The 112,717-nt window shown below is 67.2% G+C and carries 102 protein-coding genes (1 of these 102 only partly in view); 55 read left to right on the top strand and 47 right to left on the bottom strand.

Annotated elements, in window-relative coordinates; genetic code table 11:
- The 3 genes in view from BCY78_RS04680 to BCY78_RS04670 are tightly spaced (at most 17 nt apart) and all read left to right on the top strand, a layout consistent with a single transcriptional unit that may run on beyond the window.
- Positions 1 to 1,179: the 3' portion of a TRAP transporter large permease subunit gene (locus BCY78_RS04680; RefSeq protein WP_068298521.1), read on the top strand. 144 nt of this gene lie to the left of the window's left edge; 1,179 of the gene's 1,323 nt are visible here — the last part of the coding sequence; its start codon lies beyond the left edge, outside the window; it ends in the stop codon at positions 1,177 to 1,179.
- 17 nt (positions 1,180 to 1,196) lie between these two features.
- Positions 1,197 to 3,338, top strand: coding sequence for an indolepyruvate ferredoxin oxidoreductase subunit alpha (locus BCY78_RS04675; protein WP_068298519.1), 2,142 nt, complete (start codon positions 1,197 to 1,199; stop codon positions 3,336 to 3,338).
- Between the two features lie 10 nt (positions 3,339 to 3,348).
- The gene (locus tag BCY78_RS04670; protein WP_068298516.1) at positions 3,349 to 4,887 is read left to right on the top strand and encodes an indolepyruvate oxidoreductase subunit beta family protein; all 1,539 of its coding nucleotides are present in this window, start codon (positions 3,349 to 3,351) and stop codon (positions 4,885 to 4,887) included.
- Positions 4,888 to 4,890: 3 nt separating this feature from the next.
- Here the strand turns inward: BCY78_RS04670 and BCY78_RS04665 are convergent, their stop codons facing one another.
- Both BCY78_RS04665 and BCY78_RS04660 read right to left on the bottom strand, forming a co-directional pair.
- Positions 4,891 to 6,030 (bottom strand): amidohydrolase, encoded by a 1,140-nt coding sequence (locus BCY78_RS04665; RefSeq protein WP_068298513.1) that lies wholly within the window; start codon positions 6,028 to 6,030, stop codon positions 4,891 to 4,893.
- The gene (locus BCY78_RS04660; RefSeq protein ID WP_068298509.1) at positions 6,027 to 7,220 is read right to left on the bottom strand and encodes a diaminopropionate ammonia-lyase; all 1,194 of its coding nucleotides are present in this window, start codon (positions 7,218 to 7,220) and stop codon (positions 6,027 to 6,029) included. The genes BCY78_RS04665 and BCY78_RS04660 overlap by 4 nt, the downstream gene beginning before the upstream one ends.
- Before the next feature lie 87 nt (positions 7,221 to 7,307).
- Here BCY78_RS04660 and BCY78_RS04655 point away from each other — a divergent pair, with 87 nt between their 5' ends.
- Entirely contained in the window at positions 7,308 to 7,769 is a 462-nt protein-coding gene (locus BCY78_RS04655; protein ID WP_068298506.1) for an Lrp/AsnC family transcriptional regulator, read from the top strand.
- Between the two features lie 2 nt (positions 7,770 to 7,771).
- Here the strand turns inward: BCY78_RS04655 and BCY78_RS04650 are convergent, their stop codons facing one another.
- The 6 genes from BCY78_RS04650 to BCY78_RS04625 all read right to left on the bottom strand — a co-directional run bounded on the left by BCY78_RS04650 (position 7,772) and on the right by BCY78_RS04625 (position 14,518).
- Positions 7,772 to 8,725 carry an ABC transporter substrate-binding protein gene (locus BCY78_RS04650; RefSeq protein ID WP_068298505.1) on the bottom strand — a complete coding sequence of 318 codons (954 nt, stop codon included), beginning with the start codon at positions 8,723 to 8,725 and terminating at the stop codon, positions 7,772 to 7,774.
- Positions 8,718 to 9,497, bottom strand: a complete 780-nt coding sequence (locus tag BCY78_RS04645; RefSeq protein WP_068298504.1) for an ABC transporter ATP-binding protein — start codon at positions 9,495 to 9,497, stop codon at positions 8,718 to 8,720. The genes BCY78_RS04650 and BCY78_RS04645 overlap by 8 nt, the downstream gene beginning before the upstream one ends.
- Entirely contained in the window at positions 9,494 to 10,462 is a 969-nt protein-coding gene (locus BCY78_RS04640; protein ID WP_068298502.1) for an iron chelate uptake ABC transporter family permease subunit, read from the bottom strand. Before BCY78_RS04640 ends, BCY78_RS04645 begins: the two co-directional genes overlap by 4 nt.
- Positions 10,459 to 11,451, bottom strand: coding sequence for an iron ABC transporter permease (locus BCY78_RS04635; RefSeq protein ID WP_068298499.1), 993 nt, complete (start codon positions 11,449 to 11,451; stop codon positions 10,459 to 10,461). The genes BCY78_RS04640 and BCY78_RS04635 overlap by 4 nt, the downstream gene beginning before the upstream one ends.
- Entirely contained in the window at positions 11,448 to 12,263 is an 816-nt protein-coding gene (locus tag BCY78_RS04630; RefSeq protein WP_068298492.1) for a siderophore-interacting protein, read from the bottom strand. Before BCY78_RS04630 ends, BCY78_RS04635 begins: the two co-directional genes overlap by 4 nt.
- Before the next feature lie 107 nt (positions 12,264 to 12,370).
- Complete coding sequence (locus tag BCY78_RS04625) at positions 12,371 to 14,518, bottom strand: TonB-dependent siderophore receptor (RefSeq protein WP_083194818.1); 2,148 nt, start codon at positions 14,516 to 14,518, stop codon at positions 12,371 to 12,373.
- A gap of 213 nt (positions 14,519 to 14,731) precedes the next feature.
- On the opposite strand from BCY78_RS04625, the gene BCY78_RS04620 reads away from it, so the two are divergent.
- The gene (locus tag BCY78_RS04620; protein WP_068298490.1) at positions 14,732 to 15,604 is read left to right on the top strand and encodes an AraC family transcriptional regulator; all 873 of its coding nucleotides are present in this window, start codon (positions 14,732 to 14,734) and stop codon (positions 15,602 to 15,604) included.
- A 9-nt stretch (positions 15,605 to 15,613) separates the two neighbouring features.
- Here BCY78_RS04620 and BCY78_RS04615 read toward each other — a convergent pair whose 3' ends face one another.
- The gene (locus BCY78_RS04615; RefSeq protein WP_068298489.1) at positions 15,614 to 17,314 is read right to left on the bottom strand and encodes an ABC transporter ATP-binding protein; all 1,701 of its coding nucleotides are present in this window, start codon (positions 17,312 to 17,314) and stop codon (positions 15,614 to 15,616) included.
- Between the two features lie 151 nt (positions 17,315 to 17,465).
- Between BCY78_RS04615 and BCY78_RS04610 the strand changes: the two genes are divergently transcribed.
- On the top strand, positions 17,466 to 17,894 hold the full coding sequence (locus tag BCY78_RS04610) for an NUDIX hydrolase (RefSeq protein ID WP_068298486.1): 429 nt from the start codon (positions 17,466 to 17,468) through the stop codon (positions 17,892 to 17,894).
- Positions 17,895 to 18,261: 367 nt separating this feature from the next.
- On the opposite strand, the gene BCY78_RS04605 is transcribed toward BCY78_RS04610, so the two are convergent.
- The 4 genes from BCY78_RS04605 to BCY78_RS04590 all read right to left on the bottom strand — a co-directional run bounded on the left by BCY78_RS04605 (position 18,262) and on the right by BCY78_RS04590 (position 23,950).
- Positions 18,262 to 19,311, bottom strand: coding sequence for a glycine betaine/L-proline ABC transporter ATP-binding protein (locus BCY78_RS04605; RefSeq protein ID WP_068298483.1), 1,050 nt, complete (start codon positions 19,309 to 19,311; stop codon positions 18,262 to 18,264).
- Positions 19,312 to 19,321: 10 nt separating this feature from the next.
- Positions 19,322 to 20,371 (bottom strand): proline/glycine betaine ABC transporter permease, encoded by a 1,050-nt coding sequence (locus BCY78_RS04600; protein WP_068298481.1) that lies wholly within the window; start codon positions 20,369 to 20,371, stop codon positions 19,322 to 19,324.
- A gap of 112 nt (positions 20,372 to 20,483) precedes the next feature.
- Positions 20,484 to 21,425, bottom strand: a complete 942-nt coding sequence (locus tag BCY78_RS04595; protein WP_233499347.1) for a glycine betaine ABC transporter substrate-binding protein — start codon at positions 21,423 to 21,425, stop codon at positions 20,484 to 20,486.
- 314 nt (positions 21,426 to 21,739) lie between these two features.
- A complete protein-coding gene (locus BCY78_RS04590; RefSeq protein ID WP_068298476.1) occupies positions 21,740 to 23,950 on the bottom strand; it encodes an ATP-binding protein in 2,211 nt (736 codons plus the stop codon).
- A gap of 577 nt (positions 23,951 to 24,527) precedes the next feature.
- Between BCY78_RS04590 and BCY78_RS04585 the strand changes: the two genes are divergently transcribed.
- The 6 genes from BCY78_RS04585 to BCY78_RS25915 all read left to right on the top strand — a co-directional run bounded on the left by BCY78_RS04585 (position 24,528) and on the right by BCY78_RS25915 (position 31,184).
- Entirely contained in the window at positions 24,528 to 26,105 is a 1,578-nt protein-coding gene (locus BCY78_RS04585) for an ABC transporter substrate-binding protein (RefSeq protein ID WP_083194817.1), read from the top strand.
- A 205-nt stretch (positions 26,106 to 26,310) separates the two neighbouring features.
- Positions 26,311 to 27,297, top strand: a complete 987-nt coding sequence (locus BCY78_RS04580; RefSeq protein WP_068298473.1) for an ABC transporter permease — start codon at positions 26,311 to 26,313, stop codon at positions 27,295 to 27,297.
- A 13-nt stretch (positions 27,298 to 27,310) separates the two neighbouring features.
- Positions 27,311 to 28,258 carry an ABC transporter permease gene (locus BCY78_RS04575; RefSeq protein WP_068298471.1) on the top strand — a complete coding sequence of 316 codons (948 nt, stop codon included), beginning with the start codon at positions 27,311 to 27,313 and terminating at the stop codon, positions 28,256 to 28,258.
- A gap of 13 nt (positions 28,259 to 28,271) precedes the next feature.
- A complete protein-coding gene (locus BCY78_RS04570; RefSeq protein ID WP_068298468.1) occupies positions 28,272 to 29,267 on the top strand; it encodes an ABC transporter ATP-binding protein in 996 nt (331 codons plus the stop codon).
- Positions 29,260 to 30,246, top strand: coding sequence for an ABC transporter ATP-binding protein (locus tag BCY78_RS04565; RefSeq protein WP_068298466.1), 987 nt, complete (start codon positions 29,260 to 29,262; stop codon positions 30,244 to 30,246). Before BCY78_RS04570 ends, BCY78_RS04565 begins: the two co-directional genes overlap by 8 nt.
- A gap of 32 nt (positions 30,247 to 30,278) precedes the next feature.
- On the top strand, positions 30,279 to 31,184 hold the full coding sequence (locus tag BCY78_RS25915; RefSeq protein WP_068298463.1) for a LysR family transcriptional regulator: 906 nt from the start codon (positions 30,279 to 30,281) through the stop codon (positions 31,182 to 31,184).
- On the opposite strand, the gene BCY78_RS04555 is transcribed toward BCY78_RS25915, so the two are convergent.
- From BCY78_RS04555 to BCY78_RS04515, 9 genes are all read right to left on the bottom strand, one after another.
- Complete coding sequence (locus BCY78_RS04555; RefSeq protein ID WP_068298460.1) at positions 31,169 to 32,170, bottom strand: GlxA family transcriptional regulator; 1,002 nt, start codon at positions 32,168 to 32,170, stop codon at positions 31,169 to 31,171. The genes BCY78_RS25915 and BCY78_RS04555 overlap by 16 nt on opposite strands.
- Before the next feature lie 4 nt (positions 32,171 to 32,174).
- Positions 32,175 to 33,731: a trimethylamine methyltransferase family protein gene (locus tag BCY78_RS04550; RefSeq protein ID WP_068298456.1), complete on the bottom strand. Its 1,557-nt coding sequence runs from the start codon at positions 33,729 to 33,731 to the stop codon at positions 32,175 to 32,177.
- A 222-nt stretch (positions 33,732 to 33,953) separates the two neighbouring features.
- Positions 33,954 to 35,651: an FAD-binding protein gene (locus tag BCY78_RS04545; RefSeq protein WP_068298454.1), complete on the bottom strand. Its 1,698-nt coding sequence runs from the start codon at positions 35,649 to 35,651 to the stop codon at positions 33,954 to 33,956.
- A 3-nt stretch (positions 35,652 to 35,654) separates the two neighbouring features.
- Complete coding sequence (locus tag BCY78_RS04540; protein ID WP_068298452.1) at positions 35,655 to 36,431, bottom strand: SDR family NAD(P)-dependent oxidoreductase; 777 nt, start codon at positions 36,429 to 36,431, stop codon at positions 35,655 to 35,657.
- 1 nt (position 36,432) lies between these two features.
- Positions 36,433 to 37,176: an SDR family NAD(P)-dependent oxidoreductase gene (locus BCY78_RS04535; protein ID WP_068298448.1), complete on the bottom strand. Its 744-nt coding sequence runs from the start codon at positions 37,174 to 37,176 to the stop codon at positions 36,433 to 36,435.
- 69 nt (positions 37,177 to 37,245) lie between these two features.
- The gene (locus tag BCY78_RS04530) at positions 37,246 to 38,376 is read right to left on the bottom strand and encodes a C4-dicarboxylate TRAP transporter substrate-binding protein (RefSeq protein WP_068298446.1); all 1,131 of its coding nucleotides are present in this window, start codon (positions 38,374 to 38,376) and stop codon (positions 37,246 to 37,248) included.
- Between the two features lie 46 nt (positions 38,377 to 38,422).
- Positions 38,423 to 39,733 carry a TRAP transporter large permease gene (locus tag BCY78_RS04525; RefSeq protein WP_068298443.1) on the bottom strand — a complete coding sequence of 437 codons (1,311 nt, stop codon included), beginning with the start codon at positions 39,731 to 39,733 and terminating at the stop codon, positions 38,423 to 38,425.
- The gene (locus BCY78_RS04520; RefSeq protein ID WP_068298442.1) at positions 39,733 to 40,263 is read right to left on the bottom strand and encodes a TRAP transporter small permease; all 531 of its coding nucleotides are present in this window, start codon (positions 40,261 to 40,263) and stop codon (positions 39,733 to 39,735) included. Before BCY78_RS04520 ends, BCY78_RS04525 begins: the two co-directional genes overlap by 1 nt.
- 10 nt (positions 40,264 to 40,273) lie before the next feature.
- Positions 40,274 to 41,062: an SDR family NAD(P)-dependent oxidoreductase gene (locus BCY78_RS04515; RefSeq protein WP_068298440.1), complete on the bottom strand. Its 789-nt coding sequence runs from the start codon at positions 41,060 to 41,062 to the stop codon at positions 40,274 to 40,276.
- 105 nt (positions 41,063 to 41,167) lie between these two features.
- Here BCY78_RS04515 and BCY78_RS04510 point away from each other — a divergent pair, with 105 nt between their 5' ends.
- The 11 genes from BCY78_RS04510 (at position 41,168) to BCY78_RS04460 (ending at position 54,508) form a co-directional block, all read left to right on the top strand.
- Entirely contained in the window at positions 41,168 to 41,881 is a 714-nt protein-coding gene (locus BCY78_RS04510; RefSeq protein WP_068298439.1) for a GntR family transcriptional regulator, read from the top strand.
- Positions 41,878 to 42,483, top strand: a complete 606-nt coding sequence (locus tag BCY78_RS04505) for a glutathione S-transferase (protein WP_068298437.1) — start codon at positions 41,878 to 41,880, stop codon at positions 42,481 to 42,483. Before BCY78_RS04510 ends, BCY78_RS04505 begins: the two co-directional genes overlap by 4 nt.
- A 201-nt stretch (positions 42,484 to 42,684) precedes the next feature.
- Positions 42,685 to 43,680: a LacI family DNA-binding transcriptional regulator gene (locus tag BCY78_RS04500; RefSeq protein ID WP_068298435.1), complete on the top strand. Its 996-nt coding sequence runs from the start codon at positions 42,685 to 42,687 to the stop codon at positions 43,678 to 43,680.
- A gap of 68 nt (positions 43,681 to 43,748) precedes the next feature.
- A complete protein-coding gene (locus tag BCY78_RS04495) occupies positions 43,749 to 44,441 on the top strand; it encodes an isochorismatase family cysteine hydrolase (protein ID WP_139103080.1) in 693 nt (230 codons plus the stop codon).
- A gap of 25 nt (positions 44,442 to 44,466) precedes the next feature.
- Positions 44,467 to 46,011 carry an ABC transporter substrate-binding protein gene (locus BCY78_RS04490; protein ID WP_068298433.1) on the top strand — a complete coding sequence of 515 codons (1,545 nt, stop codon included), beginning with the start codon at positions 44,467 to 44,469 and terminating at the stop codon, positions 46,009 to 46,011.
- A gap of 1 nt (position 46,012) precedes the next feature.
- Positions 46,013 to 46,945 carry an ABC transporter permease gene (locus tag BCY78_RS04485; RefSeq protein WP_068298430.1) on the top strand — a complete coding sequence of 311 codons (933 nt, stop codon included), beginning with the start codon at positions 46,013 to 46,015 and terminating at the stop codon, positions 46,943 to 46,945.
- A gap of 9 nt (positions 46,946 to 46,954) precedes the next feature.
- Positions 46,955 to 47,827: an ABC transporter permease gene (locus BCY78_RS04480; protein WP_083194815.1), complete on the top strand. Its 873-nt coding sequence runs from the start codon at positions 46,955 to 46,957 to the stop codon at positions 47,825 to 47,827.
- Positions 47,827 to 49,437, top strand: coding sequence for an ABC transporter ATP-binding protein (locus BCY78_RS04475; RefSeq protein WP_068298427.1), 1,611 nt, complete (start codon positions 47,827 to 47,829; stop codon positions 49,435 to 49,437). The genes BCY78_RS04480 and BCY78_RS04475 overlap by 1 nt, the downstream gene beginning before the upstream one ends.
- 16 nt (positions 49,438 to 49,453) lie before the next feature.
- On the top strand, positions 49,454 to 51,544 hold the full coding sequence (locus BCY78_RS04470; RefSeq protein WP_068298422.1) for a hydantoinase/oxoprolinase family protein: 2,091 nt from the start codon (positions 49,454 to 49,456) through the stop codon (positions 51,542 to 51,544).
- 1 nt (position 51,545) lies between these two features.
- Positions 51,546 to 53,390, top strand: coding sequence for a hydantoinase B/oxoprolinase family protein (locus BCY78_RS04465; RefSeq protein WP_068298419.1), 1,845 nt, complete (start codon positions 51,546 to 51,548; stop codon positions 53,388 to 53,390).
- Positions 53,387 to 54,508, top strand: coding sequence for an alanine racemase (locus BCY78_RS04460; RefSeq protein WP_068298415.1), 1,122 nt, complete (start codon positions 53,387 to 53,389; stop codon positions 54,506 to 54,508). Before BCY78_RS04465 ends, BCY78_RS04460 begins: the two co-directional genes overlap by 4 nt.
- Here the strand turns inward: BCY78_RS04460 and BCY78_RS04455 are convergent.
- Complete coding sequence (locus BCY78_RS04455; protein ID WP_068298412.1) at positions 54,494 to 55,351, bottom strand: sugar phosphate isomerase/epimerase; 858 nt, start codon at positions 55,349 to 55,351, stop codon at positions 54,494 to 54,496. The genes BCY78_RS04460 and BCY78_RS04455 overlap by 15 nt on opposite strands.
- A 120-nt stretch (positions 55,352 to 55,471) precedes the next feature.
- On the opposite strand from BCY78_RS04455, the gene BCY78_RS04450 reads away from it, so the two are divergent.
- Positions 55,472 to 56,143 (top strand): TetR/AcrR family transcriptional regulator, encoded by a 672-nt coding sequence (locus tag BCY78_RS04450; RefSeq protein ID WP_158515898.1) that lies wholly within the window; start codon positions 55,472 to 55,474, stop codon positions 56,141 to 56,143.
- A gap of 2 nt (positions 56,144 to 56,145) precedes the next feature.
- Here the strand turns inward: BCY78_RS04450 and BCY78_RS04445 are convergent, their stop codons facing one another.
- From BCY78_RS04445 to BCY78_RS04425, 5 genes are all read right to left on the bottom strand, one after another.
- The gene (locus BCY78_RS04445; protein WP_068298406.1) at positions 56,146 to 56,940 is read right to left on the bottom strand and encodes a shikimate dehydrogenase; all 795 of its coding nucleotides are present in this window, start codon (positions 56,938 to 56,940) and stop codon (positions 56,146 to 56,148) included.
- A complete protein-coding gene (locus BCY78_RS04440) occupies positions 56,937 to 58,244 on the bottom strand; it encodes a TRAP transporter large permease (protein WP_068298403.1) in 1,308 nt (435 codons plus the stop codon). The genes BCY78_RS04445 and BCY78_RS04440 overlap by 4 nt, the downstream gene beginning before the upstream one ends.
- Positions 58,241 to 58,747 carry a TRAP transporter small permease subunit gene (locus BCY78_RS04435; RefSeq protein ID WP_068298400.1) on the bottom strand — a complete coding sequence of 169 codons (507 nt, stop codon included), beginning with the start codon at positions 58,745 to 58,747 and terminating at the stop codon, positions 58,241 to 58,243. Before BCY78_RS04435 ends, BCY78_RS04440 begins: the two co-directional genes overlap by 4 nt.
- A 66-nt stretch (positions 58,748 to 58,813) precedes the next feature.
- Complete coding sequence (locus BCY78_RS04430; RefSeq protein ID WP_068298396.1) at positions 58,814 to 59,833, bottom strand: TRAP transporter substrate-binding protein; 1,020 nt, start codon at positions 59,831 to 59,833, stop codon at positions 58,814 to 58,816.
- Positions 59,834 to 60,290: 457 nt separating this feature from the next.
- The gene (locus BCY78_RS04425; protein ID WP_068298679.1) at positions 60,291 to 61,253 is read right to left on the bottom strand and encodes a GlxA family transcriptional regulator; all 963 of its coding nucleotides are present in this window, start codon (positions 61,251 to 61,253) and stop codon (positions 60,291 to 60,293) included.
- Between the two features lie 120 nt (positions 61,254 to 61,373).
- Here BCY78_RS04425 and BCY78_RS04420 point away from each other — a divergent pair, with 120 nt between their 5' ends.
- The 3 genes from BCY78_RS04420 (at position 61,374) to BCY78_RS04410 (ending at position 63,565) form a co-directional block, all read left to right on the top strand.
- Positions 61,374 to 62,045: a DJ-1/PfpI family protein gene (locus BCY78_RS04420; protein WP_068298393.1), complete on the top strand. Its 672-nt coding sequence runs from the start codon at positions 61,374 to 61,376 to the stop codon at positions 62,043 to 62,045.
- 163 nt (positions 62,046 to 62,208) lie between these two features.
- Positions 62,209 to 63,003 carry an SDR family NAD(P)-dependent oxidoreductase gene (locus BCY78_RS04415; RefSeq protein ID WP_068298390.1) on the top strand — a complete coding sequence of 265 codons (795 nt, stop codon included), beginning with the start codon at positions 62,209 to 62,211 and terminating at the stop codon, positions 63,001 to 63,003.
- Between the two features lie 43 nt (positions 63,004 to 63,046).
- Positions 63,047 to 63,565, top strand: coding sequence for a carboxymuconolactone decarboxylase family protein (locus tag BCY78_RS04410; protein ID WP_068298387.1), 519 nt, complete (start codon positions 63,047 to 63,049; stop codon positions 63,563 to 63,565).
- A 41-nt stretch (positions 63,566 to 63,606) separates the two neighbouring features.
- Here BCY78_RS04410 and BCY78_RS04405 read toward each other — a convergent pair whose 3' ends face one another.
- Positions 63,607 to 66,048 (bottom strand): FAD-dependent oxidoreductase, encoded by a 2,442-nt coding sequence (locus tag BCY78_RS04405; protein WP_068298385.1) that lies wholly within the window; start codon positions 66,046 to 66,048, stop codon positions 63,607 to 63,609.
- 173 nt (positions 66,049 to 66,221) lie between these two features.
- On the opposite strand from BCY78_RS04405, the gene BCY78_RS04400 reads away from it, so the two are divergent.
- The 3 genes from BCY78_RS04400 (at position 66,222) to BCY78_RS04390 (ending at position 68,452) form a co-directional block, all read left to right on the top strand.
- Positions 66,222 to 66,782: a helix-turn-helix domain-containing protein gene (locus tag BCY78_RS04400; RefSeq protein ID WP_068298381.1), complete on the top strand. Its 561-nt coding sequence runs from the start codon at positions 66,222 to 66,224 to the stop codon at positions 66,780 to 66,782.
- 114 nt (positions 66,783 to 66,896) lie between these two features.
- Positions 66,897 to 67,304: an Rrf2 family transcriptional regulator gene (locus BCY78_RS04395; RefSeq protein ID WP_068298378.1), complete on the top strand. Its 408-nt coding sequence runs from the start codon at positions 66,897 to 66,899 to the stop codon at positions 67,302 to 67,304.
- Between the two features lie 245 nt (positions 67,305 to 67,549).
- Positions 67,550 to 68,452 carry a LysR family transcriptional regulator gene (locus tag BCY78_RS04390; RefSeq protein WP_068298375.1) on the top strand — a complete coding sequence of 301 codons (903 nt, stop codon included), beginning with the start codon at positions 67,550 to 67,552 and terminating at the stop codon, positions 68,450 to 68,452.
- Between the two features lie 182 nt (positions 68,453 to 68,634).
- Here the strand turns inward: BCY78_RS04390 and BCY78_RS04385 are convergent, their stop codons facing one another.
- On the bottom strand, positions 68,635 to 69,123 hold the full coding sequence (locus BCY78_RS04385) for a GFA family protein (RefSeq protein WP_068298372.1): 489 nt from the start codon (positions 69,121 to 69,123) through the stop codon (positions 68,635 to 68,637).
- Positions 69,124 to 69,286: 163 nt separating this feature from the next.
- Between BCY78_RS04385 and BCY78_RS04380 the strand changes: the two genes are divergently transcribed.
- Genes BCY78_RS04380 through BCY78_RS04355 form a run of 6 tightly spaced genes read left to right on the top strand, consistent with a single transcriptional unit; the run spans position 69,287 to position 76,243 of the window.
- Entirely contained in the window at positions 69,287 to 70,372 is a 1,086-nt protein-coding gene (locus BCY78_RS04380) for a hypothetical protein (protein ID WP_068298370.1), read from the top strand.
- 57 nt (positions 70,373 to 70,429) lie between these two features.
- Positions 70,430 to 72,394 carry a tripartite tricarboxylate transporter permease gene (locus BCY78_RS04375; protein WP_068298368.1) on the top strand — a complete coding sequence of 655 codons (1,965 nt, stop codon included), beginning with the start codon at positions 70,430 to 70,432 and terminating at the stop codon, positions 72,392 to 72,394.
- Positions 72,395 to 72,407: 13 nt separating this feature from the next.
- Complete coding sequence (locus BCY78_RS04370) at positions 72,408 to 73,490, top strand: amidohydrolase family protein (RefSeq protein WP_068298365.1); 1,083 nt, start codon at positions 72,408 to 72,410, stop codon at positions 73,488 to 73,490.
- On the top strand, positions 73,483 to 74,592 hold the full coding sequence (locus BCY78_RS04365) for an amidohydrolase family protein (RefSeq protein ID WP_199523105.1): 1,110 nt from the start codon (positions 73,483 to 73,485) through the stop codon (positions 74,590 to 74,592). Before BCY78_RS04370 ends, BCY78_RS04365 begins: the two co-directional genes overlap by 8 nt.
- 17 nt (positions 74,593 to 74,609) lie before the next feature.
- Entirely contained in the window at positions 74,610 to 75,023 is a 414-nt protein-coding gene (locus BCY78_RS04360; protein WP_068298362.1) for a Rieske (2Fe-2S) protein, read from the top strand.
- A 5-nt stretch (positions 75,024 to 75,028) separates the two neighbouring features.
- Positions 75,029 to 76,243, top strand: a complete 1,215-nt coding sequence (locus tag BCY78_RS04355; RefSeq protein ID WP_068298674.1) for an NAD(P)/FAD-dependent oxidoreductase — start codon at positions 75,029 to 75,031, stop codon at positions 76,241 to 76,243.
- A gap of 68 nt (positions 76,244 to 76,311) precedes the next feature.
- Here BCY78_RS04355 and BCY78_RS04350 read toward each other — a convergent pair whose 3' ends face one another.
- Entirely contained in the window at positions 76,312 to 77,790 is a 1,479-nt protein-coding gene (locus tag BCY78_RS04350) for an amidase (RefSeq protein ID WP_068298360.1), read from the bottom strand.
- Between the two features lie 160 nt (positions 77,791 to 77,950).
- Positions 77,951 to 78,910, bottom strand: a complete 960-nt coding sequence (locus BCY78_RS04345; RefSeq protein ID WP_158515897.1) for a helix-turn-helix domain-containing protein — start codon at positions 78,908 to 78,910, stop codon at positions 77,951 to 77,953.
- Positions 78,911 to 79,181: 271 nt separating this feature from the next.
- Between BCY78_RS04345 and BCY78_RS04340 the strand changes: the two genes are divergently transcribed.
- The 6 genes from BCY78_RS04340 (at position 79,182) to BCY78_RS04315 (ending at position 84,518) form a co-directional block, all read left to right on the top strand.
- The gene (locus BCY78_RS04340) at positions 79,182 to 79,820 is read left to right on the top strand and encodes a cysteine hydrolase family protein (RefSeq protein WP_068298356.1); all 639 of its coding nucleotides are present in this window, start codon (positions 79,182 to 79,184) and stop codon (positions 79,818 to 79,820) included.
- Between the two features lie 71 nt (positions 79,821 to 79,891).
- Complete coding sequence (locus BCY78_RS04335; protein ID WP_068298353.1) at positions 79,892 to 81,160, top strand: ABC transporter substrate-binding protein; 1,269 nt, start codon at positions 79,892 to 79,894, stop codon at positions 81,158 to 81,160.
- A gap of 69 nt (positions 81,161 to 81,229) precedes the next feature.
- Positions 81,230 to 82,096, top strand: coding sequence for a branched-chain amino acid ABC transporter permease (locus BCY78_RS04330; protein WP_068298350.1), 867 nt, complete (start codon positions 81,230 to 81,232; stop codon positions 82,094 to 82,096).
- Positions 82,096 to 83,121 (top strand): branched-chain amino acid ABC transporter permease, encoded by a 1,026-nt coding sequence (locus BCY78_RS04325; RefSeq protein WP_068298349.1) that lies wholly within the window; start codon positions 82,096 to 82,098, stop codon positions 83,119 to 83,121. Before BCY78_RS04330 ends, BCY78_RS04325 begins: the two co-directional genes overlap by 1 nt.
- Before the next feature lies 1 nt (position 83,122).
- Complete coding sequence (locus BCY78_RS04320) at positions 83,123 to 83,836, top strand: ABC transporter ATP-binding protein (protein WP_068298346.1); 714 nt, start codon at positions 83,123 to 83,125, stop codon at positions 83,834 to 83,836.
- A complete protein-coding gene (locus BCY78_RS04315; protein ID WP_068298343.1) occupies positions 83,829 to 84,518 on the top strand; it encodes an ABC transporter ATP-binding protein in 690 nt (229 codons plus the stop codon). Before BCY78_RS04320 ends, BCY78_RS04315 begins: the two co-directional genes overlap by 8 nt.
- Positions 84,519 to 84,584: 66 nt before the next feature.
- Here BCY78_RS04315 and BCY78_RS04310 read toward each other — a convergent pair whose 3' ends face one another.
- Complete coding sequence (locus BCY78_RS04310) at positions 84,585 to 85,343, bottom strand: IclR family transcriptional regulator (protein WP_068298340.1); 759 nt, start codon at positions 85,341 to 85,343, stop codon at positions 84,585 to 84,587.
- 84 nt (positions 85,344 to 85,427) lie between these two features.
- Between BCY78_RS04310 and BCY78_RS04305 the strand changes: the two genes are divergently transcribed.
- From BCY78_RS04305 to BCY78_RS04270, 8 genes are all read left to right on the top strand, one after another.
- Positions 85,428 to 85,820 carry a Rieske 2Fe-2S domain-containing protein gene (locus tag BCY78_RS04305; protein ID WP_233499346.1) on the top strand — a complete coding sequence of 131 codons (393 nt, stop codon included), beginning with the start codon at positions 85,428 to 85,430 and terminating at the stop codon, positions 85,818 to 85,820.
- Positions 85,817 to 87,037, top strand: a complete 1,221-nt coding sequence (locus BCY78_RS04300) for an aromatic ring-hydroxylating dioxygenase subunit alpha (protein ID WP_068298335.1) — start codon at positions 85,817 to 85,819, stop codon at positions 87,035 to 87,037. Before BCY78_RS04305 ends, BCY78_RS04300 begins: the two co-directional genes overlap by 4 nt.
- 10 nt (positions 87,038 to 87,047) lie before the next feature.
- Entirely contained in the window at positions 87,048 to 88,487 is a 1,440-nt protein-coding gene (locus BCY78_RS04295; RefSeq protein WP_233499345.1) for a glutamine synthetase family protein, read from the top strand.
- Between the two features lie 7 nt (positions 88,488 to 88,494).
- The gene (locus tag BCY78_RS04290; protein ID WP_068298329.1) at positions 88,495 to 89,139 is read left to right on the top strand and encodes a hypothetical protein; all 645 of its coding nucleotides are present in this window, start codon (positions 88,495 to 88,497) and stop codon (positions 89,137 to 89,139) included.
- Positions 89,140 to 89,488: 349 nt separating this feature from the next.
- A complete protein-coding gene (gene zigA / locus BCY78_RS04285) occupies positions 89,489 to 90,709 on the top strand; it encodes a zinc metallochaperone GTPase ZigA (RefSeq protein ID WP_068298326.1) in 1,221 nt (406 codons plus the stop codon).
- A 10-nt stretch (positions 90,710 to 90,719) separates the two neighbouring features.
- Entirely contained in the window at positions 90,720 to 90,977 is a 258-nt protein-coding gene (locus BCY78_RS04280) for a DUF6525 family protein (RefSeq protein WP_255402827.1), read from the top strand.
- Positions 90,978 to 91,044: 67 nt separating this feature from the next.
- Positions 91,045 to 91,713, top strand: coding sequence for a DUF1007 family protein (locus tag BCY78_RS04275; protein ID WP_083194809.1), 669 nt, complete (start codon positions 91,045 to 91,047; stop codon positions 91,711 to 91,713).
- The gene (locus BCY78_RS04270) at positions 91,701 to 92,615 is read left to right on the top strand and encodes a nickel/cobalt transporter (RefSeq protein WP_068298324.1); all 915 of its coding nucleotides are present in this window, start codon (positions 91,701 to 91,703) and stop codon (positions 92,613 to 92,615) included. Before BCY78_RS04275 ends, BCY78_RS04270 begins: the two co-directional genes overlap by 13 nt.
- A gap of 22 nt (positions 92,616 to 92,637) precedes the next feature.
- Here the strand turns inward: BCY78_RS04270 and BCY78_RS04265 are convergent, their stop codons facing one another.
- The 8 genes from BCY78_RS04265 to BCY78_RS04230 form a co-directional block, all read right to left on the bottom strand.
- Positions 92,638 to 93,117 carry an Lrp/AsnC family transcriptional regulator gene (locus tag BCY78_RS04265; protein ID WP_068298321.1) on the bottom strand — a complete coding sequence of 160 codons (480 nt, stop codon included), beginning with the start codon at positions 93,115 to 93,117 and terminating at the stop codon, positions 92,638 to 92,640.
- Positions 93,118 to 93,203: 86 nt separating this feature from the next.
- Positions 93,204 to 93,923, bottom strand: a complete 720-nt coding sequence (locus BCY78_RS04260; RefSeq protein WP_068298319.1) for a sulfate/molybdate ABC transporter ATP-binding protein — start codon at positions 93,921 to 93,923, stop codon at positions 93,204 to 93,206.
- An 18-nt stretch (positions 93,924 to 93,941) separates the two neighbouring features.
- Complete coding sequence (gene cysW, locus BCY78_RS04255) at positions 93,942 to 94,823, bottom strand: sulfate ABC transporter permease subunit CysW (RefSeq protein ID WP_068298316.1); 882 nt, start codon at positions 94,821 to 94,823, stop codon at positions 93,942 to 93,944.
- Positions 94,804 to 95,055, bottom strand: coding sequence for a hypothetical protein (locus tag BCY78_RS04250; RefSeq protein ID WP_068298314.1), 252 nt, complete (start codon positions 95,053 to 95,055; stop codon positions 94,804 to 94,806). Before BCY78_RS04250 ends, cysW begins: the two co-directional genes overlap by 20 nt.
- Positions 95,048 to 95,887, bottom strand: a complete 840-nt coding sequence (gene cysT / locus BCY78_RS04245; RefSeq protein ID WP_068298311.1) for a sulfate ABC transporter permease subunit CysT — start codon at positions 95,885 to 95,887, stop codon at positions 95,048 to 95,050. Before cysT ends, BCY78_RS04250 begins: the two co-directional genes overlap by 8 nt.
- A gap of 4 nt (positions 95,888 to 95,891) precedes the next feature.
- Entirely contained in the window at positions 95,892 to 96,860 is a 969-nt protein-coding gene (locus BCY78_RS04240) for a sulfate ABC transporter substrate-binding protein (RefSeq protein WP_068298667.1), read from the bottom strand.
- Between the two features lie 209 nt (positions 96,861 to 97,069).
- Positions 97,070 to 97,537, bottom strand: a complete 468-nt coding sequence (locus BCY78_RS04235) for an Rrf2 family transcriptional regulator (RefSeq protein WP_068298308.1) — start codon at positions 97,535 to 97,537, stop codon at positions 97,070 to 97,072.
- Positions 97,538 to 97,629: 92 nt separating this feature from the next.
- Positions 97,630 to 99,876, bottom strand: coding sequence for an acyl-CoA dehydrogenase (locus BCY78_RS04230; RefSeq protein WP_068298305.1), 2,247 nt, complete (start codon positions 99,874 to 99,876; stop codon positions 97,630 to 97,632).
- Between the two features lie 176 nt (positions 99,877 to 100,052).
- Here BCY78_RS04230 and BCY78_RS04225 point away from each other — a divergent pair, with 176 nt between their 5' ends.
- Both BCY78_RS04225 and BCY78_RS04220 read left to right on the top strand, forming a co-directional pair.
- Positions 100,053 to 100,643, top strand: coding sequence for an exopolysaccharide biosynthesis protein (locus BCY78_RS04225; protein WP_068298303.1), 591 nt, complete (start codon positions 100,053 to 100,055; stop codon positions 100,641 to 100,643).
- A gap of 104 nt (positions 100,644 to 100,747) precedes the next feature.
- Positions 100,748 to 101,800 (top strand): DNA topoisomerase IB, encoded by a 1,053-nt coding sequence (locus BCY78_RS04220; RefSeq protein WP_068298300.1) that lies wholly within the window; start codon positions 100,748 to 100,750, stop codon positions 101,798 to 101,800.
- Positions 101,801 to 101,826: 26 nt separating this feature from the next.
- On the opposite strand, the gene BCY78_RS04215 is transcribed toward BCY78_RS04220, so the two are convergent.
- From BCY78_RS04215 to bhcA, 5 genes are all read right to left on the bottom strand, one after another.
- The gene (locus BCY78_RS04215; RefSeq protein ID WP_068298297.1) at positions 101,827 to 103,071 is read right to left on the bottom strand and encodes a sodium:proton antiporter; all 1,245 of its coding nucleotides are present in this window, start codon (positions 103,069 to 103,071) and stop codon (positions 101,827 to 101,829) included.
- Between the two features lie 821 nt (positions 103,072 to 103,892).
- A complete protein-coding gene (gene bhcD, locus BCY78_RS04210) occupies positions 103,893 to 104,852 on the bottom strand; it encodes an iminosuccinate reductase BhcD (RefSeq protein ID WP_068298293.1) in 960 nt (319 codons plus the stop codon).
- A 48-nt stretch (positions 104,853 to 104,900) separates the two neighbouring features.
- Positions 104,901 to 106,064, bottom strand: coding sequence for a 3-hydroxy-D-aspartate aldolase BhcC (gene bhcC / locus BCY78_RS04205; RefSeq protein ID WP_068298290.1), 1,164 nt, complete (start codon positions 106,062 to 106,064; stop codon positions 104,901 to 104,903).
- Positions 106,065 to 106,073: 9 nt separating this feature from the next.
- On the bottom strand, positions 106,074 to 107,039 hold the full coding sequence (bhcB, locus tag BCY78_RS04200) for a beta-hydroxyaspartate dehydratase BhcB (RefSeq protein ID WP_068298286.1): 966 nt from the start codon (positions 107,037 to 107,039) through the stop codon (positions 106,074 to 106,076).
- Positions 107,029 to 108,252 (bottom strand): L-aspartate--glyoxylate aminotransferase BhcA, encoded by a 1,224-nt coding sequence (bhcA, locus tag BCY78_RS04195; protein WP_233499344.1) that lies wholly within the window; start codon positions 108,250 to 108,252, stop codon positions 107,029 to 107,031. Before bhcA ends, bhcB begins: the two co-directional genes overlap by 11 nt.
- A gap of 168 nt (positions 108,253 to 108,420) precedes the next feature.
- On the opposite strand from bhcA, the gene bhcR reads away from it, so the two are divergent.
- Positions 108,421 to 109,242 (top strand): HTH-type transcriptional regulator BhcR, encoded by an 822-nt coding sequence (bhcR, locus tag BCY78_RS04190; RefSeq protein WP_068298279.1) that lies wholly within the window; start codon positions 108,421 to 108,423, stop codon positions 109,240 to 109,242.
- Here the strand turns inward: bhcR and BCY78_RS04185 are convergent.
- On the bottom strand, positions 109,239 to 110,018 hold the full coding sequence (locus BCY78_RS04185) for an IclR family transcriptional regulator (protein ID WP_068298277.1): 780 nt from the start codon (positions 110,016 to 110,018) through the stop codon (positions 109,239 to 109,241). The genes bhcR and BCY78_RS04185 overlap by 4 nt on opposite strands.
- 92 nt (positions 110,019 to 110,110) lie before the next feature.
- Here BCY78_RS04185 and BCY78_RS04180 point away from each other — a divergent pair, with 92 nt between their 5' ends.
- Both BCY78_RS04180 and BCY78_RS04175 read left to right on the top strand, forming a co-directional pair.
- The gene (locus tag BCY78_RS04180; protein ID WP_068298275.1) at positions 110,111 to 112,258 is read left to right on the top strand and encodes a malate synthase G; all 2,148 of its coding nucleotides are present in this window, start codon (positions 110,111 to 110,113) and stop codon (positions 112,256 to 112,258) included.
- A 10-nt stretch (positions 112,259 to 112,268) separates the two neighbouring features.
- Positions 112,269 to 112,688 carry a heme-binding protein gene (locus tag BCY78_RS04175; RefSeq protein WP_068298272.1) on the top strand — a complete coding sequence of 140 codons (420 nt, stop codon included), beginning with the start codon at positions 112,269 to 112,271 and terminating at the stop codon, positions 112,686 to 112,688.
- The last annotated feature ends 29 nt before the right edge of the window (positions 112,689 to 112,717 follow it).

Here is a 112,717-nt window from a genome sequence, read left to right as displayed (position 1 = left end):
ATGGTCCGCAACGGGGTGCAATCCTTGCAGAACTACTCGCTGGCGCCGATCCCGATGTTCATTCTGATGGGCGAGGTGATGCTGCACACCGGCATGGCCGGCGCCGCCATCGCCGCGGTCGAGCGGCTGATCCGGCGCGTGCCGGGGCGGATGCCGATCGTCTCGGTGGTCTCGGGGACGATGTTCGCCGCGCTTTCGGGTTCGTCGATGGCGAATACCGCGATGCTGGGCAGCACGCTTCTGCCGCAGATGCTGCGGCAGGGCTATGCGCCGCAGCTGGCGATCGGCCCGATCGTCGCGGTCGGCGGCATCGCCATCCTGATCCCGCCCTCAGCGCTGGCGGTGCTGCTGGGCAGTCTGGCCCGCATGTCGATCTCCGAACTGCTGATCGCCGGCATCGTGCCCGCGCTGATCATGGCTTTGCTGTTCGTGGCCTATATCATCGTCCGCTCGATGATGGGCGGCGATGCGAAGGCCCCGGACACCATGGCAACCGGCGAGAGCCTCGGCCGACGCCTCTGGCCCTTCCTGCGTGATGTGGTACCGCTTTTCGGCATCTTCCTTGCGGTGGTCGGCAGCCTGCTCGGCGGGATCGCCACGCCGACGGAATCGGCGGCGGTGGGGGTGGCGGCCTCGGTCCTCGCGGCACTGCTGTACCGCCGGCTGAGCTGGGCAAACCTCGCCCATTCGGTGATGCAGGCGGCCAAGATCTCGGGGATGCTGCTGTTCATCATCGTCGGCTCGACCACTTTCTCGCAGATCCTCGCGTTTTCCGGCGCGGCCTCGGGTCTTCTGCGCATCCTCACCGCGCTGGAGCTGACGCCGCTGCAGGTGATCCTGATCGTCGTCGCGGTGCTGCTCGTGCTCGGCTGCTTCATCGATCAGGTGTCGATGATGATGATCAGCCTGCCCTTCTTCATCCCGATGGCGCAGGCGGTGGGGGTCGATCTGATCTGGCTGGGCCTCGTGTACCTGCTGTGTCTGGAGATCGCGCTGATCACCCCGCCCTTCGGCCTGCTGTTGTTCGTGATGAAGGGCGTGGCCCCGCCCGAGATCACGCTCGGCCGCATCACCCTCTCCGTCCTGCCGTTTCTCGGCATCCAGCTGGCCGTTCTCGCGCTGATCGTGGTCTGGCCCGGGTCCGCGCTGTGGCTGCCGGACCTCATGTTCTCGCGCTGATCTGAAAGGAGCCCGCCATGGCCGAACGATCATTTGCCAAGGAAGTCGAACAGCTCAGGATCGGCGCCGGACAGGAGTTCCGCGGCGAGGGGATCCTCGGCATCACCAAGGCGCTGCTGGAATGCGGCGTGGGTTACGTCGGGGGCTATCAGGGCGCGCCGATCAGCCATCTGATGGATGTGCTGGCCGATGCGCAGGACATCCTCGGCGAATTGGGCGTCCGGTTCGAGGCCAATGCCTCCGAGGCCGCGGCGACGGCGATGCTGGCGGCTTCGGTGCATTACCCGATCCGCGGAGCGGTGGCCTTCAAAGGGCCGGTCGGCGTCAACGTCGCCTCGGACGCGCTGGCCAACCTCGCTTCGGGCGGGGTGACCGGGGGCGCGATGATGATCGTCGGCGAGGATTACGGCGAAGGCTCGGCCATCATGCAGGAGCGCAGCCACGCCTTCGCGATGAAGTCGCAGGTCTGGCTTCTGGACCCGCGGCCGAACTTGCCGTCGATGACCAAGGCCGTGCGCGACGGCTTCGCGCTGTCCGAGGCGACCGAGACCCCGGTGATCCTGCAGCTGCGCATCCGCGCCTGCCATGTTCACGGCGCCTTCGAAGCCCGCGACAACCAGCGTCCGCCGTTGTCGGTGGCCGAGGCGCTGAAGGCCCCGCGCCGCTCGACCGAGCGGCTGGCGATGCCGCCCTTCGCCTTCCGGCACGAGCAGGAGAAGGTCTCGAAACGCTGGCCCCGCGCCGTCGAGTTCATCGAGGCGAATGGTCTGAACGAAATCATGGGCCCCGCCGAGGGCAAGGTCGGCCTTGTCCTGCAAGGCGGCATGTACAACACCGTGCTGCGCGCGCTGCGCCGGCTGGGGTTGGCCGATCTGCAGGGCAACAGCCGCATCCCGCTCTATGTGCTGAACGTGACCTATCCGCTGGCCGAGGCCGAGTTCCTGTCCTTCTGCGCCGGCAAGGATGCCGTGCTGGTGATCGAGGAGGGCCAACCCAATTACATCGAGCAATCGCTCGCCCATATGGTCCATCGCGCCGGGCTGCCGACGCGGGTGCAGGGCAAGGGGCATCTGCCGATGGCGGGCGAATACCAGCCCTCGGTGATGCTGGAGGGGCTGACCGGCTTCCTGTCCGAACACGGCATCGCTGCCGCCGATCCGCGCCACCGCGCGCCCAACGACACGGCCCGCCCGCCGCTGCCCGACCTCACGCCGCATGTGCCGCTGCGCACGCCGAGCTTCTGCACCGGCTGTCCCGAACGGCCGATCTTCGCAGCGATGAAGATCGTCGATCAGCAGATCGGCCCGCATCAGATCGCCTGCGATATCGGTTGCCACCTGTTCTCGATCCTGCCGCCCTTCGATCTGGGGGGCACGACGATGGGCTTCGGCCTTGGGCCTGCGTCGAACGGGGCCTTTGATGGCGGCGGCGAGCGGCGGCCGATCTCGGTCATCGGCGACGGCGGCTTCTGGCACAACGGCCTCGCCAGCTCGATCGGCAACGCCGTCTACAACAATTCGGACGGCGTGATCGTCATCGTCGACAATTACTACACCGCGGCCACCGGCGGGCAGGACATCCTGTCCTCGCGGGCCGAGAACCGCTCGAAGATCACCGACAATTCCATCGCCGGCGCGGTGCGCGGCGTCGGCGTCAAATGGGTGCGCGAGATCGACCGGACCTATGACGTGACCAAGGTGCGCGACACGCTGACCGAGGCCCTGACCACGCCCGAGACCGGGCCCAAGGTGATCATCGCCTCGTCCGAATGCATGCTGAACCGCCAGCGGCGGGAACGCCCGCAGCGCAATGCCGCGATCAAGGAGGGCAAACGCACCGTGGTGCCGAAATTCGGCGTTGATGAGGATGTCTGCACCGGCGATCACGCCTGCATGCGGCTTTCGGGCTGTCCGTCGCTGACGATGAAGGCGCTCGATGATCCCCTGCGCGATGATCCGGTCGCCTCGATCGACGAAAGCTGCGTCGGTTGCGGCAATTGCGGCGAGGTCGCGGATGCGGCGGTGCTGTGCCCGTCCTTCTATCAGGTCGACCTCGTGCACAATCCGGGCCGGGCCGAGGCCTGGATCGCCCGCCACTCCGCCCGCCTGATCGCCGCGCTGCAACGCCGCCGCGCCGCCCGCCGCCTGATCCTGAGCTGAAAGCCGTCCGATGACCGAACATCCCCTGTCCCTGACCAATTTCCAGCCCGATGCCGACGGGCTCATCACCCTCGCCATCCTCGCGGTGGGAGGGCAGGGGGGTGGTCAGCTCACCGACTGGATCGTCGAACTGGCCGAGGCCAACGGCTACCGCGCGCAGAGCACTTCGGTGCCCGGCGTGGCGCAGCGCACCGGGGCCACGGTCTACTACATCGAGATGGCGCCCGATCGCGGCGGCGCGCCGGTCTTCGCGCTGATGCCGGCGCCGGGCGATCTGGACATCGTCATCGCCGCCGAGCTGATGGAGGCCGGCCGCGCCGTGACCCGCGGCTTCGTCACGCCCCTGCGCACGACGCTGATCGCCTCGACCCACCGCGTGCTGGCGATTTCGGAAAAGCTGGTGCCGGGTGATGGCCGCTTGGAAGGCGCGCCGGTGATGGACGCTCTGGAGGCCGCGGCCAACCGCTGCGTCGCCCTCGATCTGCAGCGCATGGCGCAGGAGACGGGCAGCCATATCACCGCATGCCTTCTGGGCGCGCTGGCCGGATCGGGTGTGCTACCCTTCCCGCGCGAGGCGTTCGAGGCGGTGGTCCGTGGCTCCGGTCGCGGCGTGCAGGCCAGCCTCATGGCCTTCGCCCGCGCCTATGACGGCGCGCAGAAAGGCGAGCCGCCGCATGCCGCGACCGCAGAACCGCCGCGCCCGGCGATCCGCGGCCCCGAGGCCCTGCAGCGCCGCTATCAGGCCCTCACCGCGCGGCTGGCGGCCTTGCCCGAGCCGGTGCGCGCTCTCGCCGGGCCGGGGCTAGAGAAGGTCGTCGATTATCAGGATCTGGCCTATGGTGCCGCCTATCTCGACCGGGTCGAGGCGGCGGTCGCCAAGGACAGCGCGGCCCGCGACTGGGCCTATGCCACCGCGCTGGCCAAGCATCTCGCCAATGCTTTGTGCTATGACGACATCATCCGCGTCGCCGATCTGAAAACCCGCGCGGCCCGCTTTGGTCGCGTCGGCGCGCAGGCGCAGGCCAGTCCCGGCGATGTGCTGGCGGTCACCGAATACATGCATCCGCGCGGGGCCGAGATCTGCGGGTTGATGCCGCGCGGCCTTGGCCGACGGGTCGAGACCTCGCCGCGTCTGTCGCACTGGCTCGACCGGGCGGTGAACAAGGGTCGACGCTATCGCAGCGACCGACTGCCCGCGTTTCTCATGCTGCACGCGCTGGCCGGGATGCGGCCTTGGCGGCGGCGCCTGTGGCGCGACGAGACCGAGACTCAGCACCGCGAGGCGTGGCTCGCCTTGGCGGACGGGCGGCTCGCGCAGGATTACGACCTCGCGGTGCAGACGCTGATCGCGCGCCGGCTGATCAAAGGCTATTCCGACACCCACAGTCGGGGGCTTGGCAAGTTCGACCTCGTGCTCAAAGGCATGGCGCTGGTCGAGGGCCGGGCGGATGCCGCCGACTGGGCGCGCCGTCTGATCACGGCGGCCCTTGGCGATGCTGAAGGCGAGGCGCTGCGCGGCACCCTGGCGACGATCCGCAGCTTTGCCTGACGCCTAGGCCAAAGGCAGCCGAGCCCGGGCGATGGCGACATGGACCTGCGTGCCATGCATCAGCGCCGCGTCGTTGAAATCGTAGGCGGGGTTGTGAAGCGGAGCGGAGCCCTCGCCGTTGCCGATGAAGGCGAAGCAGCCGGGCACATGGGCGAGGAGCTGCGCGAAATCCTCGGACGCGGTCATCGGCGCGGGCATGGTGTGGACACCCTGCGAGACGGGCGCGGCGGCCTCGAGCACCGCCTCGCTCAGGGCTGCGTCATTCACCAGCGGCACGAATTCGCGGGCATAGCGGACCTCGGCCTGTAGGTCGTGCTGTTGGGCCAGACCGGCCGCGATCCGGCGCATCTCGGCTTCGATCCGGGCCGAAACCTCGGGGCGGAAGCTGCGCGCATCGCCGAGGACTCGGGCCGTTCCGGGCAGGGCGTTGCGGGTGCCGTCGGTCAGCAGTTCCGTCACCGAAACCACCGCCACATCCGCGGGATCGAGTTTCCGCGCGACGATGCTCTGCAGGTCCAGCACCAGCGCGCAGGCGGGAGTCATCACCTCGCGCGTGGCATGGGGCCGGGCGGCATGACCGCCAAGGCCGGTGAGCGTGATCTCGAAGATGTCCTCGGCCGACATGAGGGCGCCGGCGCGGGTTTCCAGATGGCCGACGGGCAGGCCGGGCGCGTTGTGAAGGCCGTAGATCTCGTCCATCGGGAAGCGGTCGAAGAGCCCGTCGCGGATCATCGCCAACGCGCCTTGGCCCCATTCCTCGGCCGGCTGGAAGATCAGGTGGATCGTCCCGTCGAACCCTCCGTCCTCGGCCAGTGTCTTCGCCGCACCAAGCAGCATCGCGACATGCCCGTCATGCCCGCAGGCATGCATCGCGCCGGGATTGGTCGAGGCCCAGTCGCGCCCCGGCACCTCGGGGATGCGCAGGGCGTCCATGTCGGCGCGCAAGCCGATCGCCCGGTTCGAGCCGCCGCGCCGGAGCGTGCCGACCACGCCGGTGCCGCCGATCCCCTCGGTGACCTCAAGCCCGAACCGGCGCAGCGTCTCCGCGACGAAGCGGGCGGTACGCTGTTCTTCGAAGCCGAATTCGGGATGGCGATGCAGGTCGCGGCGCCAATGGGTCATCAGGGTTTGCAGGTCGCTCATGCCGCGCCCTCCCGCACGGCCTTCGGCGCGAGGCCGGTCAGGCGTTCATAGACGGCGGGGTCGGTTGCGCCCTCGGTATTGATGACCAGCACCCGCGCCTTTGCCCCGAGGCCAATGCGCGCGGCAAGCGCGGGGTCCTGCAGCACCGCGATGACCCCGGCCAGCCCGACTCCACCGCTTTCGCCCGCCACCACGGCGGGGTCGCCGGGCAGGGGCCGCGCGAGGCGACGCATGACGGCGGGGGCCGCGTCCTCGGGCAGGTCCATGAAGCCATCGGCCACGCGTTCGAGAATCCGAAACGCGCTGAGCGAGGGCTCGTAGCATTCAAGCATCGCCATCACCGTCGCCGCACCTTCGGCCACCTTGACCGCGCGACCGGCCTGCGCGCTGGCCAACAGGCAGGCGGCGCGTTCGGGTTCGACCACGGTGACATGCGGCCGGGCCTCGCCCAGACGGACGGCCAGATGCCCCGCCACCGCCGCCGCGAAACCGCCGACGCCGGCTTGCAGGAAGACATGCGTGGGCGGCTCGGGCAGTTGCGCCAGTGCCTCAGTCACGAGGGCGGTGTAGCCCTGCATCACTAGCCCCGGAATGCGCTCATAGCCGGGCCAGGAGGTATCTGACAACACGGTCCATCCCTCGGCCTCGGCGACGCGGGCGGCTTCGGCAACGGACTCGTCGTAGTTGCCCTCGACCCGGATGATCCGGGCGCCGAAACTCGCGATGGCGTCGATCCGGCCTTGGCTGACGCCGGAATGCACGAAAATCACCGACGAAGCGCCGACCAGTTGTGCGCCCTGTGCAACAGACCGGCCGTGGTTGCCGTCCGTGGCGCAGGCGAAGGTCAGCCCCTGTGCAATGGCGCTTATCTCGGGCGAGAGCAGTTCGTCGGGCGCGACCGGGCGGCCGAGTTCGGCCTCGGCGGCCTCCTGCACCAGCCGCATCACCGCATAGGCCCCGCCGAGCGCCTTGAAACTACCCAGCCCCAGACGCTGGCCTTCGTCCTTCAGATGCAGCATCCCGAGGCCCAGTTCACGGGCCAAGGCGGGCAGGGCGTGCAGCGGCGTCGCGCCTCCATCGCGCAGGGCGAGGAAACGGCTGACCTCGGCCGCGGCCTCTGTCCCGAGGAGGGTGGCATCCTCCGGTGTCAGCGGCTCGCGGTGGAGGGGGAGGGGGTTCGGCAAATACATCGGCATCTCCTGTCTTGCCGCAAGAATAGGCCAACAGCCGCGAAAAAGGCGCTGCATTTACCCTCGGTTCGTGCAAGTTTCTTGCACATGACCCCGCTCGATTCCTTCGATCTCGCCATCCTACGCATCCTGCAGCAGGACAACAGCACCCCGCATAGGTTGATCGGCGAGGCGGTGAACCTTTCCGCGCCCTCGGTCCAGCGGCGCAGCCGGCGGATGGAGGCCGAGGGTGTGATTGCCGCCAATGTCGCGCGGCTGGATCCGGCCAAGGTCGGGCTGCCGCTGACGATCTTCGTGCAGGTGGAGCTGGTCAGCGAGACGCCCGAAGACATCGACCGCATGAAAAGCCTGTTCCGCGAGGCGCCCGAGGTGCAGCAATGCTTCTACGTCATTGGCGAGGCGGATTTCACGCTGGTCGTCGTCACCGACAGCATGGCGAGCTACGAGGATTTCACCCGCCGTTGCTTCTTCGCCGGCGGCAATGTGCGCAAGTTCCGCACCTACGTCGCCATGGACGCGGTCAAGACCGGGATGGCGCTGAACCTTTGATCTCAGCGGCAGGCCGGATGGGCGGCCAGCAGATTGGTCAGCGCGGGGACAAGCCGGTCCAGCGCCCAAGGGATCGACAGGGGCGAGGGGGCCGAGGTGGCCATGACGGACCCCCGGTCCAGCAACGGCAAGACGCAGCCACGCGCGACCGGGCCGAAGGCGGCAAAGACCGGATGGGCGGAGAGGTCGGCCAGTTCCTCGGGCCCCGATTGCCACAGGATCAGCAGGTCGGCGTCCAGTCGTGATAGGGCCTCGAACCCCAGCGTGACCTGAAACCCCGCGCCGGGTGCCTCGGCCAGATCCGGGGCCAACGTCAGGCCCAACGCCTCCAGCAGTTGCACCCTTGGGTCGTCGCCCCGGTGCAGGCTGATCGTCCCGGCCGAGGGATTGCCCGAGCCGATGAGGAAAGTCAGCCCGGCGAAGTCTGGCCGGGCGGCGGCGGCGAGGCGTTCCTCGGTTCGGGCGATCAGCGCCTCGGCCTGCGCGGGCCGGCCCAGCACGTCGCCCAGCTGCCGCGTCACGCCTTGCCAGCTGCCGGTCCAGGGCGCGCCGGTCCAGCCCAGCGTCGGGGCGATCTGGCTTAACCGGGCATAGTCTCGCGGGGTGATCCCGCTCATCGGCGCGAGGATCGCATCGGGGTGATGGGTGAGCAGCGCCTCGAAGGACAGGTAGCCATCGTCGACCAAGGGCGGCACGGGCCAGCCTCGGGCGTCCAGCGCCTCGGTCATCCAAGGCATCAACCCGTTGGCATCGCCGCCCCAGCTCTGACGGGGCAGGGCGACGGGCTGCATTCCCAGCGCGACCAGCACGTCGGGGGTGATCCAGCCCAGCGGCAACACCCTCTCGGGCGGGGCCTCCAGCGCCAAGGTCCCCAAGCCGTGGGGAAGGCGCAGCGGGAAGTCCGCCAGCGCGGGCGAGGCGAGAAAGGTCATCAGGGCGAGCAACAGGCTACGCATGCGGGACCACCATCGGTGCGCCGGTCAGCGGATCAGGGGTGATCACGCAGGGCAGGTCAAACACCGCCTCGATCAGGGCGGGGGTCACGGTCTGGCTCGGCGCGCCCTCGGCCATCAGGCGCCCGTCGCGCAGCGCCACGAGGTGGTCGGCATAGCGGAAGGCGTGGTTCAGCTCGTGCAGGACAGCCACGATGGTCCGCCCCTCCCGCGCAAGCTGCGCCAGCAGGGTCATCAGCTCCACCTGATGGGCGATGTCCAGCCATGTGGTCGGCTCGTCCAGCAGGATCACCTGCGTGTCCTGCGCGAGGACCATGGCGATCCACACCCGCTGGCGTTGCCCGCCCGAGAGGTCCGCCATCCGCCGTGTCGCCAGATCGGTGATCTGCAGCCGCGCCATAGCCTGTTCGACCGCCGTCGCATCCCCGGCCGAGGCCGGGCGCAGCAGCGTCTGATGCGGATAGCGGCCGCGCGCCACGAGGTCACGCACGGTGATCCCATCGGGTGCGATCGGGTTTTGCGGCAGCAGCGCCACCTGCCGAGCCATCTGTCGCGGCGCGATCCGCTCCAGCGGTTGACCGTGGAGCAGGACGCGGCCCCGGTGCGGCGTCAGCAGCCGCGCCAGCGCGCGCAGCAGGGTGGATTTCCCGCAGGCATTGGGCCCGACGATGGCGGTGAACTGCCCGCCCGGCAGGCGCAGGGACAGGTCGTGCAGGACCGTCTTGCCATCATAGCCCAGCACAAGGCCCTCGGCGATCAGCGGGGTGTCGGTCATTTCCGGGCCTCCAGTCTGAGAAGGGCCAGCAGGTAGACCCCGCCCAACACCAAGGTGACGACCCCCACGGGGATCTGCCGCGCGCCGGGCAGCCCCTGCGCGGCCACGAGATCCGCCAGCGCCAGCAGCAGCGCCCCGGTCAGCGCGGCGGGCAGGAAGGCCGCGCCCGACGCGCCGGTCAGCCGACGGCCGATCTGCGGTGCGGCAAGGGCGACGAAGGCGATCGGCCCGGCCGTTGCAGTGGCCAGCGCGGTCAGCACCACGCCAAGCCCCAGCCCGCAAAGACGCACCAAGGCCACCGGCACGCCCTGCGCGCGGGACAGGTCATCGCCGAGCTCCAACTGCCGCAATGGACGGGCCAGTAGGGTCACGCCAAGCGCCAGCACGGGCAGCGCCAGTGCCATCGGTCCCAACTGCGCCAGCGTCGCGCCGTTGAGGCTGCCCGCGCCCCATGTCGCCGCGCCCATCGCCACCTCCAACCGCGCGGTCATCAGCAGCCAGGTGTTCGCCGCCGTCGCCATGGCGCTGACCCCGATGCCGACCAGCACCAGCCGCGTCCCGTGCAGACCGCCGCGCCATGCCAGCAGGTAGACGGCCAGCGCCGTGACCAAGCCGCCCAGCAGCGCGCCGCTCAGCACCTGCCCCCCGCCGAGGATCAGCGCCAGCAGCGCCCCGGTATAGGCGCCCGCGTTCAGGCCGATGACATCGGGACTGCCCAAGGGGTTTCGGGTGATCGACTGGAACAAGGCGCCCGCCAGCCCCAGCGCGGCGCCGGCTGTCAGGGCAAGACCCACGCGCGGCAGGCGCCAGTCGATGACCACGAGGTGCACCGGCCCTTCGGATCGCCCGGCGAGCGCGCCGAGAAGCTCGGGCAGCGAGACCGGGTAATCGCCCTGCGCCAGCGCCAGAAGTGCGACTACGGGCAGGGCGAGGCTCAGGGCCAGAAGGGGGAGGGGGCGGCTCATGCCAATCGCCCCCGTGCCAGCAGGATCAGGAAGGGCGCGCCGAGGAAGGCGGTGACGATGGAGACCGGCACCTCGCCCATCGGCAGGATCATTCGGCCCGCCAGATCGGCCAACAGCACCAGCACCGGCCCGACCAGTGCGCAGCCCAGCAGCAGCCGGGGCATGTCCGGCCCGCTCACCCGGCGCACCAGATGCGGCGCCACCAATCCGACGAAGGCCACTGGCCCGGCGATGGCGGTGGCGGTTCCGGCCAGCAGCAGGATCGCCAGCAGACCGCCCGCCCGCAGCCGCCACAGATGCGCACCGAGGGATTGCGCCAGCGCATCGCCGAGGGCGAGGGCATTCAGCGCCCGCGCGCTGCCGGCCGCCAGCATCAGGCCCAGCAGCAGAAACGGCAGGGCGAACCGGACCGAGGCCAGACTGGCGCCGCCCAGCGTTCCGGCGCTCCAGTGCCGAAGGCGGTCGAAGGCCGCGGGGTCCCACAGGGCCAGCGCCGTCGACAGCCCGGTCAGCACCGCGGCGACGGCGATGCCGGACAGGGTCAGCGTGACGGAACCGGCCTCGCGGCCCGGGGCGCTGGAGACCAGCCATCCCGCCGCGGCCCCCAGCGCCGCCCCGGCCAACGCGAACCAGATCAGGCCAGAGAGGCCGGACAATCCGAACAGGCTCGTTGCCAACAGGATCAGGAACCCGGCGCCGGCGTTGATGCCGAACAGGCCGGGATCGGCCAGCGGGTTGCGGGTCAGCGCCTGCATCAAGGCCCCGGACAGCGCCAGTGCCGCGCCGACCTCGATTGCCATCAGGCTGCGCGGCAGACGGATCGCGCGCAGGATCAGCTGCGTCTCCGAACCATCGGGCGCCGTGAGGGCGCGCCAGGCCTCGGCCGGGGCGATCACCCGGTCGCCCAGCAACAGGTTGGCCGCGAAGGCCGCGATCAAGGTCAGGCTCGCCAACAGGACGACGGTACGGAAGGGGAGGGCGCGGCTCATAGTCCCCGCGCCTCCAGCAGGGCATCGACGCGGTCGCGGATTTCCTCGGCCTCGTGCCCTGAGGACCAGAGCGCGTCGATCCGCGCGCGGGTCTCGGCATCGAGTGCGGCATAGGCGGTCTTCCAGGCCTCGGCCCGGTCGATCCAATAGGCGACGCAGGCATAGGCAGCGGGCGGCAGATCCAGCGCGCTGCGCAGATGGCGGCGGATGGCGCGGACGGTTTTCTGCTCGGCCGCGACCCAGATAAAGCCGGGGCCTTCAGGCAGAGGCCGGGCCCTGACCCGCGCGGCCAGACCACCGGGGGCGCGGCCATTGCCGCCGATGCGCCAGTCCTGCACCGATGCGGTCAGGTCCAGCCGATGCGCGGGATGGGCGATTTCCGCGATCAGGGTGGTGGGGACGTGCGGCGGTGTCTCGTCAAGGATGCGGGCGGCGGCGGGTAGACCGGCCTCGTCGCAGATCAGCCATTGCCAGCGCAGACCGCCATGCGGGGTGTGATGCCCGGTGAGCGCCCCGGCGTGCAGCTGCTGGCCGGCTTCGGCGCCCTTGGCCCAGTTGGACAGCGCGCCCGAGGATTTCAGCACCACATCGACCGCCAGATCGCCCGAGAGTGGATCGAACTGCCGCAGGCTCACCACAGCCGAGCCCGCCAGTGCGGCAGGATCGGCGCCGGGCAGCCACAGCCGCAGGTATTCGTCGGCAAATCCCGTCGAGGCCAGCCGGCCCGTCGTGACACGCAGAAACACCCGCATCATTGCGGGGCCAAGCCGCTGGCTGGCGGTCACGGTCAGACTGGCAACGGGGGCCTGCATCGGGGGCTCCGGCGAACCGAGGGGACAGGACGGCGCAGACCCGGCCCATGACGGCGCCGGGTCTCGCAGGCTGGCATGGGGCGCGGGGCCCCGGCTGGCGCGAAGGATCAGAAGCTGCGGGTCAGCGTCAGGCTGACGTTGCGGCCTTCGCCCTGATAGCACCAATAGGCGCTGTTGCACGAGGCCACATAATCGCGATCCAGCAGGTTCGTGATGAACATGTTGGCCGACCAGCCGCCCTCGAAATCATAGCGCGCGCCAAGGTCCACCAGCGTGCGGCCGGGAACGCGGGCCGAGTTCTCGTTGTCGACCCAGCTGGCGCCGGTGTAGCGCAGGCCGCCACTCAGGGTCAGCCCGTCGATGGAGGCCGGTTGCCAGATCAGCATCAGCGAGGCCTGCGTCTCGGCCACGGTCATCGGCGTGTTGCCGACGATGGCCGGGTTCAGGTCGGCGAGGATCTCGGCATCGAGCAGCGTGGCCGAGGCTTCCAGCGTCAGGCTGTCACTTAGGCGGCCGCGATACTCCAGCTCCACCCCGCGCGAGCGGATTTCGCCGATCTGGTAGTAGTAATAGCTGCCGATCGCCCAGTCGTATTGGTCAAGGCTCACGTTCTCACGCCGGATGTCGAAGGCGGCAATCGAGAACAGGGTGCTGTCATCGGGCGACCAGCGCAGGCCGATCTCGGCCTGATGGCCCGATTCCGGCACGATCGCGTTGCCGGCGGGATTGGCGACGATCTGCGGATTGAAATAGGTGCCCAGCGTCGCATAGGGCGTGAAGGCCCCGATCTGGCGCGACAGGCCCAGCCGCCACGAGAACTCACGATCCGAGCGGTCGACCCCGGCCACCCCCGTCGCCGCATCGCGGGTCGAGGTCGTGCTGACCCAGTCGTAGCGGCCGTTCATCGTCAGCATCCAGCCCTCGCCGAAGCGCATCTGGTCCTGCAGATAAAGGCCGACCTGCTGCTGCGTGATCTCCTGATCCAGATAGGGCACGGGCGCGGGCTGCGGCGCGCCGTAGATCGGATCGACCGAGGTCAGGCCGGTGCCCGTGGCCGAGGCCTGCACCTGATCCAGCTGGTACCGGCGCGCATCGAGGCCCGCGACCAGTGTGTGATCGACCTCGCCGGTGGCGAACTGGCCGGTGACATGCAGGTCGTTGGACAGCACCGTGGTCAGGCTGTCATGGGCAAAGACCAGACGGCTGAGGGTCCCGTCGGGATCGGTGGGCGTCAGCGAATAGCCGGCATAGCCATAGGCATAGACCATCTGTTCGCGCACATGCGCCCGGCCCCAGCGGAAGGTGTTGTTCAGCGTCCAGCCATCCGCAATGTCCTGCCGCCAGATCGCCGTGACCATCGCCTGCTGGCGGTCATAGCTGTCGAAGCCCGGCTCGCCGGTGTTGAAATATTCGCCGAACCGGCCGAAAGGCGCGTCCACGACCGTCCCCTCGTAGGGCAGCCAGGTCCCGCCAACATGGGTCTCGTCCATATCGGTGTAATTCGCGGCGACGGTCAGCGTGCCGCCATTCTCGAACCGATGGGTCACGGCGGCGAAGGCCAGCGCGGTGGTGCCGGGCGCGAACATGCCGTAGCCGTCGGTGCGCTGGACGCGGGCGCCAAAGCGCAGGGCGGTGTTCTCGTCGAGGTGACGGTTGCTGTCGACGCTGACCCAGGCGCGCCCCTGCGAGGTGGCGCCGATCTCGGTCACGGTGCCTTCGGTATCGGTGGGCAGGCGGCTGACGAAATTCACCACGCCGCCGGGGTTCGAGGAGCCGTAGACCATCGACGACGGCCCGCGCAGCACCTCGACCCGCTCGACGAGGAAGGGATCGATGTAGAAGCTGCCGAAGCCATAGGACAGCAGCTGCGAGCCATCCATGAACATCCCGGTCTGTGTCGCGTCATAGCCGCGCAGGAAGACCCAGTTGGTGTCGGAATCATAGGCATAGGGCGCGGCCTGAACGCCGGCGGTGTATTGCAGCGCCTCGTCCAGCTTCCCGAGGTTGCGGCGGGCGATCTGCTCGGACGAGACGACCGAGATCGACTGCGGCACCTCGGTCAGCGGCGTCGGCGTCAGCACGCCGGTCAGGGTCAGGGGATCGACCTGATCCGAGATCGGCTCGGCCCCCAGAATCGAGAAGCGCAGTTGCCCGAGATACTGGAAATCCTCGGTCTCCTGTGCCGAAAGGGGGGCGGCCACCAGCCCCATCAGCGCCGTGCTGCCCAGAAGGCCCATCAGCCGGTTCGCGCGCATCCCTGTTCTCCCAACCTGTCATTTGCGTGATGTCGGGGGCCGCCTTACGGCGCGAGGGGCGGGCCTGTATTGCTCAGAACTGTCCCGGATGGAACGAAACCGCCGTCTCGCGGCGCTTTCGCCGCGCGGCGACGGTTGACCCGCCCGCCGGGTGCGGTATTTTGCCCGCCAGCCAGGGAAACCAGCCAGAAACCGCGATTTCGGGCGATTCCCATGTTCCTCCCCTCGATGCAGGCCTTCATTGAAGACATCCGCGCCGTCGCCGACGTGCGCTGGCTCAGTTGGCCGGGCGCGATGGCGGACCATTGGCAGGCCAGCGGGCAGAAGGGCGGGCATGGGTTCTATGTCTCGCCCGATCCGCGCATGGTCGTGTTCCTCGAACCCGCGCCGCCCATCGGCCTGTCGGCCTGCGCCGAACAGCCGGGGCACGCGCGTCTGGCTTATGTCCCGGCGGGCGTGCCGATCTGGAGCCACATGCATGCCGACGGGACCTTCAGCCATCTGGATCTGCACTTCTCGCTCGCCGCGCTGGTGCCGGACCGGGCCGAGCAGGCCACCCTGCCGCAAACGCCTGTCCTGCTGGACAGCCATCCGGGGATCGAACATCTGGCCGCGTTGATCCTGTCCGAGATCACCATGCAACGCTGCGATCCGTTGCTGCTGGATGCATTGGTCAAGGCGATGCTGGGCTATTTTCGGCAGGCGGGCAGCGCGGCCCCTTCCAGCCCCTGCGCGACCTGCCCGAATGCGCGCGGCTTCACCCTGCGCCAGCAGCGGCAGGTGCTGCGCGTCATCGACGAGAACCTGCACCGCCGGATCACCATTGCCGAGCTGGCCGAGGCCGCCGGCCTGTCCGAAAGCTGGTTCGCCCGCGCCTTCCGCGCCGCCCTGGGTGAGACGCCGGCGCGCATCATCGCCCGCAAGCGGATCGACCGGGCCAAGGTGATGCTGCGCGACACCGAGGACCCTCTGGTCGAGATCGCGGTGGCCACCGGCTTCTCGGATCAGGCGCATTTCACCCGCGTGTTCCGCAGCCAGACCGGCACCACCCCCGCCGCTTGGCGCGAGCAGATGCTGGCCGCGTAACGCCCGCTCTCAGTCCATCATCGCGAAATAATCGGCCTCGCGCTCGACCAGTTCCTCGTGGCGACCGCTCTCGACGATGCGCCCTTCGTTGAGGACGACGATGCGGTCGGCATGGCGGATGGTCTGCAAACGGTGGGCGATCACCAGTGTCGTCCGCCCCCGCGACAGCGCATCCAACGCCGCCTGCACCTTGCGCTCGGTCCCGCGATCGAGGGCCGAGGTCGCCTCGTCCAGCAGAAGGATCGGCGGGTCGCGCAGGAAGACGCGGGCAATCGCCACGCGCTGCTTCTGGCCACCCGAGAGCATCACGCCGCGCTCACCCACCATGGTCTCCAGCCCCTCGGGCAGACGGGCGACCAGCTCGGACAGCTGGGCCTGTTCCACGGCGTGCAGGATCTCGGCCTCGGTGGCATCGAGGCGGCCATAGGCGATGTTCTCACGCAGGGTGCCGCCGAACAGGAACACATCTTGCGACACGAGGCCGACCTGACGGCGCAGGCTTTCCAGCGTGAACGCCTCGACCGGCGTGCCGTCGATCCGCACGGCTCCGGCCGTCGGGGCATAGAAGCGCGGCAACAGGGCCATCAGGGTGCTCTTGCCCGCGCCCGAGGGGCCGACCAGCGCCACGGTCTGCCCCGGCTCGATGGTCAGCGAAACACCGTGCAGCACACCCTGCGCGCCGTCATAGGCGAAGGCCACATCGTCGAACTCGATCCGCCCGTTGAAGGCCGGGGCAGGGCGGGCGTCCGGCGCGTCGGCGATGCCGGGCCGTTCGGCCAGCAGCGCCTGAAAGCGTTGGAAGCCTGCGATGCCCCGGGGATAGGTCTCGACCACGGCGGCGATCTTCTCCAGCGGGCGGAAGAACACGCCGACCAGCAGCAGGAAGGCCACGAAGCTGCCCGTCGACAACGATCCGCCAAACACGAAGGCCGCGCCCGCCACCATCACCACCACCTGCACCAAACGCAGGCCCATGTAATGCAGCGTCGTCGCATAGGCCATGATGCGATAGGCGGTCAGCTTCGTCGCGCGGTAGCCGTCGTTGGCGCGGGCGAAGAGGGCGCGCTCGTGCCCCTCGTTGGTGAAGGCCTGAACGACGCGGATACCGCCCAGCGTCTCTTCCAGCCGGACGTTGAACTGCCCGACGCGGCCATAGATCTCCTGCCAGGCCGTGGTCATGCGCCCGCCGTAGACCGCCAGCAGCAGCACCATCACCGGCACGATCACCGCGGTCATCAGCGCCAGCGGCACATGCAGCCAGAGCATCAGCGCGAAGGCGCCGGCGAAGGTCATGATGGCGATGAACAGATCCTCGGGGCCATGGTGGGCAACCTCGCCGATTTCCTCAAGGTCGCGGGTCACGCGGGCGACCAGCTTGCCGGTCTCGGCCTTGTCGAACCAGCCCCAGTTCAGGCGGGTCAGATGCTCGAAGGCGCGGGCGCGCATCTCGGTCTCGATGTTGATGCCCAGCTTGTGGCCCCAGTAGATCACCACCGCCATCAGCCCGGCATTGACCAGATAGACCACCACCAGCGCGACGGCGGCCCACATCGTCAGGCCGAATTCGCCGCGCGGCAACAGGTGGTCGATGAAACCGGCTATGGCCAGCGGAAAGGCCAGCTCCAACAGGCCCGAGATCACGGCACAGCCGAAATCCAGCCAGAACAGGCGCATATGCGGGCGGTAATAGGCGAAGAACTGGCTGAGCATGCGGCACCTTCAAGCGAGGGATGTTGGCTGACCGAAGGCTGGCTACGGGGCGGGTTGTGCGGGCAAACGGCGCGGGACGCAAGGGGGAGGGGGCCTTCACCCCGCCCGGCCCGGCGGCTAGGCTGCCGCGACCACAACGCCCCGAGGCCCCATGTCGCGCCCCTCCGTCCAACCCGTTCCTGCCGTTCTGGCCGTCGTCCTGCGCGCCGGACAGGTGCTTCTGGTGCGCCGCGCGAACCCGCCCGATGCCGGACTTTGGGGCTTTCCCGGCGGCCGGCTCGAGCCCGGCGAAACCCTCGGCGCGGCGGCCCTGCGTGAGCTGGCCGAGGAAACCGGCGTGCAGGCGCGGGCGCCTGAGGTCCTGACCGCCCTCGATGCGCTGGATTCCGATGACGCCGGGCAATTGCGCTTTCACTACGTCCTGATCGCCGTGGTCTGCCAATGGGTCTCCGGCGAGCCGGTGGCCGCGGATGATGCGCTGGAGGCACGCTGGGTCGATCTTGAAGCCCTTGTTGGAGGCGCCTTGGCCACCAGCAAGGACGTGGCCGAGGTCGCGATGAGGGCGGCCGCGCTACGCTAGGCCTTTGTTCCCGATGCGGAAACTCAGCGTTCCGGACAAGGTGTCGCGTTGCAGGCGCCAAGCGGAAATGGTAAACAGATCCTATCTGAGAAGCTGGGGGGAGAGCCGCCCCCCGAAGATGTCGACCTTGGGATGATCCGGCGGGCCCCCACCCGCTTCGACGCAGATACAGGCTGTCTACCGGGCGCGTTGGCGGATCGGGACTGGTTTGTATGAGTGCTTCCGAGTTTGCTCCGGTCCCGCCGACGTGCCCACCCATTTGGATGTCCGGCCTTGTTGCGTGGCCGTCATACAGCGCCGCTGTCGTGTCGCCGGTCGCTGGCGAACGGGAAAAGGGGCGTCCCTGATACAGGACCGCCCCGCTGCTTCACTCTGCCGCCTGACGGCTGCCGCGCGGCACCAATGCCCGCATCACCGTGGCCATCTCCAGCGTGCCAAGCACCTCGCCCTTGCGAACGACCCGGAACCGGGGCTCCAGCGCGCCCTTGGCGGCGGCGATGACACTCTCGAGGTTGTCGTCAGGCGCAATGTCGCCCGCAAAGGTTCCCTCCGCCGGACCGGCCTGCATGACCGAGCGGACCCGCAACACGCGGGCGCGGTTGATGTCGGCCACGAAGTCCTCGATGTAGGGATCGGACGGATTCAGCAGGATGTGCTGCGGCTCGCCCTGCTGCACGACCTCGCCATCCTTCAGGATCACCAGATGATCCGCCAGCTTCAGCGCCTCATCCAGATCGTGGGTGATGAAGACGATGGTCTTGTGCAGCTCCTCCTGCAGCTCCAGCAGCAGGTCCTGCATGTCGGTCCGAATGAGCGGATCCAGCGCCGAGAACGCCTCGTCCATCAGCATGATCCCGGAGTTCGAGGTCAGCGCCCGCGCGATCCCCACCCGTTGCTGCATCCCGCCGGACAATTCGTGCGGATATTGATGGCCGTTGCCGCCAAGCCCCACGCGCTTGAGCCATGTCTTCGCTTCGGGCTCCCAGTCGCGGCGTTTGACGCCCCGCGTCGCCAGCGCAGTCCCGGCATTCTCCAGCACCGTGCGATGCGGCAGAAGCGCGAACTTCTGGAACACCATCGACATCGTCTCGCGCCGCAACTGGCGCAGCTTGCCTTCAGGCCAGGTCAGGATGTTCTCGCCATCGACCAGCACCTCGCCCGCCGTCGGTTCGATCAGCCGATTCAGGTGGCGGATCAGCGTCGACTTGCCCGAGCCGGACAGGCCCATGATGACGGTGATCTGCCCCTCGCGCATGTCGACGTTGATGTCGCGCAGGCCCAGCACATGGCGGGTGGTCTTCAGAAGCTCGGGCTTGCCCATCCCCTCACGCACCTTGGTCATGGCGGCCTCGGGCTCGGGGCCGAAGATCTTGTACAGATGGCGGATCGAGACCTTGACGGGTTTATCGGTTGTCATGTTTCTCTCCTCAGCGGTTGGACGCGCTGGCGTCGATGCGGGCCAGCGCGGCCTTGGTCACGCGGTCCAAAAGGATCGCCAGCAGCACGATGCCGAAGCCCGCGACCAGCCCGGTGCCCAGTTCCAGATTGCGGATGCCGCGCAGCACGAGGATCCCCAGACCCGGCGCCGCGACCATCGAGGCAATCACCACCATTGCCAGTGACATCATGATCGTCTGGTTCACCCCGGCCATGATGTTGGGCAGGGCCAGCGGGATCTGCACGCCGAACAGCTTTTGCGTCTTGGTCATGCCGAAGGCATCGGCGGCCTCAATCACGTCCTTGTCGACCAGCCGGATGCCGAGGTTCGTCAGCCGGACAACCGGCACGATGGCATAGAGGATCACGGCGATGCCGTAGAGCTTGGGCTCGGTGACCGAGAACAGGAAGATCAGCGGGATCAGATAGACGAAGGGCGGTAGGGTCTGCAGCATGTCGAGGATCGGCGTGACGAAATTCTGCATCCGGTCCGACCGCGACATGGCGATGCCGATCGGCACCCCGAACAAGACACAGATAAAGGCGCAGACAAAGATGATCGCCAGAGTCTCCATCGCCGCCTGATAATGGTCGACGAAGGCCAGCAGGCCGATGAACAGGGCAACCAGCCCGACCACCTTCCACGACCGGCCGACCGCCCAGGTGATCAGCAGCAGGATCGGGATCATCAGCCACCACGGCGTGGCGGTCATCACCCACAGCATCTCGCGCAGCATCCAGCTGAGGGGTTGCGTGACCGGGTCCACCACCACCCGCAACGCGTCGCGAATGCCGAGGAAGCCGGTCTCCAACCCGACGGTCAGGTCGCGGGAACGGGGGATCGCCGGGCAGGAGGCGGCCAGCGCATCCAGCGAGGGGAAGGGCAGATCCCAGAGCGAGCCCGCATCCGCGGCGGCCTCGGTCGAGCCGCCCTGCGCCCTCGCCAGGAGATCCGCCATCGACATCGGCCCGTCCTGCGCCCCGGCGTCGCACCAGTCGCGCAGCCCGAGGCTGTCGAAAAATCCGTCGTATGTTGCCATGCCATCCTCGGGCGCCCGGCCCGTCCTTTCGTCTGTCAGCAAGGAACGGCGCCGGGGGTCCGGCGCCGTCCGATCTTTGCGGCAGGGTTGAACCCCGCCGGGCCCCTGTGGGTTACTGGGCTTCCAGCAGCGCCGAGAGGTTCTCGCGCGCCGCGTCGTTCAGCCAGGCCGACCATTCCTCAGGATAGGTCGACAGGTAGTAGACGGCGGTCTCGGCGGCCGAGGCGGTGTTCTCGTTGCGCCAAGCCAGAAGCGCGCTCATCACGTCGGTCTGGAACACCATCTTCGAGAAGAACTCGGCCTCGGCCGGATGCTCTTCGACGAAGCTGGCGGTGACCGAGGTCAGGATCGGCGCGTCCGGGAATTCCGATACCTGCGGGTTCTCTGCATTCGGGTTCTGCAGCTCGGCGAAGGCGTCGGCGTCGTAATCGCCCAGCTCGACCCGGGTCATGTCGTACATGCCCAGCGGCACGGTCGGCGCCCAGTAATAGCCGAACCACGGCTCACCATCCGTGGCCGCAGCGCCCATAGAGGTCGCCAGCGTCTCGCCCGAGCCGTGGTTGAACACCTCGATGCCATGGCCTTCAAGATCCAGCGCGGCGGCGAGGTTGTCCGACACCACGCGGCAGCCCCAGCCGTCCGGGCAATTGTTGAAGCGCCCGCCGACCAGCTCGGGGTTGGCGAGGATGCCTTCGATCGTGGTCAGCTCGGGGTGCTCTTCGGCCAGCGCGGTGGGGATCCACCAGCCCTCGACGCCGCCCGGCTGCAGCACATTGGCCAGCCGCACCATGGTGCCGGCTTCCTCGAGACGGCGATAGGCATCGCCGGCCGAGTTCAGCCACAGGTCCGTCACCACATCCGGCTCACCGTTCTCGGCGACCGAGGTGATGGCGGGGATGGTGTCCGAGTTGACCAGCGTGACGTCGCAGCCATAGCCCTGTTCCAGCAGGAACTGTGCGACTTCGGTGATCACCTCGGCCGAGGCCCAGCCCATCTGCGCGATGGAGATCTCGCCGCATTGGGCGTTGTCCTGGGCGGCAGCCGACGTGGCCATGAAGCCCGCGGCGCCAAAGGCCGCGAACGTAGCAAGCGTACGCATAAGTAGTCCTTTCAAGGTATTGTCGGATCAGCCAGATCCAAGGGACCCCTCAGCTGCGCAGGGCGCAGAGAGCGGTCGTCGTTTCAGCGATCACAGGGAGGACGCAACTTGCCCCGGCGCAGCGGCGCAGGGCAAAGGTAGGTCCCGGTGTCGGAAACGGGCTTTTGGCGGTCGTTAGCCATAAGCGACACATTTCACAGGCAAACCGACAGTGCAACCCGAAAGCTGACAGCGCTGTCCATTCAGGCTGCGTGTCCGTAACGCTTTGGTCAGGCAGCGTTTTCCCTGCGCAGGGACATCAAGGCGCCCAATGTCGTGATGAAATCCGCCTTGCGGAACGGCTTTGACAGGCAGGCATCGAAACCGGCCTCCAGATACTCGCGGACCTGATGATGCATCGCATTCGCGGTGACGGCGATGATCGGAATCGGCGGCGCGTCAGCGGTCAGGGACCGGATGCGGCGCAGCGCTTCAAGGCCGTTCATGCCGGGCATCGAGATGTCCAGCAGCACGGCATCGAAGACCTCGGGGTCATAGTGATCGAGCGCGGCCTGACCATCCTCGACCAAGGTCGGCACGAGGCCCATTCCGCCCAGCATCCGCTCCAGCAGGATGCGGTTGGTGCGATTGTCATCGGCTACCAGAACCCGCCGTCCGGCCAAAGCCGAGGGAGGCCCCGGCGCGTCGGCCAGATCCTGATCCAAGGGCGCCGTGCAGCGGGGCAGGGGCAGCGTCACCGTCAGGGTGCTGCCTTCGCCGGGGCGACTGTCGAGCGTGATGGCGCCGCCCATCTTCTCGACGATCTCCTTGCAGATCGCCAATCCCAGTCCGGTCCCGCCATAGCGCCGCGCGGTGCCGCCATCGGCTTGCTCGAAGGCGTTGAACACCCGTGCCTGCGCGGCTTCGGTCATGCCCAGACCGGTGTCCGAGACGCTGATCGCCACGCGATCCCCGGCCTCTTCCGTCAGGGTGACGGTGATGGCGCCGTCGTCGGTGAACTTGATGGCGTTGTCGATCAGGTTGCCGATGACCTGCGCCAGCCGGAACGGATCGCCGCGCCGCCGTTCCAGCCCGACGCCGTCGCAATCCAGCCGGAAGGTCAGCCCCTTGGCCCGTGCCCTGAGGCCATGCAGCGCCTCGGTCTGCCGGGCGACATCGCGCAGGCGGAACGGCACCTCCTCCAGCGTCAGCTGCCCGGCCTCGACCTTGGCGAGGTCCAGAACGCCGTTCAGCACCGACAACAACATGTCGCCGGAATCGCGGATCGCCGCGACCATCTCGCGCTGGCCGGGGTCATGCAGGTCTTCGGACAAAAGGTCCGCCATCCCGAGGATGCCATTCAGCGGCGTGCGGATCTCATGGCTCATGGTGGCGAGGAACTGCGATTTGGCGTGGTTCGCGGCCTCGGCCTGTTCCTTGGCGTTGTAGAGATGGGTCACGTCGGAGCTGACGCCGCGATAGCCCAGATAGCCGCCATCTTCACCATAGAACGGCAGGCCGCTTGTCCGCACCCAGATATCCGGGCGCTCCGGCGTGGGGGAGGGCAAACGGTACACGAACCCCTCGATCGGTTGGCGGGCCTCGATCACCTGTCGCAACCCGTCCCAGCCGGGGCCGTCGGGCGCCGGGGTCGAGACTGCGGCAAGTTCGTCGCAGGGGCGGCGCAGCAGGGTGGCGCGGCGACGGCCGGTCATGCGCTCGAAGGAATCCGACAGGAAGGTGTAACGATGCGTCTTGTCGATTTCCCAGAACCAATCGGTCGAAGCCGAGCCGATGTCCTTCAACCGCTGCTGCGAGGCCCGCAGCGCCCCCAGCGTCTGCCGCAGCCGGGTGTTCACATCGGCCAGCGTCGTCTCCCGCTCTTTCGGGGCCGAGACATCCAGCGCGATGCCGCTGATCTGGCTGGGCACACCCTGCGCATCGCGGCGCGAGACATAGCCGCGCACGAGGATCCACAGCCAGTCGCCATTGTCGCGCAGCATCCGCGCCTCGCATTCCAGCTGGTCCGTCTCGCTGTACAGCGCGGCGACGGCGGCTTCGAAGCCGGGCAGATCCTCTGGATGGATCTGGGCGCGCAGGTCGTTCTGCACCGGCAGGTTCTGCAGGCCCACCATGGCATATTGCGCCTCGAACGGGCCCTCGGTGCTGACGTAGATGCGCCCGTCCGCCGCGACGCTGGCATGCCAGGTGCTGCCGTTCGCCGCGTTCAGGGCAAGGCGCATCCGTTCCTCGGATTGAAGGGCGCGGGCCAGCATGACGTCCCGTTCGCGCCAGGCGGAGCGAAGAACGGCCCACAGCGCCACTGCGGTCACCGCGATATAGGCCCAGCCCTTGCCGGTCTGGAGGGTGGAATAGATCGCAAAGTCGCCGGCGAAGAGCCACAGCAAATGGTCACTCAGCGCAATATAGGCGATGCCGATGGCAAGATAGCCAAGCGCGACAATGCGAGCCGTCAGGCGAAACGGAAGGTGATGCGTCATCGGGGGGATCTTCTCAGCGAGTTCCCACAGGTATAGCGGCCCAATTCTGATCCAAATCTTAATCAGAACTCGCCTCTGGGTTGAAAATTGCCTAAAGTTGACGAAGCAACCCGCTTAAAGCGGTTGTTTATGGTGATCAGCGCCCGCCCTTGGCCTTAGCAGCCCTTCATCGGGCGCGTCCATGGGTGTGCGTTAGGCTAGGAATCAGCGCAGACTGGTATCCCAAAGGGTTGAATCCTCGCGCATTTTAACCGGCGGCAGAGCGGCAATTGGACTTGTGTCCTGATGCCGGGGGACGATTGCTTCGGGTTCTTCCTCGGTGATGGGCGTCGGCAATCTGTGTGCCGTGACGAGATGTCGCAGAGCGATAACTCGGCGATAAAAAGGCGCCAAGAATCAATGGAACGCTTCGAACGGTCCGTGTGCGGGGTCTTTCAAGTTCGAAACATGACCTAACGGAAGGCGTGTCTTCACCCGGCCGACACGCGCGGCGGTAGAATTGACACTTTGGTCAAACCTGTATCTCCTCGACATCATTGCCCGGCCAAACGGGCATATCCCTCAACAGGAGACGACCATGACCAAGCTTCCACGCGCGCTGAGCCTGATGGCTTCGGCGGCCGCGCTGGCCCTGGCCGCCGGTTCCGCCACGGCTGAGACCCTTCGCTGGGCCCGTGTCGCCGATGCGCTGACCCTTGATCCGCACAGCCAGAACGAAGGCCCCACGCTGGTCCTTCTGCGCCATGTCTACGACACCCTCGTGTCGCGCGACGTGGACGGCACGCTGATCCCGGGCCTTGCCACCGAATGGCAGATCCACCCCGAGGATCCCTCGATCTGGGTTCTGACCCTGCGCGAAGGCGTGACCTTCCACGATGGCTCTGCCTTCACGGCCGAGGATGTCGTGTTCTCGTATGAGCGCGTGCTGCATGAAAGCTCGGGCTTCCGGGCTATCCACGCCGATGTCGTCGGCGCCGAAGCCGTGGACGAGCATACCGTCCATGTGCAGATGTCCGGCCCCTCGCCGCTGTATCCCAACAACCTGACGAACTTCTTCATCGTCGACAAAGATTGGGCCGAGGCCAATGACGTCGTCGCACCGCAGAACTTCGCTGCGGGCGAAGAGAACTTCGCCGTGCGCAACACCAACGGCACGGGCCCGTACCAGCTGGTCTCGCGCGATCCCGAGGTTCGCACCGTCCTGTCGGTGAACGAAAGCTACTGGGGCGACGCGCCGCAGGTCACCGAGGTGATCTACCAGCCGATCCCGGAAGCCGCGACGCGCATCGCCGCGCTGCTGTCGGGTGAGGTCGACTTCGTGCAGGACGTGCCGGTGCAGGACATCGCACGGCTGGAGCAGACCGACGGCGTGACCGTCGTCACCGGCCCCGAGAACCGCAACATCTTCTTCGCCTATGACGCCAGCTCGGAAACGCTGCAATCGAGCAACGTCGCCGACAACCCGTTCTCGCACCCCGAGATCCGGGAAGCCATGGCGCTGGCGCTGGACCGTGACGCGATCCGTCAGGTCGTGATGCGCGGGCAGTCGCAGCCCTCGGCCGCGCCGCTGCCGCCCTTCGTCAACGGCTGGACCGAAGAGATGAACGAATACGGGGCGCCGGATTACGATCGCGCCGCGGAGTTGGTGCGCTCGGTCTATCCGGACGGCTTCTCGGTGCAGCTGGACTGTCCGAACGACCGCTACCTGAATGACGAGGCGATCTGTCAGGCGACCGTCGGCATGCTGGGCCGCATCGGCATCAACGTGACGCTGAACTCGCAGTCGCGCTCGCTGCACTTCCCGCTGATCGAGAACCTCGACACCGACTTCTACCTGCTCGGCTGGGGCGTACCGACCTTCGATTCGGCCTACATCTTCAACTTCCTCGTGCATTCGCGCGAAGGGTCGTACGGCGCCTATAACGGCGGCCAGTATTCGAACCCGGAAGTCGATGCGATGATCGAGTCGCTGGCGACGATGACCGACCTCGACGCCCGCAACGAAGTGATCGCGCAGATCTGGGATCAGGTGATGGAGGACCGCGTCTTCCTGAACGTGCATAACCAGCTGCTGGCCTACGCGGTGCGCGACGGTGTGAACATCGCCGTTCACCCGGAAAACGCGCCGACCCTGTGGACCGTCACGGTCGACTGATCGGCTTGCGATGAAGGCGCCCGGCCGGTTTCCTGCAACCGGCCGGGCGTTTGCCATCCGGCCCCCCGGTGCGGTACACTGACCCCGCGCCCTCCTGACTGACGACAGACATCACCGGCCCGACCCCGCAAGCGCCCCCGCGATGCGGCGGCGGCCCTTTCCTCGCCAGCCCCGCCACCGTGCGAACCTTGACGGGACACGCCCCATGATCGCCTTCATTCTCAGACGCCTGCTGCAATCGATCATCGTGATGGTCGCCGTAGCCGCCGTCTCCTTCACGCTTTTCCGCTTCGTCGGCGACCCGATCTCGTCGATGGTCGGTCAGGAAGCCTCGATCGCCGACCGAGAGGCCCTGCGCGACAGCCTTGGCCTGAACGATTCCATCATCAGCCAGTTCCTGCGTTTCATGGGCGATGCCCTGCAAGGCGAGTTCGGGATCTCGTACCGGCTGCAGATGCCGGTGACCGAGCTGATCCTGCAACGCCTGCCCGCCACAGTGGAGCTGGCGCTGGTCTCGGGCACCTTGGCCTTCGTGCTGGGCCTGTCGCTGGGGGTCTACACCGCCCTCAAGCGCCGCGGGATCCTGTCCAACCTGATCATGACCGGCTCGCTCATTGGCGTGTCGCTGCCGACCTTCCTGATCGGCGTGCTGCTGATCTGGGTCTTCGCGGTGGAACTGCGCTGGTTGCCCTCCAACGGACGGGGCGAGGTCGTGGCCTTGGGCGATTGGTGGTCGACGGGCTTCCTGACCCATTCCGGCCGGCTTGCGCTGATCCTGCCGGCGATCACGCTGGGCCTGTACCAGATGACTCTGATCATGCGCCTCGTGCGGGCCGAGATGCTGGAGGTCCTGCGCACCGATTATATCAAGTTCGCCCGCGCCCGTGGCCTGTCCTCGCGCGCGGTGAACTTCGGCCATGCGCTGAAGAACACGCTGGTGCCCGTGATCACCATCACCGGGTTGCAGCTGGGATCGATCATCGCCTTCGCCATCATCACCGAGACGGTGTTCAACTGGCCGGGCGTCGGCGCGCTGTTCATCAACTCGGTCCGCTTCGTCGATGTGCCGGTGATGGCCGCCTATCTGATGATGATCGCGCTGATCTTCGTGGTCATCAACCTGATCGTCGACCTGCTCTACTACGCGGTCGACCCCCGCCTGCGCGTCGATCGCGCGGCCAAGGCTCATTGACGGAGGCCGCGCCATGACCACCGAACCGAATCCCACCCCGAAAGAGCCAAGCCGCCTGTACCGGATGTGGGACAGCGATCTGGCCTATGCCTTCCGCACCGCGCCCGTGGCCATCGCCGCGACGCTGGTCGCGCTGATCATCATCGGCGGCGCGGTCTTCGCGCCGTGGCTGGCCACGATGAACCCGTTCAACCCGGCCGAGCTGAACCTGATGAACGGATTCACCCCGCCGATGGAGCCCAACGCCTTCACCGGCGAGACCTTCCTGATGGGCGCCGACAATCAGGGCCGCGACATGCTGTCGACGATCCTCTATGGCACGCGGACCTCGTTGTTCGTCGGCGCCATGGCCGTGCTGTTCGCGATGGTTTTGGGCATTTCCGTGGGCCTGTTTGCCGGCTGGCGCGGCGGCTGGGTCGACAGCGCCCTGATGCGCGTGGCCGATGTGCAGCTGGCTTTCCCGGCGATCCTGATCGCGCTTCTGGTCTTCGGCATCGCGCGCGGCTTCATCCCTGACAACCTGCGCGACCAGCTGGCGATCTGGGTGCTGATCGTCGCCATCGGCCTGTCCGACTGGGTGCAATTCGCCCGCGTCGTGCGCGGCGCCACGATGGTCGAGAAGAACAAGGAATACGTGCAGGCCGCCCGTGTGATCGGCGCGCATCCGGTGAAGATCATGTTCCGCCACATCCTGCCCAATGTCATGGGCCCGGTGCTGGTCATCGCCACGATCTCGCTGGCGCTGGCGATCATCGCCGAGGCGACCTTGTCCTTCCTCGGCGTGGGCGTACCGCCGACGCAACCGAGCCTCGGGACGCTGATCCGCATCGGCCAGTCGTTCCTGATCTCGGGCGAATGGTGGATCCTGCTGTTCCCCGCTCTCACCCTTCTGGCGCTGGCGCTGTCGGTCAACCTGCTCGGTGACTGGCTGCGCGACGCGCTGAACCCCCGTCTTCGCTAAGGGAGGCCCCGCCATGGCAGAGCCCCTTCTTTCCGTCCGCGATCTGGTGGTGGAATTCCCCACCCGTCGCGGCATCCTGCGCGCCTTGGACCGCGTGAGCTTCGACATCATGCCCGGCGAGGTGCTGGGCATGGTCGGCGAATCCGGTGCCGGCAAATCCATCACCGGCGCCGCCATCATCGGCCTGATCGAGCCCCCGGGCCGCATTGCCTCGGGCGAGATCCGCCTCAAGGGGCAGCGCATCGACAACATCACCCCCGAAGCCATGCGCAAGATCCGCGGCAAGCGCATCGGCATGGTGTTTCAGGACCCGCTGACCTCGCTCAACCCGCTCTATACCGTTGCCCAGCAGTTGATCGAGACGATCCGCACGCATATCGACTGCTCGGAAGCCGAGGCTCGCAAGCGCGCCGTCGCCCTTCTGGACCGCGTCGGCATCCCCGCCGCCGCGCGCCGGATCGACGATTACCCGCACCATTTCTCGGGCGGCATGCGGCAGCGCGTGGTGATCGCGCTGGCGCTCTGCGCCGAGCCCGAGCTGGTGATCGCCGACGAGCCGACCACGGCGCTGGATGTCTCGGTGCAGTCGCAGATCATCGAGGTGTTGAAGGACATCTGCGCCGAACGGGGTGCTGCGGTGATGCTGATCACCCATGACATGGGCGTCATTGCCGAAACCGCGGACCGCGTCGCCGTCCTCTATGCCGGGCGCATGGCCGAGGTCGGCCCCGTGCGCGAGGTCATCACCGAGGCGATGCATCCCTATACCGCCGGGCTGATGAGCTCGATCCCGACGCTGACGCAGGAGAGCGACCGGCTGGTACAGATCCCCGGCGCCATGCCGCGCCTCAACGCCATCCCCACGGGCTGCGCCTTCAACCCGCGCTGCGCCAAGGCTTTCGGTCCCTGCACGGTCGAGCGCCCTGAATTGATCGCGCAGGAGGGCGGGCGGCAGGTCGCCTGCTGGCTCTATGACGAGGCCAAGCGCCGGGAGGTGCCGCATGTCTGATCCGCTGGTGAAAATCGACGGGCTGACCCGCCGTTTCGACGTGTCGAAGCCTTGGCTCAACCGTGTGATCGAGCGCGAAGACAAGCAATTCCTCACCGCCAATGCCGATGTCAGCTTCGAGATCGGCCGCGGTGAGACCTTCGCGCTGGTGGGCGAATCCGGCTCTGGCAAATCGACGATCGCCAAGATGGTGGTCGGGCTGCTCGCGCCCTCCGCCGGGACGATCACCTTCGACGGCCAGCGCATCGACGCGGGGGCGGGCATCCCCCGCAGCCTGCGGCGGCGCTTCCAGATGATTTTCCAAGACCCCTTCGCCAGCCTTAATCCGCGTTGGCGCGTGGGCGAGATCATTTCGGAGCCGATCCGCACCTTCGGCCTGATGAACGCCACGGATGCCCGGAAGGAAGCCGGTCGGCTGCTGGAGGTCGTGGGCCTGTCCGCCAATGACGTGAACAAGTTCCCGCATGAATTCTCGGGCGGACAGCGGCAGCGGATCGCCATCGCGCGGGCGCTGTCCTCGAAGCCGGAATTCATCGTCTGCGACGAACCGACCTCGGCCTTGGATGTGTCGGTGCAGGCGCAGATCCTGAACCTGATGCGCGATCTGCAGGACGAATTCGGCCTGACCTACCTGCTCATCAGCCACGATCTGTCGGTGGTGCGGCACATGTCCAGCCGGATCGGCGTGTTGTACCTCGGCCGTCTGGTCGAGGTGGCGCAGGGCAAGAAACTGTTCACCGAGCCGCAGCATCCCTATACGCGCATGCTGCTCGACGCCGTGCCGGACCTCGCGCTGTCGGGTCGCCGGCGCCGTCCGGTCGAGGGCGAGATTCCGAACCCGATCTCGCCGCCCTCGGGCTGTGCCTTCCACCCGCGCTGTCCTCTGGCCTTCGACCGCTGCAAGCAGGAGATCCCGCAGCCCCGGCAGACGCCCATCGGACAGGCCGCCTGTCACGCGCTGGACCACGCCGTCGCTTGACGGCCTATGAGGCAGAGGCATAACTCTGCCTCATGGCATCCCTGCGCTCCGAGATCGGTCCCCTGTCGCCCCTCTTCGCCCTCGAGGCGGCGGGGCGGCTGGGCAGTTTCACCCGCGCTGCGCAGGAGCTGGGCGTGACGCAGGCCGCGGTCAGCAAACAGATCGTCGCGCTGGAGGAGCGTCTGGGACAACCCCTGTTCCACCGCCGTCCCCGCCATGTCGAACTGACCGAAGCCGGGCGCGAGCTGTTCGCCACCACTGCGCTGGCGCTGGGATCGATCGCGCGCGCCATGCGCGAGGCGCAGCACCGGCCCTTCGCGCCGATCACCGTCGCGCTGTCGGTCCGGCTGTCGCATCTATGGCTGATGCCGCGTCTGCAGGACTTTGCCGCGCGCCACCCGGACATTCCGATCCGCATCATCGCCCAAGACAGCCCCGAGGGCGTCGCCGGCGCCGATTTCACCGTCATGTTCAAGGGCCCGACGGCCGAGCTGGGCCCCGACTGGAGCCCGCTTTTCGCGGCGGATATCCGCGCCATGGCGACGGCGGGTTTTCTGGCGCGCCACCCGATGCAAACCGCGGCCGACGTCTTGCGCGCGCCACTGATCCAGTACGACGCGCCGGACCAAAGCTGGCTGACGTGGCGCGATTGGGCGCGGGCCGCCGGGCTGTCGACGGGCGATCTGCGCCCCTCGCTGTCGGTCAACCGCTACGAGGATGCGGTGGCGGCGGCGCTTGGCGGGCAGGGCACCTTGCTGGCCTGGTGCAGCGGGGATCGGCCGTTGATTGCCGAGGGTACTTTGGTTCCCTTGCCGGGACCGGTGCTGCAGGCGCCGGGCGCGTTCTACCTGCGGCAAGTCGGCCATCAGCCCGGCACCGCGGAAGTGCGCGACTGGATCACTGGGCTGGCCGAGGAAACCGGTCAGGCACTTGGTTGAGCGGCGAAGGGTTCCAGCTGTACCGCCCGGAAACCCCGCGGCGAGGTGCCGAAATGCTTCTTGTAGACCTTGGAGAACTGCCCGCTGCCGTTGAAGCCGCAGGCCAGCGAGATCTCGGTCACCGACAGGTCGGTATCGCGGAGCAGGCTGCGCGCATGATCCAGCCGCAGCGCGGTATAATAGCGGGTCGGCGTGTCCTTGAGATAGCGCGCGAAGAGCCTCTCGATCTGCCGGGTCGACACGCCGAGGGCGGCGGCGATCTCGCTCACCGCCAGGGGGGCGTCGACATTGTCCTGCATCATCTTCACGGCCCCGGCGATCACCCCGTTCCGAACCCCGAGGAACGCCCGCACCGACACCCGCTGCCGCCCCTGCGTCGGTCGCGCATTGCCATAGCTCAGCATGTCGCCGACGAGGCTGGCAAGATCCGCGCCATGCTGCGCGCCGATCTCGTGCAGCATTAGATCCGTGGCCGAGATACCCGAGGCGGCGGTCGGCACCGGCCCTCGGACGAAGGCGCGGTCGCTGGGCCTTGTGCTCGGATGACGCTCGGCAAAGCTGCGCAGGCCCTGCCAATCGACGGCGCAATCCTGCCCTTGCAGCAGGCCGGCCGTGGCCAGCAGCTCGACCCCGCCGCAAATGCCCATCAGCCGGACGCCATGCGCCTGATTGTGCCGCAGTTGAGCCAACAGCCGGGGGGTCGAGGCAAGGCCTGCCCGCACCCCGCCGACCACCACCAAGGTGTCGTTGCGGTGCAGCGGCGCCAGCGCGGCGTCGACCAGTGTCGTGGTCCCGTTCGACGACCGCACCGGCAAGCCGTCCGCCGAGACCATCTGCCACGAATAGAGCGGGCGCCCGGCGGCCAGATTGGCGGTGCGCAGGGGCTCCAGCGCGCAGGAGAACGCCAGATGGGTGAAGTTCTCCAGCAAGAGGAAGACGTGGTGCTGGGTCTCGGTGCTGTGCCGGGGGGGCTTGGCGAAAGTCATCGGGTCAATCCATGATCGGCGCGCCACCCCGGGCGCGACCGGCCTCGATCAGCGGCTGCAGACGGGCGACCCGCTCCTCGGCGCCCTCCGGCTGCCGGGCATCGCGCACGATCTGTTGCCACAACCCCGTCGCCCGCTCGGCCGAGGTCAGGGCGCCGCTCTCGGTCCAGCTGCCGAAGTTGTTCAAATCGGCGACCAGCGGGTCGTAGAAGGCGGTCTGATACCGTTCCATCGTGTGTTGCGTGGCGAAGAAATGGCCCCCTGGCGGCACCTCGGCAATGGCGTCGAAACCGATCTCGGCAGCCGAGCCGGAGGGGCGCTGCGTCAACTCGGCCATGCCTTGCAACACTTCGATATCATTGATGAACTTCTCATAGCCGAAGGTCAGCCCGCCCTCCTGCCAACCCGCGGTATGGACGATCAGCGTGCCATGCGCCAGCGAGGCGCCCCACAGCCCCATGGTGCTTTCCTGCGCCGCCTGCATGTCCGGCGCATTCGACGCCGCCCCCGAGGCCGTGCGCCACGGCAGACCGATGTGCCGCGCCAATTGCCCGCCGCCGATCTGCATCTTCAGATGCTCAGGCGTGCCATAGGCCGGTGCGCCGCTCTTCATGTAGACGTTGGACGAAAAGCCGCCATAGCTGACCGGGCTGCCGGCCTTGGCCAGCTGGGTGAGGGTGATCGCGGCCAGTGCCTCGGCATGTTGCAGGGTTAGGGCGCCGGCCGGGGTGATCGGGGCCATGGCGCCGGCAAGGCAGAAGGGTGTGACGATGCACATTTGTCCGGCGCGGGCAAAGTCGATCAGCCCCTTGGCCATCGGGTTGTCCAGCAGGCGCGGCGAGTTGGTGTTGATCACCGTGCTGACCCAGACATCGCGGGCGAAATCGTCATCCGACAGGTTCAGCGCGGTCTGGATCATCTCGAACCCCTCGGCCACCTGACCGGGCCCGCGGGAATAGAGGAACAAGGGCTTGTCGCAATGGGCGAGCTGCGCCTCGATGGTCCCGTAATGGCGCAGGGCGACGGGGATATCCTGCGGCTCGACCGTCGGGCCCAACGTGTGGATCACGTCGAAGTTCTGGCACAGCTTCAGGGTCTCGACGAAATCGGCCATCGAGCCGGGTCGCCGCCCACGCTCGCGGTCCGAGGCGTTGGGGCAACCGACCCCGGCCATGAAGATCATCGCGCCCTGTTCGTAGCGCTGGTCGCGCAGCGGGTTCGGCGCGCGCAGGGTCCACGCTTTCGGCGCCGAGGCGATGGCGGCGGTGACGATATCCCGCCCGAGGAAGACCATGTCTTCCTCCACCCGCGCGCCGGCGGTGGCATAGAGCTCGCGGGCCTCGGGCAGCAGGACCTTGATCCCCAGCTCCTCCAACACGCGCAGGGCGGTGTCGTGCATCCCCGCCACCTCGTCCTCCGAGAACATCGTCTGGGCGGGGAAGGGATGGCGCAGCTGGCGGTAATCTGGCTGCCGGGCGGTCTTGGGCGCGGCCTCGCGGCTGCGACGGCGGCGGCGCGAGGTTGCGTCGTCGGTCGGGGACGGGATCGTGGCGGTGGTCATCGGAATGTCCCTTCTCGGTATCTCGCATCGGATCTGTGTCGATCCCATGATGCGAGGCCGACGGGCCGTGCCGCAACGCCACTAATCTTCAGGTGAGGTATAACCCAGAGGAATGGATTTGAGCGGGGCTTCAGGCCGGCGCGGGCGACAGGACGCCGCCCCGCCGCAGAGGCGGGCGGGGCGGCTTCCTGTGTTTCGCGCTGTGACGCCAGCGACGGCCGGTCAGTTGGCGGGTAGGGGTTTCCCGGCGGCGGTATGGGCGGCGATGAAGCCGAAGGTCAGCGCCGGGCCCAGCGTGATGCCGGCGCCGGGATAGGTGCCGCCCATGATCGAGTTGGCGTCGTTGCCGCAAGCAAACAGGCCGGGGATCGGCTGGCCCTCGGGCGTGACGACACGGGCCTGCGGGTCGATCGGCAGGCCGACCGAGGCGCCGATATCGCCGGGATGCAGCCGGATCGCGTAGAACGGCCCGCGCTCCATCGGCCCGAGGCAGGGATTGGCAAAGCCCCTCTCGCCATCGCCGAGATAGCGGTTGTAGGCGGTGCTGCCCTTGCCGTGGTCCGGGTCCTCGCCCTTCTGCGCGAAACCCGTCACCCGCGCGGCGGTCTCGGTCAGCGCCGGGGCCGGGACGCCGATTTGCGCGGCCAGATCCGCGAGGGTGCGGCCCCGCTTCAGATAGCCCGAACGAATGTGCTCGCCCATCGGCGCCGGGAAAGGCCGCACCGCGCCGAGGCCGTAGCGCCGCATGGTGGTGTGATCGGCCAGCAGCCAGACCGGCCCCTCGGGCGCGCGGCCGGGGCCGTTGCCCAGCATGGCGCGGACGAAGTCGTGATAGCTCGCGGCCTCGTTGACGAAGCGTCGGCCGGTGCCGTCGACGGCATAGACGCCGGGTTTCGCCCGGTCGAGGAACAGATGCGGGAAGGGCCGGACCGAGCCATCAGCCTGCGGGATTAGGGACACCGGGGCATAGAACAGAGGCGCCTCATTGCCCTCGGCCGGTTTCACACCCAAGGGCGCGGTCAGCGACAGACTGTCCCCGGTCGAACCCTCAGGCGACATCGACCAATGCTGGCCATGCGGATGCAGGACGTCGTCCAGCACTTTCGCACGCGCCGCACCGCCACCGGCTAGCACGACGCCCAGCTTGGCGGTGACACGCACCTCGTCCTCGGGCGTCTGCAGCATGAGGCCCGTCACGCGGGCACCCTCGGTCAGCAATTCCTTCGCGGCGGAGCGGGTCTGCAGATCGATCCCCGCCTCGAACACCGACTGCGCCAACCGCCCGGCCATGGCCGAGCCCAACACCAGCCGGGTCGCCCGCCCGCGAGTCACCTTGTCGACCGCATGGCGGGCAAGGATGCCGGCCGCATGCAGGGCGGACGCCGGCTTGCGCAGCATCGAGAACATATGCGGGATGTCCTTGCGCCCCACCATCATGCCGCCGAACACGGTGAATTCGCGGATTGGCGGGCGGATCAGTGCCAGCTTCTCGCCCATCACCCGCGCGTCGAAATCGAGGGGATCGAGCACCCGGTGCCCCATGGAACCGCCCGGCTGATCGGGGTGATAATCCGGCGCGACCGGGCGCATCGAGAATTTCAGATGGGTCTTCGCCTCCATGAAGCGGACCATCTTCGGCCCGGCGTCGAGGAAGCTCTCCCAGAGCGCCGGCTGGCCGTGATTGCCGACTTCGGCCTGCAGATAGGTCATCGCCTTGCCCGCGGGTTCGGCGGCGCCGGCGGCCAGCTGATGCGGGTTGTTCGGGATCCAGGTCGCGCCGCCGGAATAGGCGGTCGAGCCGCCGATATACTCGGTCTTCTCGACGATCAGCACCGTGAGGCCCAGATCATGCGCCGTCAGCGCAGCCGCCATCCCCGCCGCGCCAGACCCCACGACGACCAGATCGTAACTCTGTTGCATGGCTTATGCCTCGTCCGGACGCGGGTAGCGGCCCAAGGTCCAGCCGCCGTCGATCCGCAGGGTCTCGCCGGTGATGAAGCTGGCCTCGTCCGACACGAGGAAGATCGCGCCGTTGGCGATATCCTCGGGCTTGCCGACCCGGCGCAGCGGGCATTGGTCGATATAGATGTGCCGCCGCCATTTCTCGGTGCGGATGCGCTCGGCGGTCAGGGCCGTCTCGATCAGGCCGGGGGCGACGGCGACGACGCGGATGCCCTCGACGCCATAGTCGGTGGCCATCTGGCGCGTCAGCCCCGCGACGGCGGCTTTCGAGGTCGAATAGGCGGCCGATCCGGTGGCACCGATGAAGGAATAGATCGAGGCCGTGTTCAGGATCACTCCACCGCCCTTGCCGGTCCAGTCGTTGACCGCGGCGCGCGACAGGCGGAAGAGGCCGGTCACGTTGACATCGAGATAGCGGTTCAGCGTCTCGTCATCGCACTCGCCCGCCATGCCGCCACCACCGATGCCGGCGTTGTTGCACAAGACGTTCCATTGCCAGCCGAGCCCCTTGAGCCGCGCGCGGATCGCGTCGGGCAGGCCCGGGTCGGTGACATTGCCGACAAGCGTCTCGAAACGGCCGGGGCCCGAGACACCGGCGGCCGTCTCGGCCAGCCCGGCTTCCGACAGGTCAACGCCCAGAACCCGCGCGCCCTCGCGCACGAAACCCTCGGCCATGCCGCGACCGATGCCGCTGCCGGCGCCGGTCAGGACGATGCATTTGTTGGACAATCTTGCCATGTCAGGCGCCTCCCAACGTGCCGACCGAGGCGCCGCCATCGACGATCAGGGTCTGGCCGGTGATGAATCCGGTGCGGCGGTCGGCGAGGAAGCCGACCACGGCGGCGATGTCTTCGGGCCGCCCCAGACGGCCGATCGGCTGGCGCGCGGCCAGAGCGGCGCGGGCCTCGTCATCCCAGGCGTCGAGGATCGCCGTCTCGATCACGCCGGGTGCGATGGCGTTGACGAGGATGCGCTTGGGCGCAAGGTCCAGCGCCATGGCGCGGGTCAGGCCGACGACGGCGGCCTTCGAGGCGGCGTAATGTGCGATCGACCGTGCGCCCAGCCAGGACCGCGAGGCGATGTTGATGATGCGCCCGTCCTCGGGCATGCGGCGCGAGGCGGCCTGCGACAGGGTGAAGACGGGGATGTAATTGACCTCGGTCATGCGGCGCAGATCGGCGGCGGTCAGGGCGTCGAACTCGATCACGTCGAAGATGCCCGCGTTGTTGACCAGCACGTCGAGGCGCGGCAGGGAGGCGATCTCGGCCTTGATGGCGTCTTCGTCGCGCAGGTCGATACCGGCGGCGGTCACTGCCAAGCCACGTTCCGCCAGCGTCGCGGCTGCGGCGCCGACGCGCTCGGCCGAGAGATCCAGCATGCGGACGCGGAAGCCGTCTTCGGCCAGACGGGTCGCCGAGGCGAGGCCGATGCCGCCTGCAGCGCCGGTGACGACGGCGACCGGCAGATCCTGTTCAGAGGTCATGGAAGTCTCCTTGGGCCCCTTGGGGCCGGGGGGTGTTCGGGGGCGGCAGACCCGCCCCCGAGGTTGGGGTTACTGAAGGCCCCAGGTGTTCACGTCGATCGGGCCGTAGAGGTTTTCCTGCAGCAGCGCGGTCAGGGCCTCGACGGTGTAGGGCTGCTCCAGCCCTTCCAGCAGGCCGACCCATTTGTCGACATAGCCCTGGAAGTTGGCGAACAGCGCTTCCGGGTCCTCGATGCCATGGGCCGAGGCCGCGATGCCGGCGCTGTCGCCGACACCCTCGGCGACCCAGGTGTCATAGGCTTCCTGCAGCGAGGCATCGGGCTCGACGATCGGGATGCCGCGCTCGGCCGCCATTTCGCGGGCCTCGGAGGCTTCGCGGGCATAGGCCACCTGCAGACGGGCCAGCGATTCCGCCGAGACGTCGAACACGGTGCGGCGCTGTTCCGGGGTCAGGCCGGCCCAGAAGTCCGGGTTATAGGCCCAGGTGACGCCGGCGTAGAACGGGCTCATCGCCAGCGTGGTCACGCCGCCCGCCACTTCCATCAGCGTCGCGCCGCCGGTCAGATGCGAGGTGTCCGACGCCGTGCAATCGACCGAGCCGCGCTCGAAGGCGGTGTAGATCTCGTTCGAGGGCACGTTGACGCCGACGACGCCGATCGCCTGACCGAAGCGGGCCCAGCCGCCGCCCGGCATGCGGACGCGCTTGCCTTCGAAATCGGCCAGCGTGCTCAGGGGCTCGCGGCAGATGAAGTTGTATTCCGGCACGGCATAGCCGCCACCGAATAGCACGCCGTTGTCGCGCCAGTCGTTGAAGCCCACCGGCTCGTTCATCATGAAATCGCTCCAGGCGAAGGCCATGACGAAGGGATCGGGCGTGATGAAGCCCATGTCGGCCACCGCGTTCGACACCGGCAGGTCCGAGGGCGTGTAGGTTGCGGTGTGGAAGCCCGCCTGCGCCAGACCATCGGCCACGCCCTGCATCGTCGATTGCGCCGGGATCAGCGCGCCGCCGACGATGACCTCAAAGCTGACATCGCCATTGGTGGCCTCGGCCAGATCCTCGGCCCATTGGACATGGGCTTCGCGGGTGATGACGTGGTTGGGCTCAAGCCACGACGAGAACAGGTATTGCGCTTCGGCAGCGGTGCCGATGGTCAGCGCGGTCGTGCCCGCAAGGGCCATGGTGAAGAGTGCTTTCATGTCCGTTTCCTCCCTGGACGATGAGTTGCAAGGTGAGTGGGTGAAATCAGTTCGCCATCAGGCTGGGCAGCCACAGGACCAGCGACGGGAAGGCGACCAGCAGAACCAGCGTGACCACGTCCATCGCGAGGAACCACATGGCGCCCCGGAAAACGGTGGTCAGCGGGACAGCCCCTCTGAGCGCCGAGTTGATGACGTAGACATTGAGCCCGACGGGCGGCGTGATCAGGCCGATCTCCAGCAGTTTGATGATGATGATGCCGAACCAGATCATGTTCACATCGGCCCCGCCCAGCAGCGGGATCAGCACCGGCAGCGTCAGCAGCATCAGCCCGATCGAGTCGATGAACATGCCCATCAGGATGTAGACGATGGCGATCATCAGGATCAGGATCAGCGGATTGGTACTGACGCTGAGCATCGTGTCGGCGATCACCCGCGGCAGGCCGGTGAGGCCCATGAAGCTGGTGAACATACTGGCGCCCATGGCGATGACGAAGACCACGCTGGTGCCGCTGGCCGCCTCACGTAGGGCGGTGCGCATGATGGCGACGGTCAGGCTGCCGCGGGCGACGGCGATGACGACCGCCAGACCTGCGCCGACGGCACCGGCTTCGGTGGGGGTCATGACGCCGGTCATGATCCCGCCCAAGACGCCGAGGATGAGCAGCGGCAGCGGCCAGACCTCGCGCAGGGCGGCGGACAGCTCGCCCGGGGCCGGGGTCTCGGTCATCGGCGGCGCGAGGCTGGGGTTCAGCTTCGAGCGGATGACGATCATCGCCATATAGATCACGGCTGAGATCACGCCGGGGATGAAGCCCGCCATGAACAGCGCGCCGATCGAGGTCTGGGTGAAGATGCCGAACAGGATCATCAGGATCGACGGCGGGATCAGCGAGCCCAAGGTGCCTGACGCCGCGACCGAGCCCGTGGCCAGCGCCTTGTCATAGCCCGCCTTGATCATCTCGGGCACCGCGATGCGGGACATGGCTGCGGCCGTCGCCACCGACGAGCCCGAGGCCGCCGCGAACAGCGCCGAGGCGCCCACGGTCGAACAGGCCAGCCCCCCCGGCAGCTTGCGCAACAGGATGCGCATGGCCTTGAAAAGCCCGTTGGTCAGCCCCGCGTTCGAGGCCACGAAGCCCATCAGCAGGAACATCGGCACGGCCGAGAACGACCAGTTGGCGATGAACTGGAACGGCACGGCCCGCACGAGGCCCCAGGCGGCGTTGAGATTGGTCGCGGCCCAGATGCCGCAGAACGAGACGATCACCAAGACGAGGCCGATCGGCACCCGCAGCGCGATCAGTGCGAGAACGGCGGCAAGTCCGGTGAATCCGATTTCGAGGCGATCCATCAGACCGTTCCTTCGTCAGGGTTGGGGGGCGCGATCAACTCGGCCCGAGCCTCGGCGCTGACGGCCAGCCGGGCGAGGTGCCACAGGCAGACGAGGCCGGCCAAGGCGAAGCTGATCGGCAGGATGAAGCGGCTGGGCCAAACCACGACGGTTACCGGTCCCATCACCACCTCGCTGCGGCTGAACGAGCGCAGCGCGTCGAGCCAGGTGATCCGCGCAAGGCCGGCATAGGCGGCGACGCACAGCAGCAGCACCAGCGCGATGCAGAGCACCTTCACCGGATGGGGGAACATGTTGAAGAACAGCTCCACCGACACCGCCGAGCGGGTCATCTCGACCAGCGCGAGGGGCAGGAACACCGCCCAGACCATGTAATAATACGACACCACTTCCAGGGTGCCCTGGATCGGTCGGTTGAACAGGTATTTCATGCCGACGTCGGCGCAGACATGCAGCATCATGACCAACAGAAGGATGGCCGAGATGTCGAGCAGCCGGTTCGCCAGCCAGGTGATCGGGGTCCGTCCCATCACGCCCTCCTCATTGCATCCGGTAGCCGCCGTTGATGTCCAGCATCCCGCCGGTCATGTAGCCGCCGCCCTCGCTCATCAGATACGAGATCGCCGCCGCCACATCCTCGGGGGTGCCGATCCGGCCCAGCGGGATCGCCTCGGCTGCGGCCTTCTCCTGACCCGGGGCCAGCGACAGGCGCAGCATCGGCGCGTCGATCAGACCCGGGGCCACGCCATTGACGGTGACACCCAGCGGGGCGGCCTCGCGCGCGGCGGCCTTGGTCAGGGCCATGACGGCGCCTTTGGATGCAATATAGCTGGCCGAGGAACGATAGCCCCCCAGCTGCGCGGCCACCGATCCGAAGGTCACGATGCGCCCGCGGCTGGGTCGAGCCTCGCCCTGCCACTGCTGCAGATAAGCGCGGATGCACAGGAATGTGCCGCGCGCATTGACCGCCAGATGGTCGTCGAAATCCTCGACCGCCATTTGTGCCAGAGGGGTCCGCGCCCCGCCTTCGCCGAGCCGCAGGATACCGGCGGCGGTGACCAATCCGTCAACACGCCCGTAGTCTTCTGAAATCATATCGAAAAGCTGCGTGACGGAGGCCTCGGAGGCCACATCGCAGGCCAGCCCGCGATGCCCCTCGCCCGGCAGGTCTGCCGCCAGCGCCTGTGCCTTGGCCTCGTCCAGATCGGTGACGATCAGCCGCCATCCGTCCTGCGCCAGCCTCTCGGCCACCCCGCGACCGATGCCGCCGCATGCGCCTGTCACCACCGCCGCAAGCGAATGCGGCGACGTTTGATTCGTCGTAGTCATGGGAACTCCCCTCCCGATTTGCATCCAATTCAGGCAAAGAAAGGGGTGTTGTCAACTCATGTTTTGACGATTAGAACAAGATTGTATCCAAAGCGGAGGCGGCGCGTGGCCACCACATCGACGCAGAGCACAGCCGAAATCCTGCGCGAGAAGATCCTTGAAGGGGCCTTCCCGCCGGGCACGATCCTGCGACAAGACGCGCTGGCCCAAGGGCTTGGCGTGTCCCGCACGCCGCTGCGCACGGCTCTTGCGGAATTGGCCCGCGACGGCCTTGTCACCTACGAGGCGAACCGGGGCTACACTGTCCGCGGCTTTAACGTCGACGATATCCGTGCGGCCTTCGAGGTCCGGGCGAACCTTGAAGGGCTGGCCTGTCGGCTGGCCGCGCCCAGAATCACCGAGGCCCAGCTCGACCGTTTGCAGCGCTGCGTGAGCGAAGGGGACGCGATCCTGTCGAAAGGCATATTGGATCCAGAAGACCTGGCGCCCTACCGTCGGCTGAACGTCGAATTCCACGAGACCATCATCGAAGCCAGCGCCAATCCCTGGATCTCGGATTTCGTCAACCGGACGCATAACGTGCCGCTGGCGTCGGACCGGGTGTTCCACTGGGAAGACCACGCGATCATCTTCCGCTCGCATAACGACCATCACCGCATCCTGAGGGCGTTGCGAACCGGCGATGCCATGCGGGCCGAGGCGCTGATGTGGGAACATGTCACCTATGCCGGCGACGTGCTGGTCGAACATGTCGCGCCCAAGATCACCGACCGGCAGGCGCCGGTCACCCTGCAGTCCATGGACACGGAAACCCCATGAAACTCTATTTCTCGCCCGCCTCGCCCTATGTCCGCAAGGTGCTGGCCTCGGCCCATCTGCTGGGTCTGGCCGATACCGTCGAGCTGCTGCCCTCGGCCGCCAGCCCGGTTGCCCGCGACATGACCATCGCGCCCACCAATCCGCTGGGCAAGGTGCCGACGGCGTTTCTGGACGATGGCACCGCGCTGATCGACAGCCGCACGATCTGCGAATACCTGCACGAGCAGGCGCCGCAAAAGGACCTGTTCCCCGCTGGCGCTGCCCGTTGGGAGGCCCTGCGCCTGCATGCCATCGCCGATGGTCTGCTGGATGCCGCGCTGCTGGCCCGCTACGAGGTGGCGATGCGCCCGGAAGAGCTGCGCTGGAGCGATTGGCTGACCGGCCAGATGGGCAAGATCGACGCCGCCGTCGCTGCGCTGGAGGCTTCGGTGCATCAATTGGAAGGGCGTGAGGATATCGGCTCGATCACCGCGGGCTGTGCGCTGGGGTATCTCGATTTCCGCTTCCCTGACCACGACTGGCGCAGCAATGCGCCGAAATTGGCGCAATGGTGGGCGGCCTTCTCGCAGACCGTGCCGATGGCGCAGACCGTGCCGCACTGACACCGCGATGACGCTCCGGCGGCGCTGATCGCTGCCGGGGCGCGCCTTGGTCTTGCCCTGACCCACAGGCCGCCGTAGCGCTTGGGCAACCAACGGGTTACGGTGGATCATGGACGCTACAGACACGACCTTCCCGCGACAACTTTGTCCCTGCCGCGCCGATGATCCTGCGCCCGCCAAGGGTGAGACGGGGGCTGGCGCATGACCAAGACACGGGCCGATCATATCCCGACGATGAAGGACGTGGCGCAGCGGGCGAATGTCTCGCTGGGGACCGTCTCGCGCATCGTCAACGGCAATGACACCGTCGCGCCGGAGCTGCGCCAGCATGTCGAGGCCGTGATCCGCGAGCTGGGCTATCGCCCCAATGTCTCCGCCCGGACGATGCGGACGCGGCGCACCCATGCGATCGGCATCATTGTCACCGATCTGCGCCAGCCGGTGGCTGCGGTTCTGGTCGCGCAAGCCTCCGAGATCGCGCGGCGGCACGGCTTTGCGCCGATCGTCGGGGATTTCCAGAACGACGCCGAGGCCGAGGACCGGCTCTTGCGCTTCATGGCCGAGCGCAGCGTCGACGGCCTCGTGCTGACGATCAGTTCGGACGAGGACAAGACGCTGCTCGACAGGCTCGAGGGGATGGGGATCCCCGTCGTGCTGTGGGAGCGGGACACGGCCGGGCGCTTCCCCTCGGTCCGCACCGATCATCGAGCGGGCGCGCGGATGGCGGGCGAGGCCTTGCGCCAGCGAGGGCGCCGGCAGGTGCTGCTTGTGGCGGGACACGAACAGACGTGGACCGGACGCGAGCAAGTGGCCGGGATACAGGAGGGTTTGGGCGAGGGGATCGCGCTGGACGTGGTGCATACCGGGCGCTTCGATGCGGGCGCCTTGCAGGCCGCATTGCGTGACAGCCACCCCGTCGATGCCGTGGTGGCCAATGTCCATGACATCCCCGCCGTGCTGGGCGCGGTGGCCGAGGCCGGTCTTGCGTGCCCGCGTGACCTGTCGGTGATCTCGATCGGGGACGATCCCTTCCTCGCGATCTGCCATCCACCGGTGTCTGCGGTGGTTCTGCCCAGTCGGCAGGTGGCCACCGAGGCAGCCGGGATGCTGCTGCAACGCCTTGATCCCAAAGCGCGATTTGCTGCGGCCTCGGACCGCCCGCTGATGCCGGGCTTTGCAAATCGCAACTCTGTGTAAGAAAACACTGGACGGATGATGAATCGTTTCATTAGTGTTGATGAAACGATTCATCAGGCGGTTCAGGCATGCGTGATCAAGACGAAGGAACACGGCAGGCGACGGGTCCGACGCGGCGTGCGATGATCGGCTCGGCGTTGCTGGCGGGGCTTGTGTCTCAGCTGCCGCAGATCGCCGTCAGCCAGACCCCAGCGGAGATGCCCATGTCGATTGATCCCAGCCGCAGTGCGCTTGTCCTCCTGCATTACCAGACCGACATCCTCGCGATTTTCGCTGACGCCGGGATCGACGCCTATGTCCAGCGCATGGCGCGTCTGGCCGAGGCCGCGCGGGCGGCCGGGGTGCCGGTCTATCTGGTGCGGATCGGTTTCAGCCCCGACTACCGCGAGATCAGCCCGAACAACCAGAACGGCCAGATGGTCCGCAGCTTCGGCCTGTTCACCGGCGACACGATCCCCGACGCCCTGCGCGGCCCCGGCGATACCGAAATCACCGCCCATCGCGTCAGCGCCTTCAAGGGCACCGATCTGGATCTCTCGCTGCGGGCGCGGGGTGTCGACACGCTGATGATGGCCGGGATTACCACCACGGGCGTCGTGTTCTCGACCCTCGCCGAGGCCAGCGACCTAGACTACCGCATCCTGCTGATCGCCGACGGCTGCTTCGAGCCCGACGCCCCCGCCCACGAGGCGCTGCTGCGCGTGCCCTTCGCTACGCGCGCCGAGATCACCGACACCGACAGCCTGCTTGCCCTGCTCTGACCCCGTTTCCCGAAAGGACATCGCCATGCTCTCCCGCCGTCATTTCCTCGCCACCGCTGCCAGTCTGACCGCCAGCCTAGCCGGGGGGTTCGCGACCCGCGTCGACGCGCAGGGGCGCAAAGTGCTGGTGGCGACGATCCCGTCCAGCCCCTCGACGCTGGACCCCCTGAACCAGAGCAACCATGACGCGATGGCAGTGAGCCAGCTGATCTACCAGAACCTGCTCGAGGTCGATGTGGACGGCAATCTGGTGCCGCAACTGGCTGTGGCGCTGCCCGAGATTTCGGAGGACCGGCTGACCTATACCTTCCGCCTGCGTGAGGGCGTGCGCTTCCACAACGGCGCGCCCTTCACCGCGGCGGACGTGAAATACTCCTATGATTACATGCTCGATCCGGCCAACGAGGCGCTGCGCCGCTCGTATTGGACGGCGATCGACAGCGTCGAGATCGTCTCGGACTACGAAGTCCGCTTCCACCTGTCGCGCCCCTATCGTCCGCTACTGTCGTCGATGACGAAATACATGGGGATCTTCCCGCAGGGCTCACGCGAGGGGGCGGCCGAGGCGTTTCAGACCGCGCCGGTCGGGCTGGGCACCGGGCCTGCGATCTTCTCCGAGGCGCAGACCGGCGCCTATGTCGAATTGGTGCGCAACCCCGACTATTGGGGCGAGGCGCCCGATTGGGACGTCGTCCGCTTCGAAATCGCCGGCGAGGCGAATGCCCGGCTGGCAGCGCTGATGAGCGGCACGGCGGATGTCGTTGGCGGACCGGCCGCGCGCGATTTCCTGCGCCTGACGGCCGAGGGCGGCGGCTATGCCGGCGCGTCGAAACCGGCGCTGGGGGCGGCGATGATGCTGATGCACAATTGCGCCAAGGCCCCCTTCGACGACCGCAACTTCCGCCTCGCCGTGGCCCGCGCCTTCGACCGTGCGGCGATTGCCGAGCGGATCTATGGCGGGCTTCTGGAGGAGACGTCGGTGCTGGTCCCCACCGCCTCGCCCCTGCATGCCCCCGAGGCCGCGGCCCGGCTGTCGATGGATCTGGATGCCGCCCGCGCCGCGCTGGCCGCAAGCGCCTATGCCGATGCCCCGGCCTTCGAACTGACCTATCCAACCGACGCCTATCTGCTCGATGTGCGCGACACGGCCCTCTACATTCAGGCCGCGATGGCCGAGGTCGGGATCACTGTCACGCTCAAGCCCCTGGAAACGGGGCAGATGTTCGGGGACATATTTGGTGGCAACCACCAGACCGTGCTTTGGGCAGTAGTCGGCACCACGGATCCGACCTTCATCATGAACGCGCTGTTCGTGCCGGGCCAGTCGCTGAATGTCGGGACTGGTTTCAGCTCCGAGGCCCTGACAGCGGCGATCGAGGAAAGCTTCGGCGCGTCGGACGACGCGCTGGCCCCGATCCTCGCCCGCGCGCAGGAGATCCTTGCCGACGAGGCCCCGGCAGCCTTTATCGGCACGCCCAAGGCCTTCAACCTCTGGGGCCCGGATGTGACCGAGATGCCGGTGAATACGGGCATCACCCTGCGCCTGCGCGACGTGAAGCTCGCGGCCTGAGATGCCGGTTCTGACCCGCCTCGCCAGCGCCCTGATGGTGCTCCTTGTGGTCAGCGCGATGATCTTCGCGCTGACCCGGCTGGGCGGGGTCTCGCCCGCGCGGCTGGTGCTGGGGGCCGATGCCCCGGCCGAGAGCCTCGCCACCTTCGAGGCCGAGCACGGGCTCGACCGGCCTATCGTCGTGCAATACCTGAGCTGGCTGCGCGCCCTGCCGTCCGAAGGCTTCGCGCGCTCCTATGTCACCGGGCAATCGGTGAACCAACGGCTGGCCGAGACCCTGCCCCTGACGCTGGAGCTGGTGACGCTGGCCTTCGTTCTGGCGGTGATCGGGTCCATCGCGCTGGGATCGGCCTCGGCCTATTGGGAGAACCGCTGGCCGGACCATACCGTGCGCGTCCTTGCCATGGCCGCGCTGTCGGTGCCGGGATTCTGGCTGGGCCTTCTGTTGATGCGCTGGGTCGGGGTGCAACTCGCCTGGCTGCCGCCCGTCGGCGTGATCGGGTGGGAGCGCGGGATCTGGCCACATGTGTCGTCGCTGCTGCTGCCGGCGCTGGCCATCGCGATCTATTACATCGGCGCGATGTCGCGCTTGATGCGGGCCAGCCTGATCGATGTGCTGGGCCAGGATTACACCCGCACCGGCGTGGCACTGGGGCTGCCGGCGCGGACCCGCTATGCCTATACCCTGCGCAATGCCCTGCCGCCCTTCGTGTCGATGGCCGCGATGTCTTACGGCTACATGTTCGGCTGGGCGGTGATCGTCGAGATGGTGTTCAACCTGCCCGGCGTGGCGAATGCCTTGCTGACGGCAATCTTCCAGCGCGACTATCCGATGATCCAGGCCATCGTCCTGCTGATCACGCTGGTCTTCGTACTGGCCTCGACCGCCGCCGACCTGATCCAACGCGCACTCAACCCGCGCCTCGCGGCCTGAGGAGAGACCATGCTCGCCCGCTCCCCCGTCGCCCTTCTGGGCCTGGCCTTGATCGCCGCCATCGGCGTGATCGCCGTGCTGGCCCCGGTGCTTCCGTTGCCATCCCCGAGCGCGACCAGCATCCTCGACAGCTATCTTCCCCCCTCGGCCGAGCATTGGTTCGGCACCGATGCGCTGGGGCGGGACGTGCTGTCCCGCACGCTTTGGGGCGCGCGGTCGTCGCTGGCGATCGGCCTCGGGATCGTGGTGATCGGCATGGTGCTGGGCGTCTCGCTGGGCCTCGCCGCCGCCGAGGCTGCCGGCACCCTGTTCGAGGAACTGGCGATGCGCCTCGTCGACATCTTCGCCGCGATCCCGGTGCTGATCTGGGCCATCGCCGTGGTCGGCATCGTCGGCACGGGGGCCACGCAGATCGGCCCCGTCAGCCTGTCGAACGAGGCGAAGCTGGTGCTTCTGGTCGGTATCCTGTTCTTCCCCGGCATCGCGCGCATCACCTACGGCCTCGCGCTGGCAGAGCTGACGCAGGAATATGTCGACGCACGCCGCCTGCAGGGCACCGGCAGCGCGGCGATCCTGTTCGGGGACGTTTTGCCCAACATCCTTTCGCCCCTGCTGGTGCAGGCCAGCGTGCTGGTCGGCATCGGCATCATCATCGAGGCCTCGCTGTCCTTCGTTGGACTCGGTGTGCAGCCGCCGATGCCCAGTTGGGGTTCGATGTTGGCGGACAGCAAGCAGACCGTGTTCAGCGGCGAATACTGGCTGTCGCTGTTCCCGGGGCTGGCGATCTTCCTGTCGGTGATCGGCTTCAACCTTCTGGGCGACGGCCTGCGTGACCTGTTCGATCCGCGCCGCCGCACCCGTCTGCCGAAAGGGGCCGCGTGATGGATCCGCTGTTGCAGATCGAGGATCTGGAGGTCCGTTTCGGCACGTTCCACGCGGTGCGCGGCGTCTCGCTCACCCTCGCGCGGGGCGAGAAACTGGCGATCATTGGCGAAAGCGGCTCTGGCAAGAGCGTGACGGCCCTGTCGGTGATGCGGCTGCTGGACGGTGCCGCGCGGACCTCGGGGCGGATCGCGCTGCAGGGTGCCGAGGTGTTGGACCTGCCGGCCCCGGCGCTGCGGCGGCTGCGCGGGCGGCAGGTGGCGATGGTGTTTCAGGACCCGATGACCTCGCTCAATCCCGTGTTTCCGGTGGGGCGGCAGATCGGTGATGTGCTGGCCGCGCATACCGACCTACCCCGCGCCGCGCGACGCGCCCGGGCCGTGGAGCTGCTGAGGCAGGTCGGCATTCGCGAGGCCGAGAGGTGCCTCACCCTCCATCCGCATGAGCTGTCCGGGGGGATGCGGCAGCGGGTGATGATCGCGCTGGCCATCGCCTGCGACCCGGCGCTGCTGATCGCGGACGAGCCGACGACGGCGCTGGACGTGACGGTGCAAGAGCAGATCACGCGGCTTCTGGTCGATCTGTGCCGGGCGCGCGGGATCGGGCTTTTGTTCATCTCGCACAACCTCGATCTGGTGGGCGAATTCGCCGACCGTATCGCCGTGATGCACGAGGGAAGGATCGTTGAGATCGGCGAGGCCGCGCAGGTGATGGGCGCGCCGCAGGCCGAGTACACGCGCCGGCTGCTGGCGGCGATCCCGCGCATCGGCCTGCCGGGCGAGGGCCGTCTGCCCGACACGCCGGTCGTCTTGGAAACCCGTGCCGTCAGCCGCGCCTATCCGCGCGCGCGCTCGGCCGTGGCGCGGCTGTGGGACCGGCGGCAGGTGCAGGCGCTTCGTCCGTCGGATCTGCAGGTCCATGCCGGACAGGTGCTGGGCATCGTCGGCGAGAGCGGCTCGGGCAAGTCGACGCTGGCGCGGCTGCTGATCGGGCTGGACCAGCCGACCGGCGGCAACGTGCTGTTGCAGGGCGCATCCCTGAAGCCCCGCAACCGCACCGAGCGTCGCGCGCTGTCGCGCCGTATCCAGCTGGTGTTTCAGGGCAGTCAGGCCTCGCTCAACCCGCGCAAGACGATCCGCCGCGCGCTCTCCGAGGCGATGCAGGCGCTGCCCCGGCCTGAGCGCCGCAGCCCCGAGGCGTTGATGGCACTCGTGCGGCTCGATCCCGGTTTGCTCGACCGCTATCCGCACCAGCTGTCCGGCGGGCAGCGCCAGCGTGTCGGCATTGCGCGCGCGCTGGCGACCAGCCCCGAGATCCTGATCGCCGACGAGCCGACGTCGGCGCTGGATGTCTCGGTGCAGAAGGAAATCATCGAGTTGCTGCAATCCCTGCAACGCGACCTTGGGATGACGATGATCGTCATCAGCCATGACCTCGGGCTGATCGGCACGATCTGCGACCGCGTCCTCGTGATGCGCGCCGGTGCCATCGTCGAGACCGGCGAGGCACGTCAGGTCCTGACCCATCCCGCCACCGATTACACCCGCGCCTTGCTGGAGTCGCTGCCCAAGGGGCTGGCCGGCCGAGCGCGCTTCGCAAGCCCCGCCTGAACCACAGGAGAGAGACGTGACCACCACCTACCGATTGGGTGCCGACATCGGCGGCACCTTCACTGATGTTGTCTTGCGCGGTGATGATGAAACGATTCATCAGTGCAAGGTCTCGTCCACGCCGGCGGATTACTCACTGGGGATCCTGAACGGCGCGCAGGAACTGCTGGCCCGCGTCGGGGCCGACCCGGCGCAGGTGTCCGAGATTATCCATGCCACGACCGTCGCCACCAACACCGTGCTGGAAGGCAAGGGCGCGAAAACCGCGCTGGTGACGACGCGCGGGTTTCGGGACGTGGTCGAGATCGGCCGGTTGCGGGTGCCGCAGCTCTATGACCTGAATTATGTGAAGCCGGTGCCGTTGGCGCGCCGCCGCCACCGCTATGAGGTCAGCGAGCGGATGCTGGCCGATGGCTCGGTGCTGGTGCCGCTGGCCGAGGCGGAACTGGCGGGCATCGCCGCCGAGATCCTCGCCGCCGGGATCGAGGCGGTGGCGATCAGCTTCCTGCATTCCTACGCCAATCCCGACCACGAAGCCCGCGCCTTCGCGCTTCTCGCCGACGCGCTGGGGCCCGAGATCTACCTCACGCGCTCGACCGAGGTCCTGCCCGAGATCCGCGAATACGAGCGGACCAGCACCGTGGTGGTGAACGCCTATCTCGGCCCGGTGGTGAAGCGGTACCTGCTGTCCCTGGAGCGGCGCCTTGCCGGGGCCGGGTTGGGCGCGCCCCTGTCGATCGTGCAATCCTCGGGCGGGGCGATGAGAGCGCGCGCGGCGGCCGAAACCCCGGCAGCGATCATCGAGAGCGGGCCGGCGGCGGGGGTGATCGCGGCGGCGAACCTCGGCCGGGCGGCGGGTTATGGCGAGATCATCACCTTCGACATGGGCGGCACCACGGCCAAGGCGGCGATGATCGAGGGAGGCGAGCCGACGCGCACCACCGAATACGAGGTGGGGGCGGGGATCAACCTCAGCTCGAAGCTGGTCAAGGGCGGCGGGCATTCAGTGAAGATGCCCTTCATCGACGTGTCCGAGATCGGCGCGGGCGGCGGCTCGATCGTGCGGCTCGATGCCGGCGGCGCGCTCAGGGTCGGGCCGGACAGTGCCGGATCCTCGCCGGGGCCGGCCTGCTATGACACCGGGGGCGAGGATCCGACCTTCACCGATGCCGCCGTGGTGCTGGGTTACCTGAACCCCGCGCATCTGGCCGGCGGCGCGGTCGCGCTCAAAGCGGCGAAGGCGCAGGAGGCTCTGCAGACGCGGGTGGCCACGCCCGCCGGACTGACGCTCGATCAGGCGGCCAGCGGGGTCTATGCGATTGCCGCGGCGACGATGATGCGGGCGGTCAAGGCGGTCTCGACCTACCGGGGGCGCGATCCGCGCGACTTCACGCTGTTCGCCTTCGGGGGCAACGGGCCGCTGGTGGCCGTGCAGGTGGCGGCGATGCTGGACATGGGGCGCGTCGTGGTGCCGCCCAGCCCGGGTGTGTTCTCGGCCATGGGGCTGCTGCATTCGCAAACGCGGCGCGAGCTGACGCGCACTGTCTATCGCCCGCTGGCCGCCTTGACGCCCGAGGCGCTGCATCAGGGACTCGATGCCTTGCAGGTGTCGGTCTCGCAGGCGCTGACCGATGAGGGTTGCCCGCCCGAGGCCATGCGGTTCCAGATCGAGGCCGACCTGCGCTATGTCGGTCAGGCCTATGAACTGACCGTGCCCGTCAGCGCCGAGGCGCCCGAGGCGATCCTGCAGAGCCTCGGCACCGCCTTCCATGCCGAGCACGCCCGCACCTATGGTCATGCCTCGGACGATGATCCGGTCGAGCTGGTGAACTTGCGCCTCATCGGACTGCGCGCCGACAGCGGTGACCGGACCTTCCGCGCCCCGCCGCTCGGCACGCCCGCGCGTGGCACCCATCATCGCAACGTCCATTTCGAGGCACTCGGGGCGCGGGTCGCCACGCCGATCCTGACCCGCGCTGATCTGGCCGGAGGGCGTCGCCTCGGGCCGCTGATCGTCGAGGAATACGACAGCACCACCGTCGTGCCGCCCGGCTGGGGGGCTGAACTCGATGCCTTCACCAATATCGTTTTGACCAAGGAGGCCTGAGATGTCGCTCGCTCCCCGACCTGAGATTACCGCCACGCGCACCGACCCGGTGACGCTGGAAATCCTCAAGAACGCGCTGGAATCGCTGGCCGACGAGATGGCGCTGATCATCCTGCGCTCGGCCTACAGCCCGATCGTGCGGGATTCGATGGATTACTCGACCGCGATCTTCGATGCCGAGGGCCGGTTGGTGGCGCAGGGGCTGACGAACCCGATCCACCTCGGATCTTTCCCGCGGGTGATGACGCGGCTGCTGGAAACCTTCGGCGAGACAATTGCCGAGGGCGACGGCTTCCTTGTCAACGACCCCTATGGCGCGGGGGGCATGCACCTGCCCGACATCTTCTTCATCCGGCCGGTGTTTCAGGCCGGGCGGCGCGTTGGCTTCACCGCCTCGCTGGTGCATCACACCGATATCGGCGGTCTCGCCCCCGGCTCGATGGCGTTGAACGCCGAGGAAATCTTTCAGGAGGGCCTGCGCATCCCCCTCGTGCGGCTGTTTGAGGGCGGGCGCGCCAATGCCGCGGTGTTCGACATGCTGCGCGCCAATTCACGGATGCCGGGCGAGGTGATGGGCGATCTGCGCGCGCAGATCTCGGCCTGCGACACCGTCGCGCGGTCGTTCGCGGCGCTGGCTGCGAAGCATGGCGCGGCCTTCCCGGGCCTGATCGACGAGCTGCACGATTACGCCGAGCGTCTGGTCCGCCAGCGCATCGCCGAGATCCCGGACGGGGTGATGCGCGCGGTCGATTACATCGACGGGCTGGGCGAGGCTGGGGCGCGGATCGACTTCCACGTCGCCATCACCGTCAAGGGCAGCGAGATCACCTTCGACTGGGAGGGCACCTCGGATCAGGTGGCCGGCGCGATCAACTGCCCGATCACCACCACCTGGTCGCTGGCCTATGCCGCGCTGCGCAATGCGCTGGGGCCGGGCATTCCGAACTGCGAGGGCTACATGCGCCCGATCCATCTGCGCGCGCCGGAAGGCTCGATTGTCAATCCGCGGGACGGGGCGGCCTGTGCCGCGCGCGGCGTGATCGCCTACCGGATGCTTGATGCCTGCTTTGCCGCCTTCGGATCGCTGATGCCCGGCCTTGTGCCGGCAGGGGGCGAGGGCGGGCCGACCGCCATCACCTTCTCGGGGCGTCAGGGGCCGCAGCAGGCGCAATGGCTGGTCACCGACGGCATCCTCGGCAGTTGGGGCGGGCGACGCGACCATGACGGGGTCGAGGGCATCTCCAGCCCCGGTGCCAACCTGTCCAATCAGCCCATCGAATTGATGGAAGCCCGGCTGCCCCTGCGGGTGGAGAGCTATGCCTATGCCCCGAATTCTGGCGGTGCCGGCCATCGGCGTGGCGGATTGGCGATGCAGCGCACCTATGTGATCGAAGCCGAGAGCGCGTCGATGACCCTGCGCTCGGACCGGCGGCGGAACCTGCCTCTGCCCGTGGCCGGCGGGCTGCCCGGATCGCCTTCGCTGACGACGCTGGAGCATGCCGATGGCCGCCGGACCCTGTTGCCGACGATGAACATGGGCCCGCGCCATCTGCAACGCGGCGACCGCGTGGTGCATATCGCGGCCGGAGGCGCGGGCTACGGAGACCCGCTGACCCGCCCGCCCGAGGCCGTAGCCGAGGATTGCCGCGACGGGTTGCTCGATGCCGATCATGCGCGCACGGTCTATGGTGTGGTGCTGGCCGCGGATGGCACGCCTGACCTGCCCCCGACCGAGGCCCTGCGTCGGGCCTTGGCCCAGCTTGGACCCGACGCGCTGGCCACCCGGCAGCGAGCGCATTTCCTCGCCACCAACGGGGCCGCCAGCCTGTGGGGCGACCCGGCATGATCACCCGGCCCAATCACGTCGAGGTCGATCCCGGCGCCATTTCGCACAACCTTCGGGTCTTGCGCGGATTGCTGCCCGCGGGCCGGGAGATCTGGCAGGTTTGCAAAGGGGATGGCTACGGGTTGGGGGTGGTTCGGGCGGCGCAGATGGGGGCGGCCTGCGGGCTGACCCGCTTCTGTGCCGGCACACCGGACGAGGCCCTGCCCCTGCGCGCGGCTTTGCCCGAGGCGCAGATCCTGCTGTTCCCCTCGGCGCTGCCCGCCGATCTTCCGGCGCTGGCGCAGGCCGGTATCCTGTTATCCGTGCATAACCTCGCCAGCCTTCACACTGTCCTCAACGCCGTCCCGCACGCGCGGTTCTGGCTGAAACTCGATTGCGGTCTTCATCGCTACGGGTTCGACAATTCCTGGCTGGGGAGGGTCGTCTCGGCGCTGGAGCAGGGGCATTTGCCCGGGCTTGAGGGGGTGTATACCCATTTCAGCCAATCCGCCGATCCCGGGCACTCCGACGCCGCGCTGGCCGTTTTCGACCAACATCTGGCACGTCTGCGCAAGGCCTGCGGCCGCGCCCTGCCGGCGATGGTCGCGGCCAGCCCGCTGTTGTTGGCGCGGCCCGATCTGCCCTACGAACTGGTCGACCCCGGGCGTGCGCTCTATGGCATGATGCAGCCGCCGTCCGGAACGAGGCTGCGACCGGTGGTGAAGGCGCTCCGCTCGGTGCTGTTGGACAGCCGGACGGTTGATGGGTCGTCGCCCTTGGGCTACGGCGCCGAGACGGACAATGGACCGAAGCGCGTGGGCACGATCCCGCTGGGTCATTTCGACGGGCTGCCCGCCCGGCCACCCTTTGGCAAGGTGCTGATCCGCGGGCGGCCGGCCAATGTGCTGGCCCGAACCCTGTTAGCGTCGATGGTGGATCTCAGCGCGCATCCCGACGCCGAGGATGGCGATCCCGTGACGTTGGTCGGCACGGATGAGGGCCAGAGCCTGACAATGGCGGATCTGGCCGATGACCTTGGCCTCTCGGTCACCGAACTGCATTTCGGCCTCGTCCGCGCGCTGCCCAAGGTGGTTACCGACGCCGATCCGAGGGCCGGCTGCCCGTCACCGAAAGTCTGACAGAAGCGCGTCGAGATAGGCGAGGGATTTGGCCACCGCCTGCTCCTCGGTTCCATGGCCGGGCGCGAGGTAATCGATCTCGACCGCCAGCACCCCTTGATAGCGGGCATCGTGCAGGGCCTGCAGGATCTCTGGCATTTTCAGCAGGCCGTCGCCCACCGGGACCGAGGGCCAGAAGGCAATCGTCTCGGGATCACCGCCCAGCGGCCGGATGTCCTTGATATGCGTGGCGCGGGCGTGGGGCGCCAGCCGGCGCGCGACCTCGTGCGGGTCCTCATAGAGCCGCAGATTGTTCGCGGTGTCGAAGCACAGGCCGAAATGCTCGGAGCCGAGGCTCTCGATCAGGTCCAGCACCTCGTCGGCATAGAGGTCGATGTGGTTCTCCAGCGCCAGCGTGATGCCGAGCGCCTTCGCTGCCTGGGTGAACCGCGCGAGCAGCGGTAGAAGCGCCTCGCGCTGCTGGGCCCAGGTGCCGACCCGCGTGCCGCGCCCGCCGGCGCAGATCCGCATCACCTTTGCGCCGACGGCAGCCGCGTCGCTCAGGCTGGCGATGCCGGCCTGCAACTGGTCGGGCGCTTGACCGGATTCCAGCCCGCGCGGGTGACCCCAGGCCCAGACCCTCTCGGTCCCGCCGGCATCGAGACGCGCGGCCAGCGCGCGGGTCAGGTCGCGGTCGCCGACGGGCATGAAGCAGCTCTCGAGCGACACCGCCTCGGCGCCCAGCCGGTCGGCAGTGTCGAGGAAATCCCACACGCTCCAGCGTTGGGCGGGCAGGGTCTCCAGCCCGGGATAGGCTTCGCCGAACTGGCGGTGGAAGGAATAGGAATCGATGCCGAGTTTCAACGGAATTGCCCCGATTTCAACGATGTGGAATGTTCGGATTGCTCAGGCGGCGATGGCAGAATATACTGGTTCGTATATTTTGCACGGCGCCGCGACGGGCCAGCCAGGATGGAATGTGTGATGTCGGAAGCCGCCGCGACCCCGAAGAAAGCCGCGCGCGCCAAGCGCAAGAACGACCCCGAGGCGGTGCGGCAGGACCTGTTGCAGGTGGCGATCCGCGAATTTGCCGAGCACGGTCTGGCCGGCGCGCGGGTGGATCGCATCGCGGCCAACAGCCGGGCCAGCAAGATGATGCTGTACTATTATTTCGACAACAAGGAGGGGCTGTATATCGCCGCGCTCGAGCAGAGCTATATTCAGATCCGCGAGGCCGAGCGGGATCTCGATATCGACAGCCTGCCCCCGCTCGAGGCCTTGCGCAGCTTCATCCGCTTCACCTTCGAGCGTCACCAGAAGAACCCGGAATACGTCCGGCTGGTGGTGAACGAGAACCTCGCCTTCGGCGAGCACATCCGCAAATCCGAGAAACTGCGCAACCTCAACGCTTTCGCCATGGAGAAGGTGAAGTCGATCTTCGCAAGGGGCGTCGCTGATGGCACGCTGCGGGCGGGCATCGATCCCACGCATTTCTTCATGACGGTCGGTGCGCTGAGCTTCTATCAGGTGTCGAACCAATACACCTTCGCCTCGGTCTTCGATGTGGACATGGGCAGCGAGGCTGCGCTGTCCGAACGGCTGCACCAGATCACCGAGCTTCTGGTGCACGGCGTCGCGCAGGTCCCGGCAGGCTGAGGTCATCGGCCGGCCGGCCCCGGCGCGTCGCGCACGAAGTCGAGGATCCGCCGCAGCTGCGCCTGATACATCGCATGGCCGTCGACGCAGACGAGCCCGGCCCGGCGGGCGCGCGCGATCATCGGGCTCTCGCCCTTCGGCGTCGTCACATCGGCGACGCAGGCGGCGGCGAGGAACTCGGCCTCGGGCGCCGGCAGCGGATCGGCGGGATCAAGGCCCATCGGCGTCGCGTTCAGCACCAGATCGAACCCTTCGGCCTCGGGCAGGGACGGGTGATGGGTGGCGATCCCCTGCCGCAACGCCTCGGCCCGGCCGGGATGGATGTCGCGGATCGTCAGCGCGGCAATCCCGGCTTCGGCCAGTGACAGGGCGATGGGCTTGCCCACGCCGCCCGCGCCGATCAGCAGCACCCGCGCGCCGGCGGGATCGAAGCCCGCGCCGCGCAGGGCCAGCACCATCGCCTCGCCGTCGAAATTGTCGCCGTACCAGCCGCCACCGGGCAGCCGGCGCAGCACATTGACGGCGCCGCAGCGGCGGGCGGCCTCGCTCATCTCCTGCGCGATGTCCTGCGCCTCGATCTTGTGCGGCACGGTGACGATCAGCCCGCCGAGATTCTCGACCGGCCAGAGCGCCTTAGCCAGCCGCCCGAAATCGCCGGGCGGGACCGAGAGCGGCAGGACCATGTCGCCGAGCCCGAGCTTGGCGAACAGCGCGGTCATGGCGCTGGGAGATTTCGCCTGCGTGGTGGGATGGCCCATCAGGAAATGCACGTGGGTCGCGCCGTCGGGCAGGCTCATCGCATCGCTCCGACCAGACCCATGGCGATCTGCGGGAAGGCGATCACCAGCCCCAGCACCACGAGCATGGCGATGATGAAGGGCAGGACGCCGATGACGATGTCGGTCATCTTGCCGGCCGCGTCGCCGTACAGCCGGTGTCGGACACCCTGCAACACGAAGAGGTTCATGCCTACGGGCGGCGTGATCAGGCCCAGCTCGATCAGGATCACCACCAGAATGCCGAACCACACGAGGTCGATGCCCTGCGCCTGCAGCAGCGGCAGGAAGATCGGCACCACGGCGACGACGATCGGCAAGCCGTCCATGACCATGCCCAGAAGGATGAAGATCACGCAGATCACGAGGATCAGCTCCATGCTGCTGAGGCCCAGCGACAGGATCGAGTGCGACAGCGCGCGCGGCACGCCGATGAAGGACAGCACGAACTGCAGAAGAAAGGCGGCGTTGACGACGAACAGGATCATGCCGGTGGTCATCGCCGTCGAGATCAGCGCCTCTTTCAGCATCGGCCAGTTCAGCCGGCGTTTGACGATCGCGATCACCAGCGCGCCGGTCGCGCCATAGGCGGCGGCCTCGGTGGCGGTGGCGACGCCGAGGTAGATCGTGCCGATCACCAGCCCGATCAGCAGCGCGATGGGGATGATGTTCACGAGGCCCGCCAGCTTCTCGCGCAGGGAATAGCGGGTGATGGTCCGCTCGCCCTTCTCGCCGAACAGCGACAGCACGAGGATCGCGCCGATGAAGCCGACCATCATCAGAAGGCCCGGCACGATGCCCGCGACATAGAGGTCGCCGATCGAGACCTGCGCCACCAGCCCGTAGACGATCATGATCAGCGACGGCGGGATCAGGATGCCCAGCGTGCCGCCGGCGGCGATGGACCCCAGCGTGATCCGCTCGTTGTAGCCATGCTGCTTCATCGTCGGCAAGGCGACAGCGCCGATGGTGGTGGCGGTGGCCAGCGACGAGCCCGAGACCGCGGCGAAGACCCCGCTGGCGAGGATGTTGCTGTGCAGAAGGCCTCCGGGCAGGCGGCCGACCAGCCGTGACAGCGCGGCATAGAGGTCATCGGTCAGCCCGCTGCGCAGAAGCAGCTCGCCCATCAGCACGAACAGCGGCACGACGGTCATAGTGACGCTGGAATTGGTGGTCCAGGGGATCTGGCCGAAGAAGTCCCAGACCGGGCCGATGTAGATCAGGCCGGCGATCAGCGCCGTCAGGCCGAGGGTGGTGCCGACATGCAGGCTCGCGGCAAAGCCGATGGCCAGAAGCAGCAGGATCAGCAGAACGGGACCGATCATGCCGGCTCCTCCGATTTTGGGGCGACCAGCGCCAGAACCAGCGCGGCTAGGCCGTAGAGGACGAGGGCGGTGTAGCCGATGGCCGTGATCCCCTGCGGCCAGGCAAGGCGCAGGGTGATCAGCGATTGCGGCACATAGGCGCCGATCGACCAGCTCTCGAGCGTGACCAGCCAGGCGCGCCAGCACAGCACGGCCGAGAAGCCGGTAGTGGTCAGCAGTGCGAGGAACGCGGACAGCCGTGTCATGCCCCGGCCGTAGAGGTTATGCAGCACATCGATGCGCACATGCGCCCCGGCAGCCAGCGCCTGCGCCAGGCTCCAGGTCGCGCCGAAGGCCATGACGAAGGCGGCGATTGTATCGGTCATACCGCTGAACGGCCCGCCCAGCTTGCGGTTGGTGACGTCGATCGTGGTGAAGATGGCCAGCAGCAGGAAAGCCAGCCCGCTGGCGATGGCCATGCCCTCGCTCAGCCGCCGGAGCGCGCGTTCGGTCGCCTGTATCATGATGTGCCTTGGTTCGGTGAAAGTATCATCGGGGCGGCAGTCCGGCCGCCGCCCCGACCTCCTGGATCAGTCGATGGTCACACCGCTGATCGGGCCGATGACGCTGTTGAACGCCTCGACCGCCTCGGGCTCAACCCGCGAGCTCCACATCGGCACCACATGCTCGCGCGCGGCCGCGGCGAGTTCGGGTTGCCACTCGGCCGGGGCCGGGATGGTGATCGACATGCCATGCTCGCGCGCGGCGCTCAGGCCCACCTGGTTGTTGGCATCGCCCAGTCGCCAGCCCTCGTTCGTCAGGTCCTGCGACAGGCCGTCGACGATCTCCTTCAGGTCATCGGGCAGCGCGTTGTAGCTGCGCTGGCCGACGATCACATAGGCGCCGAACGGGGCGAGGTTCACATCGGTCAGGGCCGGCGTCACCTCCCACAGCTGCAGCGCGGTGATCTGGTCCGAGCCGGTCAGCAACCCGTCCATCACCCCGCGCTGAAGCGCCGAATAGACTTCCGAGATCGGCATCGAGATCGGCTCGGCGCCGAAGGCCTCGACATAGGCGGCGAGGCCCGGCGAATAGACGCGGATCTTCTGGCCGCGCAGATCAGCCAGCGAGGTCAGCGGGTTGCGGGTGAACAGATAGGCCGAGTTCCAGGCGAAATTGGCCAGCACCTTGCCGCCGATCTGCGGCTCCAGCGGACGGACCACATCGGTCATCCATTGCGTCATCAGCGCCTTGCCGTTGTCGAAGCTGCTGACCAGACCCGGGATCTCGGTCGCCTCGAGGATCGGCAGGTCGCTCGCGACATAGCTCACATTCGCCTCGGCGATGTCGACGAGGCCGGTGCGCAGGACCCGCAGCACCTCGGTTCCGGTCAGGCCCAGCTCCTGCACGGTGGTCAGCTCCAGCTGGATGCGACCGCCGGTGCGCTGGTCCAGCTGCTCGGCCAGCCAGGCCCATTTGCGATAGCTCTCGCCGTTGGTGTGCATGGCCATCGCCTTCCAGGTGATGACCTCCTGCGCCCGCGCCTTGGCGCCGAACAGTCCGAGACCGGCGGTGCCCGCCGCCAGTTGCATGAAATTGCGACGATCCATGGTGTCCCTCCTGAGGTTCGCGACAGCCCCTCCCGGCTGCGGAGGCATTTCTATACTAACTAGTATGTTTGTAAAGTGGCGAAGCGAAACCCGCATGGGAATGGCCTGCTGGGACAGTTTCTCAGGAGGGCGAATTCGGATGGCACGCCCAGCCCGGCCACCGGAAGGCCTTGTCACAACGTCCATTTTGGGCGGCAGGCGTAACCGAAGCGAGCGTTCCGACGCGGGCCTGAGGGCGCTCCTGCTGGGGTGGGGCCGCCGCCAGACATAGGATCGGCCCTCAGCAAAGGCCGGACGGTGGATTGGCCCTCAGACCAGAATCATCTCACCGGAAAGGCGGCGTCAGGACGTCCCGTCCCGCATCGCGGGCGAGGCGGTGATCATATGCACCAGCTTTCGGGCGGCCTTCCCTCGATCATGCGCATCTCGGCGGGGTCACGCGGGACCTGGCGCGCGCTCACCCTCCCGGGCGCGCAGCCGGGGCAAGACGCCCTTGCGGAACGCCGTAATGGCGGCGCAGCGCCCGGCGCATCGTCCCGGCCGAGGCGAAGCCGCTGCGCAGGGCCACCTGCTCGACCGGAAGATCGGTGCTCTGCAGAAGGCCGCGGGCCAGATCGACCCGGATCGCTTCCACCATCCGGGCGGGGGAGGTGCCGGTCGCCGCGGGAAACTTGCGATGAAAGCTGCGCAAGGATTGGCCGCAGGCCTCGGCCATGACCTCGGCGCGCCAATCGGCGGCGGGATTGGCGAGAACCCGCTCGATCAAGGCCTGATACGGCTCGGCGCTGGCCAGTTGCGCCCGTAACGGCTCGCTGAACTGATCCTGCCCGCCGCTGCGCCGCAGATAGACCACCAGCCGCCGCGCCACCCGGCCCGCCAGCGCCGCGCCGTGATCGCGCTCGACCAAGGCCAGCGCAAGGTCGATCCCGGCCGTCACCCCGGCCGAGGTCCAATACGGCCCGTCTTCGATGAACAGCGGATCGCTCTCGACCCGGATTGCAGGGAAATCGGCGGCCAGCTCGGCGCAGGCGCGCCAATGCGTGACCGCTCGTCGGCCCGCCAGACACCCGCTTTGCGCCAGCAACCGGGCGCCCGTGCAGACCGAGGCCACGCGGTCAGCTCCGGCAATCAGCCCCTCGATCACCCGCATCGCGGCTGGGTCGCGGGCCAGCGGCACCACGCCGGGGCCGCCCGGCAGGATCAACGTCTGCGCCCGTGGCAGCCCCTCGGGCGCTTCCACGACCAGCGGCAGGCCCGAGGCCGAGGTCACCGTTCCCGCGCGCAGGCCGACATAGCGCAGGGCATAGGGGGGATCGGCCCCCTCGTCCGTCGCGGTCGAGAAGACCTGCGCCGGCCCCGCCAGATCGAGTAATTGAAGCCCGTCGAAGCCAAAGAGGTGGAGAATGTGAGCCGTTGGCATGAAACGCCCGTTCTGTGTCATTTACGCCAAATCCTGGTCCGGATTAGCTGACGAAGGGGCCCGCGTCCACAGGCACGACGTCCGCAGGCACGGCGGCCCGTTTCAACGAAAGGCGCGACGATGAACGTGACGATGATCCTTCTGCCCGAGATGGTGGCCCTCGACCTTGTTGGTCCGCATGAGGTCCTCTCGCGCGTGCCGGGGTGGCAGGTCCGGCTTGTGGCGGCGTCGCGGGCACCGGTGCGCGCGGATCGCGGCATGACCATCTTGCCCGATTGCACACGGGACGAGGTGACGGCCACCGATCTGCTGGTCATTCCGGGCGGGGCAGGGGCGGATGTCGCCATGCTGGACCCGGAGTGGATCGCCTTCGTGCGTGCGCAGGTCCTGCAGGCCCGGTACGTTTTCGGCATCTGCACCGGGGCATTTCTGCTGGGGGCCGCGGGGCTTTTGAAAGGGCGGCGCGCCGGGGCGCATTGGCAGGCGCGTGACCTGCTGGCCCAATTCGGCGCGATCCCGGTCGCGGATCGGGTCGTCGTGGACGGGCAGTTCTATACCTCGGGCGGCGTGACCTCGGGGATCGATGCGGCGTTGCAGGTGGTGGCCGACCTCGCCGGGGTGGAGCGCGCGCGGATGATCCAGCTGGCGCTGGAATACGACCCCGCGCCGCCGTTTCCGGGTGGGACGCCCGCGACATCGCCGCAGCCCATCGTCGACGCGGTTCTGGAGGCCGGAAAGGAACGCCGCCAGAGCCGCGAGGCGCAGGTCGCCCGCGCCGCGCGCCTGTTGTGACCGGTCAGGCCCGCATCCAGAAAGTCAGCGCGCCTCGTTCAGGTCTCGATGCAGAGCCTGAGGCGAGGGTGAGGCATCAGAACGGGCTTTCCTCGCCGGGTTGCGAATGCAACCATGGCGCGCAGGCCGTTGGCCTGTCGGGAGGGATGTCAAAGGCTTGGGTATGTTCAGACTGGACGGGAAGATCGCGCTGATCGTCGGATGCGGCGCATCGGGCGAGGGATGGGGCAACGGGCAGGCCATCGCCATCGCCATGGCGCGGCAAGGGGCGGTGATCTTCGGCCTCGACCGCGATCTCGCCGCGGCGGAGCGCACGCGGGATCAGATATTGGCCGAGGGCGGGCAGGCGCAGGTGCGGCAGGCCGATGCGACCTCGGCTGCCGAGATCGAGGCGGCGGTTCAGGCCTGCGTCGCGGCGCATGGACGGATCGACATTCTGGTGAACAACGTCGGCCAATCCGAACCCGGCGATCCCGTCACGCTCAGCGAGGACACGTGGCAGGGGCAGATCGATCTGAACCTCAACACCGCGTTCCTAGGCTGCAAATACGTGCTGCCGGTGATGGAGGGGCAGGGCGGCGGCGCGATAGTCAACGTCTCGTCCATCGCCGGGATGCGGTATATCGGCAAACCGCAGGTCGGCTATGCCGCGGCCAAGGCGGCGCTGATGCAGATGACCAAGACGACGGCAGTGATCTATGCCGAGCGTGGCATCCGCCTGAATTGCGTGGTGCCGGGGCTGATCTTCACGCCCCTGGTGCGGCGGTTGGCCGACAAATACGCCGACGGCGCGTTCGACGCCTTCGTCGAGAAGCGCCACAATCAGGTGCCGATGAAGCGCATGGGCGATGCCTGGGACGTGGCGCATGCGGCACTCTACCTCGCCTCGGACGAGGCCGGCTATGTCACCGCGCAATGCCTCGTGGTGGATGGCGGCATCACCGAGATGACGCCCTGAGCGCGCCCCGCCCCGACCTTTGACACCTTGCCCGGAGAGCCCAATGGCCCGACTGCCCTATCCCGATCTGACCGCCCCCGAAACCGCCCCGCTGGTCGAGCGCATCGTCGCCGAGCGTGGCAAGGTGCTGAACCTCTACCGCATGCTGATGCACTCGCCGGTGGTGGCCGAAGGCTGGCTGAAGCTGTTCACCGCGATCCGCCATCAGGCCAGCCTCTCGGGCCGGCTGCGCGAGATGGTGATCCTGCGCATCGCGGTGATCAACGGCGCGGAATACGAGTTTCAGCAGCACCTGCCGATTGGCCTGCGCGAAGGCCTGACCGGCGACGAGGTCGAGGCCCTGCAGCGCGATGACCTGTCCGGGTTCGCGGCCGCGGATCGCGCGATCCTGGAGCTGTGCGATACGATGACCCGCGACGTTCACGTGCCCGAAGCGATTTTCGCGGCGGCCGCGGCGCATCTGCCAGAGAAGGAGATGGTCGAGCTGGTCGCCACGATTGCCGGCTACAACCTCGTCTCGCGATTCCTGGAGGCCATGGCCATCGACCCCGAGGAGGGCTGACTGGCCTCGGTGAACCCGTTTCTGCGCTTGGAAGGGGGCCCTCAGGCGCGCAGGCGCTGGTTGGTCGGGTCCCAGAGTCCGGCCTGACCGATCACCGTGGCGGGGTAGCGGCGGTCGAAGATCTCGACCTCGAGCGCGGTGCCGGGCTGGTTCAGCGCGGTCTCCAGCATGCCGAGGCCGAGGCAGGCCTGCACCCGGTGCCCCCATGCCGAGGAGGTGATCTCGCCAACGATCCGGCCGTCGTGCCAGAGGTTGGCCATGTAGGTCGCGTCCACCTCGGGGCTGTCGAGGCGCAGCACGGCGAAGCTGGTCGGGCGGGGGTCCTGCTGTTCGCGCAGCAGCGCATCGCGGCCCCGGAAATCCGGTTTCGACAGGTCGACAAAGCGGGCGAGGCCGGCCTGCAACACGCTGTAATCCGTCGAAAGATCGCCCTTCCACGCGCGGTAGCCCTTCTCGATCCGCAGGGCATCGAGTGCGAACATCCCGAAGGGCCGCAGCCCCAGCGGCGCACCAGCTGCCATCACGGCATCCCAGACCGCCGTTGTATCGGCGATACGGCTGTGCAGCTCCCACCCCAACTCGCCGGCGAAGCTGACGCGCGCGAACCAGACCTCGCGCCCCGCAAGGCGGCCTGTCTGGTGGCTGAGCCAGCCCTTCGTCAGGTCAAGCTCCGCCCCCGCCGCCCGCAGGATCTCCCGCGCGGCCGGGCCGGTGAGGATCTGCGTGTCCCAATCGTCGGTCTCGTTGGTCAGGCTGAGGCCGGGGTCCAGATGCGTGCGCAGCCATTCATGGTCATGCAATTCGGCCGTGGCGGCGGTGATCAGGAGGATCTCGTCCTCGGCCATGCGGGCGAGCGACATCTCGGTCACGATCCGCCCCGCGTCATCGGTGAAATAGCCCAGCCCCATCCGCCCGATGGACGGCACCTTGCCGGTGATCTGGCGCGAGAGCCAATCGGCGGCGCCCGGCCCGCTCAGGCGGAAGCGCGAGAAGCCGGGCAGATCGAGGATCCCCGCCGCATCGCGCACCGCTTCGCATTCTTCGCGCACCGCCCCGGCCCAGGGCCCCTCGCGCCGCCAGGTCCGTTGGGCGGCTTCCGAAGTGTCATCGCCCGGCCGCGCGTACCACAGCGCCCGCTCCCAGCCGTTATAGGGCCCGAATTGCGCGCCCAGAGCCGCCACGCGGTCATGCACAGGCGAGAGCTTCTTCAGCCGCCCCTCGGGCCAGACGTGATGCGGGAAATGCACCGCGTATTCATTGGCATAGATCTCCTTGCCCTTGGCGATGGCATAGGCCTCGTCCTCGAAACCGGTGAAGCGGCGCGGGTCGCAGGACCACATGTCCCACTCCGTGCAGCCCTCGGTGATCCATTCCGCCAGCACCTTGCCGGCCCCGCCACCCTGACAGATGCCGAAGGTGAAGACGCAGGCCTCGAAGGCCTTGGGCACTCCGGGCATCGGGCCGATCAGGGGATTGCCGTCGGGGGTATACGGGATCGGGCCGTTGATCACCTTGGTCAGCGTCGCCTGTTCCAGCAGCGGCACGCGGGCCATGGCATCGGTGATCTGGAACTCCAGCCGCTCCAGATCGTCGGGATAGAGCTGGAAGCTGAAATCCTCGGGGAAGGGGTCCTCTGGCGTCGTCCAATGTGCCCGGCAATCGCGCTCATAGGGGCCGAGGTTGAAGCCGAATTTCTCCTGCCGGAGGTAATAGCTGCTGTCCACGTCGCGCAGCAGCGGCAGCTTGTGGCCGACCTCGCCGGACCAGGCCTGCAGCTCGGGGATCGTGTCGAAGAGCATGTATTGATGGCTCATCACCACCATCGGCAGGTCGCGGCCGAACCATTTCGCCACTTCGCGCGCGTAATAGCCGGCGGCGTTCACGACGAACTCGCAGCGGATCTCGCCCTTGGGCGTGGCGATGACCCATTCGTCGCCCTCGCGCCGGGCGCCGGTGGCGGGGCAGAACCGCTCGATCCGCGCGCCCATGCTGCGCGCGCCCTTGGCCAGCGCCTGCGTCAGCTGCGCCGGGTCGATGTCGCCGTCGTTCGGATCATAGAGCGCGCCGGTCAGATCATGCGTCGACAGGAACGGGTACTTGCCCGTCAGATCGCCCGGCGTCAGCAATTCGAGCCCCATGTCCTGCCGCCGGCCCATGCCGACCACGCGGCGGAATTCGTCCAGACGCTCGGGCGTGTGGCCCAGACGGAGCGAGCCCGTGACATGGTAGTTCATCGGGTAGTCAACCTCGCCCGCCAGCCGCCGATACAGATCGGCCGAATAGCGCTGCATGTTCATGATCGACCAGCTCGACGAGAAAGTCGGCACATTCCCCGCCGCATGCCAGGTCGAACCGGCGGTGAGTTCGTTCTTCTCCAGCAACACGCAATCAGTCCAGCCGGCCTTGGCAAGGTGATAGAGCGCCGAGACGCCGACCACGCCGCCGCCGATGATCACCACGCGGGCAGTGCTGGGGAGAGTCATGGGCAGGCCTCGTCTTGGGGTGGAATTGAATTTCAAAACCATGCGAGCGATGAAAATGAAAATCAACGATAGAATTTCACCATGAAGAATTCTTGATGGACTTCCCGGGCCCCGCGCGCGATTCTGCGGCGCCAGATGCAGGGTGTCCCTGCCACGACAAAGGATAGAGGTCAGTGAGCGTCAGCAGTCTCGTCGGATCCGACATCCGTGCGCTTCGGAAGTCGCGGGGCCATACCATCAAGGAGCTGAGCGCGGCGCTCAACCGCTCGGTCGGCTGGCTGTCGCAGGTCGAACGCGGGCAGGCCGTCCCCTCGGTGCAGGACCTGGCCGGGATCGCGACCTTCTTCGACGTGAACATCAGCTTCTTCTTCCGCTCGGCCAAGCAACGGCCTGAGGAACGCGGGCTAGTCCTGCGCGCGAGCGACCGGATGGCCATCGGCTCCAGTGAGAGCGGGCTGACCGAGGAACTGCTCTCGCCCTCGCTGGGTGGCAGTTTCGAGATCATCAAATCGGTCTTCGCGCCGCATTCGAGCAGCGGCGGGATGCGTGCCCCGCGCAAGGCCGAGGATGGGGGCGTTGTCGTCTCAGGGCGACTGACATTGCAGATCGACGACCTCGAAGTCACGCTCGAAGCCGGCGATAGCTTCCAGTTCGCCGAGCGGGAATACGGCTGGCGCAATGAGGGTGACGTGGAAGCGGTGGTGATCTGGGTCATCTCGCCCCCGATCTACTGAGCGCCTTAGAGGGCAGGCTGCACTGGCCGACGTTCCTGCGAAGGCGTAGGGTCAGGCGTTCCCGGATGTGGGTCGCTTTCGCCCCGCACCGCCCAATTGTGCGAGACAACCGCCATGAGACATGACAGCCGCTTGCCCCGTGTCTTGCACGCGCTTCTGCACTTGGGCGGGATGGATCGCCCGGCCACCTCAGACGAGATCGCCGTGATGCTGGCGACCAATTCGGTCGTGGTTCGGCGCACGCTCGGCGGCTTGCGGGATGCCGGGCTGGTGGTGTCGGCCAAGGGTCACGGCGGCGGCTGGACGCTGGCCCGTCCCTTGCACGAGATCTCGCTGTTGGAGCTTTACCGGGCCCTTGGATCGCCAGCGCTGTTCGCGATTGCGCCGGACCGCGAGGATCAGACCTGCCTGCTCGCGCAAGCCGCGAACGCCGCCACGCGGGACGCGCTTGAGGCCGCGCGCGACATCTTCGAGAGCCGGCTGGCTGCTGTCACCGTGGCGGAGATCGTCACCCCGCGTTGACGCGGCCTTGGCCAAGCGATTGCGCGACGCTCGTGTCGTCAGGCCGGCACAGCTTGAGATCCACGAGGCGGGCGTTCTTGACGATCTTCTCGTGGTCGGTGGACCTCCGGTGCCGCCCGTCGCTTGGTCCCGTTGGCTTCGTCGCATGTATGCATTTCGGCCCACGAGCGGCTTGCCTTTCAAGGATCGCCGCCTTGCGTGATGTGTGCCGTTGCGGCTACCCCTAAGGGGAGGGAGGATCCGCCATGCGCGTCGATGTACTGGGATTGCAGGCGTTCATCGCCATCGCGGACCACGGCTCTTTTCGGACGGCGGCGAAGGCGCTGAACCTGTCGCAAACGGCGCTGAGCCACCGCATTGCCAAGATCGAAGCCGATCTGGGCCTGTCCCTGTTCGTCCGCACCACGCGCAAGCTGGCCCTGACGCAGGAAGGCTTGGCGCTGTTGCCGCGCGCGCGCCGGGCCATCGTCGATCTGGAAAAGTCGATGAGCGAGCTGAAACAGCTGGGCCAGTTGCGCCGACAGGAAGTGACCTTGGGCTGCATCCCCTCGCTGGCAACGTCCGTGCTGGCCGATGTGCTGGGCCGCTTCGCCGAGGAGATGCCGCGCGTGCGGGTGCGCGTGCATGACGGCTACGCGCGGGTGATCGCCAGCCAAGTCAATGGCGGGGAAGTGGAATTCGGCCTCGCGGTGCGGATGGGCACCCATTACGAGCTGGAATTCACATCGGTGGTGACCGAGCACTTCGTCGCCGTCTGCCGCCACGACCACCCGCTGGCCGATCGTGATTCCGTTACTTGGGCGGAGCTGGCAGATCACCGTCTGATCGGCAACACCGTCATTGCGCAGGCGCTGCGCATGAGCACGTTGCAGCCCTATTACGAGTTCGAAGCCGAGCAGATCTCGACCGCCGTCAGCTTCGTGAAGCACGGGCTTGGGGTGACCCTGTTGCCCGCTTTCGAGCAATACCAGCCCGGTTATCAGGATCTGCGCAAGCTTCGGGTGACCGACCCTGAGGTCACGCGCGAGATCGGCTTCATGACGCGCCCTGACATGCCGCTCTCCAATCCCGCACGGGTGTTGATGGCGCATATCACGGCACAGCTGCAGGACATTGCCGCGCGCGAGGCAGCCGACCAGAACCGGTGACCCTTCGGGTCGTAGGCCGGCTATTGATGCATTTCCTGCACATATTCTCCAATTCTTCGCGTTTGTCTTTCTGTATACATTCGCCAAGTCTGTCCGCAGGAGGACCGCCCTTTCGAGAGGCGGATCGGGATGGAGGAAACGGCATGGCGTGTCACGCTTTGCGACAGGGCTCAGACCCTTTGTCAGCGGAACCGAGGGCTCATCTTGCTCTGCCAGAGTTGTTCGATGGCGCCCAGGTCGTCTGGCTGGCCGGGCGAAATCAGCACCTCGGGGTCGAAGCGCATCCAGGGCTGCGCGCTGTCGGTCCAGATATGTGCGGCCGGTCGCAGCCAGCTGGTATCGTCCAACGTGCCGCCGCGCAGGTGACAGAACTCGGTACCCGGCCTCGCGTTGAAGATCCGCGCGCCGCAGCCGGGACAGAACACGGTTTCAGAGGTCGTGCCCCTCTCGGTCTGACGCATCCGGGTCTGAACCTCACCGCTCAGGGTCAGATCCGCCCGGCGCACGCGCAGCGACTGGCCGAAGGCGCTGCCCGACTGCCGCTGGCATTGATGGCAATGGCAGGCGAACAGCAGGATCGGCGCCGAGCCGAGCCGGTAGCGCAACGCCCCGCAAGCACAGCCGCCTTCCAGCGGCAAGTCGATGGTCGGGCGTTCGGTATCGGGGGTCATGGCGTGCTCCGGTCTGGACGGGGAGCCGCCATGTGAGCAAGAGGCGCTGCGCCTGACAAGATACAAAATTATCAAAGACTTGCAGCCTTTCTTTGATCGGGAAGGGATCGGATTCTGGCTGCTTGGACATACCCAGATCACCGTCATTCAGGGAGGAGACGACATGATCCAAGGACGTCTAAAAGGGCTGATCGCGACCAGCGCGATCGTTGCGGCGGCGGCATTGCCGGCGACCGCGCAGGTGATTGACCTTGAGGGGAACACGGTCACCATCGTCCATAACGCTTCGCCCGGCGGCTCGACGGGCCTGACGGCCCAGCTGGCGGCCGATGCCTGGACGCAGACGATGGCGGGCAACCCGACGATGGTGGTGCAATCCGTCGAAGGGGGCGCTCTGGCGCGAGGCATCCTGCAGGTGATGAACGCGCGTCCCGACGGGCGCACCATCGGTTGGGTGGCCTGGCAGGGCTCGACCCGGATCCTCGACCCTGAGGATCGGCAGATCCCGTTCCAGGATTTCGGCCTGATCGGTGGGGTCGGGGGCATGACCTTCATCGCCCATACCTCGGCCGCGCCCGACCGGGGCATGAACGAACCCGCCGATCTGCCAAATCTGGAGCATTACCGCTTTGGTGGCTATTCGCCGCGCTCGGGCCCCGCGATCCGCACGGCGGTGGCGATGGACATGCTGGGGGTCGATTGGTCCTTCGTCTCGGGCATGTCGGGGGATACCCCGCTGGAGGCCGCCCGCCAGCGCGGCGAGATCGACGGCTATCCGGTGACGGCGGTCTATTACCAGCAGACGATGCGGGACGGTGTGGTGGCCGATGGCAGCGATATCCCACTGTTCTACTTCAGTCCGCCCAACGAGGACGGCACCGGTCTGTCGGTCGATCCGAACCTTGAGGGGATCTTGCCGTTCGACCAGTATTTCACCCAGGTGACCGGTGCAGCGCCCGAAGGGCCGGGTTGGGAGATGATCCAGTACCACGCCCGCGTGACCGATCCGATCAACTGGCTGGTCGTGGCCCCCCCGGGCACACCCGAGGAGCATCTGGCGATGCTGCGCGAGAGCTTCGCCGAGGCCGTGCAGAGCGAGGAATTCCAGACCCGCGCGGCCGAACTGCTGGGTCAGGTGCCGACCATCTCCTATTATGAGGATGTGCAGGCCATCGTCGACGAAATCGCCGCAACGCCCGAGGCGATGCGCGACCTGCAGCGTGAGTATATCGCGCGGATGGAACGCTGACGCCCTCGGGGGCGCGGCTGACCCGCGCCCCCGATCCGCGCAGTGACGGGAGACATCATGGATTCGCTTCTCGCCGGGATCGCCCTTGCCACGCAGGGGACGACCCTTCTGTATCTCATGCTGGGGGTCCTTCTGGGGCTCTGGTTCGGCGCCATTCCGGGTCTGGGCGGGGTCACGGCGATGATCCTCGTGCTGCCCTTCACCTTCGGGATGGAGCCGCAGGCGGCCTTCGCGCTGCTGCTCGGTGCGCTGGCGGTTTCGACGACCTCGGACACGATCTCTTCGGTGATGCTGGGCATTCCCGGCACGATCGCCTCGCAGGCGACGGTGCTGGACGGCCACCCGATGGCCAAGCAGGGCCGCGTGCTGACCGCTTTCGGCGCGGCCTTCACCGTCTCGGCAATCGGCGGCGTGATCGGCGGCATCGCACTGGCGATCAGCCTGCCGATCATGACCTGGCTGGTGCTGACCTTCGGCGCGCCGGAATTCTTCGTGCTGTCGCTGATCGGCCTTGTGATGGTCGGGGGCGTCAGCGGCAATGCGATCGGCAAGGGCATCGCTGCCGGCGCGCTGGGGCTGCTTTTGTCGCAGATCGGCTATCCCGTCGCCGCCTCGGATCCGCGCTACTGGTTTGACCAGATGTTCCTGATCGACGGCCTGCCGCTGGTGCCGGTGGTGATCGGCCTGTTCGGCATCCCCGAGATGATGCAGCTCGGGACCTCGGGCGGGGCGCTGGCGTCGCAACGCTTCGAGAAGGCCGAGGACGACAGCCTCATGGCCGGCGTCCGCGCCGCGCTGGCAAACCGCTGGCTGGCCATGCGCTGCTCGGTGCTTGGCACCTATGTCGGCATGCTGCCGGGCCTCGGGGCGTCGGTCGTCGACTGGCTGGCCTATGGCCACGGCGTGCAGAGCGCCAAGGACCGCAGCCAGTTCGGCAAGGGCGACGTGCGCGGCGTGATCGCGCCCGAAGCTGCGAACAACGCGACGCTGGGCGGCTCGCTGATCCCGACGCTGGCCTTCGGTATCCCGGGCTCGGGCGCGATGGCGATCCTGCTGGGGGCGATGACGATCCATGGCCTCGTGCCGGGGCCGGCGATGCTGCAGCAGCATCTGCCGCTGACGCTGAGCATGGTCGTGTGCATCATCCTCGCCAATATCGTCGGCGCCGGCGCGCTGATGCTGTGGTCGAAACAAGTCGCCCGCGCGGCCTTCATCGATGGCAATCTGGTGGTGCCGGCGGTCTTCGTGTTCCTCGTCATGGGCTCGTGGATCGGCCAGCCCGAAATCCTGACGCTGGTGGCGCTGCTGGTGATCGGCCTTCTGGGCTTTGCCCTGCATGCCGCCGGCTGGCCCCGTCCGCCCTTGATTCTGGGGTTCGTGCTGGGGCCGGTGATGGAGAATTCGCTGGCGATCACCGCGCAGGCCTACACGCTGACCGAAGTCCTTTCGCGTCCGTCGATCCTGATCCTGATCGCGCTGTTGCTGCTGATCTTCATCGGCGCCGCGAGGGCCATCGCCAAACGCCGCAACGATTTCAAGATCGAGATCGGCGCGTCCGCCAGCCGGGGCAGCCTGATGCTGTCGCTGGCGCTGGGGATCGGCTGTATTGCGCTGTTCGTCTGGGCCTTTGATCAGGCACAGGAGTGGAGCTTCCTCAGCCGCGTCTTCCCGATGGCGATCTGCTCGGTCGGCGCTGTGGTCGCCCTCGGCTGTGCGGTTCAGGACTTCCGGACGCTGCGCCGCTATCAGCCGACGGGCGCCGAGGACACTCTGGCGGGCTTCTGGCGCCATCACCGCCGCGAGGTGCTGATCTTCGTGATCTTCGCGGTGACGATCGCACTGGTGCCGGTGCTGGGCCTTGCCGGCGCAATGTTGGCCTTCACCGCCCTCTATCTGCTGGGCTGGGGCCGCTTCGGCTGGCTGACCGCCGTCCTCTACACCGCCGGCGTCGGGGCGTTCCTCTACGTCGTCTACCACCGGATGCTGCACGTCCCCTTCGTGCCGCCCTTCTTCCTGTCCTGAACCGGAGTTTCCGATGACAACCCAGACCCTTGATCAGGCCGGGACGCCGGCTGCCACGCGGGGGGCGCGCATCGATTGCGACGTGCATCCGCGCCTGCCTCGCCGCTTGGATCTTGCCCCGCATGCTCCGAAATACTGGGCCGAGATGTTCGACTACCGGGCCATCGACCGGCAGGAGCTGATGACCTACGCGACCTCGACCCTGCCGTTGCGCCCGGATGATCCGGCGGTGCAGGCGGATGCGGCCGGGCTGGCGCGGGCGCATCTGGACCCGATGGGCGTGGATGCGGCGATCCTGAACGTCCTGTCCGGGGCCCATGCCGCCTATGACCCCTATCTGGCCACGGCCATGTGCGAGGCCACGAACCGTTGGCTGGCCGCGGAATGGCTGGATCGAGACCCAAGGTTGCGCGCCTCGGCTCTCGTGCCGTTCCAAAACCCTGAGGCCGCGGTGGCCGAGATCGAACGCTTGGCACAGGATCGCCGCTTCGTGCAGATCCTTGCCGTTCTGGGCGGGGAGAAGCCGCTCGGCAGGCGGGAGTACTGGCCGATCTACCGCGCGGCGGCCGAGCATGGCTTTGCGCTCGGCGTGCATCCGGGCGGCACCAATCGCCATTCGCCCGGCCAGTCGGGTTTTTCCGCCACGCGGGTCGAAGAGGTCACCCTGCACATCCAGACCTTCGCCAGTCAGGTCGCCAGCCTCGTGGCCGAGGGGGTGTTCAACGAGTTTCCCAGCCTGCGCGTGGTGCTGATGGAGAGCGGCATCTCGTGGCTGCCGGGGCTGATGTGGCGGATGTCGAAGGACTGGAAAGGCGCGCGCATCGAGGTGCCGTGGCTGGAGCGCCCGCCGATCGAGATCATCACCCAACATTTCCGCGTGACCACCCAACCGTTCGACGGCCCCACTGATCCCGCCGTGGCGGCGCGGGTGCTGGATCAACTGCCGGATGCCGGCATGTTGCTGTGGTCCTCGGACTTTCCCCATCGCCATGTTGATCGCGGCCTGCCCACGGGCCTTCCCGAGGCGCTGCATCCCGGCGTCCGGGGCGGCAACGCGCTGGCCACCTATGACCGATTGGAGCTGACCCATGTCTGAGACCATGACCAAGGACCTGTCGGGCGCGACCCCGGTCGCCCGTTCGAAGCAGCCCGTGGTGGATTGCGACATCCACCCCGCCTACCGCTCGCCCGAGGAACTGGCGTCCTACCTGCCAGCCCGCTGGCGCCAGCACGTCGCGGATTTCGGCATTCACTCGCCCTCGCCACTGGTCGGCGCGCTGCCCTATCCGCGCCTTGCCCATGGCATGCGGCAGGACAGCTATCCGCCCGTCGGCGGCCCGCCGGCCTCGGACCTGCCGTTCCTGCAAGAGCAGCTTCTCGATCCGCTGAACATCACTTTCGGCATCCTCCAGCCGCTCAGCGCCGGCCACGGAGCACTGAACCACGGGCTGGGTGAAGCGCTGTGCGCGGGCACCAACGATTGGCAGGTGGAACGCTGGCTGGACCCCGAACCCCGCCTGCGTGGCTCGATCGCGGTGATGCAAGAGGATCCGCAAGCCGCGCTGCGCGAGATCGAGGTCCGGGCCAAGGACAAGCGCTTCGTGCAGATCTCGATCACGCCGCGTCCGGCCGAGCCTGCAGGCAGCCGCCGCTATTGGCCGATCTTCGAGGCGGCCGAGGCCTTGAACCTGCCCATCAGCATGCATTCCGCCGCCTTCGGCAACCGCGCCAACACCGGATCGGGCTGGACGTCCTTCTATATCGAGGAACACTTCGCCTTCTCGCATGCGGCCCAAGCGGCGCTGGCCAGCATGATCTTCCAAGGCGTGTTCGATCAGTTCCCCAAGCTGAAGCTGATCCTCGTCGAGGGCGGCTTTGCCTGGCTGCCGCCCACCGTCTGGCGCATGGAGCGCGAGTTCGACCGCTACCGCGGCGAGGTGCCGGACCTGAAGCGACGCCCGGCCGAGTATGTGCGCGACCATGTCTGGCTGACCACGCAACCGGTTGAGGAGCCTCCGAAATCCAGCCAGTTGAGCGATCTGATCGACTGGATCGGCATCGATAGGCTGCTGTTCTCGACCGACTATCCGCATTGGGATTTCGACCACCCGGATTACGCCTTCCGCGTGCCGCTGACGCCTGAACAACGGGCCAAGCTGATGCACGACAACGCCGTCGGCGTCTTCAACCTCAGCTGACGAAGGAACAGGCAGAGATGACAGAACATGTGGTTTGCCGGCTGGACGAGATTCCGGTCGGCTCGGCGAAGCGTGTCTCGATCGGCCCGCGCGACATCGCCATCTTCAACGTGGGTGGAAAGCTCTCGGCGATTGCCAACCGTTGCCCGCATGAGGGGGCGCAATTGTGCCTCGGGCGGGTGTCCGGCTCGGCGCGGGCCGACCGCCCCGGCCAGCACCGGCTGGAGCGAGAGGGCGAGCTGGTGCGCTGTCCGTGGCACGGCTGGGAATTCGATCTGGCGACCGGCAAGTCCTATTGCGACCCTGAGCGCATGAAGGTGCGTTCGTTCGAGGTCAGCGTGAAACCCGGCGATACGCTGGCAGAAGGCCCCTACCAGATCGAGACCTTTGAGGTCTCCGTGCGCGACGCCTATGTGGTGCTGACGCTGTGATCGGGGTGGATGTGCTGATCATCGGTGCGGGTCAGGCGGCGGCGTCCTGTGCGGCGCGGTTGCGGGCCGAGGGGTTCGACGGCTCGATTGCCGTCCTTGGTGCCGAAGAGGCCCCGCCCTACCAGCGTCCGGCGCTCTCCAAGGCCTATCTGACCGGCGCCATTGGCCGCGAGCGCCTGTTTCTGCGTCCCGAAGCGTTCTATCCCGACAACGGGATCGACCTGCGCACGGGCTGCCGCGTGACCGGGATCGACCCCGCCGCGCGGCGCGTCATACTGGCCGATGGCGGGTCACTGACATGGTCACGGGCGCTGGTTCTGGCGACGGGCTCGGTGCCCCGGCGCTTGCCGGCCGCAATCGGCGGTGACTTGGCCGGGGTGCATGTGTTGCGCGATCTCGTCGATGCCGATGGCCTGTCGCCGGCCCTTGAAGCCGGGCGGCGGGTGCTGGTGGTCGGCGGCGGTTATGTCGGCCTTGAGGCGGCGGCGGTCTGCGCGAAACGCGGGTTGGCGGTCACCCTGATCGAAGCCACACCGCGCATCCTGCAACGGGTCGCAGCGCCGGAAACCGCCGATTACTTCCGCGCCTTGCACCATGGTCAAGGCGTCGATCTGCGAGAAGGCGTGGGGCTGGCCCGCTTGGTCGGTGATGCCGGGCGGGTGGTCGGGGCGGAACTGACGGACGGCACCACCTTGCCGGTGGACTTGGTGATTGCGGGGATCGGCATCACGCCCGATACCGCGCTGGCCGAGGCTGCTGGCGTTGCGCTCGACAACGGGATCGCCGTGGATGCCGAGTGCCGGACATCCATTCCCGGCATCTGGGCGGCGGGCGATTGCGCCTCGTGCCTGTTCGAGGGGCAGCGCATCCGCCTTGAAAGCGTCGGCAATGCCGTGGACATGGGCGAGGCTGTCGCGCGCAACATCCTCGGGGCGGGGTTGGCGTACGGCCCCAAACCGTGGTTCTGGTCCGACCAGTTCGACGTGAAGCTGCAGATCGCCGGCCTGAACATTGGTTATGACGCCCTGCATGTGCGCGCTGGGGATCGGGGGGCTCGGTCGCATTGGTATTATCGCAAGGGACGCCTCATTGCGGTCGATGCGATGAACGATCCGCGCGGCTATATGACGGGCAAACGGCTGATCGAGAGCGGCGTTTCCCCCGATGCCGCGCTGCTCGCAGACCCGACGACCGACCTGCGTGCCCTGATGCGGGCCTGACAGCGCGGCCTCGGTCGAAGCCGCGTCAGGTCACCCGCGAGAACCCCGTCCCGAGCCGCCGGTCGCGATCACAGGTCGGGATCGAGATGGCGGTAGTGATCCGCCCAAGGGCGCGCCTGCTCGAAGCAGGCCGCCGCCCGCATGACCTCCAGATCCTGATAGCGCCCGCCGATGATCTGAAGTCCAACCGGCAGGCCTTCTGCAAGGCCCGCGGGGATTGAGGCGGCGGGGTTGCCGGTCAGGTTGGTCAGATAGGTGAGGCACCAGCCGATCAGGGGATTGACCGACTGGCCATTGATCGCGACCGGGCCGGTGGTCTCGCCCTTGGGCCCGTTGGGCACCGGCAAGGCGGCTGTCGTCGGCGACACGATCAGGTCGACAGTCTCGAAGGCCGCGGCGAAGGTGTCGTAGATCTGGCTGCGCAGCATCTGGTCGTGCTGCATGTCGGTGTAGGACTGGGTCCGCACCACCTCCATCCAGTAGAGCAGGGGCTCGGGCAGTTGATCGGCATGATCGCGGATCAGGTCGATGCCGCTTGCGCGCAACCCGTCTACCATGGCGAAGGAGCCGGCCGAGATCAGGCGGCACCACAGATCGCTCAGGCTGCGCTGATCCATCGGCATGCGGATGTCCAGTTCGATCACCTCGGCCCCGCAATCGCTGAATGCCTTGATGGCCTGTTCGACCACGGAGGCAACCTCGGCCTGCACCGGATAGACGCCGAAATCGCGGGTGTAGCCGATCCGCGTGCCGCGCAGGGACTGGGGCTGCAGCGCGCTGAGGAAATCGACGGGCTGCGGATTGCTGAACGGGTCTCGGGCGTCGTGACCCGAGAGGACGGACATCGCCAAGGCGAGATCCTCGACCGAGCGCGCCACCGGACCTTCGTAGACGAAGGGCGAGGTGCCGCCGAAGGCATTGGGGCGCATCACCATCGGCACCCGCCCCTGCGAGGGCTGGAAGCCCGCGATGCCGCACCACGAGGCCGGGATGCGGATCGAGCCGCCGCCATCCGACGCCCCGGCCACCGGCACGATCCCACTGGCAACCGCCGCCGCGCTTCCGCCAGAGGATCCGCCGGTGTTGCGCGTCAGGTCGAACGGATTCTTCGACGCGCCGTACAGGGGATTGTCCGTCGCCGCATTGAACCCGAGGACCGGCGCATTGGTCTTGCCGAGGAGGATAGCATCCGCCGCCTCCATCCGTTGCGGATAGGTGCTCCAGAACTCCGGGCGGAACGATTGCAGCGCTGCCACGCCCCCCATTGTCGAAGGCCAGCCCGGCTTGAAGTCGAACAGGTCCTTCATCAGCGTCGGAACGCCTGCCATCGCGCCGACACGCTCGCCCTTGGCAATCCGCTGGTCCAGATCGGCCGCCTGTTTCCGCGCGCCGTCGAAATCGGTGAAGATGACGGCGTTCAAAGCGGGATTTCTGCGCTCGATCCGGTCGATCGCCGCGTCGATCATCTCGACCGCCGAGACCGCGCGGCTTTGCACCAGCCGAGCCGTTTGCGTGGCGCTCAGCGCGTCTTCGTCCAGAATTTTCATCAGCCTGCTCCGTCACGGCGGCCGTCAGCGGCCACCCGGTCCAAGGCTACGATGCGCGGCGACACGACCGCTTTGCCCAGAGTGACAGTCTGGTGACGGGACTGGTCTCGGGCTGCCATTCCGGCAACGCCCGGTCCGACCGCAAGACCCTCGCGGCCGATCAGCCGTCGAAGCGATACCGCTGGCCGGCGCGGATGTTCGATGGAGGCACGCCGTACATCGCGCGGAAGGCCTTGCTGAAATGCGACACGTCCTTGAAGCCGCATTGCAGGGCAATGTCGGTGATCCGGTCGTCCCTTGCGTCGGACAAAAGGCGGTAGGCGGTCTTCAGGCGCTGATCCCAGAGCCACTGGATCGGCGTCGTCGCGTCATGGGCGAACAGCCGGTACAGGGTCCGGGGGGCCATCGAGCGGGCCTGCGCGATCGCGTCGACATCAAGCTCGGGGTCATTCATGCGGGCCAGCATGAAATCCTTCACCTCGCTGAGCCGCCGCTCCGCCCGCGCAGTCGGGGCGTGATCGCCGATCGCGGTATCGATCGTGGCAGAGAGGATATCCAGCAACGAGGCCCCGATCCGGCGATCGAGGCTGTTGTCGCTGGAGGCCGACAGATCGAAGAGCTGCCGCACCATCGAGCCGGTCATCGGCGCCATCCGCGTCGTCCCCGAGATCTTCTGCGCTGCCTTGAGCTCGATGTCATGCGAACGCGCCTCCAACAGCGGGCGCGGGATCATCACCATTACCGCATGGGCCAAGGGGCCGAAATGCAGATCGAAGGGGCGCGCCTGATCCTGCAGAACCATGTCGCCGGCCCGAAGGGTGAGCTGACGGCCGTTCTGATCGAGCCCGGTCGTGCCTTCCAGCATCAGCCAGAACATGAAGCAATCGCGCTGATCCTTGCGGATGTTCGCCTGCCGCCGCGTGACATGAATGGTGTCGTCGCCCCGGGTCGAGGACCAGATCTCGTCGAAGGCCAGATCGCCGAACTCGCGGATCACGACCCGCGCCTTGAAGCCACGTTCGGCGGGCGCGTTACTCTCCGTTATCGAGAACTGACGGCAAGTCACATGGTGCCAATGCTCGAAACTGTCTTCAGGTTTAACGGCAACAATCTCTGTCATGCTGTCCATCTCCGGGTCCGGCGCCTCCATCGCCGGGATGTTTCAGACATGGATGCTAAGGCCAGTCCAGCGCATGAGGCAAGGGACATGCGCCGACCCGTCGGCACTGCCTTGCGGATTGGCAGGCGCAGACCAAGGAGGTCATAAAATTGTCACCTACGGCAAAGCGGCTCGTCGACGCCGGGGCCTAGGCTTTCCGGGTCAGCGATCCTTTGATCGGCCGCGCCACAGGGGTGGAGGCCGGGGATCGCCCAACCCAAGGAGACCCCCCATGGCCATGCAGATCGACCAGTTCGATCCCCGGACGACCGCCGTCATCGTCGTCGACATGCAGAATGACTTCATTGCTTCGGGCGCGCCGCTGGAGACGCCGATGGGCCGCGCGCTGCTGCCGACCCTGTCGCGGCTTCTGGACCATGCGCGCCAAAGCGGCATGAGCGTGATCTACACCACCCATGCCCACCGCAAGAGCGGCTGCGACATGGGCATGTTCGCCGAGATTTATCCGCCGATCGCCGATCGGGCCGGCCTGATCGACGAGACCTCGGGCATCGAGATCTATCCGGCCGTTGCCCCGCAAGGCGACGAGATCGTCATCAAGAAGCACCGCTACAGCGCCTTCTTCGGCACCGACCTCGACATCATCCTGCGCTCGTCGGGGATCAAAACCGTGGTGGTCACAGGTGTCACCACCGAGAATTGCTGCCAGTCCACGGCACGCGACGCGATGTTCCTCGGCTATCACGTCGCCTTCATCTCGGACGCGACCGGCACCTATGACTATCCCGATGCGGGCTTCGGGCCGATCCCCGCGCAGGACGTGCACCGCGTCACGCTGGGAATCCTCGCCGTCTCGACCGCGCATGTGATGACTACGGACGCGCTGATCCAGAAAACGATCGCTGCCTGAACAGCGACCCATCCGGAAACGGAGGGCGGTCGCGTGCCGCCCGGTCCGTTTCCCAACCAACAGGGACCATCATGACGGACACCAACACGACAACCAAAGCCAGAGGATCGACCGGCCTTTCGCGCCGCCGCTTCACCTCGCTCCTGCTGGCCTCCGGGGTCTCGGCTCCGGCGATCCTGCGCGCCTCGGGCGCACGGGCGACCGATAGCGTGAAGATGGCCGCGCTCCTCGACCTCTCGGGCGGGCTCGACATCTATGGCCGGCCCATGCTCATGGCGATGGAGATGGCGGTCGAGGAGATCAACGCGACCGGCGGGCTGAACGGCAAGCCGTTGGAGCTGATCACCTATGACACCCAGTCGAACATGCAGCTCTATGCGCAATACGCGCAGCAGGCTGCGCTGCAGGATCAGGTGGATCTGGTGCATGGCGGCATCACCTCGTCCTCGCGCGAGGTGATCCGGCCGATCCTGAACCGCTACAACACGCTCTACCTTTATTCGACGCAATACGAGGGCGGGGTCTGCGACCGGAACACCTTCTGCACCGGCACGACGCCGGCGATGACCAGCAAATCGCCGATCCCCTATACGATCGACATGTGGGGCCCGAAATTCTACTCGATCGGGGCGGATTACAACGCGCCGCGCATCATGTCGGACTGGAGCCGGACCTTCGGCGAACAGGCGGGCGGTGAGCAGGTCGCCAATGATTTCTTCCCGCTGAACGTCACCGAATTCGGCGCGCTGATCACCAAGATCCAGCAGGCGCGGCCGGATTTCGTCTGCTCGGCGCTGATTGGGGCTGCGCATCTGGGCTTCTACCGGCAATGGGCGGCGGCGGGGATGCTGTCCGAGATCCCGATCTTCTCGTTCACCTTCGGCTCGGGCAACGAGCACATGATGCTGCCGCCCGAAGAGAGCGAGGGGATCATCACCCCCTGCTCGTATTTCCAGGAGATCGACAGCGCGTTGAACCGCGACTGGGTCTCGCGCTATCACGCCCGCTATGGCGACGACGCGCCCTATCAGAACAACGTGTCGATCGGCGGCTACGAGGGGACCTGGCTTTGGGCGACGGCGGTGCGCAATGCCGGCACGGCCGAGCGCGAGGCAGTCATCGAGGCCATGGAGGCCGGCACCAGCTGGACCGGCCCCGGCGGCACGCTGACGATGAACGCGGCCAACCACCACAGCTCGCGCGACATCTTCTTCGGTCGCTGCACGGGCGGGGCCTGGGAGCCGTTCCACACCTGGGAGAACCAGCAGCCCTCGGACACCGACGGCCGCTGCGACCTGATCGCCAACCCCGGCCAGAACGTCCAGTTCGGCGCCGAATGAGCCGGGTCTTGGTCGGGGTTCCGGATCTGGGCCCCGATCTGACCGGAACACGAGCAAGCGGGTAATGCCATGGACCTAGTCCTCATCCTCACGCTTCAGGGGGTCGTCGCGATTGCGACGATCCTGCTGTTCAGCATCGGCCTTGCGATCATCTTCGGGATGATGCGGGTCATCAATCTGGCGCATGGCGAGTTCATGATGATCGGTGCCTATGGCGCGGTGAAATCGCATGAAGCCGGCCTCAACCTCTGGGTCGCGATGCTGGTCGTCGCGCCGCTGGTCGCGGCTCTGTTCGGCCTCGTGGTCGAGCGCGTGCTGATCCGCCATCTCTATGGCCGGCTGATCGACACGCTGCTGGCGACCTGGGGTTTGAGCCTCTTTACCGTCGGCGTCGTCACCATGATCTTCGGCAATACCACCAGCGGCGTGCCGACCCCGCTCGGCACCCTCAGGATCGGCGATTACGGGCTGGGGCAGTACAACCTCGTCATCGTGGGCGTGACCCTTCTGGTGCTGGCGCTGGTGGCGCTGGTGCTGAAGCGGACCTCGGCCGGCGTTCTCGCCCGCGCGACGATGCAGAACCCCGAGATGATCGCCGCGCTGGGATACAATCCGCGCCGCATCTATGCCGCCACCTTTGCCATCGGTTCGGGCCTTGCCGGCCTCGCCGGCGGGCTCCTCGCCCCCCTGACCGGCGTCATTCCGGCGATGGGTGTGGCCTTTGTTGCCAAGGCCTTCATCACCGTCATCTCGGGCGGCGCGGCTGTTATCCTCGGCACAGGCACCGCCGCCGCGATCTACGGCGTGATCTCGCAATCGGTCACCTATGTGTCGACCTCCGTCATCGGCGAGGCCTCGCTGTTCCTCGCCGCCATCATCCTTCTGCGTCTGCTGCCCAACGGCTTCGCCGGACGCTTCTTCAAGGGAGGCGTGTGATGCCGCAAACCTTCGCCCCTCGTCACGCCGGCACGCTGGCGACCAGCGTGCTGATCCTTGGCGCAGCTGTTGTGCTGCCGCAGACGCTTGGCCTGTTCACCCTGCTGCAGCTGACGGTCTATGCCGTCATGGCGATCCTCGCGCTGAGCCTGTCGATCACCTGGGGCCTTGGCGGGGTCCTGTGCTTCGGGCAGGCGGCCTTCTTCGGCCTCGGCGGCTATACCTACGCCGTTGCTGTCACCAATTTCGGCGAGAGCACCCTGCCGATCCTGCTGGCAGTGCTGGTGCAGGCGCTGGTGGCCCTGTGCCTTGGCTGGTTCATGTTCATGGGGCGGCTGTCGGATCTCTATGTCGGCGTCGTCACCCTGTGCACCTCGCTGATCCTGTTCAACTTCGCCAATTCCACCTCTGACCCCTGGTATCGGATCGGCAGCGCCGCTCTCAACGGTTTCAACGGGATGCCTGCGATCCGGGGGATCAACATCCCCTTCCTGCCGGGCGCACTGCTGTCGCCGGTGCAAAGCTTCGTCCTGACGATGCTGGCACTGCTCGCGGTCTATCTGCTGTGCAAGACCATCGCCGGCTCCAGCTGGGGGCGCGTCGTCGCGGCCACCCGCCAGAACCCGCTCAGGGCCGAGCTGATGGGCTATGACACGGCGCGGGTGAAGCTGGGGATCTTCGTCATCGGCAGCGCCGTCGCGGGGTTTGCCGGCTGCCTGTTCGTCAACTGGAACGGCTTCGTCTCGCCCGATGTCTTCGGCCTGTCGATGTCGGCGCAGATCATGATCTGGATGATCGTCGGCGGCCGCGAGACCTTCGTCGGGCCGATCGTCGGCGCCTTCGCGCTGCAGGCGCTCGTCTCGCGGCTGGGCGTCGGCAGCGAGATCAACGCCAATGTCGTGCTGGGCGGGCTGCTGATGATCTTCGTCGTGCTGGTCCCTCGCGGGATCCTGCCGACGGTCAGGGACGGGCTTCTGTCATTGGGTCGCAAATGGGGGCCGGGCAAGACCCGCGAGGTGAACTGAGATGCTGAACACGGAAAATCTGGTTGTGCGGTTTGGCGGGGTCTTCGCCCTGGGCGGGGTCGATTTTGCCATGACGAAAGGCGAGGTCCATTGCCTCGTCGGTCCCAACGGGGCCGGTAAGAGCACCTTCTTCAAGGTCGTGACCGGGCAGATCGCGCCGACCTCGGGCCGCGTGAGCCTGGGGGGCAGCGACATCACCGGCGAGGGCAGCGCGCAGATCGTCCGCAGGGGGATCGGCATCAAGATGCAGACGCCGCAGCTTTTCGACGACATGACGGTCGAGGACACGATCTGGCTGGGAGCCTATCGCGGCCGCGGCAAGGCCCATGCCCGGCGCCGCACGGCAGAGCTGCTCGACGAGCTGCGTCTCGGTGAAGTGGCACGGGCCGAGGTGGGGAAGCTGGCGCATGGCCTGCGCCAGCGCGTCGAGATCGCCTCGGTCCTCGCGGGCGATCCTGAGTTGATCCTCCTCGATGAACCGGCGGCAGGGATGAGCGATGCCGATGTCGATTTTCTCGCCGCGCTGATCCTGCGCCTGCGCGGGCAGCACAGCTTCCTCGTGGTCGAGCATGACATGCGCTTCATCCGCATGATCGCGGACCGGGTGACGGTGTTCCACAACGGCAAGATCTTTCTCGAAGGGCGCAGCGACGCGGTCCTGTCGGATCAGGGGGTGAAGGACATCTATCTGGGGAAAGGCAAGGCTCATGCTTGAGGTTCAGGCACTGCACAGCGGCTATGGCCGCATCCCGATCCTGAACGGGGTCAGCCTCACGCTGGGACAGAGCGAGATCCTTGGCGTCCTTGGCCACAACGGCGCCGGCAAGACGACGCTGATGCGCGCCATCGCCGGGTTTCTGCCGGCGACGCAGGGTCGGATCGCGATGGAGGGGCGTGACCTGACCGCAGCGGCGCCGTTTCAGCGGGCCAATGCGGGACTTGGATATGTGCCGCAAGGCCGCCAGATCTTTCCGGCCCTGTCGGTGCGCGAGAATCTGACCGTGGCCGCGGCGCGCAGCGGCAGGTCCGTCGACGAGATCCTCGCGCTGTTTCCCCGGGTCGCCCGTCTGCTGGACCGTCCGGGCGGCGCGTTGTCGGGGGGCGAGCAGCAGCTTCTGGCCCTCGCGCGGTGTCTGTGCACGGGGCCCTCGGTGATGCTGCTCGATGAGCCGACCGAGGGGATACAACCCTCGATCATCGACGAGATCATCGAGACGCTTCAGACGATCAACCGGGAGCAGGGCGTCTCGATCCTGCTGGTGGAGCAGAATCTGGAATGTCTTGCGGCCCTGTCGAAGCGGATCCTGTTGCTGGATCGCGGGACGATCGTCGAAAGCATCGAGGGTCAGGCCGTGCATGACGAGGCGCGGCTCGCCAGCCTGATGATGAAGGCATAGCCGGGGCAGCCCGTCCGTGGCCTGCCATCTTGGCCGCGGCCCCTTCGGTTAAGGGCAGGATTGTTTCTACGCCTCCCGCATCCGCCCTATGCCGATCGCACTCTGCCGTAGGACATCCAGCACCCGGTCGAGCCCCGCCGGATCGTCGAAGGCATGCACCGATGCTGTCGTGGCCAACACGAAGGGCGTCTGCGCCAAGGTGCCGACCGGGACCGCGACCCCGGCGGCGCCCAGCTCGAATTCGTCGCGGGCGATGCAATAGCCCTGATCGCGCGCTGTTTCGACGGCGGCGCTCAGACGGGTGGGGTCCATTTCGGTCGCTTCGGTGTAGGGCAGGGTGGGGCGTGCCGCGAGGGTCTCGGCCATGACCTCGGGCGTTGAGCGTGCCAGCAGCATGCGGCCGACCGCCGTGTGCAACAGGGGCAGGGTACTGCCGATGCCGAAGCCCAGCGTTACTCGGGCCGAGGCAGGCGCGGCGCGGTCGACATAGACTGCCTGCAGCCGGTCCCGGGTCGCCAGCGCCACCTCCATGTCCAGCTGTTCCGCTGCGTGGCGCAGGATCGGCTGCACGACGCGCCCGATCTCCAACCGCCCGAGATAACCGCCTGCCAGCGTCAGCACCCGCGACGCCAGCCGCAGCCCGGCGGGGCTTTCCTCCAGATAGCCGCAGCGCACGAGGGTCAGGCAGAGGCGGCGCACCACCGCGCGGTCGAGGCCTGAACGGCGGGTGATCTCGGGCAGGCTCAGCGCCGGGGCGCCCTGCTCGAAACAGGACAGGACGTCCAGCCCCTTGGCCAAGGTTGCGGCGAAATCGCGATCGCTCATTTGACAGCTCCCCGCCACTCTGGCAAAGTTCGTATATCGCGCAGTATGTGCGATAATCGCACGACATGCAAGCGGGAGGTCAGCATGACAGAGCCAATGCCGGAGGGCTGGGTGCAAATCGCCCTGAGCGCGGATCTCGACCGTCCACGCCCCTTGATCCCCGTAACGCTGGCCGGTCGCGCATTGGTGCTGTTTCGCGACGACGAGGGGCAGTTGGGCCTGATCGGTCGTCATTGCCCGCATCGCGGCGCGGATCTGTGCTACGGTCGGCTGGAAGACAACGGCCTGCGCTGCCCGTTCCACGGCTGGCATTTCGACCGCAGCGGCCAATGCGTCGAACAACCGGCCGAGCCCGAGGGCTCGCGCATGCATGAACAGATCCGCATCCCGATGATCCCCGTGCGCGAAGCAGAAGGGGCGATCTGGGCGCAGGTCGGCAGGGAACTGGAACAGGCCGCTTCGGAGGGGCACGCATGATCAGCCAGCAGCTTAATGACCGCATCACCCGCATCGCCCCCGGCACCCCGGCGGGTGCCGTGCTGCGGCAATATTGGCAACCCGCCGCCTTGGTGGATGAGCTGGCGCATGGGCCGCTGGTCCCGGTGAACCTGCTGGGCGAGCGGCTGGTCCTGCGGCAGGGCGCGCAGGGGCTTGAGCTGGCGACCCGTGTGGCCTCAACGGGCGAGGCGCCGACGCATTACCCCGCGTCCGACGCCATCCAGATTGACCCCGAGGGTCCGGTCTATCCGACCGAGACCCGCGCCGGCCTGATCTTCGCCTATCTCGGCGCCGGCGACCCGCCGCCTTTCCCCGCCTTCGACTGCTTCCGCGCGCCCGACAGCCATGTCTTCGCCTTCAAGGGCCTCTGGGAATGCAACTGGCTGCAGGCCCTGGAGATCGGCATCGACCCGGCGCATGCCTCGTTCCTGCACCGCTTCCTCGAGGATGAGGACCCCGCCGACAGCTATGGCAAGCAGTTCCGTGACAAGGCGGGCGCGACCGACATTCCGATGACCAAGCTGCTTCGCGACTATCCCCGGCCGGAGATCCGCGTCGACGAGACGGAGTACGGCCTGAAAATCACCGCGCTGCGGCATATGGAGAACGGCCATACCCATGTCCGCGTCACCAACCAGATCTTCCCCGAGGCGATCTGCATCCCGATGTCGCGCGAGATGACCATCACCCAATGGCATGTCCCGGTGGATGATCAGACCTGCTACTGGGTCACGGTCTTCACCAGCTTCGACAAACCGGTGAACAAGGATCTGATGCGCGCGCAGCGGCTGAAGGAACACCGCCTGCCGGATTACGCGCCCCTGAAGAACCGCCGCAACGATTACCATTACGACCCGGCCGAGCAGGCGGCGCTGACCTATACCGGCATGGGCCTTGATATCAATGTGCATGACCAATGGGCGGTCGAGGGGATGGGTGCCATTCAGGACCGCACGCAGGAGCATCTGGGCCGCTCGGATGTGGCGATCATCCGCTACCGCCGGATGCTGCGGCGGATGATGGACGCGCTGGAGCAGGGCGACCGGGCGGCGCTGCCGATGCATGGCGCCGGGGCCGCCGCGATCCTCGGGCCGCTGTCGAACGACGCCATTGCCGAAACCGCCGATTGGCAGGACAGTTCCCGGGCGGCCGATCTGGCGCGGCGGGCAGCCTGCCCCTGGGATGCGATGGTGTGAGATGGACGGGATGACGAAGGGCGCTCTCTACGAGCGCGGCCTCTTGACCGAGGAACAGGCGCGCGCGGGTGCCGAATTGCTGGACAGGGTGCAGGCCGAGGGGTTCGAGACGATCCGCGTCCTTTTCGCCGATCAGCACGGCATCCTGCGCGGCAAGGCCATCGCCGCGCGGACCCTGGGCTCGGTGCTGGCCTCGGGCCTGTCGGTGCCCTCGACGCTGATCCTCAAGGACACGGCGCATCGCACGGTGTTCGATGTCTGGAAGGACGGGCTGACGCTGGACGGCGTGTCGCTGGCCGGGGCCGGCGATCTGCTGCTGGTTCCCGATGCCTCGAGCTTCACGCCGCTGCCCTGGTCGCCGCATTCCGCCGTCATCCTCTGCGATCTCGCCTATCGGTCGGGCCAGCGGGTCTCGGTCTCGCCGCGCGGGGTCCTGCGCCGGGCGATGGAGCGGCTGGCGGCGACGGGGCATGACGCAGTGATGGGGCTGGAGGTCGAGTTTCAGGTCTTTTCCGTCAGCGATGACGGGCTGGGGCATGATCAGGCGACGTTCCCCCCCGCGCCCTTGGCCACGCGCAACACGACGCAGGGCTGGGCCTTCCTGACCGAGACGCGCTACGGCGCCGTGGAGCCGCTGCTCGACGAGATCCGCCGCAGCGCTGAGGCGATGGGCCTCGCCCCCCGCTCGATGGAGATCGAGATGGGGCCCTCGCAATTCGAATTCACCTTCGATGCCTCCGATCCGCTGACGCAGGCCGACCGCTTCGTGCTGTTCCGCATGATGGTGAAGGAGATCTGCCATCGCCAAGGCCTGCATGCCAGCTTCATGCCCAAGCCCCGCGTTGCCAATGCCGTGGCGAATGGCTGGCATATCCACCAATCTTTGGTCTCGCGCCGGACCGGGCAGAATGTCTTCACCCCGCCGGTCGATGGCGAACCCACGCCCGAGGCCTCGAGCTGGCTCGCCGGGCTGCTGGAACACGCGCCCGCCACCTGCCTACTGACCAATCCCACGGTGAATGGCTACAAGCGGTTCAGCGCCTTCCAGCTGGCCCCGAACCGGGTGCAATGGGCGACGGACAACCGCGGGGCTATGCTGCGCGCGCTGTTCTACGCGGGCGATCCCGCCGCGCGGATCGAGAACCGCGTCGCCGATACCGCCGCGAACCCCTATTACGCGCTGGCCGGGCAGATCCTCTCGGGCCTCGACGGGCTGGAGCGCGGGGCCGAGGCCCCGCCGCCGACGCTGACGCCCTATGCCGACGATCAGCAGAGCCTGCCGGGAAGCCTCGACGCCGCGATCACCGCATTTGAAAACAGCACGCTTTATGCCCGCACACTGGGGCCGGATTTCGTCCGCTACCTCGCGCAGCTGAAGCGCGCGGAATGGGGCCGCTACCTGTCGACCATCTCGGAATGGGAACAGGCTGAATATTTCAACCTGTTCTGAGGCCGGTATGGACGATCTTCCCGTCGCAGGCCGGTTCTTCGAGGACATCATCGACGGCTATTTCCCGCTGGGCGAAAGCCTGCGGCAGATGCTGCATCGTCAGGGATTCGGCGCAGCTTTGGTGGTGATCACGCATGCGCCCCTCCTGCATTTCGCAGGGGATGATGGCGCGGGGCCGGTGCCAATGCGCCTGCAACGCGCGGCAGCCGGACTCTTGCGCGGCTTCTTCGGGCTGGCGGTCAGGGAGGGTGAGGGCCTTCGCCTGACGGGGGTGGCGGATTGGCAATGGCCGGAGAATGACCTTGGCTTCTCCACCGTGACGCGGTTGGCGGAGCCTGCGTTCCTGCGAGGCATCGGCCTTGAAGAGGGCCCGCTTGACGCCGGTGCGTTCGGAAAGGTGGTCCCGGATGAGACGTCGGGCCTTGCCATCGCCGGGCCGCAGGCGCCGGGCTGGGGATTTGCCCGAGTGCCTGAGGGGATCGAACGGGATGTCAGCCTTCTGTCGTATCCCGGCAAAACGACGCCCGGATCCGGGCCGAGGCTTCGGGTGACCCTTGCCGATGGGCGCCATAGCGACGCCTCACGCGTGCTGGCGCAAGATTTGATGGCGGGGTTTTCCCTTGGGCCTGTCGATGGAGCGGGGCACCCCTGACCTGACCCATGGCTGTGGCCTCAACAGGCTCGGCAAGGTCAGCCGCGACACAACTGGGCCGGTTTCTGGTGATCGGCATGGTTTGGTCACGGGCGTGACCTGATGGCAGCCCAACGGTGAACGCGGCGTGAGAGGCCTTCGCGCGTCAGCTCATGGCCTACAACATCCCGAAGGGCGGCAGACCCCAGGCGCAGGTCCCAACCTCCGACGCGCCGGCTTGCTTGGCCATGTTCCTGACAGCCACGGCTTCCCTTCATCGCCGCCGCGACGCGTGTTGGGGCTTGCGCATCGTTTCAGTCTTCGGATAGTTATAGTATAACATAACTACTTTGTAGAGCCGAGACCTCCAATGCCAGCCACCGACAAGCGCCTCCCTGTGACCGTCCTCTCGGGCTTTCTAGGGGCCGGGAAGACCACCCTCTTGAACAGCGTCCTGAACAATCGGGACGGCCGACGGGTCGCGGTCATCGTCAATGACATGTCCGAGGTGAACATCGACGCCGATCTGGTGCGCGAAGGCGGTGCCGATCTGAGCCATACCGAAGAAAAGCTGGTCGAGATGTCCAATGGCTGCATCTGCTGCACCCTGCGCGACGACCTGTTGGTCGAGGTGCGGCGCCTCGCCCATGAGGGGCGCTTCGACTACCTGCTGATCGAAAGCACCGGCATCTCCGAGCCCTTGCCCGTCGCCGCGACCTTCGATTTCCGCGACGAAGACGGCGAGAGCCTGAGCGACGTGGCGCGGCTGGACACCATGGTTACGGTCGTCGATGCGGTGAACCTGCTGGGCGATTACAGCAGCCATGATTTCCTCAAGGATCGCGGGGAATCTTTGGGCGAGCAGGATGAACGGACCCTCGTGGACCTGTTGGTCGACCAGATCGAATTTGCCGATGTGGTGGTGCTCAACAAGGCGGGCGATGCCGGGCCCGCGCGACTGGACGCCGCGCGCAAGATCGTCACGGCGCTCAATCCCGAGGCGCAGATCATCGAGGCCGATTATGGCCGTGTCGCGCAGGACCGGATCTTCGACACCGGGCTTTTCGACTTCGACAAGGCGCAGATGAATCCGTTGTGGGCCAAGGAGCTCTATGGCTTCGCCGATCATGTGCCGGAGACCGAAGAATACGGCGTCTCGTCCTTCGTCTACCGCGCGCGACGGCCGTTCCACCCGCAGCGGGTCCACGATGTGCTGAACGGCTCCCTGAGCGGCGTGATCCGGGCCAAGGGGCATTTCTGGATCGCCACCCGCCCGGATTGGCTGGCGGAATTCTCGCTCGCCGGGGCCTTGTCCAGCGTCAAGCCCTTGGGCATCTGGTGGGCGACCGTGCCCGAGGACCGGCGGCCCGATCACCCTCAGGCGCGTGCCTATCTGGAGGCCCATTGGCAGGAGCCCTTCGGTGACCGCCGGCAGGAGCTGGTGTTCATCGGCACCGGCATGGACCGCGCCGCGATCACGGCGGCGCTGGATGCGGCGCTGATAAACGACGCCGAGGGTTTCACCCCGCAGCTGTGGCAAGATCTACCCGATCCGTTCCCGGTCTGGCGCCGCGCGCCGCAAGCGGCCTGAGGGGCGCGCCGTGACCGGGCCTTCGTCCAACCTGCGCAGCGGTCTGAAGCGGCGGGCAGCGCGCGGCAACCCGATGTCGACTTTCGACCGCCTGCCGCCCGAGCTTCGCGGATGGCTGGCGCAGGCGGCGCTGCCGTGGTCGCCACAGTCTGCGCTGAAGATCTGGCGGCGATCGCTGACGCGCTATGATGGCGACACGGCACAGGCGCTGGCGCATCTTTCGCGCGCCGAACGGTCGATGTTGTCGCGCGACGGGTGGGCGACATGACCCGAAGATCCCCAGCCCTTGGCGCGGCAAGTTGTGAATGGCCATTCGCTGTCGGCTGTCCTAAGCCATGCCCATGCGCTGTCTCGCCGTTCTCCTCCTGTGCCTCGCCGTCGCCGGTCTTGAGCCGGATCGCGCGGTGGCGCATCCGCATGAATTCGTGGAGACACATCTCACTTTTGAGACCGATGCCGAGGGGCGGCTGGCAAGCGTGCATGTCGTCTGGGTCTGGGATGAGCTCATGTCCCTGCTGACGCTTGAAGATCTGGACCTCGACAGGGATGGCGACGGGATGCTGTCGCCCGAGGAACGCGCGGATCTGGCCGTGCGGTTCAGCGATTGGCCCGACGATTATGCGGGTGATCTCAGCCTCAGGGTGGCGGGGCAGGCGATTCCCCTCGGGCGGCCTGACGAGATGATCGTCACCTTGAGCGAGGGGCAGTTCACCCTCGATTTCCGCAGGCCGCTGACAGCACCAATCCCGACGGAAGGCCTGACCTTGCAGCTTCAGGCCTATGACCCGACCTATTACATATACTACGACGTGCCTGAGCTTCCGACGATCACGGCGGATCTGGGGTGCGACGTGACACGCACGGAGGCCGATCTCGGCGCGGCACGAAGCCTCTATGAACGGCTGCTCGGCGGGCTGACGGAAGAGCAGATCCTGATGCAGGATCAGGAACCTTTGGTCGGCGACGCCTTTGCCGACATCTTCACCCTGTCATGCGCAGACTGATCGTCCTCGCGCTCGGGCTTGCGGTCTTTGTCGGGCTGGCCCTGCTGGCTGTCGCGTTCCAGTCGAGCCTCGCCGAGATGGCGCTCGACGTTCAGCGGCAGTCCCAGAATGCGCTCGCCGGGGCCTTGCGGGCGATGCGCAACGGGCAGCCGGGGGCGGTGCTGAGCTTCTTCGGCCTGTGCTATCTCTATGGCTTGCTTCATGCCCTCGGACCCGGCCACGGCAAGGGCGTGATCGCCGCCTATGCGGCCGCCGCGCCGGTTGCGTCGTCGCGGATCATGATGCTGGCGGGCCTGTCGAGCTTCTTGCAAAGCGTGACGGCCGTGCTGGTCGTCTATGGCGCCGTGTGGCTGTTGAACGGGGCGCGTGACAGTGTCGAGGCCCTGGCCAGCCGGATCGAGCCGATCTCGTTTGCCTTTCTTGCCTTGCTGGGCCTGATGGTCGCCTTGCGCGCCGTGCGACGGCTGACAGTATCCGCGCCCGGCATGGATCACCCGCCGGCCCCGCATGTCCATCACCACGGCCCTCATGACGATAGCTGCGGCTGCGGCCATAGCCATGCGGCGGACCCGGCCAGTTTGGCGGCGGCGGGAAGCTGGAAGGAAACGGTCGCGCTGATCGCCAGTGTCGCGTTGCGGCCCTGCACCAGCGCCTTGTTCGTGCTGTTCCTCACATGGCGGCTGGATCTGGATGCCATCGGCATCATCGGCGCGCTGGCCATGGGGGTGGGGACCATGACCGTGACACTGTCCGCCGGCCTTGCCGCCACCGCTGCCCGGCGAGGGGTGCTGCGGTTCCTGCCGGAGCAGGGCGCGGTGTTCCGCGGGCTGGTGGTCGCCGAGTTGCTGCTGGGCAGCGCAATCCTGATCGTCGCCGGGGTCACGGCTGTCCGCTTGCTTTGACGGCAAGCGGACGCCGCGCCCTTCAGGGGACATCAATCTCGATTGGCAGAGCCGTGGTGTCCAGAATGACCTCCATCGAGAACTTGGAGGTGATGTTGCGGCAAGGCATGCGGCGGCTGAGGTCCAGATAGAACAGGTCGAAGGCGGCCATGTCGGGCACCACCACCTTCAGCAGGTAATCGACCTCGCCCGCCAAACGATGCACGCTGACGATCGCGGGCAGGTTGCGGACGATCTCGCGCATTACGGCCCGCCATTCCGGCGTGTGATCCAGAGCCTCTATTTCAACGAAGACCGTCAGGCCCAGACCGATCGACGCCGGATCCACGATCGCGACGCGTCGGGTGATGACGCCCAAGGCCTCGAGCTTTTGCACCCGCTTCCAGCACGGCGTCTGAGAAAGGCCGACCCTGTCGGCAAGCTGCGCAACAGGCAGGGTCGCGTCCTCCATCAGTGCTTGGAGGATCTTCCGGTCGATGCGGTCAAGGGTCTGTGCGGTCATCTTGGGCGATCTCCCATCGCTGTTGGTCGGGTCTTTGCGGCTGGCGACACCCTGCGGGCCGGCTGTCCCCTCGGCAGGTCGCGCGCCTAACCCGTGACGAAGTCGCGTACGAAATCGCTGGCAGGGCGGGCGCGGATTTCGGCGGGTTTGCCGATCTGCTCGATCCGGCCCATCGACATGACCACCACCAGATCGGCCAGTTCCATCGCCTCCTCCTGATCATGCGTCACGAAGACGGTGGTGAGCCCGGTGCGGTCATGGATCTCGCGCAGGCCCTGACGCAGCTCCCGACGCACGCGGGCATCGAGCGCGCCGAAGGGCTCGTCCAGCAAGAGCATCCGCGGCTCGATCGCCAGCGCGCGGGCCAGCGCGACCCGCTGGCGCTGGCCCCCTGACAGCTGCGAGGGATAGCGCGCGGCGATGTCGGGCAGGCGGATCATCGCCAGCAGGTTGGTGACCCGGCGGGTGATCTCGGCCTCGGCCGGACGTTCGCGGCGAGGGCGGGCCCGCAGGCCATAGGCGATGTTCTCGAAGACCGACATATGCCGGAACAGCGCGTAATGCTGGAACACGAAACCCGCGCGGCGTTCCTGCACCGACAGGCCGGTCGCGTCGCGCCCGTCAAACAGCACCCGCCCCGAACTGGGGAAATCGAGCCCCGCGAGGATGCGCAGGAGCGTTGTCTTGCCCGAGCCCGAAGGCCCCAGCAGCGCCACCAACGCGCCCGAGGAGATGGTCAGCCGCACGGGGTCCAGCGCGCGAGTGGCGCCGAAATCCTTGGCCAGGTCGTCGATATCGATATTCATGGCAAACTCCATTCGGGGTCAATGGCGGCGCGTGGCGGCCAAAAGGCCGGCATGGCGCCATTCCAGCAGGGATTTCAGGGCAAGGGTGAGCAGCGCCAGCAGCGCCAGTACCGAGGCCAGCGAGAAGGCGGCAACGGCGAGGTACTCGTTGTAGAGCATCTCGATCATGATCGGCATGGTGGTGGTCTCGCCGCGGATCTTGCCGGAGACCACCGCCACCGCGCCGAATTCCCCCATCGCGCGGGCGTTGGACAGAAGCACGCCATAGAGCAGCGCCCAGCGGATATTCGGCAGCGTCACGGTGCGGAACACCCGCCAGCCTGAGGCGCCGAGCGTGAGCGCCGCCTCTTCCTCGGCTGCGCCTTGCTCCATCATCACCGGGATAAGCTCGCGCGCGACGAAGGGGAAGGTGACGAAGAGCGTGGCCAGCAGGATCGCCGGGAAGGCGAAGACGATGGTCACATCGTGGCCCTGCAGCCAGGCGCCGAAGCTGGTGTTCACGCCATAGAGCAACACCAGCGACAGCCCGGCCACCACCGGCGAGACCGAGAAGGGCAGGTCGATCAGCGTGATCAGGAAAGCCTTGCCGCGGAAATCGAAGCGCGCGATGGCCCAGGCGGCGGCGATGCCGAACACCGCGTTCAGGGGCACCGCCAGCACCGCGGTGAGGATCGTCAGGCGGATCGCGGCGCGGGCATCCGCGCTGGACAGGGCCTCGCTCACCGCGCCCCAGCCCTGCGACAAGGCTTCCGCGAAGACCGCGATCAGGGGCGCGAAGAGGATCAGCGCGACCAGCAGCATCGCGCCGCCGATCAGGGCCCGGCGCGCGCCCGTGGGCTCGGTCGTGACCGGGGTGAAGGCGCGGGCGGGGCGGGGCGCGTCAGACCGCGAGAGGGACATGCAGGGCCTCCGGGAATAAGCCGCGAAAACGGCGGGTGGACGGTCGGAAATCCCAGGCGAGCAGCGTCAGCGCGGCCAGCATCTGCGCGCCGACATGGATCGCCACGGCGAGCGGCCAGCCGGCGCCGCCCCAGAACAAGGCGAGGGCGGTAAGGAAGCCGGGCAGGCCAAGCGCCACGGCGAGGCCGAAGCCCGATCCGGGCGGGGGGCGGTTCTCGGTATTGTCACGCATGGCCGATCCTCCGTCGGTTCCAGACCTGCAGGGCGTTGATGAGGAAGAGCAGGGCAAAGCTGATCGCCAGCATGGCGAGGCCAATCGCCGTGGCGGCGTCGTAGTTGAATTCCTCCAGCCGGATGACGATCAGCAGCGGCGCGATCTCGGTCACGTTGGGCAGGTTGCCGGCGATGAAGATTACCGAGCCGTATTCGCCCACCGACCGCGCCAGAGCCAGCGCGAAGCCTGTCAGCAGCGCCGGTGTCAGCGTCGGTAGCACCACCCGGCGCAACGTGGTCAGGCGCCGCGCGCCCAAGGTGGCCGAGGCTTCCTCGACCTCCGCGTCCAGATCCTCGATCACCGGTTGTACCGCGCGCACCACGAAGGGCAGGCCGATGAAGATCAGCGCCAGCCAGATGCCCCGCTCGGTATAGGCGACCTGCAGCCCGAGGGGCGCCAGCAGCCGGCCGAACACGCCGTTCGGTGCGTAGAGCGCGGTCAGCGCGATGCCCGCCACGGCGGTGGGCAGCGCGAAAGGCAAGTCGATGGCCGCGTCGACCAGCCGGCGGCCGGGGAAGCGGTAGCGCACCAGTACCCAGGCCAGCACGAGGCCGAAGACGAGGTTGAACAGCGAGGCGATCAGCGCCGCGCGGAAGGACAGTGCGAGCGCGTTCCAGACCCGGCGGCTGTCCAGCATCGACCAGATTTCGCCGGGACCGATCAGCGCCCCCCTGCCCAGCAATGCGCCGATCGGCAGGAGGACCACCAGCGACAGCATCGCCAGCGTGATGCCGAAGCTCAGGCCGAAACCCGGCAACGGCGAGCGGGAGCGGAGCAGGAGGGCGGTCATGGGCTCACTCCTCGTAGATCTGGTCGAAGACGCCGCCATCACCGAAGATTTCGGGCTGTGCGGTTTCCCAGCCGCCGAAATCCTCAATGGTGACCAGCGTCAGATCGGGAAAGCGCGCGATGTCCTCGGGTGTCGCGGCCGACGTGTCCCAAGCGCGGTAATAGTGCCGCAGCGCGAGGGCCTGCGCCTCAGGGCTATAGAGATACTCGAGATATTCCTGAGCCGCCGCGCGTTGGGTGTCATCGGTCAGGTTGCCCTCGACCAGGGCGACGGGCGGCTCGGCCCGGATCGAGACCGAGGGCACGACGATGTCGAAAGACTCCTCGCCCATCTCGGCCAGCGCAAGGAAGGCTTCGTTCTCCCAAGCCAGCAGCACATCGCCGAGGCCGCGCTGGGTGAAGGTCGTGGTCGCGCCGCGCGCGCCGGTATCGAGCACCGGGACATTCTGGTAGAGTTGCGTCACGAAATCGCGCGGATCCTGCCCGTTCGCCTCGGCATAGGCCCAGGCGGCGAGGAAGTTCCAGCGCGCCCCGCCCGAGGTCTTGGGATTGGGCGTGATGACCTGCACATCGCCGGTCACCAGATCGTCCCAATCCTCGATCCCCAGTGGATTGCCCTCCCGCACCAGGAACACGATGGTCGAGGTATAGGGCGAGGAATTCTGCGGCAGACGGCTCTGCCAATCCGCCGGGATGCGGCCCGTACGCTCGGCGATCACGTCGATATCGCCGGCCAGCGCCAGCGTCACCACGCTGGCGCCGAGTCCGTCGATTACCGCGCGCGCCTGACCGCCCGAGCCCCCATGCGATTGCTGGATGGTGATCGGCTCATGGCCCAGCGATGCCCAATGCTCAGCGAACAGCGCATTGTAATCACGGTAGAATTCGCGCGTCGGGTCATAGGAGACATTGAGCAGCTCTATCCCCTGCGCCTGCGCGGGGAGGCCGGGGAAGGCGCCGGCCGCAAGGGCCATCGTGGCCAAGGTGAACAGGCCGAGGCGTCGATTCAATCGCCGCGCGTGGCGGCCGGTTGGAAGGGCGTAGGACATGCGTCGCTCCTTTGCTGAACACGGTCTGATCGCGTCGCGATCGGCATTCGCCGTCGCGACACGACAATAACGACAGATTTAGTCGTGTATTGCAAAGGAATAATCACGCCTATTTTGGTCGTGTATTTGGAGGATTATTCTCCGCCGCTGGGAGTTGGCAGGGCAAAGCGTTCGAGGGGGCTCTCGTCCGCTTTCAAATCGGCCAGGGTCAGCGATTCGATCATCAGAAGATAGGTGGCGTAGAACCCGCCGAAAACGGCGCGCACGCGGCAGGTCGCCTCGTCGGTGCAATCCTCGCACCGCTGATAGGCACGCCGGGACAGGCAGGGCAGGGGCGCGAGGGGGCCGTCGATCAGGCGCAGCACTTCGGCCAACGAGACATGGGCCGGGTTCTTGATCAGCTCATAGCCCCCGTTGCGCCCGCGGCGGCTGCCGATCAGCCCGGCGCGTTTGAGGTCGAGAAGGATATGCTCAAGAAACCGCTTCGGCGCGCCAGAGCGCAGGGCGACCTCTTCAATGCGCAGGGCGTCGCCATCACCCCCCGCCTCGTCCGCAAGCACCATCAGGGCCTTGAGGGCGTACTTGGTCTTGTGAGTGATCATGCAGCAGGGCCTTCGGAATCACGACTGAGCTGATCAACTTTAGCAGGGAAATATGATTTGGGAAAACGGGCGTGAACGATGCCGCGGACGCCTCATTCGGCAGCCTTCCGCGGCTGAGGGTATGGGCTACCCTCGAGGCCGGGAAACAGCTGTGCCATGTCCTGAGGGGAGAAGTCATCCACCGCGACCACACGTTGGACGGCATCCTCCACCTCAGCCAATCGAGTGAGGTCGGCATCGGTCAGAAGCCCGGCCTCCCGCGCCTCGGCAGGCGATTTTTTCATGTCCCGCAAACGCTTGCGCAGGGGTTCGATATCAATGACCATCCGGTAGGCCCGCTCAAGCAGGCCCAGCCCGCTGTCGGGGGCGGGCGAATGCAGCGCGCCGACCAGCCGTTTGCGCGCCTCGGACGGCGCATAGACCAGCATCGCCGCCGCCTCGGTCAGCGCATCGGAGGGACCGCGAGCCTGCGCGCCGGGCCAGGTCAGCAGGCGCAGAAGCCAGCGAGCCCAGCGGGCGGGGAAATTGGCGATGGCGCCGTCAAGCGCCGCGCTGATGGACTGAAACGAGCGCTCGGATGCATGACGTAGCAAAGGTAGATCGGCCTTGGGCCGGCCGTCGTCCTCCCAGCGCTTCAGCATCGCGGCGATGAGGAACATCTCGGACAGCGCATCGCCCAGCCGGGCCGAGATCATCTCTTTCCGCTTGAGCGTGCCGCCCATGGTCAGGAAGGCCAGATCGGCCGTGATCGCATAGGCGGCCGACCACCGCGACAAGCGTGCATACAGGTCGCGCACCGGTCCCGCATCGCGCGGCGCGTGCCCCCTGCCGGTCAGCGATGTCCCGAAGGCCCGGAACGCGGTCTTCGTGGAATGGCCGACATGGGCCCAGAACAGCCGATCGAAAGCATCGAGCGCTTTGTCGCGGTCAGGCTCCTGCAGCGCGGTCATCTCGTCCAGCAGATAGGGATGCGCGCGGATCGCGCCTTGGCCGAAGATGATCAGGTTGCGCGTGACGATATTCGCGCCTTCGACGGTGATGCCGATCGGGATCGCGCGATAGGCCGGCTGCAGGTAATTGAGCGGCCCGTCGATCACCGCCTTGCCCGAATGGACATCCATCGCGTCGTTGACGCTTTGGCGCATGCGCTCGGTCGCGTGGTACTTCATGATCGCCGAGATCACCGCGAGCTTCTTGCCCTGATCGAGGATCGCTGTGGTCAGCCGCCGTCCGGCATCGATCGCATAGGCATTCGAGGCAATGCGGGCCAAGGGCTCCTGCACGCCGCCGAACAGGCCGATGGGCAGGTTGAACTGGGTGCGGATGCGCGCATAGGCACCCGTCGAATGCGCTGCCAGCGCCGTCGCCGCAGCCGAGAGCGAGGGCAGCGAGATCCCCCGCCCCGCGGCCAGCGCGCTCATCAACATCATCCAGCCGCGTCCGGCATATTCCGGCCCGCCGATGATATTCTCCAGCGGGATGAAGACATCGCGCCCCTCGGTCGGGCCGTTCATGAACATCGTCCCCGATGGCAGATGACGGCGCCCGGTCTCGACCCCCGGCAGATCGGTCGGCACCAGCGCGCAGGTAATGCCGGGTTCAGCCTCATCGCCCAGCAAGCCCTCGGGATCGCGCAGCTTGAACGCAAGGCCAAGCACCGTACAAACCGGCGCCAAGGTGATGTAGCGCTTCGACCAGTTCAGACGGATGCCGAGCACCTCCTCGCCCTGCCATTCGCCCCGGCAGACCACGCCCTCGTCGACCATGGCCGAGGCATCCGAGCCCGCCTGCTCACTGGTCAGACCGAAGGCGGGCAGCTCCTGACCTTTCGCCAGCCGCGGCAGCCAATAGGTCTTTTGCGCTTCGGTGCCGAATTGGTGGATCAGCTCGCCCGGCCCCAGCGAATTGGGCACCATCACCGTCACCGCGCCGACCACCGAGTGGCTGGAGATATAGCGCACGACCTCGGAATGCGCGAAGGCCGAGAAGCCAAGGCCGCCATGTTCCTTGGGGATGATCATGCCAAAGAAGCCATTCTGGCGCAGGAAATCCCACGCCTCTTGCGGCAAGTCCGCGTCCTGCCGGTCGATCTGCCAGACATCGAGCATGTCACAGAACTGCCGGCAAGGCCCATCGAGAAACGCCTTTTCCTCTGCCGTGAGCCGGGGGGCGGGCACCGCGCGAAGGCGCGACCAATCGGGCTTGCCGGCGAAGAGTTCGGCCTCGAAATCCACGTCGCCCGAGGCGATCGCCTCGGCTTCGGTCTTGGACAGGCTGGGCAGCGCGGTCTGCGCCCAGTCGAAGATGCGGCGGGTCAGCTGGTCGCGGCGAAAGCTCATCGGGGTCTCCTCCTAAAGGGAAAACGCCAGGTGGCCGGGTGGGGTTCCTGTGACGACCTCGCCTGCCGGCGGCACGGCCCCGTCGCGATCGGGTCTCCCCCCTCGGTGAAGACCGGGAACAGCGGGCCGCTCGCCGCGTTCTTCGAGGGTATCGGTATCACGGGACGACGGGGCGGATGACACAGCGGGAACAGACGCGGCTGACGGATCTGCTCGACGATCTTTCCGCCTCGATCGACGAGGATCGGGTCAGCATCCGGCATATCGTCGAGACACTGGGAGAGCAGTCGTCGCTCGCGCTGATGTTCCTCTTCGCGCTGATCTCCACCTCGCCGGCGAGCGCGATCCCCGGCGTGACGACGATGGTCGCGGTGATCGTCGGCCTGCTGGCCCTGCAGCTGATCGCCGGGCGGCGGCATCTTTGGTTGCCTGACCTCATCATGCGGCACAAGTTGGAGGCCAAGACGCTGCGAAAGGGGGTCCGCTGGCTGCGGCGCCCCATCGCTTTCACTGACCGGCTTCTGCGTCCCCGGCTCACCTTCCTGTCGAAGCGGCCTTGGACATGGCTGCCCTTGAGCCTGATCGTCCTTCTGACGCTCTTCATGCCGATCATGGAATTCGTGCCGACCTCGGGCTCGATTGCCTCGGCCGCCATCGCGCTGTGCGTCGCGGGCCTGCTGACGCGCGACGGCGCCTTGGTACTGCTGTCGGTCATCCCCCTCGCGGCCGTGCCGGTGACGCTATACTCGGTCGGCTTCGGCGCCTGAGGCGCCCATCCGCGCAGCCGGACGCTCAGCACAAAGCGGCGAGGGGCGGGAACCGCGCTGCACTCCGGCGGGTTCGTCCTCCACCCTCGCCCCGTGGAGAAACCATGCTGAAGCGGCTTTCCGACCCTGATCCCGATCCGGATCACGCGCTCTGGCCTGCGGAGCTGCATCACGTCAGCGACCTTGCGCCGGGATGGACACGGCGCGGCGCGGGAACCGGCTTTTACTACCTCAACACCAAGGGCGGGCGACTGCGCGACCCCCGCGGCCTCGCCCGGATCCGCGCGCTTGCCATTCCGCCGGCCTGGCGCGAGGTCTGGATCTGCCCCGATCCGCGTGGCCATATTCAGGCGACCGGACGCGACGCGCGGGGGCGCAAGCAATATCGCTACCATCCGGACTGGAGCGCGTTCCGTGACACGCTGAAATTCTCGACCCTCAGTGCGTTCGGCGATGTCCTGCCGTCACTCAGGGCGCAGGTCGAGGCCGATCTGCGCCGGCGGGGCGCCCCGCGCGAGAGGGTTCTGGCGACCGTGGTCCGCCTTCTGGACATCGGGCTGATCCGCATCGGCAACGATCGCTATGCGCTGGAAAACAAAAGCTTCGGTGCCACGACCCTGCGGACCCGGCATGTCGCGCTGCAGGGTTCGGACCTGCGATTCACCTTCACCGGAAAGTCCGGCAAGCAATGGAAACTGAAGGTTCAGGACCGACGCATCGCCTCGACCATCCGCGCGTTGCAGGAGCTACCCGGGCAACGCCTGTTTCGCTACCGCGATGACGACGGCAGGGTTCAGGATCTGATGTCGCAAGACGTGAACGACTACCTGCGCACCATCGTTGGCGAGGGGTTTTCGTCCAAGCATTTCCGGACTTGGGGCGGCAGCGTCCGCGCGCTGGAGCTGTTGTCGGTGCTGGAACGCCCCGAGGACAAGCGGACCCGCGCACAGGCACTCAACGCGACGATCGCGGACGTCGCCAAGGTCCTCAACAATACCAAGGCTGTCTGCCGCCGCAGCTATGTCCATCCCGCCCTTCTGGAGCGGTGGGAGAACGGCCTCCTGCCCGCCGATCTGAAGGGATTGAAGCGGCGTGCCCGCGCCGGTCTGGCCCCGAGCGAGACGCTGTTCCTGCATTGGCTGGCCCGGCAGACCTGATCGCAAGCGGCCGCATGGGCGCGCTGTCAATCGACCTCGATCCGCTTCATCGCCCAGCCGACGCTGAAGCCGTGCAGGATCGTCGACATTAGGATGACCAACGCGACCAAGGACCAGAGCTGGTTCTCGTTCACGAAGTCCATGTCGCGCGCCGCGTAGCACAGGTAATAGATCGATCCGATCCCCCGGACGCCATAGACGGCGATCGCCAGACGGTCGCGATGGGGAAGATCCGTGCCGATCAAGCCGATCCAGCCCGAGAGCGGTCGGATTACCACGATCAGGATCACGGCAATCGCGACATGGCGCCAGTCGAGTTCTTCGAGCACCAGCGGCAGCACCGTGCCGAGGGCAATGAGCAGGATGGCGGTCAGGGCATGTTCGATGGATTCGGTGAAATCGTGGAGCCGGCGGTGGAACCTGTGATCCTCCTCGATCCGGCGCAGCGTCAGGCCCATCACTGCGACGGCGATGAAACCATAGCCTTCGACCAGTTCCGTCGAGCCGTAGCACAGCAACACTCCCGCGGGGGCCAGCACGCCGGAGCCGGTCTCGGCCAGGGGCGTGGCCTTGGGGAAGCCGAACAGAAGCCGCGCCAGCACCCAACCGCCGGCCCAGCCCATCAGGGTGCCGACGGCAATGCGGTAGCCCACGTCCCAGACCAGCCAGCTGCCCAGCCATTCCCCAGGCGCGAAGCCCTGTGCGGCGACGATCAGCCCCAGATAGACGAAGGGAAAGGCCAGCCCGTCATTCAGCGCCGCCTCGGTCGTCAACGTGAAGCGCACGGGATGTTCTTGCCCTTCCTGCGGCGGCCCGACCTGCACATCCGCCGCCAGCACCGGATCCGTGGGCGCCAGCACCGCGCCCAGCAGGATTGCGCCGGCAAGGGTAAGGCCACCGATTCCGACGCCGAGGAACGCGAGCGCCGCGATGCTCAGCGGCATGGCGATACCCAGAAGCCGCGCGGTCGGTGTCCACCGGCGCCAAGGACGAATGCTGTCGATCCGCATCCCGGTGCCGAACAGCGCGATGATCACCGCAAGCTCGTTGAGCACCTCCCAGGGCAGGGGGGCTTCCCTCGGGTCCGGCAAGAACTGCGCTGCCGGGAATAGCCATGCCGCGCCTGCCCCAAGGAGGATCATCAGCGGGGCCGCGACAGGTTCCTGACTGGTGACAAGTCGCGGCAGCCAGCTTGCCAGAACGACGATCGCCCCGATCAGGGCCAGCGCGATGTGATAGGGCGAGAGTTCGAAGAAGGCATCTTGGGACATGCGGGCCAATGTTCAGGTGGGCCTTCGCTTTGATCGCGAGGGTCAAGACGATTGTGGGCGTTCTTCGATGAGATAGCGCGCCATCATCTGTGACCACACCATTGTTTCGTCGTGTTGCCGGGAACAGATCGGCCATGCCGTTATCTCGGACGTTAGACCCTGAGCGAGACCGCCGGGGCTGGCCCGAATGCGAGGCGGGCATCCTTGCAAAAAGCTGATTGCCGTCGAGGTCTGTCGCTCGAAACCGCAACTCGGTCTAATCCGGGCGTGACATAAGACGGATTATTCGACTTTTCGTTTTCTACCGACCATGGTGATCTGAGGCATAAGACGTCAGCCTGAAACAGGGACACCGGAAGCATTTGTCGCGGGTGAACGCCGCATTCATTTGTCGGATTGACCGCCCGAATTGCGCAGCACCGCGTCCTTCTTGCTGCGAAGGTGGTTGAAAAGGATGCTTGAAAGGTCCTCGCCCACTCGGCGACGAAGGCGACGAAGGCGACTAAGGATCATCGTCGGATGCACCCCGAACCAGCATGCCAGTCAGGGCTTCCAGCGCGACCTTCGCCTTGAACTCAGGCGCGTGCTGCTTCCGTTTCGATATCTCTGAACTCCTTCTCGTCGAAGATCAGCCGACTGCAGTTCGTAGCTTATGTCAGTGTCCGAATTTCGGGGGTAGCTCAGTCCATGTCTCTCCCACGCTTGCTGGCAGGGGGAAAGTATTGGATCACGGACGCAATTTGAAAACCGCTGTTGTGTTTGTTGCACGCAGCATTGGATGGAGCCGTCGGCTACCGGGGCACTTGCCTGCATTTTGGGGCTCAAACCGAGAGGGCCTGCCCGGATGCAACGGCTGCCGAGAGCACGGCATCGGCCACCGCGAGATCCTGAAGGGCAACGCCCGTGCCGTCGTAGATCGTGATGTCCTCGGCATTGTCCCGGCCGGGATGCGCGCCTGAAATAACGCAACCCAGCGGGGTGATGTCCGCAGGCACGATCAGCCCGGCACCTACCGCGTGTTGGAACTCGCCTATGCTCTCGGATTGAGCGATTTCGTCGGTGAAGAGTTTCCCAGCGGCGACGAGCTCCGTGGAAACCTCCTGCTTCCCGCGTGTATCCGTGCCCATGCAGGCGATATGTGTTCCGGGACGCACCCCAGCCCTTGGCAAGATCGGCGCCGTGGCAGACAGGATCGTGACGATGACATCAGCCTCGGCGGCAAGACGTTCGGGCGAGACGGGTTCGAACGGCAGGCCGAATTCCTCAGCCACCGCTGCCAGCCGCGTCAGCTTCGATGCGTCGCGGTTCCAGCCGATCACCTTGCGGAACGGCCGTTGCTCAAGGGCAGCGCGCAGCTGGAACGTCGCCTGATGCCCGGCACCGAGGATGCCCAGCACCTGCGCATCCTCGCGCGCCAGATGCCGGATCGATACGGCCGAGGCCGCCGCCGTGCGCAGCGCGGTGATTAGATTGGCCCCGACCACGGCCTTCACCTGCCCGGTATCGGCCTCGAACAGGACGATGGTCGATTGGTGGTTGGTCAGGCCGCGCGCCGCGTTGCCGGGCCAGAAGCCGCCCGACTTCAGCCCCAGCGCGCCGGATTGCCGGTCGAAGCCCGATTTGAATCCGTAGATCGCGTCGGCATGGCCCAGCTGCTCGCGGATCACCGGGAAGTTGCGCGCCCGCCCCTCGGCCATCGAGACGAACACCGCCTCCACCGCCGAGAAACAGGCCTCTCGCGTCAGCAAACCGGCGATCGCGCTTTCGGGTACGATGTACATGCTCTTCTCCTGCATCGGGGGGAGCCGAGGCGCCCCCCGGTCCTTCCCTCAATAGGCCCGGCCGCGGGCCGAGACCGGCCAGACGACCTCGACCTTGCCGCCGCGCACGCCGACATACCAGTCGTGGACATTGCAGGTCGGGTCGCAATGGCCCGGCACCAGCCGCAGCTTCTCGTTGACCTTGAGCACCCGCTGCGGATCGTCGATCACCCCGTGCTCGTCCGAGCATTTGATGTATTTCACATCGCTGCGCCCGAACACGAAGGGCAGGCCGCTGTCCACCGATTGCGCCTTCAGACCGGCATCGACGACCGCCTTGTCGGTCTTGGCGTGGCTCATCACGCTGGTGAGGATGAACAGCGCGTTGCGGAATTCGCCCTCGTCGATGCGGTTGCCGTCCTTGTCGCGGATGCGGCCGTAATCGGCATCCATGAAGGCGTAGGAACCGCATTGCAATTCGTTGTAAACGCCCGAATTGCTTTCGAAATAATACGACCCCGTGCCGCCGCCCGACACCAGCTGCGGCTTCAGCCCGACAGCCTCCAGCCCCGCGACCGCGTCATTGACCATGGCAATCGCCGCATCCAGCTTCGCCCGCCGTTCGTCATAGCGTTCGATATGCTGCATCGCGCCCTGATAGGCCTGCAGCCCCTTGAACCCCAGCCCCGGAGCCGCCTCGATCGCCTGCGCGATGGCGACGACCTCGGGCGTGGTGGTAACCCCGCAGCGACCGGCGCCGCAATCGATCTCGACGAAACAATCGAGATGCGTGCCATGGCGCTGCGCCGCCTCGGACAGTTCGGCCACATTGGCGGGATCGTCGACGCAGACGATGACCGAGGCGCCCAGTTTCGGCAGCCGGGCCAGCCGGTCGATCTTGGCCGGGTCGCGGACCTCGTTGGACACGAGGATGTCGCGGATGCCGCCGCGGGCGAAGACCTCGGCCTCGGACACCTTCTGGCAGCAGACGCCGATGGCATTGCCGATCCGCATTTGCAGCTTGGCCACATCGACCGATTTGTGCATCTTGCCATGCACCCGAAGGCGCATGCCGTGGTTGCGGGCGTAATCGCCCATCTTGCGCAGGTTCGATTCCAGCGCGTCCAGATCGAGGATCAGGCAAGGCGTCTGGATATCGGCCTCGTCCATCCCCGGCAGGGCCGGCACGTCAAAGCCGACATCCAGCTCGGCGAATTTCACATCGATGTTCATGGCGCTTTCTTACATCCAGGGGAGTTTCTTCAGATCGACGTTGCCGCCGGTGATGATAACCCCCACGCGCTGTCCGGCGAAGAGGTCGGGGTTCTTCAGGATCGCCGCCAGCGGCACGGCGCTCGACGGCTCCATGACGATCTTCAGGCGTTTCCAGATCAGTTCCATCGCGGCGACGATCTCGGCTTCCGACACCGTGAGGATATCCGTGACGTGGTTGCGCACGAAATGCCAGGTCAGGTCCTTCAGCGGCACCTTGAGCCCGTCGGCGATGGTCTCGGGCGCGTCGTCGGCGATGATATGGCCGGCGCGGAAACTGCGGGCGGCGTCATCGGCCTGTTCGGGCTCGGCAGCAAAGATCCTGATCTGCGGCGCGACCTGCGACAGCGACAGGCAGGTGCCCGAGACCATGCCCCCGCCACCGATCGGCGCGATCACCGCGTCGAGGCCCTCGACCTGATCGACCAGTTCCAGCGCGCAGGTCCCCTGCCCCGCAATGACCCGGGGATCGTTGTAGGGATGGACGAATTCCGCGCCGGTGCGGGCGACGACCTCGGCAAAGACCGCCTCGCGCGAGCTGGTCGAGGGTTCGCATTCCACCACGGTGCCGCCATAGCCCCGCACCGCGTCCTTCTTCGCCTGCGGCGCGGTGCGCGGCATGACGACGGTGCAGGGGATGCCGCGACGGCCGGCGGCATAGGACAGGCAGGTGCCGTGGTTGCCGCTGGAATGGGTGGCGACACCGCGCGCGGCCTGATCCTCGGTCAGGCCGAACACCGCGTTCGAGGCTCCGCGCGCCTTGAACGCGCCCGCCTTCTGCAGGTTCTCGCATTTGAAGAACAGCTGCGCGCCGGCCAACGCGTCGATCATGCGCGAGGTCAGCACCGGCGTGCGGTGGACATGCGGCGCGATCCGGTCGCGCGCGGCCAGCACATCGTCGAAGGTGGGCAGGCCGGGGGGAAGGTCATCTTTCATCGGAAATCCTTGTGTCTCGAAGGGCGCGCTCAGGCGGCCAGCCGGAATTCGGGGCGACGGTGGCGCGGTAGACCTCCTGCGCGGCGGCGACACCGCTGCCGGGCCTGAGGGCCAGTCCCAGATCGGCCATGCACATCTCCAGCACCGAGAGGCCCGACAGCGCCATCGCCTCGGTCAACAGGCCGAGGTGGCCGAAGCGGAAGCTCTTGGCGGCGAGCTCGCCAAGGCCGGTGCCGAAGGCCATGCCATAGGTACGCGCGGCGCGGGTGACGATCTCACTGGCATTGACGCCGGCGGGGGTGCGGATCGCGGTGATGGTCTGCGAGTAGAGATCGGGCGACAGCGCGGCCAGCGGCAGGCCCCAGGCCCCGGCCGCCGCGCGCACGCCCTCGGCGATGCGGCGGTGACGGGCGAAGACCGCGTCCAGCCCCTCGGCCAGCAGGTAATCGCACGACGCCTTCAGCCCGCAGATCAGCCCGACCGGCGGCGTATAGGGATACAGCCCCGCCGCATATTGGCGCCGCATGTCGCGGATATCGAAGAAACCCCGCGACAGCCGGGCCCTTTCCACCGCCTGCATCGCCTTGTCCGAGAAGGCGATGATCGCCAGCCCCGGCGGCAGCATGAAGCCCTTCTGCGAGCCGGTCACGGCGATATCGACGCCCCAGTCGTCGAAGCGGAACTCCATCGAGGCGATGGAGCTGACGCCATCGACCATGAGCAGCGCCGGATGACCCGCCGCATCGAGCGCGGCGCGCACGGCGGCGATGTCCGAGACGACGCCGGTCGCGGTCTCGTTATGCGTGGCGAGCACGGCCTTGATGCGGTGGTCGCGGTCGGCGGTCAGGATCTCGCGGTAGCGGTCGGCGGGCAGGCCGGCCCCCCAGGGCGCCTCGACGATCTGCATGTCCAGCCCGTGACGTTGGCACAGGTCGATCCAGCGGTGGCTGAACATCCCGTGCCGCGCGGCCAGAACCCGGTCACCGGGCGACAGCGTGTTGGTGATCGCCGCCTCCCAGCCGCCGGTGCCGGTCGAGGGGAACAAAAAGACCTCGGCCGAGGCGGCGCGGATCACCTGCCGCACCCCGGACAGCGCCGGATGCAGCACCTCGGCAAAGGCGCTGGAGCGGTGGTCCATCGTCGGCACATCGGATGCCTTGCGCAGGAATTCCGGCATGTTGGTCGGGCCGGGAATGAAGACGGGGTTCTGCATGGATGCTCCTCCAAGATCAGCCATGACGCGACCCTAGCAGCCTGCTTTCCGCTTGAATATTTTTTTGAAAAGGTTTTCCATTGTGGGGTTAATTCAGTTTTCCGGACGCAAAATCAACGGTCTGTGATTTTTCACCGGGATTTTCGACCTACGCGGGAGGAAAATATTATGGCGACTCCACCGGCCAAGCGCGGCCGACCCAAAGCGATGTTCCCGGTCGAGGGGCAGAACACGATCCAGACGCTGGACCGGGCGCTGGCCCTTCTGCAGCTTCTGTCCAGCCGCGACGGCATGACCCTGAGCGAGATTGCCGCCGCGATGGACCAGTCGGTCGCCACGATGCACCGGGTCCTCGCCACTCTGCAGGCCCGCGAATTCGTCGAGATGTCGCCCGAGCGGCACAATTGGCACATCGGCCCCGGCGCGTTTCTCGCGGGCTCGGCCTTCCTGCGCCGCACCAATGTCGTCGAGCGTGCGCGCCCCGAGATGCACGCGCTGATGGCGGACACGGGCGAGACTTCGAACCTCGGCGTTGATTGGAAGGGGCAGGTGCTGTTCCTCGGGCAGGTCGAGACGCATGAGATGATCCGCGCCTTCTTCCCGCCCGGCACGGTCTCGGCCAAGCATGCCTCCGGCATCGGCAAGGCGCTGCTCAGTTGCTACCCCGAGGCGCGCCTCAACGCCTATCTGGCCGAGGCCCGGTTCGACCGCTTCACCCCCCGGACGCTCGCCGATCCCGAGGCCCTGCGCGCTGATCTGGCGCGGACCCGCGACCGGGGCTATGCGCTCGATGATGAGGAGCGCACGATCGGCATGCGCTGCGTCGCCGCGCCGATCCTGAACATCCATGGCGAAGCAGTGGCGGGGATCTCGGTCTCGGGCCCGACGCAACGGCTGGGTGACGACCGGATCGAGGCGATCGGCCGCATGGTCGCCGCCGCCGCGCGCCGGATCGGCACGCAGATCGGCGCGGCGCCGTTGGAGGGCTAGCTGCCCTCGGGCGGGCGGCCGCCCAGCACTGCCGTCAATGCCAGCGCCTGATCGCGGATGCGCGCGCCCAAGGCCGGCATGTCCGCCTGCGCCAGCCGCAAGGACAGGGCCGAGACCGACAGGCCCCCCAAGGGCTCGCCCGAAGGTGACCAGACCACGGCGGCGACGCAGCGCATGCCGCGGGTGAATTCCTCGTTGTCATAGGCGAAGCCGCGTTTGCGGATGCGGGCGATCTCGGACCACAGGGCCTCGCGGTCGTGCAGGCTGTGGCGCGTCAGCGGCCGGAAGCCATGCCGGTCGACCAGCGCCTCGATCGCATCATCGGGCCATGTGGCGATGATCGCCTTGCCCATGCCCGAGTTCAGGACAGGAGTGCGCCCACCGGGCGAGGCCGTGGCGCGGATGATCTCGCGGCTTTCCACCTGCGCGACGGTGATGACCTCGCTCTCCTGCAGGATGCCCAGATTGGCCGTCTCGCGCGTGGTGTCGCGCAGGCGGCGCAGGAAGGGCATGGCGGCGGCGATGAAGCTTTGCCAATTGCCGAAGGCCACACCGACCGAGAAGGCCTTGCGCCCGACATGCCAGCGCGTGTGGTTGGGGTCGAATTGCGCGAAGCCGTTGCGCTCCAGCGTGGTCAGCAAGCGATGCGCGGTCGAGGGCGCGAGCCCCACCTCACGCGCCAGATCGGATAGCCGAGCGCCCTCGGCCCGGCCCCCGAGGGCTTCGAGCAGCGCCAAAGCGCGGTCCACGGATTGCACGGTGCCGGTCGTCTCCATGTCCCTTGCGTATTCCACATCGTGGAAAACTTCCAGCGCACGCTGGAGCGGACCCGCCCACCTGCATACCGTCGCACACAAAGGAGATCCCCATGACCGCCCATACCCAACGCGCTGGCCTGCAGGTCGCCCCTGTTCTGGCCGATTTCATCGAAACCCGCCTGCTGCCGGGTCTGCCCGTCACGCCCGAGGCCTTCTGGACCGGCTTCGCCGCGCTGCTGGCCGAGTTCGCGCCGGAAAACCGCCGCCTGTTGGAGGTCCGCGACCAGATGCAGGCGCAGATCGACGCCTGGCTGACCGAACGGCGCGGGCAGGAGTGGGACAATTCTGCCTGGCAGGCCTTCCTGCGCGAGATCGGCTATCTTCAGCCCGCCCCCGCGCCGTTCAGCGTCACCACCACGGCCTCCGACCCTGAGATCTCCACCGTCGCCGGGCCGCAGCTGGTGGTTCCGGTGATGAACGCCCGCTTTGCGCTGAACGCGGCGAATGCGCGTTGGGGCAGCCTTTACGATGCGCTTTACGGCACCGACGCGCTGCCCGGCGCGCCCGAGGGCAAGGGCTATGACGCCGCCCGCGGCGCGCAGGCGGTGGCGTGGGCCGCCGACTTCCTCGACAGCGCGATCCCGCTGACCGAGGGCAGCCATGCCGACGCCACGGCCTACACCACCGACGGCGGCACGCTTGCGATCACCGTAGCGGGCAAAGCCGTCGCGCTGGCCGATCCCTCGGCCTTCGCCGGCACCTCGGGCGAGGGCGCCGCGCGCTCGATCCTTCTGCGCCACAACGGGCTGCATATCGAACTGGTGTTCGACCCCGCGCATCCGGTCGGGGCGGCCAGCGCCTCGGGCCTGCGCGACGTGGTGTTGGAATCGACGCTGACGGCGATTCAGGATTGCGAGGATTCGGTCGCCGCCGTCGATGCCGAGGACAAGGTCCTCGCTTATGGCAATTGGCTGGGGCTGATGAAGGGCGACCTGACCGAGGAGGTCAGCAAGGCCGGCCGCACCCTGACCCGCCGCCTGAACGCCGACCGCTCGTTCACCGCGCCGGATGGCTCGACCCTCACCCTGCCCGGCCGCGCCGTGCTGCTGGTGCGCAATGTCGGCCATCTGATGACCTCGGACGCGGTGCTGATGGGCGGCGCGCCGGTGCCCGAGGGGCTGATGGACGCGATGATCACCGTGACCGCGGCGATGCATGACCTGCAGAAGACCGAGGGCGCGCGCAATTCGCGGGCGGGCTCGATCTATGTGGTGAAGCCGAAGATGCACGGCCCCACCGAGGCCGCCTTCGCCAACCGCACCTATGCCCGCGTCGAGGAACTGCTCGGCCTGCCGTTCGGCAGCGTCAAACTGGGCCTGATGGACGAGGAGCGCCGGACCTCGGCCAACCTGCCCGCCTGTATCGAGGCGCTGAAGGAACGGATCGTGTTCATCAACACGGGCTTCCTCGACCGCACCGGCGACGAGATCCACACGGTGATGCAGGCCGGCCCCGTGCTGCCCAAGGCCGAGATCAAGGACGCCGTCTGGCTGTCCGCCTATGAGGCCGGGAATGTCGACGCGGGCCTGAGCGCCGGGATGCAGGGCAAGGGCCAGATCGGCAAGGGCATGTGGGCCAAGCCCGACGCCATGGCCGAGATGCTGGGCGCGAAGATCGGCCATCCGAAGGCCGGCGCGAACACCGCCTGGGTCCCCTCGCCCACCGCGGCCACGCTGCACGCGACGCATTACCACGCGGTCGATGTGGCGGCGCTGCAGGACAGCCTGAAGTCCCGCGCACCCGCCGATTTCGACGCGCTGATGACGCCGCCGCTGATGGGGCGCCGCAACCTCTCGGCCGAGGCGATCGCGCGCGAGGTCGATCTGAACTGCCAGTCGATCCTCGGCTATGTGGTGCGTTGGGTCGATCAGGGCATCGGCTGCTCCAAGGTGCCGGACATCGACGATGTCCCGCTGATGGAGGACCGGGCGACTCTGCGGATCTCGGCGCAGTTTCTGGCCAACTGGCTGATGCATGACCTGATCACCGAGGCGCAGATCGACGAGAGCCTGCGGCGCATGGCGCTGGCCGTCGACCGCCAGAACGCCGGCGACGCGGCCTATGTGCCGATGGCGCCCGCCTATGACGGTCCCGCCTTCAAGGCCGCCCGCGCGCTGATCCTCGAGGGTGCGACCCAGCCCTCGGGCTATACCGAGCCGCTGCTGCACGAATGGCGCCGCACCGCAAAAACCGCCTGAGGAGAGCGATATGAAAACCATCATCCGTCTCGATCTGGACGACGCCCGTATCCTGATCGCCGGGGCCAGCGCCGAGGCCGAGCGCATCGGCGTGCCGATGTGCATCGCCATCGTCGACGAGTCCGGCCAGCTCATCGCCTTCGAGCGGATGGAGGGCGGCAAGGTCACCTCGACCACGATCGCGCTGGACAAGGCCTTCACCGCCGCCGCCGCGAAGAAGGCGACGCATGAATACGGCGCCGCCAGCCAGCCCGGCGCGCCGGCCTACGGCATCAACTCGGCCATCGGCGGCCGGTTGATGGTGGTCGGCGGCGGCCTGCCGGTGCTGCACGAGGGGCAGGTCGTCGGCGGCATCGGCATCTCGTCGGGCACGCCCGCGCAGGATCAGGCGGTGGCGCAGGCTGGCATCGACCATTGGCTGAAACCCTGATCGTCTGACCGCGAATGCAAAACCCCGGC

The organism is Pararhodobacter sp. CCB-MM2 (assembly GCF_001691415.1).
Lineage (GTDB): Bacteria > Pseudomonadota > Alphaproteobacteria > Rhodobacterales > Rhodobacteraceae > Pararhodobacter.
This window is presented reverse-complemented; position numbering and strand designations above follow the sequence as displayed.

Excerpts from the sequence above, each read along its gene's own strand:
- BCY78_RS04665 (WP_068298513.1), bottom strand. The coding sequence starts at position 6,030 with ATGAGCGACCTGCAAACCCTGATGACCCATTGGCGCCGCGACCTGCAT.
- BCY78_RS04320 (WP_068298346.1), top strand. The coding sequence starts at position 83,123 with ATGCTGAACACGGAAAATCTGGTTGTGCGGTTTGGCGGGGTCTTCGCC.
- BCY78_RS04265 (WP_068298321.1), bottom strand. The coding sequence starts at position 93,117 with ATGACCGCACAGACCCTTGACCGCATCGACCGGAAGATCCTCCAAGCA.
- BCY78_RS04445 (WP_068298406.1), bottom strand. The coding sequence starts at position 56,940 with ATGAGCCTGCCCGACGGCGCGACCCACGTGCATTTCCTGATGGGCCAT.
- BCY78_RS04505 (WP_068298437.1), top strand. The coding sequence starts at position 41,878 with ATGAAACTCTATTTCTCGCCCGCCTCGCCCTATGTCCGCAAGGTGCTG.
- BCY78_RS04335 (WP_068298353.1), top strand. The coding sequence starts at position 79,892 with ATGACGGACACCAACACGACAACCAAAGCCAGAGGATCGACCGGCCTT.
- BCY78_RS04645 (WP_068298504.1), bottom strand. The coding sequence starts at position 9,497 with ATGACCGACACCCCGCTGATCGCCGAGGGCCTTGTGCTGGGCTATGAT.
- BCY78_RS04260 (WP_068298319.1), bottom strand. The coding sequence starts at position 93,923 with ATGAATATCGATATCGACGACCTGGCCAAGGATTTCGGCGCCACTCGC.
- BCY78_RS04585 (WP_083194817.1), top strand. The coding sequence starts at position 24,528 with ATGACCAAGCTTCCACGCGCGCTGAGCCTGATGGCTTCGGCGGCCGCG.
- BCY78_RS04515 (WP_068298440.1), bottom strand. The coding sequence starts at position 41,062 with ATGACTACGACGAATCAAACGTCGCCGCATTCGCTTGCGGCGGTGGTG.
- BCY78_RS04460 (WP_068298415.1), top strand. The coding sequence starts at position 53,387 with ATGATCACCCGGCCCAATCACGTCGAGGTCGATCCCGGCGCCATTTCG.
- bhcR (WP_068298279.1), top strand. The coding sequence starts at position 108,421 with ATGGCGACTCCACCGGCCAAGCGCGGCCGACCCAAAGCGATGTTCCCG.
- BCY78_RS04625 (WP_083194818.1), bottom strand. The coding sequence starts at position 14,518 with ATGCGCGCGAACCGGCTGATGGGCCTTCTGGGCAGCACGGCGCTGATG.
- BCY78_RS04270 (WP_068298324.1), top strand. The coding sequence starts at position 91,701 with ATGCGCAGACTGATCGTCCTCGCGCTCGGGCTTGCGGTCTTTGTCGGG.
- BCY78_RS04490 (WP_068298433.1), top strand. The coding sequence starts at position 44,467 with ATGCTCTCCCGCCGTCATTTCCTCGCCACCGCTGCCAGTCTGACCGCC.
- BCY78_RS04290 (WP_068298329.1), top strand. The coding sequence starts at position 88,495 with ATGGACGATCTTCCCGTCGCAGGCCGGTTCTTCGAGGACATCATCGAC.
- BCY78_RS04630 (WP_068298492.1), bottom strand. The coding sequence starts at position 12,263 with ATGCAGGCCCCCGTTGCCAGTCTGACCGTGACCGCCAGCCAGCGGCTT.
- BCY78_RS04475 (WP_068298427.1), top strand. The coding sequence starts at position 47,827 with ATGGATCCGCTGTTGCAGATCGAGGATCTGGAGGTCCGTTTCGGCACG.
- BCY78_RS04410 (WP_068298387.1), top strand. The coding sequence starts at position 63,047 with ATGGCCCGACTGCCCTATCCCGATCTGACCGCCCCCGAAACCGCCCCG.
- BCY78_RS04370 (WP_068298365.1), top strand. The coding sequence starts at position 72,408 with ATGACAACCCAGACCCTTGATCAGGCCGGGACGCCGGCTGCCACGCGG.
- BCY78_RS04350 (WP_068298360.1), bottom strand. The coding sequence starts at position 77,790 with ATGAAAATTCTGGACGAAGACGCGCTGAGCGCCACGCAAACGGCTCGG.
- BCY78_RS04175 (WP_068298272.1), top strand. The coding sequence starts at position 112,269 with ATGAAAACCATCATCCGTCTCGATCTGGACGACGCCCGTATCCTGATC.
- bhcB (WP_068298286.1), bottom strand. The coding sequence starts at position 107,039 with ATGAAAGATGACCTTCCCCCCGGCCTGCCCACCTTCGACGATGTGCTG.
- BCY78_RS04360 (WP_068298362.1), top strand. The coding sequence starts at position 74,610 with ATGACAGAACATGTGGTTTGCCGGCTGGACGAGATTCCGGTCGGCTCG.
- BCY78_RS04670 (WP_068298516.1), top strand. The coding sequence starts at position 3,349 with ATGACCGAACATCCCCTGTCCCTGACCAATTTCCAGCCCGATGCCGAC.
- BCY78_RS04555 (WP_068298460.1), bottom strand. The coding sequence starts at position 32,170 with ATGACTTTCGCCAAGCCCCCCCGGCACAGCACCGAGACCCAGCACCAC.
- BCY78_RS04525 (WP_068298443.1), bottom strand. The coding sequence starts at position 39,733 with ATGGATCGCCTCGAAATCGGATTCACCGGACTTGCCGCCGTTCTCGCA.
- BCY78_RS04390 (WP_068298375.1), top strand. The coding sequence starts at position 67,550 with ATGCGCGTCGATGTACTGGGATTGCAGGCGTTCATCGCCATCGCGGAC.
- BCY78_RS04550 (WP_068298456.1), bottom strand. The coding sequence starts at position 33,731 with ATGACCACCGCCACGATCCCGTCCCCGACCGACGACGCAACCTCGCGC.
- BCY78_RS04605 (WP_068298483.1), bottom strand. The coding sequence starts at position 19,311 with ATGACAACCGATAAACCCGTCAAGGTCTCGATCCGCCATCTGTACAAG.
- BCY78_RS04530 (WP_068298446.1), bottom strand. The coding sequence starts at position 38,376 with ATGAAAGCACTCTTCACCATGGCCCTTGCGGGCACGACCGCGCTGACC.
- BCY78_RS04440 (WP_068298403.1), bottom strand. The coding sequence starts at position 58,244 with ATGATCGGTCCCGTTCTGCTGATCCTGCTGCTTCTGGCCATCGGCTTT.
- BCY78_RS04220 (WP_068298300.1), top strand. The coding sequence starts at position 100,748 with ATGCTGAAGCGGCTTTCCGACCCTGATCCCGATCCGGATCACGCGCTC.
- BCY78_RS04240 (WP_068298667.1), bottom strand. The coding sequence starts at position 96,860 with ATGGCCCTTGCGGCCGGCGCCTTCCCCGGCCTCCCCGCGCAGGCGCAG.
- BCY78_RS04655 (WP_068298506.1), top strand. The coding sequence starts at position 7,308 with ATGACCCCGCTCGATTCCTTCGATCTCGCCATCCTACGCATCCTGCAG.
- bhcD (WP_068298293.1), bottom strand. The coding sequence starts at position 104,852 with ATGTACATCGTACCCGAAAGCGCGATCGCCGGTTTGCTGACGCGAGAG.
- BCY78_RS25915 (WP_068298463.1), top strand. The coding sequence starts at position 30,279 with ATGGCATCCCTGCGCTCCGAGATCGGTCCCCTGTCGCCCCTCTTCGCC.
- BCY78_RS04225 (WP_068298303.1), top strand. The coding sequence starts at position 100,053 with ATGACACAGCGGGAACAGACGCGGCTGACGGATCTGCTCGACGATCTT.
- BCY78_RS04305 (WP_233499346.1), top strand. The coding sequence starts at position 85,428 with ATGACAGAGCCAATGCCGGAGGGCTGGGTGCAAATCGCCCTGAGCGCG.
- BCY78_RS04660 (WP_068298509.1), bottom strand. The coding sequence starts at position 7,220 with ATGTATTTGCCGAACCCCCTCCCCCTCCACCGCGAGCCGCTGACACCG.
- BCY78_RS04325 (WP_068298349.1), top strand. The coding sequence starts at position 82,096 with ATGCCGCAAACCTTCGCCCCTCGTCACGCCGGCACGCTGGCGACCAGC.
- BCY78_RS04650 (WP_068298505.1), bottom strand. The coding sequence starts at position 8,725 with ATGCGTAGCCTGTTGCTCGCCCTGATGACCTTTCTCGCCTCGCCCGCG.
- cysT (WP_068298311.1), bottom strand. The coding sequence starts at position 95,887 with ATGACCGCCCTCCTGCTCCGCTCCCGCTCGCCGTTGCCGGGTTTCGGC.
- BCY78_RS04380 (WP_068298370.1), top strand. The coding sequence starts at position 69,287 with ATGATCCAAGGACGTCTAAAAGGGCTGATCGCGACCAGCGCGATCGTT.
- BCY78_RS04230 (WP_068298305.1), bottom strand. The coding sequence starts at position 99,876 with ATGAGCTTTCGCCGCGACCAGCTGACCCGCCGCATCTTCGACTGGGCG.
- BCY78_RS04495 (WP_139103080.1), top strand. The coding sequence starts at position 43,749 with ATGCGTGATCAAGACGAAGGAACACGGCAGGCGACGGGTCCGACGCGG.
- BCY78_RS04275 (WP_083194809.1), top strand. The coding sequence starts at position 91,045 with ATGCCCATGCGCTGTCTCGCCGTTCTCCTCCTGTGCCTCGCCGTCGCC.
- BCY78_RS04345 (WP_158515897.1), bottom strand. The coding sequence starts at position 78,910 with ATGACAGAGATTGTTGCCGTTAAACCTGAAGACAGTTTCGAGCATTGG.
- BCY78_RS04250 (WP_068298314.1), bottom strand. The coding sequence starts at position 95,055 with ATGCGTGACAATACCGAGAACCGCCCCCCGCCCGGATCGGGCTTCGGC.
- BCY78_RS04485 (WP_068298430.1), top strand. The coding sequence starts at position 46,013 with ATGCCGGTTCTGACCCGCCTCGCCAGCGCCCTGATGGTGCTCCTTGTG.
- cysW (WP_068298316.1), bottom strand. The coding sequence starts at position 94,823 with ATGTCCCTCTCGCGGTCTGACGCGCCCCGCCCCGCCCGCGCCTTCACC.
- BCY78_RS04385 (WP_068298372.1), bottom strand. The coding sequence starts at position 69,123 with ATGACCCCCGATACCGAACGCCCGACCATCGACTTGCCGCTGGAAGGC.
- BCY78_RS04395 (WP_068298378.1), top strand. The coding sequence starts at position 66,897 with ATGAGACATGACAGCCGCTTGCCCCGTGTCTTGCACGCGCTTCTGCAC.
- BCY78_RS04375 (WP_068298368.1), top strand. The coding sequence starts at position 70,430 with ATGGATTCGCTTCTCGCCGGGATCGCCCTTGCCACGCAGGGGACGACC.
- BCY78_RS04620 (WP_068298490.1), top strand. The coding sequence starts at position 14,732 with ATGTTCCTCCCCTCGATGCAGGCCTTCATTGAAGACATCCGCGCCGTC.
- BCY78_RS04500 (WP_068298435.1), top strand. The coding sequence starts at position 42,685 with ATGACCAAGACACGGGCCGATCATATCCCGACGATGAAGGACGTGGCG.
- BCY78_RS04315 (WP_068298343.1), top strand. The coding sequence starts at position 83,829 with ATGCTTGAGGTTCAGGCACTGCACAGCGGCTATGGCCGCATCCCGATC.
- BCY78_RS04465 (WP_068298419.1), top strand. The coding sequence starts at position 51,546 with ATGTCGCTCGCTCCCCGACCTGAGATTACCGCCACGCGCACCGACCCG.
- BCY78_RS04580 (WP_068298473.1), top strand. The coding sequence starts at position 26,311 with ATGATCGCCTTCATTCTCAGACGCCTGCTGCAATCGATCATCGTGATG.
- BCY78_RS04570 (WP_068298468.1), top strand. The coding sequence starts at position 28,272 with ATGGCAGAGCCCCTTCTTTCCGTCCGCGATCTGGTGGTGGAATTCCCC.
- BCY78_RS04520 (WP_068298442.1), bottom strand. The coding sequence starts at position 40,263 with ATGGGACGGACCCCGATCACCTGGCTGGCGAACCGGCTGCTCGACATC.
- BCY78_RS04595 (WP_233499347.1), bottom strand. The coding sequence starts at position 21,425 with ATGGCCACGTCGGCTGCCGCCCAGGACAACGCCCAATGCGGCGAGATC.
- BCY78_RS04365 (WP_199523105.1), top strand. The coding sequence starts at position 73,483 with ATGTCTGAGACCATGACCAAGGACCTGTCGGGCGCGACCCCGGTCGCC.
- BCY78_RS04430 (WP_068298396.1), bottom strand. The coding sequence starts at position 59,833 with ATGGATCGTCGCAATTTCATGCAACTGGCGGCGGGCACCGCCGGTCTC.
- BCY78_RS04540 (WP_068298452.1), bottom strand. The coding sequence starts at position 36,431 with ATGGCAAGATTGTCCAACAAATGCATCGTCCTGACCGGCGCCGGCAGC.
- bhcC (WP_068298290.1), bottom strand. The coding sequence starts at position 106,064 with ATGAACATCGATGTGAAATTCGCCGAGCTGGATGTCGGCTTTGACGTG.
- BCY78_RS04545 (WP_068298454.1), bottom strand. The coding sequence starts at position 35,651 with ATGCAACAGAGTTACGATCTGGTCGTCGTGGGGTCTGGCGCGGCGGGG.
- BCY78_RS04180 (WP_068298275.1), top strand. The coding sequence starts at position 110,111 with ATGACCGCCCATACCCAACGCGCTGGCCTGCAGGTCGCCCCTGTTCTG.
- BCY78_RS04425 (WP_068298679.1), bottom strand. The coding sequence starts at position 61,253 with ATGCCAACGGCTCACATTCTCCACCTCTTTGGCTTCGACGGGCTTCAA.
- BCY78_RS04330 (WP_068298350.1), top strand. The coding sequence starts at position 81,230 with ATGGACCTAGTCCTCATCCTCACGCTTCAGGGGGTCGTCGCGATTGCG.
- BCY78_RS04675 (WP_068298519.1), top strand. The coding sequence starts at position 1,197 with ATGGCCGAACGATCATTTGCCAAGGAAGTCGAACAGCTCAGGATCGGC.
- bhcA (WP_233499344.1), bottom strand. The coding sequence starts at position 108,252 with ATGCAGAACCCCGTCTTCATTCCCGGCCCGACCAACATGCCGGAATTC.
- BCY78_RS04415 (WP_068298390.1), top strand. The coding sequence starts at position 62,209 with ATGTTCAGACTGGACGGGAAGATCGCGCTGATCGTCGGATGCGGCGCA.
- BCY78_RS04310 (WP_068298340.1), bottom strand. The coding sequence starts at position 85,343 with ATGAGCGATCGCGATTTCGCCGCAACCTTGGCCAAGGGGCTGGACGTC.
- BCY78_RS04565 (WP_068298466.1), top strand. The coding sequence starts at position 29,260 with ATGTCTGATCCGCTGGTGAAAATCGACGGGCTGACCCGCCGTTTCGAC.
- BCY78_RS04615 (WP_068298489.1), bottom strand. The coding sequence starts at position 17,314 with ATGCTCAGCCAGTTCTTCGCCTATTACCGCCCGCATATGCGCCTGTTC.
- BCY78_RS04435 (WP_068298400.1), bottom strand. The coding sequence starts at position 58,747 with ATGATACAGGCGACCGAACGCGCGCTCCGGCGGCTGAGCGAGGGCATG.
- BCY78_RS04340 (WP_068298356.1), top strand. The coding sequence starts at position 79,182 with ATGGCCATGCAGATCGACCAGTTCGATCCCCGGACGACCGCCGTCATC.
- BCY78_RS04635 (WP_068298499.1), bottom strand. The coding sequence starts at position 11,451 with ATGAGCCGCGCCCTCCCCTTCCGTACCGTCGTCCTGTTGGCGAGCCTG.
- BCY78_RS04575 (WP_068298471.1), top strand. The coding sequence starts at position 27,311 with ATGACCACCGAACCGAATCCCACCCCGAAAGAGCCAAGCCGCCTGTAC.
- BCY78_RS04610 (WP_068298486.1), top strand. The coding sequence starts at position 17,466 with ATGTCGCGCCCCTCCGTCCAACCCGTTCCTGCCGTTCTGGCCGTCGTC.
- BCY78_RS04215 (WP_068298297.1), bottom strand. The coding sequence starts at position 103,071 with ATGTCCCAAGATGCCTTCTTCGAACTCTCGCCCTATCACATCGCGCTG.
- BCY78_RS04480 (WP_083194815.1), top strand. The coding sequence starts at position 46,955 with ATGCTCGCCCGCTCCCCCGTCGCCCTTCTGGGCCTGGCCTTGATCGCC.
- BCY78_RS04300 (WP_068298335.1), top strand. The coding sequence starts at position 85,817 with ATGATCAGCCAGCAGCTTAATGACCGCATCACCCGCATCGCCCCCGGC.
- BCY78_RS04420 (WP_068298393.1), top strand. The coding sequence starts at position 61,374 with ATGAACGTGACGATGATCCTTCTGCCCGAGATGGTGGCCCTCGACCTT.
- BCY78_RS04185 (WP_068298277.1), bottom strand. The coding sequence starts at position 110,018 with ATGGAGACGACCGGCACCGTGCAATCCGTGGACCGCGCTTTGGCGCTG.
- BCY78_RS04295 (WP_233499345.1), top strand. The coding sequence starts at position 87,048 with ATGACGAAGGGCGCTCTCTACGAGCGCGGCCTCTTGACCGAGGAACAG.
- BCY78_RS04535 (WP_068298448.1), bottom strand. The coding sequence starts at position 37,176 with ATGACCTCTGAACAGGATCTGCCGGTCGCCGTCGTCACCGGCGCTGCA.
- BCY78_RS04590 (WP_068298476.1), bottom strand. The coding sequence starts at position 23,950 with ATGACGCATCACCTTCCGTTTCGCCTGACGGCTCGCATTGTCGCGCTT.
- BCY78_RS04235 (WP_068298308.1), bottom strand. The coding sequence starts at position 97,537 with ATGATCACTCACAAGACCAAGTACGCCCTCAAGGCCCTGATGGTGCTT.
- zigA (WP_068298326.1), top strand. The coding sequence starts at position 89,489 with ATGCCAGCCACCGACAAGCGCCTCCCTGTGACCGTCCTCTCGGGCTTT.
- BCY78_RS04405 (WP_068298385.1), bottom strand. The coding sequence starts at position 66,048 with ATGACTCTCCCCAGCACTGCCCGCGTGGTGATCATCGGCGGCGGCGTG.
- BCY78_RS04600 (WP_068298481.1), bottom strand. The coding sequence starts at position 20,371 with ATGGCAACATACGACGGATTTTTCGACAGCCTCGGGCTGCGCGACTGG.
- BCY78_RS04450 (WP_158515898.1), top strand. The coding sequence starts at position 55,472 with ATGTCGGAAGCCGCCGCGACCCCGAAGAAAGCCGCGCGCGCCAAGCGC.
- BCY78_RS04640 (WP_068298502.1), bottom strand. The coding sequence starts at position 10,462 with ATGAGCCGCCCCCTCCCCCTTCTGGCCCTGAGCCTCGCCCTGCCCGTA.